The sequence below is a fragment of the Pseudomonas sp. 1928-m genome (genome assembly GCF_029269135.1).
In the GTDB taxonomy this organism is placed as follows: Bacteria; Pseudomonadota; Gammaproteobacteria; order Pseudomonadales; family Pseudomonadaceae; genus Aquipseudomonas.
Map to the genome: position 1 here is coordinate 968,989 of NZ_JARIXO010000001.1, position 114,032 is coordinate 1,083,020.

Consider the following 114,032-nt stretch of genomic DNA (forward strand, 5'->3'; position numbering starts at 1 on the left):
GCATCTCGAAGGCGCGGGCGGTGCCGAGCAGAAAGGCAATCAGGAAGATCATCTCGCGGCTGATGCCGCCAGCGCTGCTACCCAGCAGCAGGCACAGAGCAATAAGCCCCTGCGCGCCCTGGCAGAGCGCGGCCACCTTGCGTCGGTCGAAGCGGTCGGCGACATGTCCGGTGAGCAGGATAAACAGAATTTTTGGCAGAAACTCGATCAGCCCGACCAGGCCGAGATCCAGCACGTTGCCGGTCAGCGCATACATCTGCCAGCCAATCGCCACGGTAATCATCTGGAAGCCGCTGGCGGTAAATACCCGGGCGAACCAGAAGGCCAGAAATGGGCGCTGGTGACGTAAAAGCTGAGACATGGCCGAAACAACTCGCACGGCTGGCGGGAGACGCAGCCTAGCATGCGGCCGGGTGGGTGGCATGCTGAAGCCCGCGTTAGAGGCGCGGCGGCAAACTTATCTGACTTTAAAGGCAGGTTTTTATTCTGTTGTGGCAATGACTTGGGTAGAATTTGACTTTCAGGTCAATAAATCTGTCGTCTACGCTGATTCTGCTCCGTCCTGGTAAGCGGTGCGCCTGTCACTCTCTTGTTCAAGCAAACGGCCAGGCTGCTCTGGCCCCGAGGAACGGACATGTCCACTCCTGAGTTATCCCGCCGCGCCTTTCTGCAAGGCAGCGTCATCGCCGGTATCGGCATCAGCTTCGCCCCGTTGGGCAGCAAGGCGTTTGCGGCCTTGTTCGAAGAGCGCGTCACGCGCATGCCGCAGCCCTGGTACAACGCCAGCGGCAAAGCCGTGGCGCGCATCGATGGGGTGTCCAAAGCTTGCGGGGCCAAGGTATTTGCCCGCGACATTCGCGCCAAGGACATGCCCGGCTGGCCGCAGCAGCAAGGCCATGCGCTGTTGCTCAAGGCCACGCGCACCGAGCAGCTGTACCAGGGCTTCGATCTGTCGGTGCTGCCGGCCGAGTTGCAGCCGCAGCGAGTGGTCACCGCCAGCGATCTGGCCAAGGACGGTATCGCCTTCCCGGATGGCCACAACCTCGACCCGCTGCTGCCCGAAGGCCAGGTGCCGATGTTTATCGGCCACCCGGTGGCGCTGCTGATCTGGCATGACTTCGAGCGCTATCGTCAGGCCAAGAACATCCTCAAGTTCAACGACAAGGTGATCCGCTACGGCGAGCAAGCGCCGGCGTTCCAGAGCGACCCTTACGGCAGTTTCCGTTTCGTGCGCGTCGGCGGCAGCACGCCGTTCGAGCCCGACACCTTCTCCAGCCTCAAGGACAGCATGCTGTTCCCGCTGATCCACAACCGTAAACCGGCCTGGGGCGAAGGCAAGGTCAGTGGCGACCTGACTCAGCAGGGCCTGTATCACGCCGAACAGATGCTCAACCAGCTGCAGACCCCGCCGGACGACTGGCTGGTGTTCGATGAGCGCTTCACCACCCAGTCCATCGAGCCGGCCGCGCTGGAAGCCGACAACGGCAACGGCTGGTTCGACGTGGCCAGCGGCACCCTGCATTTTGTGGTCGCCACCCAGTGCCCGTTTGAGGTGGCCGAGCAGACCGCGCATATGCTCGCGCCGTCGCGCTTTGGCGTGAAGAAACTCAGCATGCACCCCGGCTACACCGTCGGTTATGGCTCCAAGGACAACAACATCCACGTCTTCTACGCCGCTCTGGCCGCGCTCTACGGCAGCGGTGTGCCGGTGCGCCTGGCCAATGATCGCTACGAGCAGTTCCAGAGCGGTATCAAGCGCCACCCCTTCGACATGCATTACCAGTTGGCGGTGAACAAGCAGGACCACAGCTTCCAGATCTTCCGCGCGCACATGGATGTCGATGGCGGCGGTCGCGCCAACTACAGCTCCTCGGTGGCGGCGGTCGGCGCCACGGCGGCGCAATCGATCTACTACCTGCCGCGCAGCGACCTGGCGGCCACCGCCTATTACTCGCGCGGTGTGGAGGCCGGCTCGATGCGCGGTTACGGCACCCTGCAGACCATGGCCGCCACCGAGATGATGGTGGACGAAGTGGCCGAGCGGCTGAACCTCGATGCCATCGAGCTGCGTAAGAAGAACGTGTTCCAGTCCGGCATGAAGAACACCCAGGGCGCGATCCCGGCCGGTGCCCTGCGCCTCGACGAAATTCTCGACAAGGCGGCGCAGCACGAAATCTGGAAGAACCGCGTTGCGCGCAAGCAGCGCTTCGATGCCGAAGACCCGGACAACCTTTATGGCGTCGGTTTCGCCATCTGCCAGAAGGACTTCGGCACCGGCTCCGAAGCGCCGATGGCCAGCCTGGAGTTCAGCGCCGACGGCCGCGTCAGCCTGCGCCAGGTCGCCATCGATATGGGCACCGGCATGGCCACTTCGCAGGCCCTGCTGGTCGCCGATTACCTCGGCCAGCCCGCCGATGAAATCAAGACCGGCGAAACCGAGTGGAGTGAGCTGGCCCTGACCACCAGCGGCAACCCCTACATGATCAGCCAGGCCGAGCAGGACGCGGCGCTGCGCAACCCGCGCTGGGTTGGCAAGCTGGCCTCGCCTTCGTCGGCGACCAACTCGTCCTACTACACCGGGCACTCCACCCGCGAGGCGGCGCGCATCCTGTTTATCCATGGCTTGTGGCCGGCGGCCCTGGCCATCTGGGGCCGTGGCGAACACGGCGGCCTGGCCAACCCTTATGTGGTGCGCCGCGAGAATGCGCACTGGGTCGAAGGCAAGCTGACCGCCGACGGCATGCCACCGATTCCCTTCAAGCTGCTGGCGCACAAGGCTCACGAGCTGGGCCTGGTAACCGGCGTTAGCGTGCACGGCTTCAACCGCTGGAGTTGGGCCGAGGGCGAGTTCGAGATCAGCGGCCAGCGCGAGCGCGTGCCACTCGATGCCCTGGCGGTGAAATACGGTGACGGTGCAACCGCCGCGCAGAAAGCGCAGATGAGCCGCAATGGCTTCCACCTGCTCGACCGCGTCAGCATCAAGTACCCGGTCACTCAGCTGAACAACGCCATGGTCACCTACTACAGCCCGGTGGCCACGCTGGTCGAGGTCAAGGTCAACAAGGGCAACGGTGAGGCGCGGGTGATCAACCATCACTCCTGGCTCGAGTGCGGCCGGGTGATCGTCGAAGAACTGGTGCTGGGTCAGCTTGAAGGCGGTATCGCCATGGGCATTGGCCACGCGCTGCTGGAAGAAATGCCGCTGTACGAAGGCGGCCCCGGCGACGGCACCTGGAACTTCAACCGCTACCAGCTGCCGCGTGCCAAGGATTGCGCGGTGTGGTCGCAAAGCGCGGAAATTCTGCCGCCCCTATCACCCAGCGACCCAGCCAAGGGCATCGCCGAGGTGGTGATGATTCCGGTGGTCGGCGCCATCGTCAACGCGGTGGCCCACGCCACTGGCAAGCGCCTGCGCGACCTTCCCCTGACACCGGCCCGCATCAAGGAGGCCCTCCATGGCTAAGCGCCTGCTCAGCATGATCATCAACAGCCAGGCAGTCGGCCCGATGGAAGTGGCCGACGACCTGATGATGATCGACTTTCTCCATGAATACCTGAACCTCACCGGTTCGCGCCTGGGCTGCGGCCAGGGTGTGTGCCACGCCTGTGTGGCGATCCTCGACAAGCCCGACGGCACCAGCGAAGAAATCCGCACCTGCATCACCGGCGCACACTTCTTCGACGGCAAGCGCATCCGCACCATCGAAGGCCACGCCAAGCGCGATGCCCAGGGTGAGGTCAGCCAGCTCAACCCGATCCAGCAGAAGTTCGTCGACCAGTTTGCCTTCCAGTGCAGCTACTGCACGCCGGGCTATGTCAACGCCGCCACCGTGCTGGTGGAAAAACTGCAGCGTCAGCCGGTCAAGCGTAGCGAGCTGGAAGGCGAGATCGAAGACGCCCTGGGCAAGCACATCTGTCGCTGCACCGGCTACGTGCGCTACTACAACGCCGCGCGCGATGTGGTGGAGTCCCTCGGTCTGGTCAAGGAGGGTTGAGCATGAAGAACATTCTGCTCGCTGCCGCCCTGTTGCTGCCGTTGGCCGCGCAGGCGGCGGATAAGCAACTGATCGAGCGCGGCAAGTACCTGGCGCGCGCCGCCGACTGTGTGGCCTGTCACAGCGTCGAGGGCGGCGCCGAATACGCCGGCGGCCTGCCGCTGGAGTCGCCGTTCGGCACCATCTACGGCACCAATATCACTCCCGACAAGCAGTACGGCATCGGCGAGTACAGCGCCGATGACTTCTACCGCGCGGTGGCTGAAGGTGAGCGCCGCGACGGCAGCAAGCTCTATCCGGCGATGCCCTACACTTCTTACCACCTGCTCAAGCGTGAAGACTCCGACGCCATCTACGCCTACCTGATGAGCCTGGAGCCGATCGCCAAACCCAGCCCGCAAACCAGCCTGAGCTTCCCGTTCAATGTGCGTTTCGGCCTGAGCTTCTGGAACATGCTCTACAAGAACCGCGTGCAGATGCTGCCGGCCGAAGGCAAAAGCGAGACCTGGCAGCGCGGCCAGTACCTGGTCGAGGCGCTTGGCCACTGCGGCGAGTGCCACACACCGCGCAATGCCCTCGGCGCGCTGCAGCAGGATCAGCGTTTGCAGGGCGGTGTACTGCTCGGTTACGAGGCGCCCAGCCTGCTTGCCGAGGATCTGGCCGAGCGTGGCTGGAGCACCGACGACCTGGCGACCTTCCTCAAACATGGCATCAGCGCCCAGGGTTCGATGTTCAACGAGATGTACCCGGTGCTGCACCACAGCACCCAGTACCTGCCGCTGGACGACCACCAGGCCATGGCCACCTACCTGCTTGGCGATCAGCCGCCGGCTCCACGCAAGGTCAGCGCGGTGGCCTTCGAGCAGCTCGATGACAGCGCCCAGCAGGGCCGCCAGCACTACCTCAACCTGTGTGCCGGTTGCCATGGCGTGGCGGGCGAGGGCGTGCCGCATGTGGCCGTGGCGATGGATGGCAACACCACCCTGCGCCTGAACGAGGCCCGCAATCTGTTGCGGGTGATCGATGACGGCATCAAGGAGCAGCAGTTCACCGGTTTCGAGCGCATGCAGCCAATGCCGGGCTTCAGTGACAAGCTGGATGACGGGCAGCTGCGCGACCTGCTGCATTACCTGCGGCAGACCTGGGGCGGCCAGGCGGCCGAGCTGAGCCCGCAACAGGTCAGCCAGTTGCGCAGCGAGAAAGGCCATTGAGGCCGGGTGAAGCCTGATGCAGCACCTTGATCTGCTGGTAGTGCGCCAGGCGCTGCAATGGTCGGCGGCGGGGCAGCGCGTGTGGCTGTGTACGGTGCTGAGCACCTACGGCTCGGCGCCGCGCGCGCCGGGTTCGCTGCTGGCCGCCACCACAAGCGGCGAGTGGATCGGCTCGTTGTCCGGTGGTTGCGTTGAGGATGAGTTTCTTGAACGCCTGGCCGCCGGTGCGTTCCCCGAGCCGATTTATCTGCTGCGTTATGGCGATGGCAGCGACCCGCACTCGCAGATCAGCCTGCCCTGCGGCGGCGTGCTGGAAGTGCTGGTGGAAAATTTTCCGGCCGATTGCGCGGTACAAGCCCATCTGCGTGAGCTGGAAAGCGCTTTGGCTGGCCAGCGCCGGCTGATCCGCGAAGTGGCGCTGCCCAGCGGTGAGCGCCGCTTGCTGGCCGACAGCACGCAGGGGCCAAGAGTTGAACGTCAGCCGAATCTGCTGCGTGTGCGCGTCGGTGCGGCCCAGCGCTTGCTGTTGGCGGGTTACTCCTCGGTGGCGCAGGTTTGTGCGCAGTTCGCTCAGGGGTTGGGCTTTGAGGTGGTGCTCTGCGATCCGCGCGAAGAAGTGCTGCAAGGCGTCGATTTGCCGGGCGTGGAAATCCGCCGTGAGCTGCCGTCCGAGGTGATTCGCCTCGGTGGTTGCCATGCCGACACCGCGGTGGTGGCGCTGACCCATGACCCGCGTATCGACGATCTGGCGATGATCGAAGCGGTCCGCACCGAGGCCTTTTATATCGGTGTGATGGGCTCGCGACTGACCAGCGCCAAACGCTTCGAGCGCCTGCGCCGGGTTGGCGGCCTGGATGATGCTGCGCTGGCGCGGATTATCGCGCCAATCGGGCTGAACCTGGGCAGCAAGACCCCGGCGGAAATCGCCCTGGCGGTACTCGCCGATATTTTGCGGGTGCGCAACGGCCTGGCGCGGGATGCGCTCTAGCATGCCCAAGGTGCTCGCCTTGATGCTCGCCGCCGGGCGTGGCACGCGCTTTGGCAGCGACAAGCGCCTGGCCCGTTTGCCGGACGGGCGCAGCCTGTTGGCCGCCAGCGTCGAGCAGGCGTTGCAGGTGTTCGCTGAGGTGCATGTGCTGCTGCGCGACGAGGACGATGCGCAGGCGCTAGGGCTGCCGGCGGCGTGCCGGGGTATCCGTTGCAGTGAGGCCGATCAGGGCATGGGCCACACGCTGGCTGCAGGCATAGCTGTGTTGCTTGGGCGCGACGCCGAGGCTGTCGCGGTATTGCTCGGCGATATGCCCTGGATCAGTGCCGACAGCCTGCAGCGGCTGTGCAGTCAGGCAGCGGCCGAGCGTATCGTCTACCCACTGCACGATGGTCAGCGCGGCCATCCGGTGCTGTTTGGCCGCAGCTTCTGGCCGCAGCTGCAGACCCTGCGCGGTGATCAAGGTGCGCGCGCGCTGCTGCAAGCCAATCCAGGCGCTTGCCACGGCATCGTTGTAGATGATCCTGGCGTACTGCGCGATGTGGATCGACCTGAAGCGCTGTTATAAGGCGCCAGCCCTTGTGACAGCCGGTCGCGCGACAATCGACCACAGCTGAACTTGCCCCGGCAAACGCTACTCTCTGTACATGCATTGACCCGCGTCAACACCTTCGGCGTGCGGTTGTGAGGGCTTTTGCCCTGCTCGCTAGTTGCCTCACCCAGAACAATAATCCCCCGACTGAATACCCGTGACTGGCATGCGCGCCCGTTGCCGTGCCCCGTATCACCTGACTGAGGAAACGCCATGTTTGGATTGGAGGCTCTCGACCTTGCTCGAATCCAGTTCGCTTTCACCATCTCCTTTCACATCATCTTTCCGGCCATCACCATCGGCCTGGCCAGTTACCTGGCGGTGCTCGAAGGGCTGTGGCTGAAGACCGGGGAGGAGGTGTACCGCGACCTGTACCACTTCTGGGCGAAGATATTTGCGGTCAACTTCGGCATGGGCGTGGTCTCCGGCCTGGTCATGGCTTACCAGTTCGGCACCAACTGGAGCGCTTTCTCCGACTTTGCCGGGGCGGTCACCGGGCCGTTGCTGACCTATGAAGTGCTCACCGCGTTCTTCCTCGAAGCGGGCTTTCTTGGTGTCATGCTGTTCGGCTGGAACCGCGTCGGCCCTGGGCTGCACTTCTTCTCCACGGTGATGGTGGCGGTCGGCACACTGATCTCGACCTTCTGGATTCTCGCCTCCAACAGCTGGATGCACACCCCGCAGGGCTTCGAGATCATCGACGGCCGGGTGATTCCGGTGGACTGGTTCGCCGTGGTGTTCAACCCTTCGTTCCCTTATCGCCTGGCGCATATGGCCACGGCGGCGTTCCTCGCCACGGCGTTCTTTGTCGGCGCATCGGCGGCCTGGCACCTGCTGCGCGGTCGCGACAACCCGGCGATCCGCAAGATGCTGTCGATGGCCATGTGGATGGCGTTGCTCGTGGCGCCGATCCAGGCAGTGATTGGCGACTTCCATGGTCTGAATACCCTCAAGTATCAGCCGGCGAAGATCGCCGCCATCGAGGGCCACTGGGAAAACCACGGCGATGAGCCGACCCCGCTGATCCTGTTCGGCTGGCCGGATATGCAGCGCGAAGAAACCCGCTTCAAGATCGAGATTCCCGCCCTTGGCAGCCTGATCCTGACCCACAGCCTGGACAAGCAGGTGCCGGCGCTCAAAGAGTTCGCCAAGGAAGATCGGCCTAACTCAACCATCGTGTTCTGGACCTTCCGGATCATGGTCGGCCTGGGCATGCTGATGATCCTTACTGGCCTCTGGGGGCTGTGGCTACGCAGTCGCGGCAAGCTGTTCCAGAGTCGGCCGTTCCTGCATCTGGCGGTGTGGATGGGCCCGTCGGGGATCATCGCCATCCTCGCCGGCTGGTACACCACGGAAATCGGTCGTCAGCCCTGGATTATCCACGGCCTGATGCGCACCGCCGATGCCTCGTCCGGGCACAGTTTTGCGCAGATGAGCCTGACCCTGATTCTGTTCGTGGTGGTGTATTTCGCCCTGTTCGGCGCGGGTATCAGCTACATGATGCGCCTGGTGCGCAAGGGCCCGATCACCGACGAAGGCAAGGAAACCGCCGAAGGCGGCCCGGGCCAGAAACGCACGCCGTCCCGTCCGCTGTCCGCGCCTGAAGAGGGCCTGGAAGAGGGCGAAACCGATTCGCTGGCTGAGAGGAATTGAATATGGGCATTGATCTCTCGCTGATCTGGGCCGTGATCATCGCCTTCGGGGTGATGATGTACGTGGTTATGGACGGCTTCGATCTGGGCATCGGCATCCTCTTTCCCTTCGTCAAAAGCGAAGGCGAGCGCGATGTGATGATGAACACCGTGGCACCGGTCTGGGATGGCAACGAAACCTGGCTGGTGCTCGGCGGCGCGGCGCTGTTCGGCGCCTTTCCACTGGCCTACGCGGTGGTGCTCAGCGCGCTGTACCTGCCGCTGATCTTTATGCTGCTGGGGCTGATCTTTCGTGGTGTGGCCTTCGAGTTCCGCTTCAAGGCCAAAGCCGCCAAACGGCATATCTGGGACAAGGCGTTTATCGGCGGCTCGCTGACCGCGACCTTCTTCCAGGGCGTGGCGTTGGGCGCTTATATCGATGGCTTCGAGGTGGTCGACCGGGTGTATGTCGGCGGCGCGCTGGACTGGCTGACGCCGTTCTCGCTGTTCTGCGGCCTGGCGCTGATTGCCGCTTACGCCTTACTCGGCTGCACCTGGCTGATCATGAAGACCGAAGGCCGCCTGCAACTGCAGATGCACGACATGGCGCGGCCGCTGGTGTTCGTCCTGCTCGGCGTCACCGGCATCGTCAGCCTGTGGACGCCACTGGCGCATGCCGACATCGCCGAGCGTTGGTTCAGCATGCCGAATATCTTCTGGTTTATGCCGGTGCCGTTGCTGGTACTGCTGTGCACCTGGGCGCTGCTGCGCGCGGTGGCTCGCAACGCCAACTACTCTCCGTTTTTGCTGACCCTGACGCTGATCTTCCTCGGCTACAGCGGCCTCGGTATCAGCCTGTGGCCGAATATCATCCCGCCGTCGATCAGCATCTGGGAAGCCGCCGCGCCGCCGCAGAGCCAGGGCTTTATCCTGGTCGGCGCGCTGTTCATCATCCCCTTTATCCTGATGTACACCGCCTGGAGCTATTACGTGTTCCGCGGCAAGGTGACTGAAGAAGATGGCTATCACTAAGGTGCGAGTGATGAACGACATTGATGAGAAAAAGCCGCTGTGGCAGCGGCTCGGCTGGCTGGTGCTGATCTGGGCTGGCAGTGTGCTGGCCCTGGGCGCGGTGTCCTATCTGCTGCGGCTGTTTATGCAGGCAGCGGGGATGGGGACGCCGTAGAGGTGGACGTTTTTGTAGGGTGGATGACGCTTTTTCATCCACCGTGCCGACGCCATGGTGGATCGGTGAAGCGTGATCCACCCTACGGTCCGGCGTTTATTTGATCGCTTTAAGCACCACAAATTTCGGCGTCGCCGCGACCTGTTCTACGCCGCGGAACAGCCGTTTCAGCTTGGCGTGGTAGCCCAGGTGGCGGTTGCCGACTATCCACAGTTCGCCGCCGGTTACCAGCGCCGCGCGGGCCTGCTGGAACATGCGCCAGGCAAGGAAATCGCCGACCACCTGTTGCTGGTGAAAGGGCGGGTTGCACAGCACCAGGTCCAGCGAATCCTCCGTCTGCTCGGCCAGGCCATCGCCGGCGCGAATTTCGACCGGGCGTTCGCCCAGCGCCGCACGCCAGTTTTCCTCGGCCGATTGCACCGCCATATACGACTCATCCACCAGCGTCAGCTCGGCCTGCGGGCTGCCCAGCGCATAGGCAATACCGAGCACGCCGTTGCCGCAACCGAGGTCTGCGACACGCATGCGGCTGAGGTGTTTGGGTAAGTGCGGGAGGAAGGCGCGGGTGCCGATATCCAGGTCTTCACGGCAGAACACGTTGGCGTGGTTGAGCAGCGCGATAGCTGGTTTTTCCAGGTTGTAGCGCGTCGGGTAGGGCGATACGGGCGCGGCTTTGGCCTCGGGTGTGGCAAACAGCAAGCGGGCTTTTTTTACCGCCAGCGAGGCTTGCACCGGGCCGATATATTTTTCCAGCAGATCACCGGCGGCGCGCGGCAGGTGCTTGATCATCGCTGCGGCAATCACCTGCGCGCCAGGGGCGAGCTGGCCGTGCAGGCGGATCAGTTGCTCTTCCAGCAGTGCCAGGGTTTTCGGTACGCGGATCAGCACCACATCAAACGGCCCCTGAGCGACTGCGCTGGCCGGGACAAACCTCACGGCATCCGCCGGCAACTGATTGCGCAGCAGGTTGACCTGCAAGCCCAGATGGCCGAGGTGCGAGTCGCCGCTGCTTGTGACCTGCGCCAGGCTCGCCAGGCTGATGGCCAGGGCGCCGAAGCTGTCATTCAGCACCAGTATCCGCGCGTCGTTCGTCAGCCCTTGCTCGTGCAGGTGGTTGAGCAGGTATTCGTCGGCGGCATCGAAGGCCTGCAGCGGCTCGTTGGGCTGGTCGGGTTGGCGAAGCAGGTCAAGCTGGGCAAACGGGGTGCTGAGCAGGGGCATGGATAACTCGGGTAGCAGGCCGCAAGGGCGCGATAAAAAGTGCAGTTGGTCGCTATTGTCGGTGCAAGTGGCGGAAAAGTCTCTGAACTGAGAGCTGGTTCAGCAAATCACGGTTGTGTCGCGCGCGGCTTTGCCGAAGAATGCCGCCCCCTTGCAGATCTGCTCAGTCGTGTCCGATACCCGTCAGTCAGCAGGCATGAGTCAGCAAGGTCAGCATTCAAATAATAACCAGGCCCCGAGCGTCACGCCCGGCTGCGATCTGGTAGCGCCTGATGATCAGGACTGCGCCGCTGCTCTGCCGCGTCCGCCGAATCATCCATAGCCCACACCCCTACTCAATGAGGCCTGCTTATGCAGGCTTCACGGCGTTCTATTTGCAAAAAGGTATGTTCATGTTCAAGTCCCTGTTGTCTTTAACCTTCACTGCGTTGCTGGTCGCGGCAAGCCCGGCCCAGGCAGAAGGCAAGGCGCCCATCGTTATCAAGTTCTCCCACGTAGTGGCCGAGGACACTCCCAAGGGCAAGGGTGCACTGTTGTTCAAAAAGCTGGTGGAAGAGCGCCTGGCCGGCCAGATTACGGTTGAGGTCTACCCGAACTCGACGCTGTTCGGTGATGGTGAGGAGATCAACGCGCTGCGCGAGGGCAAGGTGCAGATGCTGGCGCCTTCGCTGTCCAAGTTCGAGGCCTACACCAAGCAATTGCAGGTGTTTGACCTGCCGTTCCTGTTCGACGATCTGGAGGCGGTCAAGCGCTTCCAGAAGCGCGACAAGAGCCGCGAGCTGCTGCACTCGATGTCCAGCCACGGCATCTACGGCCTGGCCTACTGGAATAACGGCATGAAGCAGCTGACTTCCAACCGTGAGCTGCGCAAGCCCGAGGATGCCAAGGACCTGGCCTTCCGCATTCAGCCTTCGTCGGTGCTGGAAGCGCAGTTTGCTCAACTTGGCGCCAAGACCGTGAAGATGCCGTTCGCCGAGGCATTCAAGGCGCTGCAGGCTGGCACCATCCAGGGCACCGAAGGGCCGTGGTCGAACATTGCCAGCCAGAAAGTCGATACCGTGCAGCCGTTTATCAGCGAGCTCAATCACGGTTCGCTGAGCTATATGCTGATCAGCAGCAAGGAGTTCTGGACCAGCATCCCTTACAAGACCCGCACCGAACTGGAAGCGATCATCGAAGAGGTTTCTTTCTCGGTGAACAAGGACGCCGAGGCGCTGAACAACAATGATCGCGAGCGCATCATTGCTGCCGGCAATGCCAAAGTGGTCACCTTGACTGACGACGAGCGTGCCGCCTGGCGCACTGCACTGAGCCCGATGTGGAAGACCTTCGAGGCTGAAATCGGCGCCGATGTGTTACGTGCCGCGCAGGCAGTCAACCGCCGTTAGAACCTGCTCACGATCTGCTGCGCGTCGGCCCTACTGCGTTAAAAACAGGCTCGGAATGCTCATTTACAGCCAGTAAACTCCGCTTCCTCGCCTGTTTTCGCCTTGTATGGCTCTAGCTCGCGAAATCGTGAACAGGTTCTAGGGGGGGGAAGGCCAAGAGCCCCCAGGTTTTGCCGGTGTTTGTCAGCCCGGCGTTGCGCCACACTGGGTTTATGCAATCCGCATAAGCCCGGTGTTCGCATGACCAGCGACGACAAGTTCACCCAGCAAACCCTGACCGATATCCAGGTCTGGTCGCCCAGCCTGTTCAGCCTGCGCTGTACGCGTGATGCCGGTTTTCGTTTTCGTGCCGGGCAGTTCGCCCGTCTCGGCGTAGCCAAGGCCGACGGTTCGGTGGTCTGGCGCGCCTATTCGATGGCCTCGGCACCCCATGACGAGTTTCTCGAGTTTTTCTCCATCGTCGTGCCGGGCGGTGAGTTCACCTCTGAGCTGAGCCGGCTGCAGGTCGGCGATAGCCTGTTGGTAGAGAAACAGGCGTTGGGTTTTCTTACCCTGGATCGTTTCGCCGATGGCCGCGACCTCTGGCTGCTGGCCAGTGGCACGGGGCTCGCGCCGTTTCTATCGATTCTGCAGGGGCTGGAGGTGTGGCAGCGCTTTGCGCGCGTGGTGCTGGTGTACAGCGCGCGCACGCCCAGCGAGCTGGCGTATCAGCCGCTGATTCACGGCCTGATGCAGCAGGAACATCTGCAGGAGTACGCCGAACGCTTTGTCTATCTACCGCTGGTGACCCGCGAGCAGGTGCCCGGTTGCCTGCATGGGCGCATCACCAGCTTGCTGGGCAGTGGTGAACTGGAGCAGGTGGCGGGGTTGAGCTTGGAACCCGCGCATTCGCGGCTGATGATCTGCGGCAACCCGCAGATGATCGACGACACCCGCGCGCTGCTGAAACAGCGTGATCTGCAGCTCAGCCTGACTCGGCGGCCGGGGCAGGTGGCGGTGGAGAACTACTGGTAGCGCTTATTCCTCGCGGATGGCCTTGATCCGGTGTTCCCAGCGGCGCTTGGCGAAGCGGCGCATATTCGGGATGTCGTCGGTTTCGTCGAGAATCGGCTTGCCGATGATGGTTTCCATGATGTCCTCCATAGTCACCAGGCCGCGCCAACTGCCGAACTCGTCATACACCAAACACATGTGCTGACGCTCATGCATCATCTGCGTCATCAGGTTTTCGACGTTCATGCTGTCGGAAACCACTTTGAGCGGCTTGAGGATGCTGGACACCGGCGCTTCATCCGCATCGGCGCCCAGGGCGTCATAGCGGAACACCACGCCCAGTGGTGCTTCATCCTCACCGATAATCGGGTAGCGGGAAAACTGGCTCTCTTTCACGCGCGCCTTGAACGTGCCAAGGGTGTCATCGGGGGCGGCAAACTCGCAGACAATCCGTGGCGTCATGATGTCGCGCAGCTTGATCTCGTGCAGGTCGAGGATATTGCTGATGACGCGCTGCTCGTCTTCATCCAGCTTGCCGACCTCACGGCCGAGTAGGGTCAAGGCTTTGATCTCCTGACGGATGTCGTGCTCAGGCTCTTTGCCGCCAAACAGCCGCATGATCATGTCGGACATGAAGATGAACGGCTTGAGCAGCAGGATCATGCCGCCCAGCAGGCTCGGCAGGAATGGCGCCAGAGTTGGCCAGTAACGTGCACCAATGGTCTTGGGCAGGATTTCCGAGAGGACCAGGATCAGCAGCGTCATCACCGCTGAGGCGATGCCCAGGTAGCCGTCACCAAACACGACGGTGACCTGCGCGCCCACGCCGGTAGCACCAACGGTGTGAGCCACGGTGTTCAGCGTAAGAATGGCGGCCAGTGGTTGGTCAATCTTGTCTTTCAGCCCTTTCAAGCGCTCATAAAGCTTGGGCTTGGTGGCCTTCTGCTGAGCGATATAGCTGGGCGTCAGAGACAGCAACGCGGCTTCAAGAATGGAACAGATAAAGGAGACGAGGATGGATAGAACGGCAAACGCAATCAGGAGGGTCATTGAGGGGGAAAAGTAGCCAAGGGGCGGCCAATTTACACGAACGCGTTGTAAGCGAATGGGTTGTCCTGCAACAAATCATGTACGGGAGGGCGCTCGGCCCTCCGCGCGGGTGAAGTCAGTCTCGGCTTTGCTGCGCCTTGAGCAGGTCGCGGATTTCGCTGAGCAGCTCCTGATCCTTGGTCGGCGCGGCTGGCGCCTCGGGGGCAGCGGCTTCTTCGCGCTTGAGTTTGTTGAGCACCTTGATGCCCATAAAGATGGCGAAGGCGACGATCAGGAAATCGAGCACGGTCTGGATAAATTTGCCGTAGGCCAGGGTGACCGCAGCGGCATCGCCTTCGGCAGCTTTCAGCACAATCGCCAGGTCGGAGAAATCCACGCCGCCAATCAGCACGCCCAGCGGTGGCATCACCACGTCACCGACAAAGGACGAGACGATCTTGCCGAACGCCGCGCCGATGATGATGCCGACGGCCATGTCGACCACATTGCCTTTGACGGCAAAGGCTTTGAATTCACTGAGTATGCTCATGCTGCGTTCCCTGGTAGGTGAGGTTGCGCTGAGTGTAATCCAGCGCGCGCCGCTTGCCAGCTACTTCTCAGGCTGGGTAATGGACCTCGGGTAGCGACTCGAAACCTGGTTTGGCCAGCAGGTAACCCTGAAACAGCTCCACGCCCATATCGCGTAATGCATGCAGTTCACCGAGGCTTTCGATGCCTTCGGCGATCACCCGGATATTCAGTTTGCGGCACATCTGCAGGGCGGCTTCGACCAGAATCTGCCGCACGCTGTCCTGCTCGATATTGCGGATCAGCTGCATGTCCAGCTTGATCAGGTCGGGCTGAAAGTCGGCCAGCAGATTGAGCCCGGCATAGCCGGCGCCGAAGTCATCAATCGCCGTCATAAAGCCCTGTTTGCGGTACGCGCGCAGGATGCCGGTGAGGTGGTCGACATCCAGCACCTGCTCCTGTTCGGTGACTTCGAAGATGATCCGCTGCAGCGGGAAGTTGAAGCGTTTCGCCGCCTCCAGCGTGGCGCGGATGCAGGTCTCGGGTTTGTACACCGCGTTGGGCATAAAGTTGATCGAGACCATGGCTGGCACTTGCAGCTTGGCGGCCCATTCCAGGGCGGTAATCCGGCAGGCCTGGTCGAACGGGTAGAGGTTGTCCGCGTTGAGCTTACTCAGCAGGCTGCCGGCGGATTCACCGGCTATACCGCGCACCAGGGCCTCGTGGGCGAATATGCTGCCTGTAGTCAGGTTGATAATGGGCTGAAAGGCCATGCTGATGGGAAATCCCAGCCCTTGGCCGTCACGGCACGCCGAACATCCTGATGTTGTACTCATAACCAGTTCTCGCTAATGGCTTTTGAAGCTTGGGCAACGATAGCAGACCTCGCCTGAGGCCCGTGTTGCAAGGCGTTTCGGCAGAGCCGGCGCGACTGGGCTAGGCTCAAGGAAGGCCCGCCATGAGGATGCCGTTATGCCACTGGAACATCATCCGCTGCACCGCGAGTTTCCCGAGTTCAAGACGCAGCTGCACGCCTTGTTGTCCAGTGATGGGCATTTCGCCCGCTTGGCCGAGGAATATGAAGAGCTTGATAAGCGTATCTATGAGGCGGAAAGCGGTCGGGTGGCCATGGATGAGATGTTGCTGCTGGGCCTGAAGATGCAACGCGTCAGCCTCAAGGACGAACTGGCCGGTTTTCTCAGTGGTGCGTCATAGCGTCAAGGGTTTGATCCGGGTCAAGTGCCGGCCCCGGCTCAGGGGATAGTCTGCAGGCAATGACTATCCCAGAGGAATGCCCGCATGCATGTTGAACACCATCCGCTGATCAAGGACTTCCCCGAACTGCGCGGCGCGCTGCATGAGCTGCGCCAGGGCGACGCCGACTTCGCCCGCCTGGCCGATACCTACGAAACCCTGGATAAACGCATCTGCCGGATTGAGGCGGGCAGCGAGCTGCTGGCTGATGATGCGCTGTATGCGCTTAAGCAGGAACGCGTCGGCCTCAAGGATGATCTCGCGCGCCGGCTTAAACGCTCCGCAGGGCAGTGTTGTGGGTGCGGCAATGGCTGCAAATCGTAGGTACGCAGGACTGTAAATATATCCAGCTATTTCGTATGATCCGGGCTCAGCGTTTATAGGAGTCCGGCATGGCCAAGGCCAAGCGCATGTATGGCTGCACCGAGTGCGGCGCCACCTTCCCGAAATGGGCTGGCCAGTGCGGTGAGTGCGGGGCCTGGAATACCCTGGTCGAGACCCTGCTCGAAGCCAATGCGGCCACCCCCAGCGGGCGTTCCGGTTGGGCGGGCGAGCAGGTGCAGATCAAGACCCTGGCCGAGGTCAGCGTCGAGGAAGTGCCGCGCTTCTCCACCGCCTCCGGTGAGCTGGATCGCGTGCTCGGCGGCGGCCTGGTGGACGGTTCGGTGGTGCTGATCGGCGGCGACCCTGGCATCGGCAAGTCGACCATCCTCCTGCAGACCCTGTGCAATATCGCCACGCGCTTTCCCGCGCTGTATGTCACCGGTGAGGAATCCCAGCAGCAGGTGGCCATGCGCGCCCGCCGCCTGGGCTTGCCGGAAGACAAGCTCAAGGTGATGACCGAAACCTGCATCGAAAGCATTATTGCCACTGCGCGGTTGGAAAAGCCCAAGGTGATGGTGATCGACTCGATCCAGACCATCTTTACCGAACAACTCTCCTCGGCGCCCGGTGGCGTGTCTCAGGTACGCGAGAGTGCGGCGCTGCTGGTGCGCTTTGCCAAGCAGAGCGGTACGGCGATCTTCCTGGTAGGCCACGTGACCAAGGAAGGCGCCCTGGCCGGGCCGCGTGTGCTTGAACACATGGTCGACACCGTGCTGTATTTCGAAGGCGAGTCCGATGGCCGTCTGCGTTTGCTACGTGCGGTGAAGAACCGCTTCGGCGCGATCAACGAGCTGGGTGTGTTCGGCATGACCGACAAGGGCCTGAAAGAGGTCACCAACCCCTCGGCGATCTTCCTTACCCGCGCTCAGGAAGAAGTCCCTGGCAGTGTGGTCATGGCCACTTGGGAAGGCACCCGGCCGATGCTGGTGGAAGTGCAGGCGCTGGTCGACACCAGCCATATGGCCAATCCGCGCCGCGTCACCCTGGGGCTGGATCAGAACCGTCTGGCCATGCTGCTGGCCGTGCTGCATCGGCATGGAGGCATCCCGACCTATGATCAGGACGTATTTCTCAATGTGGTCGGCGGGGTCAAGGTGCTGGAAACCGCGTCGGACCTGGCGCTGATGGCTGCAGTGATTTCCAGCCTGCGCAACAAGCCGTTGCCGCATGATCTGCTGGTGTTTGGTGAGGTGGGGCTGTCCGGCGAAATCCGCCCAGTGCCGAGCGGTCAGGAACGCTTGAAAGAGGCGGCCAAGCATGGCTTCAAACGCGCCATCGTGCCCAAGGGCAATGCGCCGAAAGATCCGCCGCCGGGGCTGCAGGTGATTGCCGTAACGCGTCTGGAGCAAGCGCTGGATGCGTTGTTCGAGTAAGAACCTGTTTACGATCTGCTGCGCGTCGGCCATCCGGCGTTAAAAACAGCCTCGGAAGCCGCTTGCGGCTAATGCGCTTTAGCGCGACCCGAAGGGCGAGTGAAACGAGTCATGCTCATTTACAGCTCGTAAACTGCGCGTGATTCGCTTCGCTCACCCTGCGGGTCAGCCGTTGGCTGTTACTCCGCTGCGCTGCGTTTCTCGGCTGTTTTTGCCTTGTCTGGCTCTAGCTCGCGAAATCGTAAACACGTTCTAAATCTGCTCAGGCAGGATGAAAAAAGGAGGCCTAGGCCTCCTTTTTCTTTACTCGTCTTCGCCGAGGGCGGCGAGTTCTCGTTCCAGCAGGCTGTCATCGCCGAGGTTGAGTTCCACCAGGCGACGCAGGTGGCTGATCGAGTCGAGGTCGATATGCCGGCAGACAAAACCGAGCAGATCGGACTGGGTGCGGGTCAGCACCACTTCCATCAGTACGCGCGTGTCGTCGGCCAGTTGGATATTGGCTTCGAATGGCTGATTAGGGTCGCCATTCCAGCCGTTGGGGCGCTTGATCAGCAGGCCTTTCAGCGATACGTCATGCAATTCGACCGCCCAGCGCCGTTCCCCTTGCACGATCTCGGTGGGGGCGTCGAAAGCGATGCGGTGAAAGCGCCGACGCTCATTGGCTGTTTCGCTCATGCAAAGAAACTCCTGCGAGGTTTTATCCACTATAGCCAAGGCTGCTGACGATGGCTTGGTTTTATCTGTGCTGAGGGTGGCGCGGCAGCTATAAAAAAGCCCGCCAGGAGGCGTAATGCTGTTCAGTTAAGTGGGGCCGCTTTACGCCCTATAGAGCGGCGGGCTTTGAAATCGTCCTCGCTCTAAGTCTTCGGCAGTGGTTCAGGCCGTAGGATGGGTGCTAACCCATCAGCCAATTGATGGGTTAGCACCCATTCTACGGTGGTGAGCACAAAGAAATGCCGCTTCCCTGGCAAGGGCGAAGCGGCATTTTTCTTATGTGAACAGCCTTACGCCAAGAGGCGGGCTTTTTAGCAGCAGCTGCTGATTAGTTGCCGTAAACCGGGAACTTGGCGCAGACCGCTTTGACTTGCTCGCGTACGCGCGCTTCAACCGCTTCGTCGCCCAGGTTGGCGAGGATTTCGCAGATCCAGCCAGCCAGTGCGCGGCACTCGTCTTCCTTGAAGCCGCGGGTGGTAACGGCTGGGGTGCCGATGCGCAGGCCCGAGGTGACGAACGGCGAGCGTGGGTCGTTCGGTACGCTGTTCTTGTTCACGGTGATGAACGCGCGACCCAGGGCGGCGTCGGCGTCTTTACCGGTGATGTCCTGCTTGATCAGGCTGAGCAGGAACAGGTGGTTTTCAGTACCGCCGGAGACCACGTCGTAGCCGTTTTCGATAAACACGCTGGCCATGGCCTGGGCGTTCTTGATCACTTGCTGCTGGTAGGCCTTGAACTCAGGCTGCAGGGCTTCCTTGAAGCACACGGCCTTGGCAGCGATCACGTGCTCCAGCGGGCCGCCCTGGCCGCCTGGGAATACGGCGGAGTTGAATTTCTTCTCCAGTGCTTCGTTGGCACGGGCGAGGATCAGGCCGCCGCGCGGGCCGCGCAGGGTTTTGTGGGTGGTGGTGGTGACCACATCGGCGAACGGCACCGGGTTCGGGTACACGCCAGCCGCTACCAGACCGGCTACGTGAGCCATGTCGACGAACAGGTAAGCACCAACCTTGTCCGCGATGGCGCGGAAGCGTGGGAAGTCCAGTACCTGCGAATAGGCGCTGAAACCGGCGATGATCATCTTCGGCTTGTGCTCAACGGCCAGGCGCTCGACTTCGTCGTAGTCGATCAGGCCGGTGACGTTGTCGATGCCGTACTGCACGGCGTTGTACATCTTGCCGGAGAAGCTGACGCTGGCGCCGTGGGTCAGGTGGCCGCCGTGGGCCAGGCTCATGCCCAGTACGGTGTCGCCGGCTTCCAGCAGGGCCATATACACGGCGCTGTTAGCTTGCGAGCCGGAGTGCGGCTGGACGTTGGCGTAGTCGGCGCCGAACAGTTCCTTGGCGCGGTCGATGGCCAGCTGCTCGACGATGTCGACGTATTCGCAACCGCCGTAGTAACGCTTGCCTGGATAGCCTTCGGCGTACTTGTTGGTCAGTACCGAACCTTGGGCTTCCATCACCGCTGGGCTGGTGTAGTTCTCCGAGGCGATCAGCTCGATGTGATGTTCCTGGCGCTGGGCTTCCTGCTCCATCGCGGCAAACAATTCGGCGTCATAACGGGCGATAGTCAAATCACGGCTGAACATAGCATTCCCCTGAGAAAATCAGCTGGGCGGTAGAAAGAGGGGGCGAATTCTACCTCATCCGCACTAAACAGGCATATGAAGCGTGGTCATCTGGCGGACAAGCGGGGCTCATGCGCGGGCGCGCTTCAGCCCAGCATAAACAGCGCGGTGCCGGTAAACAGCGCGGTGAACTGGTGCGCCGGCATTGGCCGGCCGAGCAGGAAGCCCTGCACTTCGTCGCAGTCGTGGCCGCGCAGGAAATCCAGCTGGGCCAGGGTTTCCACGCCTTCGGCGATTACCGTGAGATTCAGGCTGTGGGCCATGGCAATGATCGCCCGGGCAATCTGGCCGTCCTGCTCGCCGTGGGGCAGGCCGTCGACAAAACTGCGGTCGATCTTCAGCACGTCGATGGGGAACTGCTTGAGGTAGTTCAGCGAGCTGTAGCCGGTGCCGAAGTCGTCGATGGCGATAAACACGCCGAGTTTCTTCAGGCTGCTGAGGGTCTGCATGGCGTTGGCCACGTCTTCCATCAGAATGCTTTCAGTCAGCTCCAGCTCCAGGCAGCCGGCGGGAATGCCGCTGTGCTGGAGAATCTCGGCGATGCGCTGATTGAGGTCGCCTTCGGCAAACTGCCGGGCCGAGAGGTTGACCGAAATCTTCGGCACGCGAATCTTCGCCTCGTGCCATTCGGCCAGTTGCCGGCAGGACTCGCGCAGCACCCAGTCGCCGACCTGTACCACCAGGCCCAGCTCTTCGAGCACCGGAATAAAGTCATTCGGCGGCACCAGGCCGCGCTGTGGATGCTGCCAGCGCAGCAGCGCTTCGGCGCCGGTCAGGCGTTTGCCGTCGCCGGAGAACTGCGGCTGGTAATACAGTTTGAACTCGCCCTGTTCGAGGGCGTGGCGCAGGTCGCTCTCCAGCTCCAGGCGCTGCAGGGCGCTGGCATTCATGTCGGCCTGGTAGAACTGGAAGTTGTTCTTGCCGCGTTCCTTGGCGTGATACATCGCCGTGTCGGCGTTCTTCATCAGCTGGCTCAGCTCGTTGCCGTCCTGGGGACTCAGGGCGATACCAATACTGGCGGTGACGAAGAACTCGCGGCCTTCGAGAATAAATGGCTGCGCCAGGCTGGCGAGAATCTGTTCGCCGACGTGGATCGCGCGGGTCAGCGCGATCTCACGCTGGCTCTGGGATTGCAGCAGCAGGGTGAATTCGTCGCCGCCCATGCGTGCCACGGTGTCGTCACTGTCCACACAGGCGCACAGGCGCACCGCCACTTCCTTGAGCATGCGGTCGCCGGCGGCGTGGCCGAGGGAGTCGTTGATCGGCTTGAAGCGGTCGAGGTCGAGGAACATCAGCACCACCCATTCCTGGTGCCGCTCGCCATGTTGCAAGGCGCTGTGCAGACGGTCCTGGAACAGCGTGCGGTTGGGCAGCTGGGTCAGGGCGTCGTAGTAGGCCAGGCGGTGGATGCGCTGTTCGCTGGCCTTGCGCTCGCTGATATCGCTGAAGAAGCACACGTAGCTGACCAGATCGCCTTCATCGTCTCTGACCGCCGTGATGCCGACCCAGGCCGGGAATTTCTCGCCGCTCTTGCGCTTGAGCCACACCTCGCCCTCCCAGCTGCCCTGCTGGTTGAGCTGTTTGATCACATAGGCCAGATGGCTGGCCTGTTGGGTGTCGGCGGTGAGCATGCTCGGCAGCTGGTCGAGAATCTGCTTGGAGCTGTAACCGCTGACCCGGCTGAAGGCATTGTTGACCTGGACGATATAGCCGGCCGGGTCGGTGACCAGAATCGCCGCGGTGGAGTGCTCGAATACCGTGGCGGCCATGCGCAGGTCTTTCTCCGCGCGGCGCTGCAGGCTGATGTCACGGCCCACGCCAAGCAGGCCTTCGAAGCGCCCGCTGTCATCCCACATCGGCACCAGGCGCAGCTCCACCGGGATCTTCTGGCCGTCGGCGCGCAGTGCATCGAAGACGAACAACTGCGGCAGAAACTCGGCGCGCAGTTCGGCCAGCCGCTGCGGGTCGCCGAGGGCGTTGCGCACGCGGTCGAGCAAGGCGTAGAAGCCGCTCAGCTGCCGTGGGTTGGTGGCCAGGCTCTGGAAGCCGTTGGCCAGCGCCCACTCGCTGTCATAGCCGAGCACCGGCATCACCGAGGGGCTGACGTAGTTGAGCTGCAGCTGGGCGTCGGTGGAGAAAATCACGTCGCTGATGCTTTCCGCCAACAGGCGATAACGCTGCTCGCTGGTGCGCAGGGATTCGCTGTGGGTGATCTGCTCGGTGATGTCCTTGGCCACGCCGATCAGCCGGCTGACCCGGCCTTTGGCATCGCGCGCCAGGGCCTGCTCGCGGATATCGAACCAGTGCCAGCTGCCATCGCGGTGCCGCCAGCGCAGCTCGAACTGCATCAGCAGGCCATTGCCCTGTACCTGCTGGATATTGCGCATGCGCTGGTACAGCTCGACATCGTCGGGATGCAGAATCTTCTCCCACAGCCGCTCGCCGAGCTGTTGAATTTCCGCCTTGCTGTAGCCCAATTGCGGGCCGAGGTGGTTGTTGCTGTACATCACCCGCTTGCCGGCGATGTCGTGCACATAAATGGTGTCGGGCACCGCGCTGACCACATCGGACCAGAAGCGCTCGCGTTCGATCAGCGAGGTTTCGATGCGCTTGCGGTTGGTGATGTCGCTGATGCTGAGGGTCACGGCCTGCAGGTCGTCGATGCTTTCCGGCAGGCGCAGCAGCAGCCAAAGGTGGCGCTCATAGCCTTGCGGGGTAAGGATCTGGCGTTCCATTTCCAGCTGGCCGCTGCCGCTGAGCAGGGCGCTGATCAGCTGCATGCGAAAGCCATCCGGGCGCAGCGGGCCGCTGTTGAACAGGTGCTGCCAGGCTTGCTGGTTGGAGTCGACGCCGAGCAGTTGCAGGGCCACCTGGTTGGTTTCGGTCAGGCGCAGGCGTTGACAGAGTTCGCTGTGGTGCTGTGGGTCCTCGTCCAGCCAGCGTTGCAGGCTGGTCATGTTGCGCAGTTGCTGCTGTTGCAGATAGCGCTGCAGCTCGGCCAGGTCGAGCACGCAGAGGGCGGTGCCGGTGCCGTCGAAGATGTCCTGGTAACGCCGCCGGGTTTCCTGCAGCACATGGGAGGCGTGCTGTTCTTCGGTGACATCGCGCAGTACCCAGACAAAACCAGTGCGCTTGTTGTCTTCGCTCAAGTCGCTGCGGCTGATGTCGTAGAGGTGGGCGACGCCGTTCTGCTGGATTTCCACCAGGTCCGGGCCGAGGTCGTTGTGCAGCGCGGTGTCGTGCAGCAGCAGCGGGTCGAGACGCGGCAGCAGTTTGAGCAGGTGCCAGTTGCGCGCCTCGTCGTTGCTCAGGCCAAACATCGCCTCGGCCTGCGGATTGAGGTACTGCAGCTGGCCGTTGCTGTCGGTCACCAGCACACGCTCCTCGATGGCGCCGAGCACGCTGGCGGCCTGCTGCAGCGAGCGCCGCGAGGCGGTATTCAGCGCGTGCAGGCTGCGTTGTTCATTCAGCAGGCGATACAGCGCAAGCAGCGTAAGGGTGGCGCAGAGGATAAACAGCAGCAGCTTGCTGGCCTGTTGCGGCAGTTGCTGGGCGCGCACCTTGCGCTCGTTGAACAGTGCACGCAGCTGCCAGTCGCTGCCCTTGAGCGGGGTTTCCAGCAGGCTCTGGTCGAGGTTCTCGGCGGTGACCGGCGGCGCTACCGATGAGCTGTTGGCGCCCTGGGCCGTGTTACTGGCAATCACCCGTTGCGCATTGCGGTCTTCCAGCTGCCATTGGTGCGGGCTCTGATGATGCTCCTGCAGCCAGCTGGCCAGCGCCCTATTGGTCAGGCGCAGCACCCAGTAGCCACTGGCGGCGCTGTCGGGGTTATGCCGCAGCAGCAGGTAGATGCGGCCATGGTCGTTGGCGCTGAAGGTATAGAAGAAGCTTTCGCCGCCGCCGCGTTGCAGCAGTTCGGCCAGGTACAGCGCATCTTCGCTGGGCGCATGGCTATCGGCGATGATCCGGCCCTGGCCATTCAGCCAGGCCAGGCTGCGCAGCGTTGGGAATACGCCGCGCAGGGTGTGCAGCAGTTCTTCCAGTTCATCGGAATTACTGGGCGGCAGCACATGGGTTTGCAGCAGGGCCTGGCCGGCGCTGGCCTTGAGCTCCATGTTCAGGCCCAGGTGATTGGCCAGCTGCGAGCTGTAGGCCAGGCCAAGCTGGCGCTGGTTGTCGAGCAGCTGTTGGGATTCCTGGCGCAGCTGCCAGAGCAGCAACACCAGCATGCTCAGTACCAGCACCACCAGTGCGCCACGGGTCGGCCCACGCATCGCCTCAGCCGGCGGAGTGCCGGGTGTATGCGCTGTGGTTGGGGGCGTGACTGTTGGCAAAGACTTACATCCTGGGGGCTGGGCGGCGATGGGCTGGTCCCTGGCGGGTGCGCAGAACGGCCGGCAGGCAGGGGGCGGCTAGCATGCCATAACCGTGGCAAAGTGCCAGCGCCGCCGACGAGCGTCGTTTGCCCTGCTCGGCGCATTCCGGTAGCTTTGCCGCACGCGCGCGTGACTGTATGCACAGGATGCTGCGCAGGTAGCGCCTGGCGGCTCCGTCCCCGCCGTGTAGCCTCAGGCTGCACGCATCAGTTGGCGGCTTCTCTTTCGTTTCAACCCAGAACCAAGGTCATCATGGCTCAATACGTTTACACCATGCATCGGCTCGGCAAAGTCGTACCGCCGAAGCGGGAAATCCTCAAGAACATCTCCCTGTCGTTCTTCCCAGGCGCGAAGATCGGCGTGCTCGGCCTCAACGGCTCGGGTAAATCCACCCTGCTGAAGATCATGGCTGGCGTCGACACCGAGTTCGACGGCGAAGCCCGTCCGATGCCGGAGCTGAATATCGGCTACCTGCCGCAGGAGCCGCAGCTCGACCCGAGCAAGACCGTGCGTGAAGTGGTGGAAGAGGCCGTGAGCCAGATCAAGGACGCCCAGGCGCGTCTGGATCAGGTCTACGCCGCATACGCCGAGCCGGATGCCGACTTCGACAAGCTGGCCGCCGAACAGGCCAAGCTCGAAGCCATTCTGCAAACCAGCGATGGCCACAACCTCGAGCGTCAGCTGGAAGTTGCCGCCGACGCCCTGCGTCTGCCGGCCTGGGATGCCAAGGTGGAATTCCTCTCCGGTGGTGAGAAGCGTCGTGTGGCCCTGTGTCGCCTGCTGCTGTCGGCCCCGGACATGCTGCTGCTCGACGAACCCACCAACCACCTGGACGCCGACTCGGTGGCCTGGCTGGAGCACTTCCTCCACGACTTCCCGGGCACCGTGGTGGCGATCACCCACGACCGTTACTTCCTGGATAACGTCGCTGGCTGGATTCTCGAACTCGACCGCGGCGCGGGTATCCCGTACGAGGGCAACTATTCCGGCTGGCTGGAAGCCAAGTCGGATCGTCTGGCCCAGGAATCCAAGCAGCAGTCGGCCCATGAAAAGGCCATGAAGGAAGAACTGGAGTGGGTGCGCAAAGGCGCCAAGGCTCGTCAGTCGAAATCCAAGGCGCGCTTGCAGCGTTTCGAAGAAATGCAGTCGCAGGAATTCCAGAAGCGCAGCGAGACCAACGAAATCTATATCCCGGTCGGCCCGCGTCTGGGCGACAAGGTCATCGACTTCGTCAACGTCAGCAAGGGTTACGGTGACCGCGCGCTGATCGACAACCTGTCGTTCAGCATGCCCAAGGGCGCCATCGTCGGCGTGATCGGCGGTAACGGTGCCGGTAAGTCGACCCTGTTCCGCATGCTGATGGGCAAGGAGCAGCCGGACTCGGGCAGCATCGAAATCGGTGAAACCGTGCAGCTGGCCTGCGTTGACCAGAGCCGCGACGACCTCGACGGCAGCAAGACCGTGTGGGAAGCCGTGTCTGGCGGCTCCGACATGATCAAGATCGGCAACTATGAAGTGCCGTCGCGCACCTACGTCGGTCGCTTCAACTTCAAGGGCGGCGATCAGCAGAAGTTCGTCAAGGACCTCTCCGGTGGTGAGCGCGGCCGTCTGCACCTGGCGCTGACCCTGAAAGAGGGCGCCAACGTGCTGCTGCTGGACGAACCGTCCAACGACCTCGACGTGGAAACCCTGCGTTCGCTGGAAGAAGCACTGCTCGACTTCCCGGGCGCCGCCATTGTGATCTCTCACGATCGCTGGTTCCTGGATCGCGTGGCGACCCACATCCTGGCGTACGAAGATGACTCGCATATCGAGTTCTTCGAAGGCAACTACACCGAGTACGAAGCCGACCGTAAGAAGCGCCTGGGCGACGCTGCCGCGCAGCCGCACCGCGTGCGTTACAAGAAGTTGGCCCAATAAGCCACGTCGCAATACAAAACGGAGCCGCAAGGCTCCGTTTTTGTTTGTGCACGCCGGCCGCTGCCGATCATGCTGACTCCCGGCTCAGCGCTGTTTGATTTCCTCCAGCAAGCGCCGTGCTGCAGTCTCCGCTGCGTCACTGTAAGGCCGCAGCACGCTGGCTGCGCCGGCATGATGCAGCGCTTCGGCATCACCGGCACGAAACGCGCTAAGGGTGATCTGGCCCTTGAATGCCGCGCTGCGTAAGGCGCGAAACAGAATGGCGTTGACCTCGCGCTGGGGGATGGTGCTGATCAGTGCCTGGGCGTGGCCCAGCGGCATATGGCTGAGAAAGTCGGCATCCTCGGCGTCGCCGTAGCAGGCGTTAAGCCCTTCTTCGCGCGCCAGGGCGAGGGCCTGCGGGTCGAAATCCACGCCGAGCACGCGGCGTCCGCCCAGCTCCAGCTGCTCGGCCAGTTTGCGGCCGTAGCGGCCCATGCCATAGACGATGATGTCCGGCTGTTCACCGGTGGGCGCATTGTCGTCGGCGTTTTCCCGGTGCGGGATATGCCGCTCGAACGGTCCCAGCCAGGGTGACAGACGGGCGAACAGCGGCTGCGCATAGAGAATCATGTAGGTCGACAGGGTGATGGTGATCAGCCCCACCAGGGTGGTCAGGCCCAGGGCGTCCTGGCCAACATGGCCGAGGCCGATGCCCATGGCGACAAAGATGATCGAGAACTCGCTGATCTGCGCCACGGTCAGCCCGGCCATAAAACCGGTGCGCTTGCGATAGCCCATCCAGCCCATGATGGCCATGACGATCAGCGGGTTGCCAATCAGCACAAAGGCCGAGAGGATCAGCGCACTGCCGATCTGCCCGTGAATATGGGCAAAGTCCAGTTGCAGGCCCAGGTGCAAAAAGAAGAACAGCAACAGGAAGTCGCGCAGGCTGGTCAGGCGGCTGGCCACCGCTTCACGCAGCGAGGTCGAGGCCAGAGAGAACCCGGCGAGAAACGCGCCGATTTCCTTGGACAGCCCCAGCGAGTCGGCACCGGCTGCCAGCAAGGTGCCCCAGGCGATGGCCATCAGCATCAGCAGTTCCGGCGAGTCGGCCATCATATTCAGCAGGCGCGGCAGAGCGTAACGCATCAGCAGAAACAGCACGCCCAGGCTGCCCAGCAGGGTGGCTGCGAGCAACAGCGGGTGCATGCCGGGCTGCTCGGCGCCGCTTGGTTGATAGAGGTTGAGGCCGAGCATGGCCAGCACCACGGCGATGTCCTGAACGATCAGGAAACCCATGGCGATGCGCCCGTGCAGCGAGTCGATCTCGCCTTTGTCGGAGAGCAGTTTGACGATGATGATGGTGCTGGAGAACGTCAGCGCTACGGCCACATACAGCGCCGTCAGCCATTCCAGGCCCAGCAGGTAACACAGGCCATAACCGAAGACGATGGTGAAGGTCAGCTGGCCCAGGCCGGTGGCCAGGGCTACCGGGCCGAGGGTGCGCACCAGGCGCATGTCCAGCTTGAGGCCGACCACGAACAGCAGCACGGTGATGCCGATCTCCGCGAGCAGCTGCAGCGGCTCGTTTTCGCTGCTCAGGCCCAGCACCGCCGGGCCGGCGAGGATGCCCACCAGGATGTAGGCAATGATCAGCGGCTGGCGCAGCTTCACCGCAATGCCGCCGACCAGGGCTGACAGGGCCAGCAGTATGGCGACTTCCTGGAAAAGACTCATGGGCAGGCTTCCTGTTAAGACTGAGGGCACTGTAGTGCATGGGCGCAGGATTTCACTTGCTCAGGATCATCCTTATGGCTTGTGGATGCGGGCCGATGCGGCCATGATTTCCACCAGGCCCCCGTCCAAGGATTTCCAATGCCAGACTCCGTCGCAGCCCATTTGCGGTTGGCACCTGAAGCACTTACCCGTCCCTTTTCCCCTGAGCAGTTCAACTTCAGCAATACCGAAGACCTGGAACCCTTCCGTGGTGTATTGGGCCAGGAGCGCGCCGTCGAGGCGCTGCAGTTCGGCGTGGCGATGCCGCGCCCCGGTTATAACGTATTTGTTATGGGCGAGCCCGGCACCGGCCGCTTTTCCTTCGTCAAACGCTACCTCAAGGCTGAAGCCAAGCGCCTGGAAACCCCGGCTGACCGGGTCTACGTCAATCATTTCGATGAGCCGCGCGAACCCCGCGCCCTGGAGCTGCCGTCTGGCACTGCCGGCGAGTTTCTCGCCGATATCAACGGCCTGATCGACAACCTGCTGGCGACTTTCCCTGCGGTGTTCGAGCACCCCTCGTTCCAGCAGAAGAAGAACGCCATCGACCGCGCCTTCAACAAGCGCTACGACCAGGCGCTGGATGTGATCGAGCGGCTGTCGCTGGAAAAGAACGTCGCCCTGTACCGCGACAGCAGCAATATCGCTTTCACCCCAATGCTTGAAGGCAAGGCACTGGATGAGGCCGAGTTTGCCCAGCTGCCGGAAGCCGAGCGCGAGCGTTTTCACGCCGATATCGCCACCCTGGAAGAGCGCCTCAACGAGGAGCTGGCCAGCCTGCCGCAGTGGAAGCGCGAGTCGAGCAACCTGCTGCGTCAGCTCAACGAAGAAACCATCACCATCGCCCTGCAGCCGCTGCTTGCGCCGCTGTCGCAGAAATACGCCGAGAACGCCGGTGTCTGCGCCTATCTGCAGGCAGTGCAGGTCAATCTGTTGAAGACTGTGGTCGATCAGCTGGTTGAAGTGGAAAAGGCCGACGCACAAACCCGCAAGCTGCTCGAAGAGCAGTACTGCCCGAGCCTGGTGGTTGGTCATCACGCCCAGGGCGGCGCGCCGGTGGTGTTCGAACCGCACCCGACCTACGACAACCTGTTCGGCCGCATCGAATACAACACCGACCAGGGCGCGCTCTACACCAGCTACCGCCAGCTGCGCCCCGGCGCGCTGCACCGCGCCAACGGCGGTTTTCTGATTCTTGAAGCAGAGAAAATGCTCGGCGAGCCGTTTGTCTGGGATGCGCTCAAGCGTGCCCTGCAATCGCGGCAGCTGAAAATGGAGTCGCCGCTGGGTGACCTCGGCCGCATCGCCACCGTGACCCTGACCCCACAGATGATCCCGCTGCACCTCAAGGTGGTGATCATCGGCTCGCGTCAGCTGTATTACACGCTGCAGGACCTCGATCCGGACTTCCAGGAGATGTTCCGCGTGCTGGTCGACTTCGATGAAGACATCCCACTGGCCGACGACAGCCTGGAGCAGTTCGCCCAGCTGATGAAGACCCGCACCTCGGAAGAGGGCATGGCGCCGCTCACCGCTGCCGCAGTAGCGCGGGTAGCGACCTACAGTGCGCGCCTGGCCGAACACCAGGGGCGTTTGTCGGCGCGCATTGGTGATCTGTTCCAGCTGGTCAGCGAAGCCGACTTTATCCGCAGCCTGGCCGGGGATGAAGTGACCGACGCCGGGCATATCGAGCGCGCCCTAAAGGCCAAGGCCACTCGCACCGGCCGCGTATCGGCGCGGATCATCGACGACATGCTGGCCGGGATCATTCTGATCGACACCGCCGGCGCGGCCGTGGGTAAGTGCAACGGCCTGACCGTGTTGGAGGTCGGCGACTCGGCCTTCGGTGTGCCGGCGCGGATTTCCGCCACGGTCTATCCGGGCGGCAGCGGCATTGTCGACATCGAGCGCGAGGTCAATCTCGGTCAGCCGATTCACTCCAAGGGGGTGATGATCCTCACCGGTTACCTCGGTAGCCGTTATGCCCAGGAATTCCCCCTGGAAATCTCCGCGAGTATCGCTCTGGAGCAGTCCTACGGTTACGTCGACGGCGACAGTGCTTCGCTCGGTGAGGTGTGTACGCTAATCTCGGCGTTGTCGCGCACCCCGCTCAAGCAGTGCTTCGCCATCACCGGTTCGATCAACCAGTTTGGTGAAGTGCAGGCAGTGGGTGGGGTCAACGAGAAGATCGAGGGTTTCTTCCGTCTGTGTGAGGCCCGCGGTCTGACGGGCGAGCAGGGCGCGATCATCCCGCACTCCAACGTCACCACCTTGATGCTCGACGAGCGCGTGCTGCAGGCGGTACGTGCCGGGCAGTTCCATATCTACGCGGTGCGTCAGGTCGATGAGGCGTTGAGCCTGTTGGTCGGTGCGGACGCCGGGTCGCCCAATGAGCAGGGGCAATTCCCGGCGGGCAGCGTCAATGCGCGGGTGGTTGAGCGCCTGCGCGATATCGCCGCCATGGGTATGGAAGAGGACGACAAGGAAGAGCCGAAGAAGGAAGAACCGGCTGCTGCGGTTAAGGAGAAGAAGCCACGGGCGAAAAAGCCGGCGGCTGAATGACCGCCCGGCTGCGGCAATTCGCCCGGTGGTTGGTCAGTCACTGAGCGAATTGCGCCGCCGGCCAGTGCGCCTGGCTCTGGCCGGCTTTTCCTCAATTCATCCACACAGTTATCCACAGCAAGCGGGGATAACTGTTGGCTTCCCAGCGGCGCTTGCTCGGGTGTAGGCTGAAGACCTGCTCCTGAGAGGGTCGTCGCCATGTCGCGCAGCCTCAATCTCACGCGTCACTGTCTGGGCCTGGATACTCGTATCGAATGCGTGGTGTTGCCGCTGGCCGGTAACAAGGGCCTCTGGACGCTGATCTGCGCCGCTGGCATGGCCGGTGCGCAGCCTTCCACGATTAAAGCGCAAGGCCCATTCCACGGGGCTTTCGCTGCCGAAAGCATCCTCACTGACATCGCCGAAAACCTGCACGGCATGGGTTACGAGCAATCCACCGATGTGCCGATTTGGCGCCTGCATATCCAGGCCGAGCTGCGCCGTTTGAACGGCGAGCGCGGACACCATCTGGGTGATTACCAGTTTCAGCCGGAAACCTGAGCGGGCAATTGCCGAGTATTTGATCAGTCCGCGCAAACCCTGCGCAGAGCTGGCTTGCAGCCATTGATCCTGAGCCTGCCCACAAGGTTATCCACAGTTGCCGGGGATAACCTGAGCGGTCATCGATTAGCACATTCCAGGGTTGTCTCGGCGAGGGCGCTGGGTATACTCGCCGGCAGTTTTAAACCCTGAGTGAGCCCTTATGGAACGCTTTATCGAAAATGCCATGTATGCCTCGCGCTGGCTGTTGGCGCCTATCTACTTTGGCCTTTCGCTGGCCCTGTTGGCGCTGGCGCTGAAGTTCTTTCAGGAAGTCTTCCATATCCTGCCCAACGTCTTTGCCATGGCTGAGGCGGATCTGATTCTGGTGCTGTTGTCGCTGATCGATATGGCGCTGGTCGGTGGCCTGTTGGTGATGGTGATGATTTCCGGTTACGAGAACTTCGTATCCCAACTGGATATCAAGGAGGGTACCGAGAAGCTCAGTTGGCTGGGCAAGATGGATTCCAGTTCACTGAAGATGAAAGTGGCGGCCTCCATCGTGGCGATCTCCTCGATCCATCTGCTCAAAGTTTTTATGAATGCGCAGAACATCCCCGACAGCAAGTTGATGTGGTACGTGATCATTCACATGGCCTTCGTCCTTTCGGCCTTCGCCATGGGTTATCTGGATAAGCTGACCAAGTACGAATCGAGCTGAGCCCTTTCTTATGCGTTCCCGCCGCCCGGCCGTTGCAAAACGGACGGGCGGTTTGCGTTGTGCCTTGTGCTTTTCTGTTGTTGTACAAAAATTGTATTTGTATAGATTTTTGTATAGCTTTAGCCGCCGAGGACATCGCCATGAACCTGCAAGAGCTGTCGCTGCACGCCCAAGCCGGGCATATCGAAGCGCTCAACCTGATCTCTATCGAAGGTGGCATCTACCTGCTGGAGGCGCATATGGATGGCCGTGCCCACCCGCTCAGTGATGGTCATGGCAAAACCCTGCATCTGCGCTCGGTCGAGCATGCACGCGATCTGCTGCACGACCTGCCGCGCGTGCCATTTCACCTGGTGCACGCGGTGGTGCATGACGAAATGTGCGGCATGCAAGACGGCACCCAGGACACCTTGCGTGTGCCGATTTCCTTTAATTCTTCCTGGTAACGACTCCATCTATGTCTATTCGCCGGCTTGCCCTGGTGCTGGGTGATCAGCTGTCTTTCGACCTGCCCAGCCTGCAGGCCCTGGACCCGCAACAGGATGCCGTGTTGCTCGCCGAGGTGGCAGCGGAAACTGACTATGTGCCGCACCACCCACAGAAGATCGCGCTGATCTTCAGCGCCATGCGCCACTTTGCCGAGGCCCTGCGTGAGCGTGGTTGGCGAGTGCATTACGTCAAGCTGGATGATGTACAGAACAGCGGCTCGCTGCCGGGCGAGTTGCAGCGCTGGGCCGCGCAGTTGCAGGCGGCTGAGGTGCATATCACCGAGTGCGGCGAATGGCGCCTGGAGGATCAACTCAAGCGCTGCGGCTTGCCGATTACGTGGCATGTAGACAGCCGCTTTATCTGTGGCCGGGACGAGTTCGCGCGCTGGGCCGAGGGGCGCAAGCAGCTGCGCATGGAGTTTTTCTACCGCGAGATGCGCCGCAAGACCGCTTTGCTGCTCAATGGCGACGGCACCCCGGTGGGCGGTGCGTGGAACTTCGATGCGGAAAACCGCAAGGCGCTGCCCAAACAGATCAAGGCACCGATGACCGCGCGTTTCCCGGCAGATGGCATTACCGAGGAGGTGCTGGCGCTGGTGGCCGAGCGCTTCAGTCATCACTACGGCAGCTTAGAGTCTTTTGACTACCCGGTGACCCACGCCGAGGCCGAGGCGCTGTGGCAGCACTTTCTCGATTTCGCCCTGCCGGCCTTTGGTGATTATCAGGACGCCATGGCGGTCGGTGAGCCGTTTCTGTTCCATGCGCGGATCAGCGCGGCGCTGAATATCGGCCTGCTGGATGTGCGTCGGCTGTGTGCGGATGTCGAGGCGGCTTACTGGCGTGGTCAGGTGCCGCTGAACGCTGCGGAGGGCTTTATTCGTCAGCTGATTGGCTGGCGCGAATATGTGCGCGGCATCTACTGGCTGCATATGCCGGAGTACGCCGAGCGTAACGCCTTTGGCAACACTCGGCCGCTGCCAGAGTTCTACTGGACCGGCAAAACCCGGATGAAATGCATGAGCCAGGCCATCGGCCAGACCCTGGAGCATGCCTATGCCCACCATATCCAGCGGCTGATGGTTACTGGCAACTTCGCCCTGCTGGCCGGTATCCAGCCCAGCCAGGTTTGCGACTGGTACCTGGCGGTGTATATGGATGCCTTCGATTGGGTTGAGCTGCCCAACACCCTGGGCATGGTCATGCACGCCGATGGTGGTTACCTGGGCTCCAAGCCCTACTGCGCCAGTGGTCAGTACATCAAGCGCATGTCCAACTACTGCGGCGACTGCGCCTATAAGGTCAGCGAAAGCGTGGGCGAGCAGGCCTGCCCATTCAATGCGCTGTATTGGCATTTCCTTATGCGCCACCGCCAGCAGCTGTCGGGTAACCATCGGCTGGGCATGATCTACCGTGGCCTGGACAAGATGAGCGAAGCCAAGCAGCAAGGCTTGTGGGCGCGTGGCGAGCAGCTGCTGGCGCTGTTGGATGCGGGCGAGTCGCTGTGAGAAAGGCCGAGCTGCCGGTCAAAACCTGCGCGGTGTGCGGGCTGCCCTTCGCCTGGCGCAAGAAGTGGGCGCGCTGCTGGGATGAGGTGAAGTACTGCTCCGAGCATTGTCGGCGCAATCGCCAAGGCGCGGCGGGCGGGCGGGTAGGGCGGCCAGGCGGTTTGTGCTAGGCTGGCCGACCTTTTTTAGCCTCCAGCGGAGCAGTGCTATGTCCGATATCAATCTCTCGACTGACGAAACCCGCGTCAGCTACGGCATCGGCCGTCAACTGGGTGGTCAGCTGCGCGATAACCCGCCGCCGGGTGCCAGCCTGGACGCCATCATTGCCGGTATCACCGATGCTTTCTCCGGCCAGCCAAGCCGCGTCAGCGAAGCAGAGCTGACCGCTAGCTTCAAAGTAATCCGCGACATCATGCAAGCCGAAGCCGCTGCCAAGGCTGAAGCAGCTGCTGGTGCCGGCCTGGCCTTCCTGGCTGAGAACGCCAAGCGTGACGGCATCACCGTACTGGCTTCCGGCCTGCAGTATGAAGTGCTGACCGCAGGCGAAGGCGCCAAGCCTTCCCGTGAAGACAGCGTACGCACCCACTATCACGGCACCCTGATCGACGGCACTGTGTTCGACAGCTCCTACGATCGTGGCCAGCCTGCCGAGTTTCCGGTTGGCGGCGTGATCGCCGGCTGGACCGAAGCCCTGCAGCTGATGAATGCCGGCAGCAAATGGCGCCTGTATGTGCCGAGCGAGCTGGCCTACGGCGAGCAAGGCGTGGGCAGCATCCCACCGCACAGCGTGCTGGTATTTGATGTGGAGCTGCTGGACGTTCTCTAGCGTTTCAGGTGCTTTCTATCGCGGGCATGGCCCGCTCCTACGAGGGTGTAGGAGCGGGCCATGCCCGCGATGCGTTTCAGGGGCGCAATGCCCGGGCGTAGCAGTAGAGAAACAGATTGCGCACCAACTCCTTGAGCACCAGCGGCTCGCTGGAGTTCAGCTCGTGCAGATCCAGGTCACCCTGATCACGCAGCTCATCCAGCGCATCTTCCTTGAGCAGCGCGCAGACTTCGCCGGTATTGCGGTTGAGAATGCGTAGATACGGCTGCGGGCGGTCCAGCCAGGCATCGATCAGATAGGTCATGACTCATCTCCCTTTCAAGTGGTTAGATGAGAATAATTCTTATTATATTTATAGCAAGGATTAATCGCTGCCTTTCGTCGCGCAAGCAGAAAATTGCCGGGAGCAATTTTTAACGTCGCGAAGCGACGGCCCGTAGGGTGGCTGCCATGGATGGCAGGCCATAAAAAGCCCGTCACTTGGACGGGCTTTTATTTGCGCGGCAGGCCTTAGTGCGTGCGGGCTACGGCAAAGCGGCTGAGCTCGATCAGTGCGTCGCGGTATTCGCTGGCGGGCAGCGCAGCCAGGCAGGCGATGGCGCGCTCGGCGTAGTCACGGGCTTGCTGGGCGGTGTAGTCCAGTGCGCCAGCAGCTTCGACGGCGTTGCGGATGCTTTCCAGGTCCTCGATACCGCCTTTCTGGATTGCCTGACGTACCAGGGCCGCCTGCTCGGGCGTGCCTTCGCGCATGGTGTAGATCAGCGGCAGGGTCGGTTTGCCTTCGGCCAGATCGTCGCCGACGTTCTTGCCCAGGGTAGTGGCGTCGCCGCGGTAGTCGAGCAGGTCGTCGACCAGTTGGAAGGCCACACCAAGGTGGTCGCCAAAGGTGCGCAGGGCTTCGGTCTGTTCGGCGTTGGCGCCGGCCAGTGCTGCGGCGCTATGGGTCGAGGCCTCGAAGAGCATCGCGGTTTTGCCGCGGATGACTTCCATATAGGTCTCTTCGCTGGTGCTGGCGTCGCGAATCTTCGACAGCTGCAGCACTTCGCCTTCGGCAATCACCCGGGTGGCCTTGGAGAGGATCTTCATCACCGGCATGGAGCCGAGTTCGACCATCATTTCGAAGGAGCGAGAATAAAGGAAGTCGCCGACCAGCACGCTCGGTGCGTTGCCCCACTGGGCGTTGGCGGTGCTGCGGCCACGGCGCATGTCGGACATGTCGACCACGTCGTCGTGCAGCAAAGTGGCGGTGTGCAGAAATTCGATGGTGGCAGCGAGCAGGCGCAGGTTGTCGCCTTCGATACCCAGCGCCTTGCCACTGAGCAGAACCAGCAGCGGCCGCAGGCGTTTACCGCCAGCGGAGATAATATAGTCGCCAATTTTCTCGACCAGAGGGACTCGCGACACCAGTTGCGCGCGGATGATGCCGTCGACGGCGGTAAAGTCATCCGCCACCACGCGGTAGAAAGCCTGGGGTTGCATCGCTTGCACCTGCTACTCATGGGTTGCGCGGCATGCTAGGGGGCAGGGTAGGGGCTGTCAAGGCAAGCGCTCGGCGCACTTGCATGGTGTCGATTGCTTGCGTACAATCGCGCACCCTGAACTTCCCCCTGGGTATTTCCCTGCCTTACGCAATTGCAAGGGTGTCCTTCCGGCCCCAAGCAGCCATGCCAGCCGACACTTATTCCTATAAAGCGCTGGGTGAGCAGGATTAACGGAGATTTACCATGTACGCAGTAATTGTTACTGGTGGCAAGCAATACAAAGTCACCGAAGGCGAATTCCTCAAGGTCGAAAAACTCGAGCTGGCCACTGGCACAGCTGTGACTTTTGACCGTGTTCTGCTGATCGGCAATGGCGACGACGTGCAAATCGGCGCTCCGGTTGTTGAAGGTGCCAAAGTTGTTGCTGAAGTGATCGCTCAAGGTCGTCACGACAAGGTCACCATCATCAAGTTCCGTCGTCGTAAGCACCACATGAAGCGCCAGGGCCACCGTCAGTGGTACACCGAGATCAAAATCACCGGTATCCAGGCCTGATTCGTTTCGGTCTGATCCCTTTATAGGAGTATTGAACTCATGGCACACAAAAAAGCTGGCGGTAGTACCCGCAACGGTCGCGACTCAGAAGCCAAACGCCTTGGCGTGAAGATGTATGGCGGCCAGAAAATCATTCCTGGCAACATCATCGTGCGTCAGCGCGGCACCCAGTTCCACGCCGGTTACGGCGTTGGCATGGGTAAAGATCACACCCTCTTCGCGAAAATCGAAGGCGTGATCAAGTTTGAAGTAAAAGGCGCGTTCAACCGCCGTTACGTGAGCGTCGTTGCGGCTTAATTGCGCGACTGCTGGGAAAGCCCCGTCCATGCGACGGGGCTTTTTTGTTTCTTGGGGTTCTTGCCAAACTGTCCTGGGTGTAGCGTTCGATTTGAATGCAGGTCAATTTTGCAAGAACCTGGTGTTTCTCGGTTTAGATGACCCGCGTGATTGCGGGAGGCGTAAAAATGAAATTCGTCGATGAAGTATCGATTTTTGTAAAAGCCGGCGACGGCGGTAACGGCATGATGGCTTTTCGTCGTGAAAAGTTCATCGAGAAGGGCGGCCCCAACGGTGGTGATGGTGGTGACGGTGGCTCGGTGTATATCGAGGCGGTCGAGAACTTCAATACCTTGGTGGACTACCGCTATACCCGTCGTTTCCAGGCGCAGAATGGTGAGAAAGGTGGCAGCACCGACTGTACCGGCGCCAAGGGCGAGGACCTGATCCTGCCGGTGCCGATTGGTACCACGGTCATCGATGCTGGTACCCAGGAAGTGATTGGCGACCTGACCCGTGCCGGCCAGCGGCTGATGGTGGCGCAGGGTGGTTGGCATGGTCTGGGTAATACCCGCTTCAAATCCAGTACCAACCGTGCGCCGCGGCAAACCACGCCGGGCAAGCCGGGCGAGTCGCGCGATCTCAAGCTGGAATTGAAGGTGTTGGCTGATGTTGGTTTGCTCGGTTTGCCGAATGCCGGCAAGAGCACCTTCATTCGCTCGGTGTCGGCCGCCAAGCCGAAAGTCGCTGACTATCCCTTTACCACTCTGGTGCCAAACCTGGGCGTGGTCAGTGTCGATCGCTACAAAAACTTCGTGGTTGCTGACATTCCGGGGCTGATCGAGGGTGCTTCCCACGGCGCTGGCTTGGGTATTCGCTTCCTCAAGCATTTGTCGCGTACCCGTCTGTTGCTGCATCTGGTCGATATGGCGCCGCTGGATCTGACCGATCCGGCTGAGTCGGCCGCCACCATTATTGATGAGCTGACCAAGTTCAGTCCGTCGCTGGCTGAGCGTGAGCGCTGGCTGGTGCTGAACAAGGCTGACCAGATGCTCGATGAAGAGCAGGAAGCGCGGATTGCTGAAATCGTCGCGCGGATCGAGTGGACTGGGCCGGTTTATGTGATTTCTGCCCTGGCGCGCCAGGGCACTGAGAAGCTCTGTTATGACATCATGGACTTCCTTGAGGCGCGCGCTGAGCGCATCCAGGAAAACCCAGAATACGCCGCCGAGCTGGCTGAGCTGGATACGCGCATCGAAGACGAAGCGCGCGCTCAGCTGCAGGCGCTGGACGACAAGCGTGCGCTGCGTCGTTCCGGGGTTAAGGCGGTCGGTGATGTCGATGAAGACGACAGCTTCTGGGATGAAGAAGACGAAGATGATGGCCCGGAAATTATTTACGTCCGGGATTAAGCAACTACAAAACGCCGCTTAATTGCGGCGTTTTTGTAATCACAGGTCGCGGCTAAGGTTGGAAGATCATGCGTGACAAGGTAACCGGCGCGCAGCGCTGGGTGGTGAAGATTGGCAGTGCGCTGCTGACCGCTGATGGGCGTGGTCTGGATCGCGCGGCTATGGCGGTATGGGTCAAGCAGATGGTCGCGTTGCGTGAGCAGGGCGTCGAGTTGGTGCTGGTGTCCTCCGGGGCGGTAGCGGCCGGTATGAGCAAGCTGGGCTGGAGTGCGCGGCCGAGTGCCATGCATGAACTGCAGGCGGCTGCGGCGATTGGCCAGATGGTGCTGATTCAGGCGTGGGAGTCGAGCTTTGCCGAGCACGGCCGGCGCACGGCGCAGATCCTGCTGACTCACGACGATCTGTCCGATCGCAAGCGCTACCTGAATGCGCGCAGCACGCTGCGCACTCTGGTGGATCTGGATGTGGTGCCGGTGATCAATGAGAACGACACCGTGGTCACCGATGAAATCCGCTTTGGTGACAACGATACCCTGGCCGCGCTGGTGGCCAACCTGGTCGAGGCCGATCTGCTGGTGATCCTCACGGATCGCGATGGCATGTATAACGCCGATCCGCGGCATAACCCCGATGCCGAGCTGATTTTCGAGGCGCGCGCCGATGATCCGGCGCTGGACGCCGTCGCCGGCGGTGTCGGTGGTGCGCTCGGGCGTGGCGGTATGCAGACCAAGCTGCGTGCGGCGCGCCTGGCTGCGCGTTCTGGTGCGCATACGGTAATCGTTGGCGGTGCCATCGAGCAGGTGCTGGCGCGGCTCAAGGCAGGCGAGCGTCTGGGTACGCTGCTGGCGCCTGAGCGCGGCATGCTGGCAGCGCGCAAGCAGTGGCTGGCCGGGCATCTGCAGACGCGCGGCACCCTTGTGCTGGATGACGGTGCGGTCAAGGCGCTGGCAACCGGCACCAAGAGCTTGCTGCCGGTTGGCGTAAAAGCCGTGCAGGGCAGCTTTCGCCGCGGTGAGATGGTGGTCTGCGTGGCGGCAGATGGTCGTGAAATTGCCCGTGGGCTGGCCAACTACAGTGCGCTTGAGGCGCAAAAAATCATCGGTCAGTCGTCGGATGCCATCGAGAAGCTGCTGGGTTATGTTGATGAGCCCGAGTTGGTGCATCGGGATAATTTGATCCTGATTTGAGGGAAGGCTGATGCGAGTCGTAAAGGGATTGCTGGGTGCGTTGGTGCTGCTGCCTGGGTTGGCGGCGGCCGAGCAGATCGGTGAAGTGTCGACGGTTTTCAAAATCATGGGGCCGAACGACAAGATCGTCGTCGAGGCCTTTGATGATCCTAAGGTGGCGGGGGTGACCTGCTACCTGTCGCGGGCCAAGACGGGTGGCGTCAAGGGCGGTCTGGGGCTGGCCGAGGATCGCGCCGAGGCGTCGATTGCTTGTCGCCAGGTCGGGCCGATCAGCTTCTTGGAGAAGCTCAAAGAGGGCGAGGAGGTGTTTCGTGAGCGCACTTCGCTGGTGTTCAAGACCATGCAGGTGGTGCGGTTCTTCGATCAGAAGCGCAATACCCTGGTTTATCTGGTCTACAGCGACCGGGTAATCGAGGGCAGCCCGCAGAACGCGGTGACGGCCATTCCGATTCTGCCCTGGCCGGAAAAGCCCTGAGTCAAAAAAAGCCCGAAGCGATTCGGGCTTTTTTGTGGCCTGCCGACCGTGGCGATTGCCTCTGGGGGTTGCAGGCTGCGCCGGCAATTATTACGGGCAATAAAAAACCGGCGGTTAAGCCGGTTTTTCAAGAACTAGTAGCGTGTCGCAAACAGCTTAGGCAGCTGCAGCTTCGCCCAGGGCCTTGATATGGCCATTCAGGCGGCTCTTATGACGAGCGGCTTTGTTCTTGTGGATGATGCCTTTGTCGGCCATACGGTCGATTACCGGCACAGCCAGGGTGTAAGCAGTAGTAGCAAGGGCGACGTCTTTGGCTTCGATAGCCTTGACGACGTTCTTGATGTAAGTACGAACCATCGAGCGCTGGCTGGCGTTATGGCTACGACGCTTCTCAGCCTGTTTTGCGCGTTTTTTGGCAGAAGGTGTATTGGCCACCGTCAAGCTCCTCGAAAAAATTCTGGGGGTTACAAACAAATAAGGCCGCGAATCATGCCGATATGAGGGAGTGCTGTCAAGCCTGTTGGCTTTTCCCTGTGCTGGCCTGACCAGTGGCAGACCGCTACACTCGTCGCCTTTGCGCGCCAGTGCTTGTTTGCGGAGTCGGGATATTACATGAATTTGCTCAAGTCGTTGGCCGCTGTCAGCTCCATGACCATGCTTTCGCGTGTATTGGGCTTTGTGCGCGACACCATCATTGCCCGCACCTTCGGCGCTGGCGTGGCCTCGGACGCCTTTGTGGTGGCGTTCAAGCTGCCCAATCTGCTGCGTCGGATTTTTGCCGAGGGCGCGTTTTCCCAAGCTTTTGTGCCGATTCTGGCTGAGTACAAGACTCAGCAGGGTGATGAGGCTACACGCACGTTCCTGGCTTACGTGACCGGTCTGCTGACTCTGGTGTTGGCGCTGGTGACCTTTATCGGCATTTTGGCGGCGCCTTGGATTGTCTGGGCGTCTGCGCCGGGGTTTGCCGATGAGGCAGAACGTTTTGAGCTGACCACCGATCTGTTGCGGGTCACCTTTCCTTATATCTTGCTGATCTCCCTGTCCTCGCTGGCGGGGGCGGTGCTCAATACCTGGAACCGCTTCTCGGTGCCGGCCTTTGTGCCGACGCTGCTGAATATCAGCATGATCGTGTTTGCCCTGTTTCTGACGCCTTACTTCGATCCACCAATCATGGTGCTGGGCTGGGCGGTGCTGGTAGGCGGTTTGGCGCAGTTGCTGTTCCAACTACCGCATCTGCACAAGATCGGCATGCTGGTGCTGCCGCGGCTGAACCTCAAGGACACCGGCGTGTGGCGCGTGGTCAAGCAGATGGGGCCAGCGATCTTTGGCGTATCGGTCAGCCAGATTTCGTTGATCATCAACACCATCTTCGCCTCCTTTTTGGTCGCAGGCTCGGTGTCCTGGATGTATTACGCCGACCGTCTGATGGAATTGCCGGCCGGTGTGCTTGGCGTGGCGCTGGGCACCATCCTGCTGCCGGCCTTGTCGAAAACCCATGCCGGTGCCAGTCGCGAGGACTATTCCAAGCTGCTCGACTGGGGTTTGCGTCTGTGCCTGGTGTTGGCGTTACCCAGTGCGGTGGCGTTGGCGGTTATCTCCGAGCCGCTGATTGCCTCGCTGTTCCAGTACGGCAAGTTCACCGCTGCCGATACCGACATGACCCAGCGCGCCTTGATCGCTTATTCGTTGGGCTTGGTCGGCATTATTCTGGTGAAAATTCTCGCGCCGGCCTTCTACGCCCAGCAGAACATTAAGACCCCGGTGCGTATTGGTCTGGTGACGCTGCTGGCGACCCAGGTGATGAATGCGCTGTTTGTGTTTGTGTTCAAGCTGGAACATGCCGGTCTGGCGTTGGCCATCGGCTTGGCCGCCTGTCTGAATGCCGTGCTGTTGTACTGGCAGCTACGCAAACGCGACATGTTCCAGCCGCAGCCGGGTTGGGCGCTGTTCCTTGGCAAGCTGTTGCTGGCGTTGCTGGTGATGGTGGGCGTGCTGCTGCTGGCTATGCAGCAGCTGCCGGCCTGGGCGGACGGCACCATGCTCTGGCGTTTGCTGCGCCTGGGTGGGCTGGTGGGTGTGGGGTTGCTGGCCTATTTGGCCGTGTTGGCGCTGCTGGGGTTTCGACTGAAGGATTTTGCGCGGCGTAGCGTGCACTGATGACGGCTGATTTGCTGCCTGTTGTCCGCTGCCCGGTGTGCGTATAATCGGCCACTTTATGAGCAAGAAGCGCGTTATGCAGCTGGTTCGAGGCCTACACAACTTGCGGCCCCAGCATCGGGGCTGTGTCGCCACCATCGGCAATTTTGACGGTGTCCATCGTGGTCATCAGGCCATTTTGGCGCGTTTGCGTGAGCGTTCCGCCGAGCTCGGTGTGCCCAGCTGCGTGTTGATTTTCGAGCCGCAGCCGCGCGAGTTTTTTGCCCCCGATGTTGCCCCGGCGCGCTTGGCGCGGCTGCGCGACAAGCTGGCATTGCTGGCCGCCGAGGGCGTTGATCGGGTGCTGTGCCTGAGCTTCAACCGCCGCTTGCGTGAGCTGAGCGCTGCCGAGTTTGTGCATCGCGTGCTGGTAGAAGGCCTGGGTGTGCAGCACTTGGAAGTGGGTGATGACTTCCGCTTCGGCTGTGACCGCGCCGGTGACTTCGGCTTTCTGGCCGAGGCCGGTGAGCGCGAAGGCTTTAGCGTCGAGGCTGCCAGCACGGTTGAGCTGGACGGTATTCGCGTCAGCAGTACGCGCGTGCGTGAAGCCCTCGGTGCCGGGGATTTCGCCTTAGCGCAGCACCTGCTTGGGCGACCTTTTCAGATCGCCGGACGGGTGTTGCACGGGCAGAAACTGGGGCGTCAGCTGAATGCGCCGACTGCCAATGTGCAGCTCAAGCGCAAGCGAGTGCCGCTCAAGGGCGTGTACCTGGTCAGCACCGAGGTTGACGGCCAAACCTGGCCGGGTGTGGCCAACATTGGTGTGCGCCCGAGCGTGGCCGGTGATGGCCGCGCTCATCTGGAAGTGCATTTGCTGGACTTTGCCGGTGATTTATATGGCCGGCGTTTGACGGTGGCTTTCCACCACAAGCTGCGCGATGAGCAGCGTTTCGCCTCCCTTGAGGCATTGAAGACGGCTATTGCTGCCGATATTGCTGCCGCCCGTGCCCATTGGCGCGTTTAAGCACCCGGCTTCAACTGCTGGGTGCCAATCGCTTACGAAGAGCCTGAAATGACCGATTACAAAGCCACGCTTAATCTGCCTGACACCCAATTTCCGATGAAGGCCGGCCTGCCGCAGCGCGAGCCGCAGATTCTGCAGCGCTGGAACGAGATTGGCCTGTATCAGAAGCTGCGCGCGCAAGGCGAAGGTCGGCCGAAGTTTGTTCTTCACGACGGCCCGCCCTATGCCAATGGCAGCATTCACATCGGTCATGCGGTCAACAAGATCCTCAAGGACATCATCACCCGTTCCAAGACCCTGGCCGGTTTCGACGCTCCCTATGTGCCGGGTTGGGACTGTCATGGCCTGCCGATTGAACACAAGGTGGAAACCACCTTCGGCAAGAATCAGCCGTCTGACCTGACCCGCGAGCGCTGCCGCACCTATGCCGGTGAGCAGATCGAAGGGCAGAAGGCCGACTTCGTTCGCCTCGGTGTGCTGGGCGATTGGGATAACCCCTACAAGACCATGGATTTTGCCAACGAAGCCGGCGAAATCCGCGCGCTGGCCGAGATGGTCAAGCAGGGCTTTGTGTTCAAGGGGCTTAAGCCGGTCAACTGGTGTTTCGATTGCGGCTCGGCACTGGCTGAGGCCGAAGTCGAGTATCAGGACAAGAAGTCCGATGCCATCGACGTCGCCTTCGTGGTTGAAGATGCCGACAAGCTGGCCGCCGCGTTTGGTCTGGCCAGCCTACCGAAGCCTGCGTCCATCGTGATCTGGACCACTACGCCTTGGACCATTCCGGCCAACCAGGCGCTGAACGTTCACCCTGAATTCACCTACGCGCTGGTCGATACCGGCGAGCGTCTGCTGCTGCTGGCTGAGGATCTGGTAGAAGGCTGCTTGGCCCGTTATGGCCTGCAGGGCGAAGTGATCGCCACCGCGCCCGGCGCAGCGCTGGAGTTGATCCGCTTCCGTCATCCGTTCTATGAGCGCTTCGCCCCGGTTTACCTGGCCGAGTACGTCGAACTGGGCGCCGGTACCGGCGTCGTGCACTCGGCCCCGGCCTATGGCGAGGACGACTTCCGTTCCTGCAAAGGCTACGCCATGAGCAATGACGACATCCTCAGCCCGGTGCAGAGCAACGGTGTGTATGTCAGCGACCTGCCGTTCTTTGGCGGCCAGTTTATCTGGAAGGCCAACCCGGCCATCGTTGCCAAGCTGGAAGAAGTCGGCGCGCTGCTCAAGCACGAAGCCATTCAGCACAGCTATATGCATTGCTGGCGCCACAAGACTCCGCTGATCTACCGCGCCACCGCGCAGTGGTTTGTCGGCATGGACAAGCAGCCCAATGAAGGCGGCACTCTGCGTGAGCGCGCGCTGGCCGCTATCGAGCAGACCGCATTCGTGCCTGCCTGGGGCCAGGCGCGGCTGCACAGCATGATCGCCGGTCGTCCGGACTGGTGCATCTCGCGTCAGCGTAACTGGGGCGTGCCAATCCCGTTTTTCCTGCACAAGGCCACGGGCGAGTTGCACCCGCGCAGCGCCGAGTTGATGGAAGAAGTGGCCAAACGTGTCGAGCAAGAGGGCATCGAGGCCTGGTTCAAGCTGGATGCCGCCGAGCTGCTCGGCGATGAAGCCGCTGACTACGACAAGATCAGCGACACCCTGGACGTCTGGTTTGACTCCGGCACCACCCATTGGCACGTGCTGCGTGGCTCGCACAACCTGGGCCATGCCAGCGGCCCGCGTGCCGATCTGTACCTTGAAGGCTCCGACCAGCACCGCGGCTGGTTCCATTCATCCTTGCTGACCGGCGCGGCAATCGACGGCCACGCGCCGTACAAAGAGCTGCTGACTCACGGTTTCGTGGTCGATGAGAACGGCCGCAAGATGTCCAAGTCGCTGGGTAACGTGGTTGCGCCGCAGGAAGTGAACGACAGCCTGGGCGCCGATATCCTGCGTTTGTGGGTGTCGTCCACTGACTATTCGGGCGAGATGGCGGTGTCCAAGGTCATCCTGCAGCGCAGCGCCGATTCCTACCGGCGCATCCGTAACACTGCGCGCTTCCTGCTCTCCAACCTCAGCGGCTTCGACCCGGCGCAGCACCTGCTGCCTGCGGAAGACATGCTGGCGCTGGATCGTTGGGCCGTAGATCGCGCCCTGTTGCTGCAGCGCGAAATCGAAGAAGCCTACGACAGCTATCGCTTCTGGAACGTTTACCAGAAAGTGCACAACTTCTGCGTGCAGGAGCTGGGCGGTTTCTACCTCGATATTATCAAGGACCGTCAGTACACCACCGCCGCCGACAGCGTGGCGCGTCGCTCCTGCCAGACCGCGCTGTTCCACATCGCCGAAGCCCTGGTGCGCTGGATCGCTCCGGTGTTGTCTTTCACCGCCGATGAGCTGTGGGAATACCTGCCCGGTGCGCGTAACGAGTCGGTAATGCTCAATGGCTGGTATCAGGGCCTGAACGAGCTGCCGGAAGGCTTCGAGCTGGATCGTGCGTTCTGGGAGCGCGTGATGGCGGTCAAGGTCGCGGTAAACAAGGAGATGGAAAACCTGCGTGCAGCCAAGGCCATCGGCGGCAACCTGCAGGCGGAAGTCACCCTGTATGCCGAAGACAGCCTGATTGCTGATCTGAACAAACTGGGCAACGAGCTGCGCTTTGTGCTGATCACTTCCACCGCCAGCCTGGCGCCGCTCGCCGGCGCGCCGAGTGATGCTGTGGAAACCGAAGTCGCGGGGCTCAAGCTCAAAGTGCTGAAGTCCGGGCATGCCAAGTGCGCCCGTTGCTGGCATCACCGCGAGGACGTTGGGGTGAACCCAGCACATCCGGAAATTTGCGGTCGCTGCGTGGACAACATCGAAGGCGCAGGTGAGGTTCGTCACTATGCGTGATAACGCTAGTCGTTTCGGGCGTTTGGCCTGGTTGTGGCTGAGTCTGTTGGTGTTTGTAGTCGATCAAGCGAGCAAGTTCTGGTTCGACAACAACCTGAGCATGTACCAGCAGATCGTGATCATCCCCGATTACTTTAGCTGGACCCTGGCTTACAACACCGGTGCGGCATTCAGCTTCCTGGCCGATGCGGCCGGCTGGCAGCGCTGGTTCTTCGCTGCGATAGCGGTGGTGGTGAGCGGAGTACTGGTGGTATGGCTCAAGCGCCTAAAACCTGGCGAAACCTGGCTTGCGGTGGCGTTGGCGTTAGTTCTGGGTGGTGCACTGGGTAACCTGGTCGATCGCGTGGTGTTTGGTCATGTGGTCGACTTCATCCTGCTGCACTGGCATCAGCAGTGGTACTTCCCGGCCTTCAACGTGGCCGATATGGCCATCACCGGCGGCGCCATCCTGCTGGCGCTGGATATGTTCAAAAGTGAAAAGTCCGGAGAAACAGGCAAATGACTGACGTGCGTATCGGTCCGGACAGGGAAGTGACCCTGCATTTCGCCCTCAAGCTGGACAACGGCGATGTGGTCGACAGCACCTTCGATAAAAAGCCCGCCACCTTCAAGGTCGGCGATGGCAACCTGCTGCCAGGCTTTGAACAAGCTATTTACGGGCTGAAGGCGGGTGACAAGCGCAGCCTGTCGATCAGCCCGGAGCAGGGCTTTGGTCAGGGCAATCCGCAGAATATCCAGATCATGCCGCGCAGCCAGTTTCAGGATATGGAGCTGTCTGAGGGCCTGCTGGTGATCTTCAACGATGCCGCCAATGCCGAGTTGCCGGGTGTGGTCAAAGCTTTTGACGACAGCCAGGTGACTATCGACTTCAACCACCCGCTGGCCGGCAAGGCGCTGAGCTTCGATGTGGAAATTATTGAGGTCAAAGCGCTCTGATCTGTAGCCCGGATGAAATCCGGGAAAACGCGAATGCCCCTCCCGGATTCTGTCCGGGTTGCGCAAAGCGGGAGCGCTGTTCGATCCCGCGTTAAACTTGCCCCTGAACGACCGCGTGTCGAGGCTCTCATGCATATCAAACTCGCCAATCCCCGCGGCTTTTGTGCCGGTGTCGACCGCGCCATTGAGATCGTCAACCGCGCCCTGGAAGTCTTCGGCCCGCCCATCTATGTGCGCCATGAAGTCGTGCACAACAAGTTCGTGGTCGAAGACCTGCGTTCGCGCGGCGCCGTATTTGTTGAAGAACTGGATCAGATTCCTGATGACGTTATCGTTATCTTCAGCGCCCACGGCGTCTCCCAGGCTGTGCGCACAGAGGCAGAGCGCCGCGGCCTGAAGATCTTCGACGCCACCTGCCCGTTGGTCACCAAGGTGCATATGGAAGTGGTGCGTTACAGCCGCGAGGGGCGCGAGTGCATCCTGATCGGCCACGAAGGCCATCCAGAAGTCGAAGGCACCATGGGCCAATACGACGCCAGCAACGGCGGCACCATCTATCTGGTAGAAGATGAAGCCGACGTGGCAGAACTACAGGTACGCAATCCCGAAGCCCTAGCCTTCGTCACCCAGACCACCCTGTCGATGGATGACACCAGCAAAGTCATCGACGCCCTGCGCAGCAAATTCCCCGCCATCGGCGGCCCACGCAAGGACGACATCTGCTACGCCACCCAAAACCGCCAGGACGCGGTCAAACAACTCGCCGCCGAATGTGACATGCTGCTGGTTGTAGGCAGCCCCAACAGCTCCAACTCCAACCGCCTGCGCGAACTGGCCGAACGTATGGGCACTCCCGCCTACCTGATTGATGGCGCAGAAGACCTCAAGCAGGAGTGGTTTGCGGGTGTGGCAGGTATTGGGATTACGGCGGGCGCATCGGCGCCGGAGGTGCTGGTACAGGGCGTAATTCAGCAACTGAGCGAGTGGGGCGCAACCGGTGCGCAAGAGTTGCAGGGGCGGCCTGAGAATGTGACGTTCTCGATGCCGAAGGAGTTGCGGGTGAAGGCGCTCTAGCGTTCTTTTAGGTGGTGGCTATTCACGCAGGTAGAGGCGCGTATGCCATCCTAAAGATTGAGTCACCTACGAAAAACGCCGCGCTCTTTGTCAGGGTGCGGCGTTTTTCGTTGACCGAGGTGGGCAGCTGTTACCAGCCACATTTCCCAGTGAGTGAACCTCCATGCGCATTGGCTGCTGTCAGCGTCATGTTGCCACTGATGCGGGCCCCTGAGGTGGTGGAAACTGTCAGCGTGTAGTCCGTTGCACTGACATCGCTGGCGGCTATGCCGAATACTGTACTGCTGCTATTAAGGACGGTATTGGCGTCGTACTTGCCTCCGTTCTCGGCCCTGCGCCGTTCCATTTGTTGGGAGGCGCTGTTTAGTAGCGCCTTACCGTCCTCGCACTGAGCCTTCTCCACATAACTGATGTAGCTGGGCAGTGCTATCGAGGCAAGAATTGCCAGGATAGCCATGGTGATGACCAGCTCAAGCAGGGTGAAACCGTTTTGCTTGTTCATCTATCTGCTCATTCGTCTTCGGGTTTATCGGTCCAGTACAGCCGGCTCTTGTTGGCCATGTCATAGCCTTTCGGTGGCGTTGGGCAGTTCGGGCCGGTGCATTGTGGTGGGTTGGGTGGTGTTTCGGCCAGCTGTGACGGGTCGTTATAGGCCCAGCAGGTGTCGCCCTTGCAGTAGACTTGTGGGTTGGACGGTAGAGTTGCCCCCTTGAGCACGCTGAAGCGTGTGTCGCCTACAGCTGTGCCGTCCAGCAGGTTCACCCGGTAGCCACGGGATACGCCCAGGTTGGCGCGGCAGGCGCTTTGCGCGAGTACCGGCTGGTAGGTGTTGAAGTACAGCTCGCCACCAATGACCATAGTACTTGACAGTACCTTCTCGCCATTGCTGGTCAGATTGATATACCAGCCACTCTTGTCCAGCAGGGCTTTTTGTTTGGCCTGATCGCTTGCCGTTTCCACTTTCAGCAAGTCGGTGGCGTTGTACAGATCGCCTTCTACCAAGGTTGGGCCGAATTTGTTCAGGTCTTCGGTACGGAAGGAGTAGAAGCGATCCTGAATCACCTTGTCCAGTGGGTGGCCACGGTAACCGGAGCCGATGCTGACGCTCAGGTTGAGCTTGTTCTTGACGTTGACCAGAGTGATTGCCGGCTCGCTGTAGAAGCGTCGTGCGCTGGCTGCATCGGCTCCGGCCACGCTTGCAAGCACCTTACCCGAAGCCAGGCTGTTACCGCTGCCACCATTATTGATCAGGAAACGCCAGACTTGCCCGCCCATGTCGCCGACGAAGAGCTGCGTAGTCAGCCCATCCGCGTTGATGGTTGGTTGATTGGCGGCGTTCACTTCTAGGCCGATAACGCTGACCTTGCTTGGTACGCTGTACTTCATGTCGATACCAGACCCGGACGCGGACCAGAGCAGTGCGCCGGTTTCTGCATTGACGATAAACAGGTCGTTGCCTTGGCCGTCGGTGCGACGGATATTGTCCGGTGGAGGCAGCTTGTCTTGGTTCGTGTCATAGCCACCACCGAAGATCAGTACGTCGGTGATGCTGCTGCCGACCTTGATCTTGGTCTTGATCGGTGCTGACCAAGTTTGACCCAGGCGAGTGAAGTTGCCGCTGCCGCCCTGGATGAGCCACTTGAGTTTTGGAGATGTGCGGTTAGTGATGTCCAAGGCGTAGAGATTGCGCCCGCCACGGCCCATGCTGGCGTAAGCGTAAACGAAGTCGCTGCCATCGATCACACCATCCTTACTCTTGTCCTCTGCCCATACAGTGACGCTGTTGTCCATGCCGTATAGGTGGGAACGATCCCCTGTATTTTCGTTGTCAGCTAGGCGTCTGAGATTGGCCAGCAGTTCCTTGGGCATGAAAGCAAACTGCTCAGCACCCGTTTTGGTGTCGAACATTTGTACGAAGCCTTCGTTGGTGCCGATGATAGCGCTCTCTATTTCGTCGGTGCATTCGCCTTTGGCATTCTTGGCGTTGCAGCCGTAGGTCACCACGCTAGGGGTGGAGTGGATGGGGTCGCCGATGGTTTGACGCAGGCTATTGGTGCCGGTTTCAAAACCACGGATGTAGTTGATCAGTACGTCGCGCTCGGCATTGTCCTTCGCGCCAATCTGGGCGGCGGTCAGTGTGGTATCGAGCTTGTTGAGGGTGGTATCGCCCGCGATATTGGTCCACAGGTTGCGGCTGGCTGGAACTGGCAGCTTACTGGCGGCGCCCCCGGCGGTGACGTTGCTACCATCGTTGGCAGTGGACCACCAACTGCGGGCGCTGCTGCGGAACACGCCGGTATTGGCGTCAATAGCAGGCGCGCTGTCCTGATCGAGGATCAATGGCAGGCCATTGCTGATGCCCATGCGGTAGCGTTTGAGGTTGCCAGCCCAGCGATCTGTGCTGGCTGGGCGGAATAAGGAGAAATACAACTGATCCTTGTGATCCTGACGGTTGAAGGAGTTTACCGGTGCGGTGGCGCTGACGAAGGTGGTGTCGCTGGCCAATGCCTCTTGAATAATGGCGTTGAAAGCGTTAGCCAGGGCGCTGGCGTCGTCGGCGGTATATGCCTTGCCGCCGCCTGCTGTTGCTACGTCGGCCAGGAACTTCTTGGCGCCGGCGCTAGCCTGCAGAGCAAAGCCTACAGTGTGTGTTGTGACCAGGTTTTTGTCATCCAGGCTGTTGGACTGGTCAGTGTCGTTCAGCCATTTGGCGAGCTCCACACCGCAGGTTTCACCATCGGTTTGTTCGCCACTGTTACGACTGACGCAGCCGCCGCCGATGAGCGATTTTGCATTATTGATGATGGTAGTGCTGTTGCCGTTGGCTTGGCCGTCGCTCATCAGTACCACGTAGTTGGCCTGGCAGCTGCTTTCTATGGGACTGGTTGGCCCTTTGTGCTTGCCTGGCAGGGCAGTGTAGTAGCTGGCAGCTTGGTAAAGCAGGTTGACCAGCGGAGTACCGCTATTGGCCTGCATACTGCTGGTCACGCCCTTGAGGTAGTCACGCACCTTGTAGGTGTTGTCGGTGAGGTCGCTGGCCTTGTCCAGTGTGACCTGCAAACGAATGGCATCGGCTTTGCTGGTTTCAAAGGCCCGTAGGCTAAGGGAGGAGGCGGCGGAGGTCTGTTTGATCAGTACACTCAGAGCGTTGCCGTCTTTCCAGCCGCTGCGTGCCAGTACGTTTTGCAAGGCCGTTTTCAGCCCTGGGGCTTCGCAGTACACCGGAATGCCAGCCCCCTGGCTGGTGAAGGTACAACTGGTCTTGGCACTTGCGGTGCGTTGACCAAGGTTGTCGGTGCTGGCGCTGAAAGCAGCCGAGTCGTCGGCGTTGTCGAAGTAGACATCGGCGGTGACGGCGCTGTTGTTGGCGCTGCTGGGGGTGACGATCAGGCGTACGTCCTTGATGGTAGCCCCCTTCTTGAAAGGCACTTTCTGGAAGCGTGCACCGATATAGACGTTGGTGTCTGCGAACGACATTGTGCTTTCGCTGACACTTACGGTTTTGGTGTTCGAGCTATTGGTTCTGTACTGGCGGGCGTCGTCCTTGTCCTCAAGCAGGCTGAGATCGACGATTGGGGTCATGCATCCGGCTTCGCCGCCGGTATAGCTGATACTGAGCATGGGTTTGAAACCGTCATTGCCGTCCTGGCTGACGGCCGTGCGGCTGCCAGTGCCACCGCTAGGAGTGAGGGTGAAGGCCATGGCATTGTTGCCACACCAGCCTGCCCGATTGACAACGGCCTGCACCTGAGTGGTGACATCTGCGCCGTTTTCGGTATGGACTGGCGGATTCTCCGTACGCCAGGGGGCAGGTGTCCAGGGGGTGGCCGCAGTGGTTGCGCGGGCGGTGAAGTCTCCACCGCTGAAGTCGCTGGCGTTGTCGCTGTTCTCAGCGGCGACGCTGAAGCTGACCGTGCGATCGTCCGAGCTGGCGGGGACGAAGTTCAAGGTGGCACGGGTGATGATGGCACCCTGCGGCACGTTCACTGTCTGGAAGCGCAGGCCGGTGGTGCGAGGGGTATTTTCGTTGCCGGTATAGGTGATGGTCAGTTGCGGTGCGTTGACCACATCACCCACGGCGTAGTTGAACGTGGTCCTGCTGGTTGCACGCAGGCGAATGGCAAGGTCGCCGATGGGGTTGTGGGTTGGGCTGAGGTTCTGCTGGGCCTGCATCAGGTCAGTGATGTCTAGCTGGTGTACGCCAGCGATCACAGTGCTGGGCTTGGAGCTGTTGGCGGTGAAGGTGCTGGCAAGTGCAGAACTATGGTTAAAGGCTTCGGGAGTCTTGGAGTCGACCCGGCTAACGTTGAAAGTGGTACTGGCCACATTGCTCGGCGGGGTAATTGCCAGAATGGCGCTGGTAATGCTCACGCCCTTGGGAATGTTCAGGTTGCGAAACAACAGCAGACCATCGCTGCCGGAGCTGCCGGAGCCAGAGTTCAGGGTGGTTATCTTGTCTTTCGGGCATTGGGTGGTGGCATCCATCTTCACCGAGCAGGTGTAGGTTATGCCGCCGCTGGTACTCAGGTAATAGGTGCTGTTGTTGTTGGAGTAGACATTGGGTTCGCCCAGGCTACGGATGATCGGGCTACCAGGGTCGTTGACATAGCCCATGACCAAGGCCGGGTCAGCAATGTTGTTGCTGCCATTGTAGCGGCTGGCATCGTCTGCACTGATCTTGATTTCCGGGCTGGAAACTTTGACGTTGATCGGGGCGTCGATGTCTTCAACCGCTTGCAGCAGGCGTGGCACGCTGGCGTCTCCAGGGGCGCCAGCAGAGTTGTTCAGCACCATCAGGCCGACGTTGACGCCGCTGGTGGTGTTGAGCAAGTTGGTCATGGTGTCCTTGAGGACCTTCATCCTATTGCTGTTGTTATTACATGTGCTGTTGCTATTGAGACACCAGCCCATGGAGCCGGAGTCGTCGAGGATGAACAGTACGTTGGGCTGAATACCATTATCCGGCTTGGTGCCGAAGAAAATTTCGGTGTCGTCGGCGGTGCTAATTGCGCTATGCAGGAGCAGTGTGCCGGCCAGACCGAAGGCGCAGGTGCGGCGCAGGAACTGGAATGGAGTCATGGTGTTGGCCCTATTGGCTCGACGGTAGAAAGTACTTGGTGTGTTCACAGGATTTCTCCTCGGCGCTGCCCGCCCTGGCGATGGCTGGTGGTTACCGAGCATGTACCGCCGTCGCAGACGCTCCCGCCTTCGACTGTCAGGTCGAAGCAGTCCATTTGAGGGGAGCCTGGAGTCAGGCCAGAGCCGGTGCAGGGTACGTCCCAGCGGGATTTGCTTCCGGAAATTTTGAACTGGGTTGCGCCAATTGTGCCCGTGCTAGGGAGGACGGTCTGTTTGCTTAGATAGGCGCCGACCCAGTTGGCTATACCGCCTTCTGCAGCCAGGAAGGCCATATTGCGCTGCTCGCTATTGGAGGATATGCGCAGTTGCAGGGTTGCCTGGTTGGAGGCAGTGATTGCGATTATGGTCAGCATTAGCAGAAGGATCAGACTGACCAGCAGCACCATGCCATTTTGTTTGTTTGTGTTCATGGGTCAGTCCCGGGCAATTAGTCGGTTTTTGAATTCGTAGGTGGAGCTGAAATCACGTGCCGCAAAACTGGCCTGGGTACTTTTCACCTTGACGGCAATCACTACGGCATTGGCCGTGTCGGGGGTGCTGTTGGCGGGCAGCAGGGTGAAGGTGCCATCTACATCGTCGAGTAGGGGCTGTGCCGTGCCGCCATTCTTTGCCTGGGTCAGACCGCTGCTGGTGAAGGTGTAGGTGACGCTTTGTATATCATCGGGGTCGCATTTGGGAGAGAAGCTCAGGGTGAGACTTTTCTGTGTGCCGTCGAGCACTACGGCGTCCGCAAGAGGTTCTTCTGACCAGCTGTCCGATGTGCAGCTCCTGAGGCCAGACAGGCGGACATCAGCGCCGATAATTTCCATCGCCAGGCGGCCGTTTTCCTGTACGCGGGTCAGCTCCGAATTGCTGCGTCCGGACATGAAGGCGCTGCTGAACAGATCGGTGACGCCGAGGATCAGGATGGAGCTGATGAGCACTGCTACCATTACTTCGATCAAGGAAAGGCCAGTCTGTTTATACATGTTCATAGAGTTGTCACCACTTCAACATACTGCTTCTGGTTGTCTCCATCAGCACTGTTGTCCTGCCACTGGATTTTGACGGTGACGGTAGCTATGCCGAAGTCCTCGAACTGCGTCCCTGTCTGGAATGAAACCTTAGTGTTTGCGGTGTCCACACTAGGCAGGCTGGATTTGAGGGCTGTGCACCACGCGGCGATGTCGTAGTTGGCACGGCTCGCTCCTCCCGCCGGAACCGCCCCGCTCGGTGCACTGCAGGCGGGTAGACTGCTCAGTGCGTAACTGCCTGTGTTACCGGTCGTCTTATTGCTGCTGGGGTCGGTGACGAATAGCACTTTGTAATTCTTGCCTGTGTCTTCTGGATCTACCAGGTTGGAGCGCATGCGCTCTACAAAATCATAGGCCAACAGGGTGGCCTGACTACGCGAATAGGCGCTTTCGGTGGATTTTTGGCTGCGTGCCATCAGGCTGGCCATGCCGAGAAGACCAACGGCCAGAATGACCATGGCGACCATGACCTCAATTAGGGTGAAGCCGCGGTGGCGTGAGCGATGCGTTTTGTGCATTGTCATGTCCCTATCAGTGGATCTTTGCGTGGCCGATTATGTTGACCGAGATGGTCTTGCCGCCTGTCACGCTGATGCTGCTAGCGGTGGTGGTGCCATCGTTCTTGAAGGTGATGGCATTGCCGCTGATGGTTACGTCGGGGGCTGCGGGGATGCTACGTAGCAGGGTAGTGTCGTCCAGCACCACGCCGCCGGTGCTCCAGTCGCTGCCGCTGCAGGTATTGCCGTCGGCACTGGCGCATACTTTCACCTTGTTGCTGCGGCGGATGACCGCTTCGCTTCGGGCGAATTGCAGTGCTCCGAGCAGGTTGTTGGTTGCCGAGGTCTTGCGGCCCGCATCAATGCTGCTCTGGTAGTTGGGGATGGCAATTGCAGCGATGATCGCGATGATGGCGATGACGACCATGAGCTCTATCAAGGTGAAGCCTTGGTTTCGCGCATGCTGCAAGTATTTCGTCCGGTGGGTGGACATAGGGGGTGGCCCGTGGATTGAGATAGATTGAATCCTAGGGTGGGTGCTTTCCAGTTACCATCCGAAACGGATGAGCGTAGCAAAACCGCGATGAGCGACTTAGTTGCAGGTGGCCTTTGTCGTTGGCGACTGGTAGCGAACGCGTCCGGCCAGATTGATGACGATCTGTCGTTGAGGTTGCCCGGCCTTACACAGCGTTAGAGTGCCATTGGCTGCGCGAGAGGTTCCATCGGCCTCGAGAATTACGTGAGGGAGTTTGCGAAAGCTTGCCCAGTGCCAGTTGTAGTCGTCTGGCAAGGTTTCTTCGCGCAGTACCAGTTCATCTGGTTCGAGCCTGCCATTGGCATTGACGTCATGGAAGATAATCAGGCGTTTTGCCCAAGTAGGTGAACCGGTGCAGTCGGCTTGCCCGGCGCAGAGGCTAGTGTTCAGGCCGCTGAATACTGCGGCGCTACGGGTGTAGCCAAGCGTGCCGAGCATCTGGTTTAGTGCCTGAGTTTTACGTTGCCCTTCAAGTAACTGCTTGAGGGCTGGAATGGTAATGCTGGCTGTGATGGAGAGGATTGATAGAGTGATCAGCAGTTCGGCCAGACTGTAGCCGCATAGTTTTTTCATCACTTCGGGCATCCTTGCTGAAGTTGAGGCATCAGAATTATAGGATGGGTTTTCGATATGCAAGCCAAATTTGCGCACAATGCCGTGGTGGTAGGGGGGGGCGCGCTTGGCCTCCTCAGTGCTCTGGCTCTGGCCTGTGCTGGTGTGGGTGTGATCTTGCTGGAGAGCCAAGTAGTAGGGGCGGAGTCCTCCTGGGCCGGCGGTGGGATCGTTTCGCCGCTTTACCCCTGGCGTTACAGTCCCGCGGTAACCGCTTTGGCGCATTGGTCGCAGGATTTTTATCCGCGGCTAGGTGAGCAGTTGCTGGCGCAGACGCAGATCGACCCGGAGGTGTATGTCACTGGGTTGTATTGGCTTGATCTTGATGACGAGGCTGAGGCGCTTGCCTGGGCGCAGCGTGAGCGGCGGCCGCTGCAGTCTCTGGATGTCGCGACGGTAGAGCATGCGGTCCCGGCGTTGGCTAAGGGCTTTGGGCGGGCGGTGCAAATGGCGGATGTGGCGAATGTGCGTAACCCGCGTTTGGTCAAGGCGCTACGGGCCGCGTTGCAGCAGATGCCGAATGTCACCTTGCATGAGCGCTGCGCGGTGCGTGGGTTTATTCGCGAGGGTGGGCGTATTACGGGTGTGCACACCGCACAGGGTGATATGTATGCCGATCAGGTGGTGCTGGCTGCCGGTGCCTGGAGTGGCGAGCTGATGAAGACCCTTGGCATCGAGTTGCCGGTGGTGCCGGTGAAGGGGCAGATGATTCTGTACAAATGTGCTGAAGACTTTCTCCCTGCCATCGTGCTGGCCAGGGGGCGTTATGCGATTCCGCGGCGTGACGGGCATGTTCTGATTGGCAGCACCCTTGAGCATGCGGGGTTCGACAAAACGCCAACTGACGAGGCGCTGGCCAGCTTGAAGGCTTCCGCAATCGAGTTGTTGCCGGCGTTGGCAGATGCCGAGGTGGTGGGGCATTGGGCGGGGTTGCGGCCTGGTTCGCCTGAGGGCATTCCGTTTATTGGGTCGGTGCCGGGACATGATGGTTTATGGTTGAACTGCGGGCATTACCGCAATGGACTGGTGCTGGCGCCTGCGTCGTGCCAGTTGCTGGCTGATCTGATGCTGGGGCGTGAGCCGATTGTTGATCCTGCCCCCTATGCGCCGGCTGGGCGGTTGGCTTCGGCGGGTTGAGCGTTTCTCGGGGAGGGCTAGCAGCTAAAGCCCCCCCATAACTGGTGCTCGCTTTAGTCGATACCGAGCTTCTTTAGTCGATAGCGCATTGAGCGAAAGCTCAGGCCCAGGCGTTGCGCGGCGGCGGTGCGGTTCCAGCGGGTCTCTTCCAGGGCTTGCATGATCAGTTTGCGTTCGATGGCTTCCAGGTAATCTTCCAGATTATCGATCTGCGCGAGGTTGGCTTCTCCGTTCTCACTGATAGGCACACTGTCGGCCAGGCGCAGGTCGCTGGTGGTAATACGGTCGTCTTCGCACAGGGTGTAGGCGCGTTCGAGCATGTTCTCCAGTTCGCGCACATTGCCTGGGAAGCGGTAGCTCTTGAGCTTCTCCAGCGCGTCATCATCCAGTTTGGCCGGGCTGAGGCCGGTGCCGTCGGCTAGGCGCTTGAGCATGATGTCGGCCAGCAGGGCGATATCTTCGCGGCGCTCGCGTAGGGCGGGCACGCGCAGTTCGATCACGTTGAGGCGGTAGTACAAATCCTGGCGGAAGCGTCCGGCAGCGACTTCGCCGGCCAGATCCTTGTGGGTGGCGCAGAGAATGCGCACATCGACAATCAGCTCCTGCTGGCCGCCCACTGCACGCACGGCCTTTTCCTGAATTGCGCGCAGCAGTTTGACCTGCATCGGCAGCGGCAGATCGGCGACCTCATCGAGGAACAGCGTGCCGCCGTTGGCGGCTTGGAACAGCCCTTGTTTGTCTTCGATGGCGCCGGTAAAGCTGCCTTTCTTGTGGCCGAAGAACTCGCTTTCCATCAGTTCGGTGGGGATGGCGCCGCAGTTGACCGGGATAAAGGGTTGCTCGCCGCGTGAGCCTTGCTCGTGGATCAGCCGGGCGACCAATTCTTTGCCGCTGCCGGATTCACCGCTGATATACACCGGTGCTTGGCTGCGCGCCAGTTTGAGAATCTGTTTACGCATGGCCTTCATCGGCGGCGAGTCGCCAAGTAGACGGCTGTCCACTGGCAGTTCTTCACCATCGGCGCTGCGCAGGCGCAAGGCGGCGGCAACCAGTTCGCGAAGGCGGCCGAGATCCACCGGCTTGGTCAGAAAGTCGAACGCGCCGGCTTTCAACGCGTTGATTGCGGTGTCCAGGCTGCCGTAGGCGGTGATCATCGCCACTGGCACTTGCGGGTGACGCAGCAGAATATGTTGCACCAGCTCCAGGCCGGTACCGTCAGGCAGGCGCATATCAGTCAGGCACAGGTCGAAGGGTTCTTTGGCCAGCCACTCGCGGGCTTCCTTGACGTTGCGCGCGCTGCGGGTGTCGAGCTTCATGCGCCCCAGGGTGATTTCCAGGAGTTCGCGAATATCGGGTTCGTCATCGACGATCAGGGCTCTCTGGCGGGTCATGGTCAGCTCAGTTTGCGCGGGTGGGCGAAGGTGATACGCAGGCAGCTGCCGCCACCTTCACGAAGTTTATAGTCGAGGCGGGCCTGATTGCTTTCGCACAGCTCGCGGGAAATATACAGGCCTAGGCCAGTGCCTTTGTTTTCCGTGGTGTAGAACGGCTCGAACAGGTGGTGCAGCTGTTCTTCGGTAACGCCGGGGCCATCGTCCAGTACCTCGAGTACCGGCAACTCGCTCTCCGGGTCGCGAAACAGTTTCAGCCAGACTTGCCCGTGTTTGTTCTTTTGCGCGCTATAGCGCAGGCCGTTCTCTACTAGGTTGCTCAGCACCTGAGTGAGCTGGTGCGGGTCCATCCGGGTTTGGATGCTGCCGCTGCTGGTTTCCAGGTGCAGGGTCTGACCTGGGGCGGCGCTGCTGCGAAACTCGCTGGCGAAGCGGTGCAGCCAGTACTTCAGATCCAGTAGTTGCGGCTCGGCTTGGCGCCGCCGTGACAGTTGCAGGACGTTCTCGATCACCAGGTTCATCCGCCGCGAGTGGTCCTGGATGATCTGTGCCAGGCGCAGATCGGGGCCTTCCAGCTCTTCTGACTCTTGCAGCAGCTGGGCGGCGTGACTGATTGCCCCCAGTGGGTTGCGAATCTCGTGGGCGATACCGGCAGTCAGGCGGCCCAGTGAGGCGAGCTTGAGCTGTTGCGCCTGCTGGGCGATCTGCGAGATGTCATCGAGGAAAATCAGCGTGTGTTTGTGCTCGCCGCGTTGCAGGGCAATAAAGCTCGGCTGCAGCACCCGGCCATCAGGCGCCGCTTGCAGGCTGGCTGGGCGCAAGCTGGGGTTGTGCGACCATTGCTGCATGCGCTTGATCAGCTCTGGGCAGTGTGGGTCGAGAATCTTGCCGGTCAGGTCGGCATGCCCCAGCAGGTGGTTGGCGCCCTGGTTGGCCAGTAATACGCGGTGCAGTTCATCCAGCACCAGAATGCCGGTGCGCATGCGCTGCAGGATCAGGGCGTTCAATGCTTCCAGGTTGGCCACGTCGGCAGCGCGCTGCTCGGCCAGGCTTTCGCTGACTTGCAGGCGGCGGGTCAGAGCTTGAACGAAAAGTGCAGCGGCGAAGCAAAGCGCGCCAAGCGCGCCGACTTGCACATATTGGGCGGCTGCCGCTGGGCGGCTAAGGCTGAGGTAGAAGGTCAGGTAGATCATGCCTGTTGCTGCGACTGCGGCAATCAGCAGGCCGATACGCCCACGCAACAGGATATTGGCGATCGCCACGGCAACAATCAGCAGGTTACCGATGCCGCTGGGCGTGCCGCCGGCGGCATAGAACAGGCCTGACAGCAGAATTACATCGACCAACGCCAAGCTGAAGACTTGCGCCAGGCCCTTGGGGCTGCGCACGGTGGCGATAATTAGGACGTTAAGCGCCAGATACAGCCAGCTGCCATTGCGAAACAGCGTTGGGTGCATCATGTCCAGCAGTTCGCTGTCCAGATTGCTGGATACCAGCAGCGCCAGGGTGATGCCGATCACCAGGCGGTACAGGTGATAGAGCCGCAGGATTCGCCTGCTTTGCTCTCCGCTCAGGGAGAAATCAGCGCTCACCGGATTGTGGGCCTTGCTCTAGATGCGCCTGGCTGCAGAACCACTGTTCGCCCTTTGCCAGCGCGTGATCGCGCGTGACATGGGTGCCGCAATGTTCGCAGCGCACCATTGGGGTAGGGGCTGCGCTGGTGTTGTGGTCTTCTGGGCGAGGGGCTGTTGGCCGAGTAAAGCGCCGCCACAGCCAGAACGCGGCCGCAATGACGGCAATCCAGAACAGTAAGCGGAACAGGCCCATGGCGCTCTCTTTCTATCGGTAAGCGGGCAGTTTAGCTAACCCGTCTGTGTGCGCCCAGCGTTGAAGTCGTGCGCTGAGTATTGTTTCCCGCCGCTTTGCGCGATAAGCCGCGTTTGGTGGTGACGGCGGGCTTACCTGCCGTTCAGCTTCGGCCATCTGGTCAATAAAAAGGGAGGCCTTAGGCCTCCCTTTTTCACTGCGTTTTGCCGGCTTAGTCAAACAGGCCAAAGGTCAGGTAACTGAACCAGGAACGGCTTGCTTTTTCTTCACTGGTACCGGCCTTGAGGTCGTCCGGGATCTGCTCTTCGGCATCTTCGTACTGGCGAATCACATCCTGGCTGGCGCGGGTTTCGCCGGGTGGCAGCGGGGTGTCGGTTTCGATCAGGCCCAGGGTGGCCTTGGCCAGCCAGGAGCGGCTGTCGGCTTCTTCTTCGCGCGGAACGAACTGGCCGTCGACCAGGCTTGGGTGATCCGGGTAGTTGAGTTTGAGGGTTTCCAGGCTGGTGGCTGCCAGGTCATCCAGGGTCAGGCGTTGGTAGGCTTCGGTCATCACGGCAAGGCCATCGCCGACTGCAGGGGTTTCCTGGAAGTTTTCCACCACGTAACGGCCGCGGTTGGCCGCTGCCACGTAGGCGTTGCGGGTCAGGTAGTAGTGCGCCACGTGGATCTCGTAGGCCGCCAGCAGGTTGCGCAGGTAGATCATGCGCTGCTTGGCATCTGGCGCGTAGCGACTGGTGGGGTAGCGGCTGGTGAGCTGGGCAAACTCGTTGTAGGAGTCGCGAGCGGCACCTGGGTCGCGTTTGGTCATGTCCAGCGGGACAAAGCGGGCAATCAGGCCGCGGTCCTGATCGAACGAGGCCAAGCCCTTGAGGTAGTAGGCGTAATCAACGTTGGCGTGCTGCGGGTGCAGGCGGATAAAACGGTCGGCTGCGGATTTGGCAGCTTCCGGCTCAACGTTCTTGTAGTAGGCGTAGATCAGTTCCAGCTGTGCTTGTTCGGCATAACGGCCGAATGGATAACGCGACTCCAGGGCCTTGAGCTTGGCGACGGCGCTGGTATAGCTACTATTGTCCAGGTCGGCTTGTGCCTGCTGGTAGAGTTCGGTCTCGCTCAGATTTTCGTCGACCACCTGCTTCGATGAGCAGGCGGCAGTGAGGGCGAGGATTGCGATCAGCAGCAGGTGTTTCACTTGCATGGCGGCTTGCGTCCCTGTGACGGCGGCTGTCTTGAGCAAAGCCGTCCTGTTATGATGAGCGCCCCCGGTACCCCTGGGGCAAAGACGCCGTATTTAACCACAAGCGTGTAGCCGAAACCAAAAGCTATGCCCCCTCTGTTGCCGAGCATGTCCTCTATTAATAAGCAGATCATTGAACTGAACGCCGAGGTGCCCTATGAAATGGGCGGTCAACGCCTCGATCAAGTCGCCGCACTCCTGTTCGCCGAGCACTCGCGTTCGCGTCTGTCTGCCTGGATCAAAGAGGGTCTGCTGACCGTCGATGGTGAGGTGTTGCGTCCGCGCGACATCGTCCACGGTGGTGCACTGTTGGCGTTGAACGCCGAGCAGGAAGCCCAGGGCGAATGGATCGCCCAGGACATCGCGCTAAACATCGTCTATGAAGACGAGCAGATTCTGGTGATCGACAAGCCGGCCGGCCTGGTCGTGCATCCGGCCGCCGGGCATGCCGATGGCACCTTGCTCAACGCCTTGCTGCACCACGTGCCGGACATTATCAATGTGCCGCGCGCCGGCATTGTTCATCGCCTGGACAAGGACACCACCGGCCTGATGGTGGTGGCCAAGACCATCGAAGCGCAGACCCGCCTGGTCGACCAACTGCAGAAGCGCTCGGTCAGCCGTATCTACGAGTGCATCGTGATTGGCGTGATCACCTCGGGCGGCAAGATCAACGCGCCGATTGGCCGCAGCTCTTCGCAGCGTCAGCGCATGGCGGTGAGCGATGGCGGCAAGCCGGCGGTCAGCCACTACCGGGTGCTGGAGCGCTATCGCTCGCATACCCATGCGCGGGTCAAGCTGGAAACTGGTCGCACCCACCAGATTCGCGTACACATGAGTCATATTGGCTATCCGCTGGTGGGCGACCCAGTCTACGGCGGACGCTTCCGTATTCCGCCGGCGGCCAACCCGAGCATGGTGCAAACGCTCAAGGAGTTCCCGCGTCAGGCTTTGCATGCGCGTTTCCTAGAGCTGGACCATCCGATTACCGGTGAGCGGATGAAATGGCAGTCGCCATTGCCGGATGACTTTGTCTGGTTGCTGACGCTGCTGCGCCAGGACCGTGAGGCCTTTATTGGCTAGAACGTTGGTTAACCCAGTGCTGGGCAACAGGGAGCAGGGTGACAGGATGCACGACTGGCTGACGCCGCAATGGCCCGCACCGGCAAGAGTAAAAACCAGCGTCACCACCCGCAGTGGTGGTGTCAGCGTGGCGCCGTTCGACAGTTGCAACCTGGGCGAGCATGTTGGTGATGAGCCAAAGGCCGTGCTGAAAAACCGTCAGCGGTTGGTCAGCCTGCTCGGCTGCAAGCCGGCCTGGTTGCAGCAGGTGCATGGTGTTGCGGTGGTTGAGGCCAATCCTGCGCGGGTGCTCGAAGCTGACGCCAGTTGGACCAGCAAACCTGGCATTGCCTGTACGGTAATGACCGCCGACTGCCTGCCCGTGCTGTTCTGTGACCGTGCCGGCAGCCGTGTTGCGGCAGCCCATGCCGGCTGGCGCGGGCTGGCTGCAGGGGTGCTGGAAGCCACTCTGGATCAATTGGCGGTGCCGGCAGATCAGGTGCTGGTCTGGCTGGGGCCGGCAATTGGGCCGCAGGCCTTCGAAGTGGGGGCGGAAGTGCGTGAAGCCTTTGTCGCTCAGCATGCGCAGGCCGCTGCGGCATTCCAGTCGAGTGTCAATCCAGGCAAATTTATCGCCGATATTTACCAGTTGGCGCGCATCCGTCTGGCTGCCCATGGTGTCGAGGCGGTGTACGGCGGCGATTTCTGCACCTTCAACGACCCGCGTTTCTTCTCCTACCGCCGCTCGGCGCAAACCGGTCGCTTTGCCAGTCTGATCTGGCTGGGCAACTGATCCCCACGTGCCGCCTCTGCGGCACTGTTGCGGTAAATGACCCAGGTCAACGCCGCTCGGCTTGAAACCCGCACAATCGGCCTCATCTACTCTTCATCCGCAGGCTTTCTGTTTGGGCGCGATTCAGTGTGCCGGCCTGCCATCACCACGAGGGTTGATTGTTTATGCGTATTGATCGTTTAACCAGCAAGTTGCAACTCGCGCTCTCCGATGCGCAGTCCCTGGCCGTGGGTCTTGACCATGCGGCCATTGAACCGCTGCACCTGATGCAGGCCTTGCTTGAACAGCAAGGCGGCTCGATCAAACCGCTGCTGATGCAGGTCGGTTTTGATGTCAACAGCCTGCGCCTGGCCCTGGGCAAGGAGCTGGATCAGCTGGGCAAAATCCAGAACCCATCCGGCGACGTCAACTTGTCGCAGGATCTGGCGCGCCTGCTCAATCAGGCTGATCGCCTGTCGCAGCAGAAGGGCGACCAATTTATCTCCAGTGAGCTGGTGCTGCTGGCCGCGATGGATGAGAACACCAAGCTGGGCAAGCTGCTGCTGGGGCAGGGCGTCAGCCGCAAGGCACTGGAAAACGCCGTGACAAACCTGCGCGGCGGCGATGCGGTCAATGATCCGAACGTCGAGGAAAACCGCCAGGCGTTGGACAAGTACACCGTCGACCTGACCAAGCGCGCCGAGGAAGGCAAGCTCGACCCGGTAATTGGTCGTGACGACGAAATTCGCCGCACCATCCAGGTGTTGCAGCGCCGTACCAAGAACAATCCGGTGCTGATCGGCGAGCCGGGCGTGGGCAAAACGGCGATTGCCGAAGGCCTGGCCCAGCGCATCGTCAACGGTGAAGTACCGGATGGCTTGAAAGACAAGCGTTTGTTGTCGCTGGATATGGGCGCGCTGATTGCGGGTGCCAAGTTCCGCGGCGAGTTCGAGGAGCGACTGAAGGCCGTGCTCAATGAACTAAGCAAGCAGGAAGGGCGAATCATCCTGTTTATCGACGAGCTGCACACCATGGTCGGCGCCGGCAAGGGCGAAGGCTCGATGGATGCCGGCAATATGCTCAAGCCATCCCTGGCGCGCGGTGAGCTGCATTGCGTCGGCGCGACCACGCTCAACGAGTACCGCCAGTACATCGAAAAAGATGCCGCGCTGGAGCGGCGCTTCCAGAAAGTACTGGTGGATGAGCCGAGCGAAGAAGACACCATCGCCATCCTCCGTGGCCTGAAAGAGCGTTATGAGGTGCACCACAAGGTGGCCATCACCGATGGCGCGATCATCGCCGCGGCCAAGCTGTCGCACCGCTATATCACCGACCGTCAGTTGCCGGACAAGGCCATTGACCTGATCGACGAAGCGGCCAGCCGCATCCGTATGGAGATCGATTCCAAGCCCGAAGTGCTCGACCGTCTGGAGCGCCGGCTGATTCAACTCAAGGTTGAAGCTCAGGCGCTGAAGAAGGAAGACGACGAGGCGGCGATCAAGCGCCTGGCCAAGCTCAACGAAGACATTGCCCGCCTGGAGCGTGAATACGCCGACCTGGAAGATATCTGGAAGTCGGAAAAGGCCGAGGTACAAGGCTCCGCGCAGATCCAGCAGAAAATCGAGCAAGCTCGGCAGGAGCTTGAGGCGGCGCGGCGCAAGGGCGACCTCAACCGCATGGCCGAGCTGCAGTACGGGATCATTCCTGATCTGGAGCGCAGCCTGCAGATGGTCGATCAGCACGGCAAGAGCGAAAACCAGTTGCTGCGCAGCAAGGTCACCGAGGAAGAAATCGCCGAAGTGGTGTCGAAGTGGACCGGTATACCGGTGAGCAAGATGCTCGAAGGCGAGCGCGACAAGTTGTTGAAAATGGAAGGCCTACTGCATCAGCGGGTGATCGGGCAGAACGAGGCTGTAGTTGCGGTGGCCAATGCGGTGCGGCGTTCCCGCGCCGGCTTGTCTGACCCAAATCGGCCGAGCGGGTCGTTCCTTTTCCTCGGGCCGACCGGTGTCGGCAAGACCGAGCTGTGCAAGGCGCTGGCCGAGTTTCTCTTCGATACCGAAGAGGCGTTGGTGCGTATCGATATGTCCGAGTTTATGGAGAAGCACTCCGTTGCACGGCTGATCGGTGCACCGCCGGGCTATGTCGGTTACGAGGAGGGCGGTTATCTGACCGAGGCCGTACGCCGTAAGCCCTATTCGGTGATCCTGCTGGATGAGGTGGAGAAGGCTCACCCGGATGTGTTCAACGTGTTGTTGCAGGTGCTTGAAGATGGCCGTTTGACCGACAGCCATGGCCGTACCGTGGACTTCAAAAACACCGTGATCGTGATGACCTCCAACCTCGGCTCCACGCAGATTCAAGAGCTGGTCGGGGACCGCGAGGCGCAGCGTGCGGCGGTGATGGATGCGGTGGGCACGCACTTCCGTCCGGAATTTATCAACCGGATTGATGAGGTGGTGATCTTTGAGCCGCTGGCTCGCGAGCAGATTGCCGGTATTGCGCAAATCCAGCTGGGCCGTTTGCGTCAGCGGTTGGCTGAGCGTGAGCTAAGCCTGGAGTTGTCTGATGAGGCCTTGGACAAGCTGATCGCCGTCGGCTATGATCCGGTCTACGGCGCGCGCCCGCTCAAGCGTGCCGTGCAGCGCTGGATCGAAAACCCCTTGGCGCAGCTGATTCTGGCCGGCAAGTTTGCCCCAGGCACTAGCGTGGCGGGCAAGGTCGAGGGCGATGAGATCGTCTTCGGCTAAGCGCTGCAGGTAGCATTAAGACTGCCAAATAAAAAAAACACCCCGGTTCAGTTTGCGCTGACCGGGGTGTTTTTTTATGGGGCCGAATTACAGGTGTTTAAGCAGAATTTCCAGCGCTGCTGCCTGATCTTCGGCCAGATCAATAATGTGAAAGCCGGCCCAGCAGTGCTGGCCGTCGGCGCCGGGTCGGCTCCATAGGCAGTCGGCCCCCAGGGTGATTTCACACACGCCTTCAACCTCCTGTTCGCTGACCAGGCGGCACTCCACCAGCTCGTCGGCGGTCAGCGGGGTATCGCTGAACAGCATAAAGCCATCGGCGGACAGGTCGACCACGCGGCCCAGGCGCTGCCCGGTGTGCAAGTCGAAGACTTCCAGCTGCACGTCGGCGTTATGCCGGCTGTGCAAGCGACGTTCGTCATCCATAGGAGTTCCTTATTCTTGGGTCTCAGCCGTGCGCCCGGTAAAACGCTGGAGCACGCGGTAAATGGCGGTAAGGGCGCGGTCCACCAGCGGTGCACCTCGTTCAGGGGTGACGATGCGCGCCAGCCCTTGTTCCATTTCTGTGGCCAGCTGGGTGAGTGGCTTGATTGCCACGCGCTGGCCGCTCTGGTCGACAAACATATAGTTGCGGGTTGTCGGGCTGAACCAGGACAGCTTGAGCGTGCGCACCTGTTCGCCATTGACGAACTCGAACCAGGTGCCGAACTCGATATGGCCCAGCTCCTTGGCCAGCGCCTGGGCGCGGGCCGAGAGTGTTGATTCGCGCGGTGCCAGGGTCGCCAGTGCAGCATCTTCGCCAAGCATGGCGCCCAGCGGACTCTCGGGCAGGGTTGGCTTGAGCTGGGCGGCCACCTGTGGCTGTTTGGCCTGTACGGCGTGCTGGCAGGCCACCAGGTCCTGCAGCAGGCGGCGAATGCCATCCTCGTGGTAGCCACCGAGCAGTTCCAGACCTTTGCGCAGATCTTCGAGCAGCGGCACGCGCAGTTTTTGCAGGCGTTCCCGACCGGCTTCGTCGAGCAGCGTACCGCTCCAGGCCAGCTGCTCGGCCGCTTCACAGGCGCGCTGCCATTCCGGGCTCTGTTCGCCGTTGCGCAGCAGCACAAATACCAGTACGTCGGCCCAGGTCAGTTCGAGGAAGTTGCGGATGATGGTCGGTGGCTGACGGTTATTCAGGCTGTTGGCGATCACTTCGACCGCGTGCTGGCGCGCACCGAGCAGTTTGTCGCGACCTTTGGCGGCTTCCACCGCGCGGCGTTCGCGCAGCTCGACTTTGTGCCTGAGGGTGGCAACGAATTCGTTGAACTCCTCTAGCAGGCCGTCAAACAGTTGCAGGTCACCGAAGAAGTCATGGATAACTCGCTCAACCACCCACTGCATCTTGGCCAGTAAACCGCGCTCATCGCCTTCGCCGCCATACAGCACGCCAGCCTGGGCCATGGCGTTGAGCAGGCGGCGGGCCGGGTGGTGATGTTGGGTGAACAGCGCTTTGTCCTGCAGCGCCACTTTCAGGTAGGGCGTGTGCAGGTGGGACAGAGTGGTCTTGCAGCTGTCCGGCAGGTTGTCGTCGTCGAGGATAAAGTCGAACAGCATGCCGACCAGGTCGATCACGTCGGCTTCCTGATCGGAAACCTTCTGCTGGCCAGGCAGTTCGCTGTGGGCCTCCAGCTGTTGCTGCAAATCGGCCTTGAGACCTTCTACCTGCTGCGGGCGACTCAGGCGCTGTGACAGGTCGTTGGCCGATTGCTGCTGCATGCGGTTGAGCGCATCCAGCAGGGCTGAGGCGCTGTAGGTGCTGGTCGCCTCGCGCGGGGTAAAGCTGGCAATGCTGCGGGTGCCGCCAAGTAGCGGGGCGTCAATGTCGCGCTGGCGGTGTTCGCCCAGCAGGGCCGCCAGGCTGCCCAGTAACTCCTGCGGGTCACTCGGCGGCGGGCCGCTCAAGTCTGCACTGGCGGCGTTATAGGGCTGTCCTGGTGGCTGCGTAACGGTTGCAGCGCCGCTGGTGCGGTTCTCGGTCGTTTGTTCAGCCTGCGCGGCGGGTGTGGTCTTGGGGCGTGCCGGCGGATTGTTGCGCTGCGCGGTGTACTTCAGGTTAGGCAGTACACCGGCATCAATCAGGCGCTGATTCAGCGCGGCATAGATGCTGTCCAGGCTCTGCATAACGTGAGTATCAAACAACGTATAAAGGATGACCTTTATACGCAGCGGAAACGGGCAGGGCGTCAGGGCATCGCGAAAGGCCTGGGCAATCATCTGCGGGCCGAAGGGGTTGATGTCCTCGCCGAGCTTCTGGCCGTTGTTCAGCAGCGCCAGACGTTGCTCCAGAGCAAACAGCGGTTGCGCGCAGCGTGCTTTGACCCGGCTGACCATATTGGTGACTTGCAGGCTTTCTTCATAATCCTCGTTCTGCACCAGGGCCATGTGCTCGGCGTCCAGTTCACTGGCGCTGGGTGGCGGTTTGAGCTTGCCTTCGAGGAAGTCGGAGAAGTTCTGCGCGATCTGCTGGTGGTAGCTGCGTTCTATCTGCGGGCGCTGCCTGCGGATCTCGCGCATGTTGTCGAAGAACAGGGTTTGTACCTGATTGTTCTCGGCTTTTTCGGCGCACTCAAACAGGGTGTCGTCGACTTGGGCGAAGACTCCAGTCAGGTGTTCGGCCAGACGGTTCATCACCAGTTTTCGACAACTTTGCACCAGGTCGCCGAAGCGCGGCTGGATACCCCGGCTGGCAAGGGTCTGCGTTGAGCCGGGTGGATTTGGCGGTATGCCCTGGTTACTCATGGACTTTCCTGGCTGGAGCCTTACGGCTGGTGCGTCCTGCAATGAATACAGACATAGGGAAGATATAGCAGCCGCTCACGCAGCTGCAAATCATTGTACTAAAAGCAATTTAAGGGGTTGACAGGCGCGCGCGGAAACGTAAAATGGCGCGCCTCAGACACGGGAAACGATTTAACAACCGGCTCCGGTTTCTGAGAAAGGAAGCAAGTAGTTCCGCGATAGCTCAGTCGGTAGAGCAAATGACTGTTAATCATTGGGTCCCAGGTTCGAGTCCTGGTCGCGGAGCCAATCTTTCATCGGGGTATAGCGCAGTCCGGTAGCGCGCCTGCTTTGGGAGCAGGATGTCGGGAGTTCGAATCCCCCTACCCCGACCATTTTTGGGTCGTTAGCTCAGTTGGTAGAGCAGTTGGCTTTTAACCAATTGGTCGTAGGTTCGAATCCCACACGACCCACCATTTCAAGCATGCTTGAATGATAAAAAACCCGCCTAGTGCGGGTTTTTTATTGCCTGCGATTTATGGCGGTAACCTTTCTGGCGCATTAAATAAATGTAGGAGCGGGCCATGGCCGCGATCATTACTTCGCGGGCATGGCCCGCTCCTACGGTTTTTGCTGGGTCAACTTAGTGCAGCTTAAGGCGCGGCTCGGTGCTGCGGCCGATGCGGTCGCCGAGCATCATCAATAGCGTGCGGGTTACGCCATACAGGGCGATCTGATGCATGCGGTAGAGCGACACGTAGAACATCCTGGCCAGCCAGCCTTCGAGCATAACGCTGCCGGTCAGGTTGCCCATCAGGTTGCCGACCGCCGAGAAAGTCGACAGCGAGATCAGTGAGCCGTAATCACGGTAGCGGTATTCCGGCAGCGCCTTGCCTTCGATGCGCAGCTTCAGCGATTTGGCCAGTAATGAGGCTTGCTGGTGCGCCGCTTGTGCGCGCGGCGGTACGTTGCGGCCCTCGCTGCCGGGTTGCGGGCAGGCGGCGCAGTCGCCGAAGGCGAAGATGTTGTCGTCCAGGGTGGTTTGCAGCGTCAGGCGCACTTGCAGCTGGTTGATGCGATTGCTTTCCAGGCCGTCCAACTCTTTAAGGAAATCAGGTGCGCGAATCCCCGCTGCCCAGACTTTCAGGGTGGCCGGAATAACCTGGCCTTGCGCGGTATGCAGCGCTTCGCGAGTGACCTGGCTGACGGCGGCGCCGGTGAGGACAGTTACGCCGAGCTTCTCCAGGGTTTTATGTACCGGCTGGCTGATGCGCTCTGGCAAGGCCGGCAATACGCGCGGGCCGGCTTCGATCAGGGTGATGCGCATGTTTTCCGGGCTGATCCGGTCCAGGCCGTAGGCCGCCAGTTCGCGGGCGGCATGGTGCAGTTCGGCGGCCAGTTCCACACCCGTGGCGCCGGCGCCGACGATGGCGATGTTGATCAGTTCGGTGGCTGCGCTCTGGCTGGCATGGGCGCGCAGGTAATGGCTGAGCAGTTGGTGGTGGAAGCGCTCGGCCTGCTCGCGGGTGTCGAGAAACAGGCAGTGTTCGGCGGCGCCGGCAGTGCCGAAATCATTGGTGGTGCTGCCCACGGCGATAACCAGGCTGTCATAGCTCAGCTCGCGTGCAGGCATCAGTACCTGGCCGTGGTCGTCCAGGGTGGCGGCCAGGCTGATGCGTTTCTCCGCGCGATTGAGGTCGCACATCCGCCCCAGTTGGAACTCGAAGTGATTCCACTTGGCCTGCGCCACGTAGTTCAGTTCGTCGCCTGAGGAGTTCAGCGAGCCGGCCGCCACTTCGTGCAGCAGTGGTTTCCAGATGTGGGTCAGGTTGGCGTCGACCAGGGTGATCTTGGCCTGGCCGCGTTTACCCAGGGCTCTACCCAGGCGGGTAGCAAGCTCCAGTCCGCCGGCGCCGCCGCCGACAATTACGATTTGATGAGTCATCAGACACGCTCACAAGGCTTTTAAGAAAAACTGGTGAGTCGCTGTGGGCGAGCGCTAAGCAGCTCATAGCACCAATCGACTCAGAAGACGGCTCAGCACACCCAGGCCAATCGTGATCAGCACAATGATCAGCAGCAGCCGCCAAACCTTGAATGGCTGGCGCTCGACCTGATGCTGAGGAGCGCTGAGGTATTGCTCAACACGTTTTTGATCATCAGGGTTCAGGCGACTGGACATACGTGCCTCGAATTAAGGGGCCGGTAGGCAATTGACCGAGGTCGATTGCCGGCTGAAGTGGTGGGCATTCTAGCCGCGCGGCTTATAAAGGCTCAACGCGCAGGGCGTCATTCAGGCGAATAATCCCCCCTTGTAGCACGCGGGCGGTAATTCCGCCGTGGCCGCGCATGGCCTGAAAGGTGCCAAGCCCCAGGCGCTCTTCCAGCTTGGCGCAGGGTTGGCACCAGCCGGTGGTTTCCAGAATCGCCTGGCCGAGGCGGAAGCGCCGGCCCTTGAGGCTGAACAGGTTGATGCCGCTGATGGCGATATTGCGCCGCAGTTCAGGCGCGCTGATTGGCTGTTCGGCGGAGCGGCCCATCAAGGCGCTGATCACCGCCAGGTGTTCCCATTGAATCAGGGTGACCTGCCGGGCATTGCGCGGCCCAGGCCTGCTGTGGTCGCCGGTGAGGCCGGCTTCGCGGCGCGCCTCGACGGCATCTAGCTCGATCATCGTCGCCCGTGAAGCGGGGCGTACGCCAATCCAGCGCACGCAGCCTTGTTGCGGCACGGCCGCGAGCAATTCGTGTAAAGGACTCACAGGCTGATGCCCACATCGAAAAGTACGGAGCGGCCGAGGTTGTGGCGCAGAAAGTCTGGTGCATCCGGGTGGGCGAACAGCACGCGGGCAAAGGTCGGGCCGACCAGTGACAGCGAGCGCCAGCCCTGACGGAGGAACTCGGTCGGCGGCGGGAAGTGGCTATTGAAGTCAGGCACGGCGCGTTTGAGGTTGACGTAGGCGAGCAGATCCAGCTCACCCAGGTCGAGGCCGCGCTCTTTATAGTTGTGGGCTTTCTTGCGCAGGGTGGGCGTCAGCCGCTGTTGCAGCTCGGCAGCGGCAATGCACCGTGGTTTGGCTTCGCGGCGCACCAGTTGGCTGAGGGAAAACGCGCTGCGCCGCCGCTCCAGTTCGGCGCGCCATTCATCATTCAGGCGGCGGCCCTCGTCGAGGACGAAAAACACTTCAAAGCTCGCCTCGCGGAACAACACGTCAGGCGGTTCATGACCGGCGGCGCTGAACTCATCCAGGCGGTGGCTGACGTTCAGCGCCTGCAGCAGGCGCTGGCACACCCAGCGCTCACGCTCCCACTTACGCGCGTTGGAGAGAAAAGCGTTGGCTTGTTCGGCCTGGTGCGTCAACAGACGCAGGTAATCTGAGTCATCCATGGGCTCAGCTTAGCCTGCGCGGTTGGGTTGTTGGTACCCCTCTGCGACGGTTGTTGCGGGCTTTTCATGTGTTGCTGGGCACGGCAGTTGTAGACTGCGCAAGTCGGTCACTATGGCTTGGGGGTTGTTCTGCATGATTGCCGCAAGCGTGCTGTCTTCCACTAGTCAGATCCTGGGCTGGCTGATCTATCTGCCGCTGTTGTGCTGGGCGATCTGGCGTGCGCCCTGGGTTGAGTTGTGCAGTGATTTACGCCGCCAGCATCTGCTCGGCGGCACAGCGCTGGCGCTGTTTGTACTGTGGTTGGTGCGCAGGGACTTCGATTCGGGCCTGTCCTATCACTTTATTGGCATGACGGCGGTCACCTTGCTGCTGGATTGGCCCCTGGCCATGCTGGTTGGGCTGATTGCTCAGCTGGGTTTGCTGGCGCTGGGTAAACAGGACTTGGCCGCGCTGGGCGTTAACGGCGTGCTGCTGGTGGTGATTCCCGTGTGGGTGACCGAGGCCTGTGCGCTGTGGGTCGAGAAAAAACAGCCACGTAATTTGTTCGTCTACATCTTCTGCAGCGGCTTCTTCGCTGCGGCGCTGGCGGCATTGTTGTGTATCACCGTCGCTTTCACTTTGCTCTGGATAGATGGACTGTTCCCGATGCCGCCGTGGCTGGAGGATTTTATCGGCTATCTCTGGTTGGTGATTTTTCCTGAGGCCTTTATCAACGGCATGCTGGTGACGGCGCTGGTGGTGTTCTATCCGGATTGGCTGGAGACCTTCAATCGCACGCGCTATCTGGCTGCGCCCTGGAAGGATGACGATCTGCCGCGCTGATGGCGCACTCTTCAGCGCATCGATTGCGTTGCATGGCTTGATCCAGATCAAATCGCGCGAACGGCCATGCGCGATCTTGCACCTATCAACTGAGAGGGCGTGATATGGGCGTGCATCAATGGGCAAGGCAGGCAATCGAGCAGAGTTTGCAGGGTGTCGAGGCGCAGGGCTTTGATCAGGCCATGGCGCTGCGGGCACTGCTCAGCGCAGTGGTCGAGCGTAGCCGGGCGGCGCGCAGCGCGGCGGACCTGGCCGCAGAGCTGCAGTTTCTTGCCGATAATCTGGATGACGAGCGCGATTACAGCTTTATGCGGCCGTGATGGCCTGGTACCGGGGCACAGAATAATCTGCTGTTTCCCGTGGGGGCTTTATCCGCGATTGGGTAGCAGTTTCTCGGCAATCGCGGCTAAAGCCCCGCACAGCTGGCCTATTTGCTTCAGCAGTCTTTTAATGCTCGCGCGGCGGTAGCTCGCCAGAGAACAGGTCATCTTCCAGCGGGTTGCCGGCAATCGCGTGCTCTTCCGAGGCCCAGGCACCGAGGTCGATCAGCTTGCAGCGTTCGGAACAGAAGGGTCGATTCGGGCTTTGCGGGCCCCACTCGACGGGTGCGTTGCAGGTAGGGCAGGCGACTAGGGTTGGCGTACTCATGCTTGGCCTCCTCGTAGGCTCAGGTAAAAGGTGTGGAGTCGCTCCACTTCGGCTTGCAACCACTGCAGATCTTGATCATTAAGCAGTACGTCATGGGCGTGGCGTAGGCGCTCTTCACGGCTAGCCTGGGCCTTGAGAATCGCTTGCACCTGTTCGCTGGAGCTCTGATCGCGGGCCATGGTGCGCTGCATTTGCAGCTGCTCGGGGGCGTCCACCACCAGTATGCGCTGGGTCAACTTGTGCTGGCCTGACTCAACCAGCAAGGGCGAAACCAGAATGGCATAGGGTGATTCTGCGCGTGCCAGGTACTGGATAATTTCCTGGCCGATCAGTGGATGCAGCAGGGCTTCTAGCCAGCGCCGCTCATTGGCATCAGCAAAAATCCGGTTGCGCAATGCTGCGCGATCCAGCTGGCCGTCGGCCTGCAACACATCGTTGCCGAAGTGCTCGGCGATCTTGGCCAGCGCCGGCTTGCCAGGCTCAACCACCCAGCGCGCTGCGTGGTCAGCGTCAACCAGATGCACGCCCAGGTCGATAAAGTGATGGGCCACAGCACTCTTGCCGCTGCCAATGCCGCCGGTTAGGCCAAGAATCCAGGGTTTTTTCGTCAAGGTGCGCGCTCGTGTCAGACATCCAAGGGCGCGATTGTAGTGCAGCTGCTTTGCTGCTGGCGAACGATAGGGATATGCCCGCGAAGTGCAGGGGCTTCCGAGATGTTGCTGGCGGGGTACCGTAGCCCGGATGCAGTCCGGGCTACGGCGCTTTATCAGAAACCGGCGATCTGCAGATAACCGGAGGTGATTTGCTCACCCCAGAGCAAGGCAATCCAGCCGGCAATCGCCAGATAAGGGCCGAAAGGTATGGGTGTGCTGGTTTCAGCATTACGCAAGCGCAGCATGATCAAACCCAGTACTGCGCCAACCAGCGACGACAGCAATATCGTCAGCGGCAATACTTGCCAACCACCCCAGGCACCGAGCATCGCCAGCAGCTTGAAGTCGCCATAACCCATGCCTTCCTTGCCAGTTACCAGTTTGAACAGCCAATACACCGACCACAGGCTCAGATAGCCAGCAATCGCTCCCAAGAGAGCATCTTCCAAGCTGGTAAACAAACCAAAGTTATTGGCAATCAAACCGAGCCACAACAGCGGCAGCACCAGCGAGTCTGGCAGCAGCTGATGATCAACATCGATCAGGCTCATCGCCAGCAGACCCCAGGTTAACAGCAGCATCGCGCCAGCCTGCCAAGTAAAGCCGAAGTGCCAAGCGATAAAGGCCGACAGCAAGCCGCAGGCCAGTTCAACCAGCGGGTAGCGCATGCTGATAGGTGCTTTACAGCTTGAGCACTTGCCACGCAGAAACAGATAGCTGATAAGCGGAATGTTTTCCCAAGGTTTTATTTCATGGGAGCAGTGCGGGCAGCTTGAATTGGGCAATACCAAATTGAATGTTGCTGCATGGGTCTCGGCGGGCAGTTCCAATATCTCGCGAGCCTGTTCACGCCACTCACGTTGCATCATTTTTGGCAGGCGATAAATAATTACGTTAATGAAACTGCCTATCAACAGTCCGATGAGGGTGGTGGAAATGATAAGTGCAAGTGTATTGTTTGCTAGGATATAAATGGCTTGCATGTTTATCCAATAACTCCACCAAGCTGGAATATTGGCAGGTACATGGCGATAATTAGACCGCCGATTAGTACACCCAGAACCGACATGATAATGGGCTCCATGAGGCTGGTTAGGCCATCCACGGCGTTATCAACTTCAGCCTCATAATAGCTTGCGACTTTATCGAGCATCATGTCCAGTGCGCCGGATTCTTCGCCAATGGCTGTCATCTGTATCGCCATTGAGGGGAAGACTCCCGTCGTTCGCATTGAGAAATTCAACTGCATGCCTGAGCTAACATCTTGCTTAATTTTGTTAACCGCAGTCCGGAATACCACATTGCCCGTTGCGCCTGCTACGGAGTCAAGCGCTTCAACCAGCGGCACACCTGCCGCAAAGGTGGTAGCTAGAGTGCGGGCATAGCGAGCTACTGATGACTTGTAAATAATGTCGCCGACTATTGGTGCCTTTAACGCTGTGCGGTCAATCCAATTTCGGAATTTTTCTGAACGTTTTTTTAATTCGCTTAGTGCAAAGCCAGCAGCAAGTGCGCCTATTAAAAATACGAACCACCACTTTTGCAAGCCGTTGGATATGCCGACCACAAAAAGCGTAAATGCTGGAAGTTCTGCACCAAATCCAGAGAAAACGCTTTCAAACTGAGGTACAACCTTTATTAACAAAATGGCAGAGACTATAAGTGCGACTAGAACTACTGCTATAGGGTAGTTCATGGCTTTTTTGATTTTTGCTTTTAGGGCTTCGGTTTTTTCTTTATAGGTGGCTACGCGATCAAGTAGGTCCTCTAGAGCTCCCGCTTGCTCGCCGGCATCGACAAGGTTGCAGAATAGATCGTCGAAATATAAAGGTTGAGTGCGTAGCGCTGATGCAAAACTATTACCTGCAGCGACATGCTGTTTGATGTCATCAATCAGCTTGCGCATATTGGGGTTGTCGACGCCCTCGGCAATGATCTCAAACGACTGCAGTAGCGGAACGCCCGCTTTCATCATGGTCGCCATCTGGCGGGCAAACAGTGCGATATGCATCGGTTTTATTTTTTTGCCCGCACTGAAAAGTGAGGCAGATTTTTTGCGTACTTTTGTCGGGTTGATCCCTTGCTTGCGCAGCTGTGCTTTTACCAGCGCAGGATTCTGGCCGTCGATCTCGCCCTTGGTTTTTGCACCTTGCTTATTGGTGCCTTCCCACGCGAATGTGCTGGTTTTTAGTGCTTTAACGGCCATCAGTTAGTCCTTCGTCACGCGGTTCACTTCTGCGAGGCTAGTAACGCCCTGCATGGCCTTCAGCAGTGCTGAGGTCCGTAGGTCATTAAAGCCGTCTTTGCGCATCTGGATAGAGATATCAATAGAGTTGCCTTCCTCCATGATAATCCGTTGCAAGGCAGGCGTGTTTTTAACCACTTCATAAATACCGACACGGCCTTTGTAGCCACCATTGCAATTTTCGCAGCCGGCAGGCTCATAGATTTTGAATGTGCCTATCTTGTCCTCTGGAAAGCCTTCTTCAAGCAGTGCTTCGCGAGGGATTTTCATTTCTTTTTTGCAGTGACTGCACAGCTTGCGCGCCAAGCGTTGGGCGATGATCAGGTTGACGGAGGTTGCAATATTGAAAGAGGGCACGCCCATGTTGCGCAAGCGGGTCAGGGTTTCTGCGGCGCTATTGGTGTGCAGGGTCGACATCACCATATGGCCCGTTTGCGCCGCTTTGATGGCAATGGAAGCAGTATCTAGGTCGCGGATTTCGCCGACCATGATGATGTCAGGGTCCTGGCGTAGGAAAGATTTAAGTGCGGCAGTAAAATCCATACCTTGTTTGGGATTAACGTTGACTTGGTTAATGCCTTCCAGGTTGATTTCTACCGGGTCTTCAGCCGTGGAAATGTTTACGTCCACTGTGTTGAGGATATTGAGGCCGGTGTAGAGAGATACTGTCTTGCCCGAGCCGGTAGGGCCTGTGACCAGAATCATGCCCTGGGGTTGTTTGAGGGCCGTCATATACAGGTCTTTTTGCGACTCCTCATAGCCCAGGGCATCGATGCCCATTTGTGCGCTGGCCGAGTCGAGAATTCGCATCACAATCTTCTCGCCCCAAAGGGTGGGGCAGGTGCTCACGCGAAAATCAATCGATTTGCTTTTGGAGATGCGCATCTTGATACGTCCGTCCTGCGGGCGCCGCCGTTCGGAGATATCCAGGCCCGCCATTACTTTTAGGCGCGCAGATATGCGTGGGGAAAGCTGAATGGGGGGGCGAGCAATCTCCTGCAGGATGCCATCAGTGCGGAAGCGTACGCGGTAGGTCTTTTCGTAAGGCTCGAAGTGCAGGTCGGAAGCACCGCCCTTGATTGCGTCGAGCAGCATCTTGTTAACGAAGCGAACCACGGGGGCATCATCGGCCGAATTGCCATCGCCTTTTTCTTGAGCGTCATCATTGACTGCTTCAACATCCAGGCCGTCGAGGTCGATATCGCCCAGGTCTTCCATGCCGCTTGTGCCAGCGTCAAAGAATTTCTCGATGGCGTCGCCCAGCTTGTCATCTTCAACCAGGATGGCTTCCGTGTTCATCCCGGTGCTGAACTGAATGTCGGTGACAGCTTGATGGTTGGTGGGGTCAGATACTGCGATAAACAGCTTATTGCCGCGTCGCCACAAAGGCAGTATGCGGTGTTGGCGCACCAGCTTCTCGGTCACTAGTGCTTTGGGTTGGCTTTCCTTATCGATCACATTTAAATCGATAAAGGAAACGCCGAACTGCTCGCTTGCCAGTTCCGCCAGCACGCGACTTTTGACGAGTTTGTTTTGCACCAGGTAGGTGACCAGGGACAGCTTGTTGCGCTGGGCTTGTGCCTGGGCTTGCTGGGCGGTTTTTTCATCAAGCAGTTCCGCCAGTACCATCTGCCGGGCCAGGCCGGTAAGGGACACGCTATCGTTCATTGCAGGCTCCATAACAATGCCTGCGTTATAGCCTAGTTGCTTATGGCTGCCAAATGGCGGGAGCTTCAGTGACAAAAAATGGCAGTTAGTGCCTTGTCTGTGCTTGTGTGGGGCTGTCGCAGGCTTATGCGGCAGCTTGTTAGGTGGGTTGCAGGGGTTGGCATGCTGCCTGCATTGCTTCGTGTAGGTCTTTGGACCTGTCCATATTTTCGGAGAGACTCTATGAAAGCTCAAAAAGGTTTTACCCTGATCGAACTGATGATCGTGGTTGCGATTATCGGTATTCTGGCTGCCATTGCGCTGCCAGCCTACCAGGACTATACCCGTCGTTCGGCGGATAACGCTTGTCTAGGCGAAGCTAAGGCTTACGCCAACATTGCATTGGCGTCTATCTTGGATCCTAAGGTTGCCGCTGCCCCTGGTTTCACCCCGGTAGCCTGCTCGGCCATTTCTGCTGAACCCACAACTGCTCTTGAGGCTGCTATTACGTTTACGCCTAATAATGGTAGTGGCGATGTTGTGACTTGCAACTTTAGTCAGGGTGCTACTTGCTCGCTGCCGTAATGAGTCAGCGTAGTGGATCGATTTCAGGGTGGCTGCAGGGGCATTATTCTGCGAGTGCAGCCTGATTTAAATCCGCTGCTGGTAAAAAATGCCCCGCTACATGCGGGGTATTTTTTACCATGATTTTTAATACACGCCTTTCGGCGCGACCTGATGAGATATTGTCTCTAAGGGGTATTTGCATGCAAGCTCAAGTGCGCAATGGCTTTACATTAATTGAGTTGATGGTCGTGGTTGCAATCATTGGTATTTTGGCTGCTGTCGCCTTACCTGCATACCAGGATTATGTGACTCGCTCGGCTGATAACGCTTGCTTGGCAGAGGCCAAGGCCTATGTGAACACTGCGCTGGCGGATCTTCATAATAGTGTTAATCCGGTAGCCGCAGCGTTGTCTGCCTGTGACAGTATTACCACAGTGATTGATTTTACTACGGTTGTTACCGGTACGCCCTCTTCCCCTGGAACCGGTTCTATAACGTGCACCGTTGCTACGGGTGGTGTGTGTGTGTTGGTGGCGGGGCCATAGTTGGATTGCGGCTATTTTCAGTTTTTTGTTCCATAGCTATTTCTGTTGGGTTCAAGTTAGGTGTGCACTGTGGCTGTTTGGTCTCGGTTGGGGGCTCGGCAAATATTGTGTTGTGCTGTTCGTGTGTTTAACTGTTAAGCCGCATCGACAAATCCACCGCCTTCACATCCTTGGTCAGCGTGCCAATTGACACATAGCCCACCCCTGTCTCGGCAATCGCGCGCAAGGTGCTTTCGTTTACCCCGCCTGATGCCTCCAGCTTTGCGCGACCGGCAGTGAGGGCTACAGCTTCACGCATTTCATCCAAGCTCAGTTCATCAAGCATGATGATGTCCGCTCCCGTATCCAATGCCTGGCGCAGTTCTTCCAAACTTTCCACTTCAACTTCCACCGGTTTTCCGGGCGCGATCTTGTGCGCGGCGGCTACCGCTTGGGCGATGCCGCCGCAGGCGGCGATATGGTTTTCCTTAATAAGGAAGGCGTCATATAGGCCAATGCGATGGTTGTGGCAGCCGCCTTGAGTCACTGCGTATTTCTGCGCGAGGCGCAGGCCCGGTAGGGTTTTGCGGGTGTCGAGTAGTTTGACGGCGGTGCCTTGCACCAGATCGGCATAGTGCTGGCAGCGGGTGGCTACAGCGGAGAGTGTCTGCAGGAAGTTCAGGGCACTGCGCTCGCCGCTGAGTAGGGCGCGGGCGGGGCCTTCCAGTTCAAACAGCACCTGGTTGGGTTCGGCGCGCTGGCCGTCTTGGATATGCCAGTGCACGGCGACCCGCGGGTCGAGTTGGCGAAATACCGCATCGACCCAGGCGGTGCCGCAGATAACTGCGGACTCGCGGGTGATGACTTTGGCATGTGCTAGGCGCTCGGCGGGTATCAACTGTGCGGTGATGTCGCCACTGCCGATATCCTCTGCCAGTGCGCGGCGCACATTGGCCTCGATTTCGTTGGTGAGGTCGGCGAGGATAAGGTTAGGCATGATGAGCTCCAGTCAGCAGAATGCGCCGATTATAGGGATTGATGGCTGTTTGCGCAGTGTTTGCGGCTGTTCTCTGGCGGCGGTGGGGCTATGCTGATGGAGGTTCTTCGTTAACTCGCATGGCCGCTACGTATAGCGTGTTGCGTTGGTCATGTGCAGGTAACCGTTGGGAAGCTGTGGCGCTGCATCTGTGACGCGGGTCATGTCTGGAGGAAAAGTCAGCTTGGTATGTGCGCGCGCATCCCTATAATGGCTTTACTTTTTAGAATTGTTGACGCCAGGCCTTTGACGTTACGGATGACGCTCAGTTGATCGCTGTGCAGATCGGTTCGCCCAAGAGGGGCAGTCTGCAGGAGACTCGCAATGAAGACTGATGCGAACGTGGTTCACCTGAGTAAGGTGGCCCCTGAGCAATCGCCCACCTCGCCGGTAGGAAGACTGCCTGTGGCGCTGACAAATGTGCGTGACAAAGCGGCGCAACAGCTGAAGACGGCGTTGCAGGCGCTGTTCGACAATGCGGACGATACGCTGTTCGAGATGGCGGATCGTGCCACCAGCAATGCCGAGCAGAATGCGTTCTTCGAGGCGATGCGCGATCTGCGCTTGAAGCGCAAAAATATCGAGCGCGGCTTTCTGCAAAAGGTCTTCGAGGCCTTTGCCACCCTGAATCAATATGAAATCGGTAAGTCTGCGCCTTTGGATGCGGTATCGTTTGACACCCTGTCGCTGGTGCAGAACGACGCGTTGGAAGAGTCGGTGGCACTGGATTCGATGGTGGCCAAGGTGGTCAGCCGTGACGGTGCGGCGCTCAGCCATCTGACCACGCGCTTCAACGCCATGGTCAGCAAGAAGCTGGACGACAAAAGCAACCCTGTCGGTCCGACCAGTCTCTGCGAATTTTTCCTTGATGCCTGCAGCAGCCTGGGCGTCGAGATTCGGGTCAAGCTGATCATTCTTAAGCTGTTCGAGAAGTACGTACTCAGCGATCTCGATCAATTGTATGCCGAAGCCAATCAGGCGCTGATCGCGGCCGGAGTGTTGCCTGAACTCAAATCCGCGCCCGCGCGGCGTAATCCTTCGCGCGCCAGTGCACCGGCAGGCGGTGCTCGTCAGGATGCATCGCCGGAACTCTCGGCTGAATTTGCTGATGAGGGCGTGCAGGAGGTGTTTGGCGCGCTGCAGGAGCTGCTTTCCCAAGCGCGTGGCTCGGTGATTCCGCGGCGTAATCGCCCAGCCGATGCGATGCCAATCTCCAGCAATGACCTGATGCGGCTGCTCTCGCATATGCAGCAGCGTGCGCCCGCGCAGGTGAGTGACGATTTCGATCTGCGTGAGCAGCTAGAAGGCCTGCTGACCCGTGCCAGCGCCAAAGCCGGCAAGGCGCGGGTGGTCGGCGAGGTTGATGAGGACGTTATCAACCTGGTGTCGATGCTCTTCGAATTTATTCTCGACGACCGCACCTTGCCGGATTCGCTCAAGGCGCTGATAGGCCGCCTGCAGATCCCGATGCTGAAAGTGGCGGTGATCGATAAGACCTTCTTCAGTCGTGGCAGCCATCCGGCCCGTCGCTTGCTCAATGAAATTGCCTCTGCCGCTCTGGGTTGGGGTGAGCAGGACGATGCGCAGCGCGACAGCCTGTATCAGAAGATCGAGCAGGTGGTGCAACGCTTGCTCAATGATTTCGTCGATGACCCGGTGATCTTCTCCGAGCTACTGGCCGAGTTCCTGGCCTTCACTGGCGACGAGCGCCGCCGTAGCGAGCTGCTTGAGCAGCGCACCCGCGATGCCGAAGAAGGCAGTGCCAAGGCTGCACTGGCACGGCGTGAAGTTGAGCAGGCTCTGAATGAGCGCTTGCTCGGCAAGACCCTGCCGGAAGTGGTTGTGCGTCTGCTGCAGGAGGCTTGGAGCAAGGTGTTGATGCTGACTTGCCTGAAGCACGGCGTTGAGTCGGCGGAATGGCAGGCGGCGCTGGCGACCATGGATGATCTGGTTTGGAGTGTTGAGCTACACGAAGAGCCTGAGGCGCGCATGCGTCTGCTGGAGATGGTGCCGGGGCTGCTTAAAGCGCTGCGTGAAGGCATGGCCAGTGCGGCGTTTGATCCGTTCTCCACCGGTGAATTCTTCAGTCAGCTAGAAGCCTTGCATGTGCAGGCCTTCCAGCGCTTCAAGCGCAGCCTGCCGGAAGAAAATCCGCAGGGCGATGTGCCACCGCTTGCTGAAATCGATGAAGAGCAGCGCGCTGCGTTGGCCGAGGCCGGTATCGAGTTGCCATTGCTGGAGCTGCCAGCTGCGGAAGCGGTTGAAGAGCCGGCGATGGTCGAGGTGGTCGAAGAGATCATTCTGCTGGCGCCTGGCGAACTGCGTGCCGCTGAACCGGAAACCAGCCTGCCGGACGATGATGAGTCGCTGCTGCAGGTCGATAACCTGCGAGTCGGTAGTTGGGTCGAATTTCAGGAAGATGAAGAGCACAAGCTGCGGTGCAAGCTGGCGGCGGTGATCAAGCCAACCGGCAAGTACATCTTCGTCAACCGTACCGGTATGAAGGTGCTGGAGAAGACCCGTATGGGCCTGGCCGTGGAGTTCCGCCGCGGCGCGATTCGCCTGCTCGATGATGCGCTGCTGTTTGACCGGGCACTGGAGTCGGTGATCGGTAACCTGCGCAAGCTCAAGGGCGCTTGATCGACTCGTATTGATGCGTCACTACAACGCCGCCGGGGTATTGCCCCGGCGGCGTTTTTGCATCTGCGCCTCTGCTCGGCATTCGCCCTTGGCCTTGAGCATGGGCTGCACTTGCAGGTCGTTGAAAAGCGTAGGCGAGACAGTCGAGGCTAGGCGCTACACCAGTAACAGCCTTCGGCTGGTCAAAGCGGCGAAAAAGCGGAGTTTACAAGCTGTAAATGAGCATTTTGAGTCTGTTTTTAACGACGCCTCGGCAACGTAGGTAGTTTTTCAACAGCCTGCTAGAGTGGTGGCTCGTTCAAGGAGTCTTTATGCAGCTGGACCCTTCCAGTGGCTGGTGCGATGGCATCCAGCGCTGCCCATCGCCGAACTTCAATCAGCGGCCGCTTGGCGAAGTTTCTCTGTTGGTGATCCATAACATCAGCCTGCCGCCTGGGCAGTTCGGCACGGGCAAGGTGCAGGCGTTTTTTCAGAATCGTCTGGATGCGGACGAGCATCCTTATTTCGCCAGCATTGCCAGCTTGCAGGTGTCCGCGCATTTCTTTATCGAGCGTGATGGCGCCGTCACGCAGTTCGTCTCTTGCAATGAGCGCGCCTGGCATGCCGGAGTGTCGCGTTTTGCTGAACGGGAAAACTGTAATGATTTTTCCTTAGGTATCGAGCTTGAGGGCACCGATGATCTGCCGTTTACGGCAGCGCAGTATGCGGCGCTGATTGAACTGACCCGGCAGCTGCAGGCGGCTTACCCGGCGATCACTCTGGAGCGCATCTGTGGCCATAGCGATATCGCGCCAGGCCGCAAGACCGACCCCGGCCCGGCATTCGACTGGCAGCGTGTGCGCATGGCATTGCAGCAAGACAAGGAGCTGACATGAATTTTCTGGTGCTACTGCTGGTGCTGTGGGTCGAGAAGTTCTCGTCCTGGCGTAAGCCTATTCAACACGATGGCCTCTGGTTACGGTTGTTGACGGCTACCGAGAGCAAGCCGCAGTGGGCTGAGCGGCCCTGGCTGGCACTGGCCTTGCTGGTACTGTTGCCGTTGTTCGCTCTGGGGCTGATTCTGCTGGTACTGGAGCCCGTAGCCTATGGTTGGCTGGCGCTGCCGGTGCATCTGCTGGTGGTGATTTACAGCCTGGGTCGCGGTGATTTGCTGGCAGCACTGGGGCCGTTTCGCGACAGTTGGCGCCGTGAAGATGCCGAGGCTGCGTATCTGGTGGCGCGGCGTGATCTGGCGCTGGAGGCGGACGAAGAGGGTGAGTTGCTACAGCGCGTGCAGGGTCATCTGGTGTGGCAGGCCTACCAGAGCTTCTTTGCGGTGATCTTTTGGTATGCGTTGCTCGGCCCATTGGCGGCGCTGGCGTATCGCTTGGTCGCCCTGGCCAGCGAACATGCCACTCTGCCGGCCTTGCGTGAAGCTGCTGTGCAGGTGCGTCATGGCTTCGACTGGCTACCGGTGCGTGTGCTCGCCGCGAGCTTTGCCCTGGTAGGTAACTTCGCCGGCGTCAGCCGGACCTTGCTGCATGAGCTGCTCAGCTGGGATATCAGCGCGGCGCAGTTGGCGATCATTACTGCGCGGGCTGCAGGCGAGACGCCGGAGCCGGTGATTGGCGAGGTCGGGGTCAGCAGCCTGGACGGGCTGTGGCAGCTGTTAGTGCGCGCCGCAGTGTTCTGGTATGCGGTGTTTGCTGTTTGGACCCTGCTTATCTGAGAACCAATTTATGATCTGCTGCGCGTCGGCCCTGCCGCGTTAAAAACAGGCTGGAGCGCCAGCCCGGTCGTAATGCTCATGTACAAAAGTACAGTCGACCGCGACTCCGACCGTTCCTCGCCTGTTTTGACCAGCCGGAGGCTGTTACTAACGTAGCGCCTTGCAGGGCTCTAGCTCGCGAGATCGTAAATTGGTTCTGAAGCTGGCTATTCGTTCCACAGCCAGGCCGCGCCACGTACACCGCTGGAGTCGCCATGCTTGGCCTGTAGCAAGCGCGTGTTGACCTGATCGGAAAACACATAGCGCGGCAGCAGTGGCGCTACCTGGGAGTAGAGCGCAGTGCAGTTGGACATGCCGCCGCCTAGCACAATCACATGCGGATCAATCAGGTTGATCACCGACGCCAGGCCGCGTGCCAGTTGGTCGCAATAGCGGGCAACGGCATGTTGTGCGGCGGGATCGCCGGCTTCTGCGGCGCTCACCAGGGCGCTTGCGTCCAGGCCAAGATTGCTGCGGGCTGCCCAGCCCGGGCCACTTAGAAAGGTTTCGATGCAGTCATCCTGCCCGCAATAACAGCGTCGGCTCGGGCCGTCCTTATCGCGCCGCCAGGGCAGCGGGTTGTGCCCCCATTCGCCGGCTATGGCGTTTGGGCCGCTAAGCAGGTGCTGGCGCACGACCAGACCGCCACCGACGCCGGTGCCGAGAATTACCCCGAAAACACTCACTGCACCTGCGCCTGCACCATCACAGGCTTCTGACAGAGCAAAGCAGTCGGCGTCATTGGCCAAGCGTATGGGGCGCTGTAGGCGCTGCTCAAGATCGGCCTGCAGATCCTCGCCGATCAAGCACTGCGAGTTGGCATTCTTGATCCGCCCGTGGTCGGGGGAGCGGGTGCCGGGGATGCCGACACCGACGCTGCCGCGGCAGCCCAGTTCGCGCTCGCAATCTTCAACTAAGCTGGCAATCAGGGCGACGGTTTTCTGGTAGTCGCCCTGCGGCGTTGGGGCGCGTCGGCGCAAGACTTGCTGGCCGTTTTCCAGGGCGATTATTTCGACTTTGCTGCCACCCAGATCAATACCGAGCTTCAGTGATGTGCGCATCATTAACCTTAAGTTACAGAGGTTGGAGTCGATAAGAGGTATACATGGCGCCATGCTCGACCGTTATTTTGTGACATTGATCACATTAATCTGCCCGTATTTACCCCGTTGATGCAAATGCCACAGGTCGAGCAGCAAGGGACATACAAGCCGCCGTTTGAGATTCTGCACGGCCGTTTTGTAACCCTACACAACAATAAATAGAACTGGAGACGTCCTGTGAAGACCGTGTTGTATCCGGCCATCGCGCTAATGAATCGCCTCAGCTTCGGCATGAAATTCAGTCTGATCAGTGTTCTGTTCTTTCTGCCCATGCTGGTCACCAACTTCTACCTGGTGCGTGACTCCTACCGGCAGTTCATCAGTACCCAGGCGGCTCTCGAGAGCATTGATCTGCTCGGCGAAAGTCTGACGCTACGGCGCAACCTCGAGGATTTCGTCGACCTCACCGAGGTCAACGCGATGATCGGTCAGTCCGGTCAGGCGGGTGATCTTGAAGCGCGCCTGGTCAAGCTGCAAGGCGGCATCAGCGAAGCATTGCAGGGCATGGCCGCGGTAGTGCGCGAGCCTGAGCAGATCGAAGAATTCAACAGCAAGCGCGATGAGCTGATTGCCGAGCTGGCTGCGGTGCAGGCTGAGACCTCGCTGCAGGGCAAGATCGCCCTGGCCGAAAAGCTGCTGGGCAGCTCTCAGGTGTTTATCAAGCTGGTTGCCAGCCAGGCCGGCCTGAGCCAGGACCGTCAGGGCGCCGTGCGGCAGATGATTGAGTTGGTGACGGTGGATACGCCCAAGGTCACCGCGGTACTCAGTGAAGGCCGTGCCATTGGTTCCTACTCGCTGGCCCAGGGTTTTCTCAATTCTTCGGCCAGTACCAAATTTGATGAGCTGCTGCTGGAGCTGGAAAAGCTGCATGCCGAATATGGCCTGAATCTGCAGGCATCGCTCAACAGCAGCGCGCAGGCCCGTACTGAGCTGGCCAGTCTGGCTGCAAACAGCCTGGAGACGCTGAAAACCAGTACTACGGTCTTCGAGGATCAGGTGGTAGTCGCCGATTCGCTGGATACGCCCTGGGCGCAGTTCTACGCGGATGTCAGCGGCGCCATGGAGCAGACCTACCAGCTCAATGATGCGGTGCTGGTGTTCCTCGACAAGCAGCTGCAGGTGCGTCTGGAGGAAAACCGTACGCAGATGGTGCTGCTGGTCGCGGCTCTGGTGGTGGTGTTCCTGCTGATCGTCTACCTCTACGGCGGCTTCTATGTGTCGATCCGCACTACCCTGAAAAAACTCGGTCAGGTGATGAACCAGGTGGCGGCCGGCGATATGACCGTCAGCTTCAAGGCGCAGAGCCAGGATGAGTTGGGTGAGCTGGGCCAGGTGTTCAATGAAACGGTGAGCAAGATCCACCAGTTGATCGAGCGCGTGGGCCAGACGGTGGTTGAGGTTGAGCGCCAGGCGGACCGTGTGCAGCAGGTCTCAGGTGAGAGTAACCAGGCGGTTGCCGGCCAGCGTGGGCAGATCGACTTGATTGCCACCGCAATGAATCAGATGTCAGCCACCGCTCAGGAAGTGGCGCATAGCGCTGCCGCTGCGGTGGGCAGCGCGCAGAGCGTGAATGATGAAACGGTCAGTGGCCGTGCGCTGGTCGAGTCCCAGGTTGGCAGCATTCAGCGCCTGGCTGGGGAAATCGACCAGTCGGTTGCAGTGATCAACAAACTGGCCAGCGATAGCGCGTCGATCAGCCAGGTGCTGGACGTGATCAAGGGCATCGCCGAGCAGACCAACCTGCTCGCACTCAACGCGGCCATCGAAGCTGCGCGTGCCGGTGAGCAGGGGCGCGGCTTTGCCGTGGTGGCCGACGAGGTGCGTAACCTGGCCAAGCGCACTCAGCAGTCCACCGAGCAAATCGAGTCGATGATTGCCAAGCTGCAAAGCGGCGTCGGCGCGGCGGTCAAGGCGATGAATGCCAGCCACCAGATGGCCGATACCACGGTCAATGAGTCGGGCAAGGTGCAGCAGGCGCTGGAGAATATCCTCGGCGCGGTGGGCATGATCGTCGATCAGAACCAGCAGATCGCCACCGCTGCCGAAGAGCAGACCGCCGTGGCGCAGGATATCGACCAGAACATCGTCGAGATCAGCCAGGCCGGTGAGCGCACTGCCGAAGGGGCCAGCCAGACCGAGCAGGCCAGTCGTGAGCTGTCCGGGCTGGTAGCGCGCTTGAAGCAGCTGATAGGTGCGTTCCGCGTCTGATCAGCAACTCGCTTGCAAAAGCCCGCCACCTTGGCGGGTTTTTTTATGCGCGATGGTTCGTCGGGCTCAGACGCGTTCGGCCATTGCCGAGAGTGCCACCGAGGTGGCGGCCGTGCGGGTTTCCACGCCGAGCTTCACGTACACGTGCTCCAGGTGTTTGTTCACCGTGCGCGGGCTGAGGCCGAGGATGTCGCCGATATCGCGGTTGGTCTTGCCGCAGGCCACCCAGCGCAACACTTCTACTTCACGTTCGGTGAGCTGAAAGCGCGCGGAGAGGGTGGCATAGGCGGGCTCGTCGTTGAGCGTTAGCGGTTGCGCCTGGCTGGCGGCGCGCGCCGTTTGCAGGATGCGCGCAGTACGCAGGTGCGAGGCTACGCGGGCGAGGACTTCCTCGGTGTTGATCGGTTTGGTCACATAGTCGATACCGCCGGCGGCGAAGCCTTTGACCACGTGTTCGCTGTCGGTCAATGCAGTCATAAACAGCACTGGAATGTCGGCAGTGGCCGGATCGGCTTTGATCCGCTGGCAGGTCTCGAAGCCGTCCAGCCCCGGCATCATCGCATCAAGCAGGATCAGGTCGGGACGCCTGCGCTGGATGCGGCTCAGCGCGCTCAAGCCATCCAGCGCCACCAGCACCATGTAACCCACTTCATCGAGGGCATCGGAGAGCAGGGCCAGGTTGTCCGGCGTGTCGTCGACGATCAGGATCACCCCGCGCTCGGCCGGGCTGGGGTTGTGCTCAGATGGATTGGTCAGCGCGTTCATGCTCGGCCTCCTTGAGTTGGCGGTTGAATTCGTCCAGGCGATAGCTTTTCACCAGGGCGCGCAGGGGCTTGGTAAAGCTGGCGCTGGTGGGTGTCAGCCGATCAATGGCGTCGAGTTTCTCCAGAATGCCGCGGATATAGCCCATGGCGCCGAGCTCGCGCAGTGCGTCGAGGTCACTGCTGCTTGGTAGCACGCGGGTTGCGAGCGGCGGCGTTGGCAAAGGCGCGGTGCGCCGCAGCCATTGCAGATCGAGTTGCTTGTGGATGCGTTCAAGCAGTTCCGGGGTGTGCACCGGCTTGGCCAGGTAGTCGTTGCATGCGGCGGCCACGCTACGCTCGCGGTCATCGGCAAAGGCGTTGGCGGAAATCACGATGATTGGGGCCTTGCTCTGTGCGTTGCGGCGAATCAGCCGGCTAGTTTCCCAACCGTCCATTTGCGGCATCGACAGGTCCATCAGAATCAGGTCGGGGTGCAGCAGGGCGGCCTGACGAATTGCTTCCTGACCGCTGGCGGCCTGGATGATGTTGAACCCCAGCGGTTCGAGCATGCCGGCCAGCACGCGACGGTGCTCGATATGGTCGTCCACCACCAGAATCAGCCGGCGCGGGCCCTGATAACCAATGATGTCGTGCTCCACATGCACCACCGCCTGGGGCACGCGCACCTCGGAGAGGAACAGGCGCACCTGGAAGCTGGTGCCCTGGTCTTGCACACTTTTGACTGACAGCTCGCCGCCCATCAGCGAGGTGAGCATGCGCGTGATGGTCAGGCCGAGGCCGACGCCGTTGTCCTGGCGCATCAGGTCGCCGCGCTCGAACGGCTGGAAGATCCGCTCGATCTGCTCGGGGTCGATGCCGATACCGGTGTCGACGATCTCGAAGCTGGCAGTTTCGCGCAGGTAGCTGACGCGCAGGCAGACCTCGCCGCTGTCGGTAAAGCGCACCGCATTGCCGAGCAGGTTGATCAGAATCTGCCGCACGCGCTTCTCATCGCCGCGTACCACCGCTGGCATGCGCCCGCTGGTTTCCAGGCGAAAGTGCAGGCCCTTCTCTTCAGCCTGGGGGGTGAACATGCGTTCGAGCTGGTGGATAAATTCGGGGAAAGGGATTTCCGTCAGTTCCAGGTTGAGCTTGCCAGCTTCGATCTTGGCCACGTCGAGCAGTCCGTCGATCAGCGACAGCAGGTGCGAGCCGCTGCGAAAGATGGTGGCCAGGGCGTCCTGATGCTGCCCTGGCATGCCGGCATCGCGCTGCAGAATCTGCGTGTAGCCGAGGATGCTGTTGAGCGGGGTGCGCAGTTCGTGGGACAGCCCGGTGACATAGCGGCTCTTGGCAGCGTTGGCGGCTTCGCTGGCTTCCTTGGCTTTCTGCAGGGCTTCGTCGGTCTTGCGGTGGGCTTCGATCTCCTGCATCAGCAGCTGGGTCTGGCGGTCGGATTCCTCCTGGGCCACCCGGCGGCTTTCGCGGGTCAGCACCACCCACCAGGCGAGAATCGCGGCGAACAGCGAGAGGGTCAAAAAAGCCTTGAGAAATGCCAGATAGAGGGTTTCCTGCGCCTCCGCCGATTGCGCTACCAATCCCTGGGAGACCTGGCTGTAGATCAGCGCGAGGGCGCCGAACAGCAGCGCCACCAAGACCGTCAGCAAGCCGAGGTACTGCGCCAGCCGGCTGTGCAGGCGCGGGATCGAGACCCGCGGGAACAGCCAGCGGATAAAGTCGTCGAGTTGCTCGGACAGCCGCGCCCGCGGTTTGCAGGCATCGCCGCAGCGTGCATCGAGTGAGCAGCACAGCGAACAGATTGGCGTGCTGTAGGCCGGGCAGAAGGCCATGTCTTCGCTTTCAAAGGCGTTACTGCACAGGCCGCACTGCACCGTGGTGGTAACGCCTAGTGGATAGAGCAACAGCGGGTCGCTGCTGCGCGCCAGGTAGTAGCGCCCGCCGGTCAGCCATGCAATCAGCGGGGCGAAGAGCATGGCCGAGCCGAGCGCGACGACCGGTGAGGCAGCCTGCGCCAGTTGGCCGAACAGGCCGCCGTGGGCCAGGATCGACAGCAAGGAGGCGATCAGCATGGCGCCGACACCCACCGGGTTGATGTCGTAGAGGTGCGCGCGCTTGAACTCGATGTGCTTGGGCGACAGGCCCAGCGGCTTATTGATCACCAGATCAGCCACCACCGCGCCGATCCAGGCGATGGCGATGTTGGCGTACAGGCCGAGCACTTCCTCAATGGCCTGGAACACCCCCAGTTCCATCAGCATCAGCGCGATGGCGACGTTGAACACCAGCCACACCACGCGCCCCGGATGGCTGTGGGTGACGCGGGCAAAGAAGTTCGACCAGGCCAGCGAGCCGGCGTAGGCGTTGGTCATGTTGATCTTCACCTGGCTGACGATGACGAACAGCACCATCGCCGCCAGCGCCCACTCCGGAGAGCTGAATACATAGTTGAACGCCACCAGGTACATCTGCGTCGGTTCGGCGGCTCGTTCCATGGGGATTTCATGCTGCAAAGCGAGAAAGGCCAGAAAGGCGCCGGCGAGCATCTTCAGCGCACCGGGGATGATCCAGCCGGGCCCGGCCATCAGCAGTGCGGCCCACCAGCGTTTGCGGTTGTGCCGGGTCTTTTCCGGCAGAAAGCGCAGGTAGTCGACCTGCTCACCAATCTGCGTGACCAACGCCAGGGCCACTGTGCAGGCGGCGCCAAAGTACAGCAGGTTGAACGCACCGCCTTCTCCCTCGCGACCGGCGAAGCTGGTCCAGTCACTGAGCGCTTCGGGGTTCTTGCTGATGACAAAGAGGTAGGGCAGGAACAGCAGAAACAGCCACAGCGGCTGGGTCCACATCTGCAATCGGTTGATCAGGGTGATGCCGTAGGCCACCAACGGGATAACGATCACCGAGCAGATCACATAAGCCAGCGCCAGCGGGATGTTGAAGTACAGCTCCAGGGCCAGAGCCATGATCGCCGCCTCAAGGGCGAAGAACAGAAAGGTGAAGCTGGCGTAGATCAGCGAGGTGATGGTTGAGCCGATGTAGCCGAAGCCGGCGCCACGGGTCAGCAGGTCCATGTCCACGCCATAGCGCGCCGCGTAGTAGCTGATCGGCAGACCGGTGAGAAAGATCACCAGGCTCACCGCAAGGATCGCCCACAGCGTATTGGTGAAGCCGTAACTCAGCGCCAGAGCACCGCCGATGGCTTCTAGGGCGAGAAACGACACCGCGCTCAGGGCGGTGTTGGCGATGCGCAGCTCCGACCATTTGCGAAACGACTTGGGGGTGAAACGCAGGGCGTAGTCTTCCATGGTCTCGTCGGCGACCCAGCTGTTGTAGTCGCGGCGGATCTTGACGATGCGCTGGGTGCCGGTCGGCTGCACAAGGATGCTCCTGAGTTGTAGCTAATACGCTTGTTTGAATTTGCAACATCCATGCCCTGCGTCTGCAGCCGCCGTCCTTGCGCGCGCGAGCTTCTATCTGCCAGCAGCTCGGGCGTGAGCTTGCACCAGCGTGGGGCGCGGAGCTGTACGTCAGATGACGTATGCCGTTACGTCAACCTGCGTATACCGCCCGCGCCGGTGGCAAACGCATGCTGGTGGCGAGCCGAACTGGTACCCGCAAGGCGAGCCAGGGAGGAAAACCACCAGAGGAGCATGACCATGGATTCACCGACTCGCTTTCTCCCTCGTCGGCTAGCGTTGGGTGCTGCGGCACTCTCGCTGCTGGCGGCCAGTGTGTTCAGCCAGATGGCTCTGGCCGACGTCAACACCACCGGCCTGGCCGTGACCGACACCGAAGTGACGGTCGGTCAGCTGCATTCGGCCACCGGCACCATGGCCATTTCCGAAACCGGTTCGATCCAGGCCGAGCGCCTGGCCATCGAGCAGATCAACGCCAGCGGCGGCATCCTCGGTCGGCAGATCAAGATCATTCAGGAAGACGGTGCCTCCGACTGGCCAACCTTCGCTGAAAAAGCCAAGAAGCTGCTGGTCGGCGACAAGGTTGCTGCCGTGTTCGGCTGCTGGACCTCGGCCTCGCGCAAAGCCGTGCTGCCGGTGTTCGAGAAGGAAAACGGCCTGCTCTACTACCCGACCTTCTATGAAGGCCTGGAACAGTCGAAGAACGTTATCTACACCGGCCAGGAAGCGACTCAGCAGATCCTCGCCGGCCTCGACTGGATCGCCAAGGAGAAGGGCGCCAAGACCTTCTACCTGATCGGTTCGGACTACATCTGGCCGCGCACCTCGATGAAGATCGCCCGCAAGCACATTGAAAACGTGCTCGGCGGCAAGGTGGTGGGCGAGGAGTACTACCCGCTGGGCAACACCCAGTTCGGCTCGCTGATCAACAAGGTCAAGCTGAAGAAGCCTGACGTGGTCTTTACCGCTGTGGTCGGTGGCTCCAACGTGGCCTTCTACAAGCAGATGAAAGCCGCCGGCGTCACCAGCGCCAAACAGAACCTGCTGACCCTGTCGGTAACTGAGGACGAGCTGCTGGGCATCGGCGGCGAGAACATGGACGGTTTCTACGCCTCCATGAAGTACTTCCAGAGCCTCGACAACCCGAACAACAAGGCCTTCGTTGAAGCGTTCAAGGCCAAGTTCGGCAAGGACTCGGTGATCGGCGACGTGACCCAGGCCGCCTACCTCGGTCCATGGCTGTGGAAGGCTGCAGTCGAGAAAGCCGGCAGCTTTGACGTCGACAAGGTGGCTGCCGCATCGCCTGGCATCGAGTTGACCACTGCGCCGGAAGGCTACGTCAAGGTGCACGACAACCATCACCTGTGGAGCAAGACCCGCATCGGCCAGGTGCAGAAGGATGGCCAGTTCAAGGTGGTGTTCGAATCCGACCTGATCGAGCCGAACCCATTCCCGAAAGGCTACCAGTAACAGCGGCCTAAGCCGGATTCAGGGCAGGGCGTATCCGCGAGGGTACGCCTGATGCCTGTTCGGGCTGACGTGTTTCTTTCTTCCAGCAGGAGACCATCATCATGGAATGGCTATCGGAATTTGGTGCCATCGCGGCCATGCAGGGCTTCAACGGCTTGTCCGTTTTCTGCGTCCTGCTGCTGATGGCCCTGGGGCTGGCGATCATCTTTGGTCAGATGGGCGTGATCAACATGGCCCACGGTGAGTTCCTCACCATCGGTGCCTACACCACCTACGTGGCCTCGGTACTGACCGAGCAATACGCGCCGTTTTTCGGTCCGTACTATTTTTTTCTCGCCATCGTGCTGTCGTTTTTTATCGCCGGCGCGATTGGCTGGCTCGCCGAGTGGGCGATGATCAGCAAGCTCTACCAGCGCCCGCTGGACACCTTGCTGGCCACCTGGGGGCTGTCGCTGGTGATGCAGCAGGCGTTCCGTTCGATCTTCGGTGCGCGGGAAGTCAGCGCCACCTTGCCGGAATGGCTGATGGGCTCGTGGAACCCTACCGAGGCCATTGATATTCCGCGTAATGGCCTGTTCGTCATGGGCCTGACTGTACTGATGACCGGCATGATCTTCCTCATGCTCTACCGCTCGCGCTGGGGCTTGCAGGTGCGCGCCACGGTGCAGAACCGGGTGATGAGCCGCGCCGTGGGGATCAACACCAAGAAGGTCGACCGCATGACCTTTGCCCTCGGCTGCGGCGTGGCCGGTGTAGCGGGCGCGGCCTTTACCACCATCGGCTCGACCGGGCCGACCGCCGGTTCTCTGTACATCGTCGACACCTTCCTGGTGGTGGTCTTTGGCGGTGCGTCGAGCTTGCTCGGCACCATCGCCTCGGCCTTCAGCATTGCCCAGGCGCAGTCGCTGATGGAGTTCTTTATGAGCGGTTCGATGGCCAAGGTGTTCACCCTGTCTGCGGTGATCCTGATTCTGATGTTGCGTCCGCAAGGGCTGTTCTCCATCAAAGTGCGCAAGTAAGGAGCCGTCCCATGAACCCGACACTCGATAAGTTTCTCGGCGGCAAGCAGGGCGCAATTGGCCTGGCGGTGCTGGCCACATTGATCCTGGTGGTGTTCCCGCTGGCGCTGGATGCCTTTCGCCTGAACATGGTCGGCAAGTACCTGACCTACGCCTTTGTCGCCGTTGGCCTGGTGCTCTGCTGGGGCTATGGCGGCATTCTCAGCCTGGGCCAGGGGGTGTTCTTCGGCCTCGGCGGCTATTGCATGGCGATGTTTCTCAAGCTCGAAGCCAGTGACCCGGAAAGCACCAAGATCCAGTCCACCCCCGGCATTCCGGACTTTATGGATTGGAACCAGATCACCGAACTGCCGATGCTCTGGCAGCCGTTCCACAGCTTCGGCTTCACCCTGCTGGCGGTGATTGCGATACCGGTGATATTGGCGCTGGTAATCGGTGTGGCGATGTTCAAGCGCCGCGTCGGTGACGTGTATTTCTCCATCGTCACCCAGGCGATTGCGCTGATTCTCACCGTGCTGATCATCGGCCAGCAGGGTCTCACCGGCGGGGTCAACGGCATCACCGACCTGAAGACCCTGATGGGCTGGGATATCCGCGACGACAGTTCGAAGATGATCCTCTACTTCATCAACGCCTTCCTGTTGTTCGGCTGCATCCTGATCGGCCGCTTTATCCTCGCCTCCAAGCTCGGCCGCCTGCTGATGGCCATGCGCGACAAGGAAGAGCGGGTGCGCTTCTCCGGCTACGACGTGGCCAGCTTCAAGATCTTCGTGTTCTGCGTGGCGGCGGCATTTTCCGCCATCGGCGGGGCGATGTTTGCCTTGCAGGTCGGCTTTATGTCACCGAGCTTCGTCGGCATCGTGCCGTCGATCGAAATGGTGATCTTTGCTGCCGTCGGCGGGCGTATGTCACTGCTGGGCGCGGTGTATGGCGCGCTGCTGGTCAACTACGGCAAGACCTACTTTTCCGAAACCTTCCCCGAGCTGTGGCTGTACCTGATGGGCGGGCTGTTTATCGCCGTGGTCATGTACTTCCCCAACGGCCTGGCCGGCGTTTGGGAAAGCCACGGGCGCAAGCACCTGGAAAAGTTGCTGCAACGTTTTGAGCGCAAATCCGTGGCCCCGGTCGTGGCCGTTAGCCCGACTCCAGCGCCTGCTCCTGAAGCCAAACAACTGGAGACCACCCCATGAGTCAGCCAAGTGGATTTCAGATGCCCAAGCCGGTGCTGGCCATCGAGGGCCTGACCGTATCGTTCGATGGTTTCAAGGCGGTGGATGACCTCAACCTGTACATCGACCGCAACGAGGTGCGGGTGGTGATCGGCCCCAACGGCGCCGGCAAGACCACGGTGCTCGACCTGATCTGCGGCAAGACCAAGGCCACCGCCGGCAGCATTCAGTTCGAGAACCGCGAGCTGACCAAGATGCGCGAGTTCGACATCGTCCGCGCTGGGGTCGGGCGCAAGTTCCAGAACCCCTCGATCTACGAAAACCTCACGGTGTTCGAGAACCTGGAAATGTCCTACCCCAAGGGGCGCAAGGTGTTCGGCGCGCTGTTCTTCAAACGCACCGCCGAGGTGATTGCGCGGGTCGAACAGATCGCGGCGGAAATCATGCTTACCGACAACCTCTACCTGCAGGCCGACCTGCTGTCCCACGGGCAGAAGCAGTGGCTGGAGATCGGCATGCTGCTGATGCAAGACCCGGCGCTGCTGATGCTCGACGAGCCGGTAGCCGGCATGAGCGTCAACGAACGCATGCAGACCGCCGAGTTGCTCAAGCGCATCAGCAAGGGCCGTTCGGTGCTGGTGATCGAGCACGACATGGAGTTCGTCAAAAGCATCGCGCACAAGGTTACCGTGCTGCACCAGGGCAAGGTGCTGGCCGAGGGCAGCATGGAGGCGGTGCAGAGCAACCCAAAAGTGATTGAGGTGTATCTGGGGCATTGAGTTGCTTCACGCATTCATCGGCGCTAGCCCGGATGGCATCCGGGCCACGTTCAACAAGGAGTTTTCCATGTTCCAGATCAGCAACCTCGCCTCCGGCTACGGCCAGAGCCAGATCCTCCATGACCTCAATCTGAATGTGGCCAAGCGCGAGATTGTCGCGGTGATGGGCCGTAACGGCATGGGCAAGACCACCCTGTTCAAAAGCCTGATGGGCGTGCTGCCGCAGTGGGGCGGGCAGATCAGTGTGGACGGCTGCGACATTTCCAAGCTGGAGACTCATCAGCGAGTCGAGAGCGGCATCGCCTACGTGCCCCAGGGGCGGATGATCTTCCCCAGCATGAGCGTGCTGGAGAACATCCAGACTGGTTTGCCAGCCTCCGCAAATGGCAAGGTGCCGGACGATCTCTATGCACTGTTTCCGGTACTGCACGAGATGCGCTCGCGCAAGGGTGGCAACCTCTCCGGTGGTCAGCAACAGCAACTGGCCATTGCCCGCGCGTTGGCCACCAACCCCAAGGTGCTGCTGCTGGATGAGCCGACCGAGGGCATCCAGCCGTCGATCATCAAGGACATCGCCCGCACCCTGAAGGAGATCCGCAACCTGCGTGACCTGACCATTGTGGTCTCCGAGCAGGTGCTGTCGTTCACCATGGAAATCGCCGACCGCTTCCTGGTGATCGAGAAGGGCAAGTTCGTGGTCGAGGAGAGCCGCGACAAGGTCGACGAGGCGACTATCAGCCGTTACCTGTCGGTGTGATGGTTCACCCGCTGTAGCTCGAATTTCCTGTTTTGCGGCTGGCGTGTTCTCCATGCGCTGGCCGCTTTTTCATGCCTGGAAAACGCCTCGTTATTGCCGGGGAGGGCATACGTCATCCAACGTATTTGCGGTTTTTCGCCGCCGTTCAAGACTAGCCCCGTACCCCGGCGCCGTGGCGCCAAGTCCTCATCAATGGTCCCAGGAGCTTTGTCATGACCGAAACGCTGATCAAGGTCGACCTCAACCAGCCCGCCACCGAAAACGAGCAGATCCACAACCGCTGGCATCCGGATATTCCGATGGCCTGTTGGGTCAAGCCGGGTGACGATTTCATTCTCGAAACCTATGACTGGACCGCCGGCGCGATCAAGAACAACGACGACGCCAGTGATGTGCGCGACGTGGATCTGTCCACTGTGCACTACCTCTCAGGGCCGGTGGGCGTACACGGCGCTGAGCCGGGCGATCTGCTGGTGGTCGACCTGCTCGATATCGGCGCGATGCCCGACTCGCAGTGGGGCTTCAACGGCTTCTTCTCGCGGCAGAACGGCGGTGGTTTCCTTACCGACCACTTCCCGATGGCGCAGAAGGCCATCTGGGATTTCAAGGGCATGTTTACCAGCAGCCGGCACATTCCGGGGGTTAACTTCGCTGGGTTGATTCATCCTGGCCTGATTGGCTGCCTGCCGGACCACAAGATGCTCGCCGACTGGAACAAGCGCGAACAGGAGCTGATCGACACCGACCCGCACCGCGTGCCGGCCCTGGCCAACCCGCCGATGGCGCCGACCGCGCATATGGGCAAGATGAAGGGCGAGGCTCGCGACCTGGCAGCACTAACCGGCGCACGCACCGTGCCGCCGCGTGAGCATGGCGGTAACTGCGATATCAAGGACCTGTCGCGCGGCTCGAAGATCTTCTTCCCAGTGTATGTAAATGGCGCAGGGCTGTCGGTGGGCGACCTGCACTTCAGCCAGGGTGACGGGGAAATCACCTTCTGCGGCGCTATCGAAATGGCCGGCTGGGTGCATATGAAGGTCGAGCTGATCAAGGGTGGCATGGCCAAGTACGGGATCAAGAATCCGGTGTTCAAGCCCAGCCCGATCACTCCGAACTACAAGAACTACCTGATCTTCGAAGGTATCTCGGTGGACGAGGCCGGCAAGCAGCACTACCTGGACGTCAATATCGCCTACAAGCAGGCTTGCCTGAATGCCATCAACTACCTGACCAAGTTTGGCTATTCGCCGGCCCAGGGCTATGCGCTGCTCGGTTCGGCACCGGTGCAGGGGCATATCAGCGGTATCGTCGATGTGCCCAACGCCTGCGCCACCCTGTGGCTGCCGACGGAGATCTTCGAGTTCGATATCAACCCCAACGCCAACGGCCCGACCAAGTTCCTCGACGGCAGCATCGACCTGCCCATCGCCCCGGACAAGTAACCCGATGACCCCTCTCCCGAATACGGGAGAGGGCGGTTTCTTAGCCACGATGAAGAGGAGCGACGCTATGCCGATTTACGAATACGACTGCACCGATTGCGGTGATTTCACCCAGTTACGACCGATGGCCGAGCGTGACCAGCCCTGCAGCTGCCCCTGGTGTGGCGAGGCCAGCGCGCGGGTGATTCTCAGCGCGCCGAGCCTGGCCACCATGTCAGGCAGCCAGCGCCGCGCCATTGCGGCCAACGAGCGCAGCGCCAACGCGCCGCAAACGGTTGAGGAATACGCGCAGAGCCGCAAGCACCCGAAAGGTTGTGGTTGCTGCACGCCGAACAAGCCCCTGGCGCCAACCAAGGCCAATCCCCATGCGCTAAAGACCAAGCCCAGCGCCCGGCCATGGATGATCAGTCACTGAGGCTGTTGCTTAGGGCTGCGGCCAACCAAACAACTCGGCTGCGTTGCGACTACTGGCGCTGGCCAATTCCTCGGCACTGATGCCGCGTAACTCGGCCAGGGCTGTGCAGATAGCCGGCAGGTACTGCGGGCTATTACGCTGGTTGGGGTGCATGGACGGCGCCATGTCGGGTGAGTCGGTTTCCAGCACGATGGCGTCCATCGGCAACTGCGCCACCACCTTGCGCAGGCGCAGCGCTTGCGGCCAGGTCGGTGCGCCGCCCAGGCCGAGTTTGAAACCGAGCTTGAGGTATTCGCGGGCTTCTTCAGTGCTGCCGGCAAAGGCATGGATGATGCCGCCACGGGCGGGCTTTAAGCGTTTCAGGGTGGCGATGGTCGCCGCATGGGCACGGCGTACGTGGAGTAGGGCGGGCAGCTCGAACTCGCTGGCGAGTTTGAGCTGCGCTTCGAACAGCTGTTGCTGCCGATCGCGGTCCAGCTGTTCGAGAAAGTAGTCCAGGCCGATCTCGCCCACCGCGCAGAGCTTGGGGTGTCCGGCGCAGAGGGCCAGCCAATCATGCAATTCGCCCAGGTGCTCAGGACGATGCTCGTCCAGGTAAACCGGGTGCAGGCCGAAGGCGGCGTGCAGGCTGTCTTCGGTCTGTACCAGATCCCACACACGCTGCCAATTGGCCTGATGCACACCCAGCACCACCAGGCGCTCGACTCCCAAGGCGTGGCAGCGGGTCAGCAGCTCGCCGCGATCAGCATCGAAGTCGGGGAAGTCCAGGTGGGTGTGGGTGTCGATCAGGTGCATGGTCTAGTGTTTGCTCAAACAGCGGTCTTTGCAGGGAGCAGGGTAGCTTATGGACGAGCTGATTAGGGCGCGTGCGAGGGCGTTGCGACGAGATATGACGGATGCGGAACGTTGCCTCTGGTATCAACTGCGCGCCCATCGCTTTATGGGGCTCAAGTTCAAGCGGCAAAAGCCGTTGGGCCATTACATCGCGGATTTCGTGTGCCTGGAGATAGGCCTGGTCGTTGAGCTGGATGGTGGTCAGCATTTGGAGCAGTCAGCCTATGACCGGCAGCGTGATGACTGGCTACGGGGGCAGGGCTTTGAGGTGTTGCGCTTCTGGAATCATGAGGTGCTGCTGCAAACAGATGCGGTGCTGGAACTGTTGCGCTTATGGGTGGAGCACAAGCGGCCCTCTCCCGCAAGCGGGCGAGGGGAGTTGACCGCGTAGCTTGTTGGATTAGTGATTCGGCCAATGATCGAGGCGTCGCTAGCATATCTACGGCCTGCTGCGTTCGGCTCCCTCTCCCGCTGGCGGGAGAGGGTTGGGGAGAGGGTGGTGCTGTTTAGTGATGCTCGCGCGTCGCGCGGAATTTCACGTCCGGCCAGCGCTCTTCCATCAGGCTCAGGTTGACCCGCGTTGGCGCCAGGTAGGTGAGGTGGCCACCGCCATCCAGGGCGAGGTTTTCCACCGCCTTGTTGGAGAATTCCTCAAGCTTCTTCTTGTCGCTGCAGTCGATCCAGCGCGCGGACCACACGGTGATCGGCTCGTAGGCGCATTCGACCTTATATTCCTCTTTCAGGCGGCTGGCGACCACATCGAACTGCAGCACACCGACTGCGCCGAGGATGATGTCGTTGCTGCGCTCGGGGAAGAACACCTGGGTCGCGCCTTCCTCGGCCAGCTGTTGCAGTCCCTGGCGCAGTTGCTTGGATTTCAGCGGGTCCTTCAGGCGTACGCGGCGGAACAGTTCCGGGGCGAAGTGCGGGATACCGGTAAAGCCCAGCGCTTCGCCTTCGGTGAAGGTGTCGCCGATCTGGATGGTGCCGTGGTTGTGCAGGCCGATGATGTCGCCGGCATAAGCCTCGACCAGCATTTCACGCTCGCTGGAGAAGAAGGTCAGGGCGTCGCCGATGCGCACGTCCTTGCCGGTGCGCACATGGCGCATCTTCATGCCCTGGCTGTACTTGCCCGAGCAGATGCGCATAAAGGCAATGCGGTCGCGGTGCTTGGGGTCCATGTTCGCCTGGATCTTGAACACGAAGCCGCTGAACTTTTCTTCCACCGGCTCCACGGTGCGCTCGTTGGCGACGCGCGCCAGCGGTTTGGGTGCCCAGTCGACCACGGCGTCGAGTACATGGTCGACGCCGAAGTTGCCCAGCGCGGTGCCGAAGAATACCGGGGTCAGTTGGCCGTCGAGGAATTCTTGCTGGTCGAACTCGTGGCAGGCGCCCTGCACCAGTTCCAGTTGCTCGATAAAACGCTCGTACTCGTCACCCAAGTGGGCGCGGGCCTCGTCGGAATCGAGATGCTGGATGATCTTGGTCTCGGTGCGCTCGTGGCCGTGGCCCGGGGTGTAGACGATGATGTAATCGTCGGCCAGGTGGTACACACCCTTGAAGTCGCGGTAGCAACCAATCGGCCAGGTGATCGGCGCGGCCTTGATTTTCAGTACCGCTTCGATTTCGTCGAGCAGTTCAATCGGGTCGCGGATGTCACGGTCGAGCTTGTTGATAAAGCTGACAATCGGCGTGTCGCGCAAACGGCACACATCCATCAGGGCGATGGTGCGTGGCTCAACGCCCTTACCGCCGTCGAGCACCATCAGCGCGCTGTCCACCGCGGTCAGGGTGCGGTAGGTGTCTTCTGAGAAGTCTTCGTGGCCCGGGGTGTCGAGCAGGTTGACCATATGCTCGCGGTAGGGGAACTGCATCACCGAGGTGGTGATGGAGATGCCGCGCTGCTTTTCCATTTCCATCCAGTCGGAGGTCGCGTGGCGGTCAGATTTACGCGACTTCACCGTGCCGGCCACGGCAATCGCCTTGCCCATCAGCAGCAGCTTCTCGGTAATGGTGGTCTTACCGGCGTCGGGGTGAGAGATGATCGCGAATGTACGGCGTTTGCCGACTTCGGTGGCCTGGATGGTCATTGTGCGGGAACCCGTCGACTGAATAGTCGGTCTGTCAAAAAAGGCGGCGATTATAACGGTAAACGTCGCTCAGCGCGGTGACCTGTAGTCAGAGGATCAAACCAGGGTTTTGCCGCGCTTTGTGCAGCATTCCTGACGTTTTGTTTTGAATATAAAACGATCAATCAATAAGGCGACAAAGGGGGTCAAAAGCACGGCATTTTTTGATTGATCTCAGCCCCCCATGGCCCTAAAGTTCGCGCCCGAACGTCCATGCTGGCAACGATCCATCCGGCTCAAGTACTGACGACGAGAGACCCTTGGGGTACTCGGCGACATGCCTTGGGAAGTAGGCGAACCAAAGTGGGGAAACTGATCAGACGTTCGGCTCGCGTGGTTTAACCGCCGAGCATCCCTAAATGGTGGGCAAGTGACTGCTGTGCAGCTCTTGCCTGACTGAAAGCGTTTTAACTGGTTCCGCCAACTGGAGTCCCAAGCATGTCGATCAAGGTCGAAGACTATTACGCACCCGCTACTTTTCAGCGCATGAAAGCCTTCGCTGATACCCAGGAAACCCCGTTCGTGGTGATCGATACCGCGATCATCAGCCAGGCCTATGATGACCTGCGCGCCGGTTTCGAATTCGCCAAGGTGTATTACGCGGTCAAGGCCAACCCGGCGGTCGAGATCATCGACCTGCTCAAGGAAAAAGGCTCCAGTTTCGACATCGCCTCGATCTACGAGCTGGACAAGGTGATGGAGCGCGGTGTCAGTGCCGACCGCATCAGCTACGGCAACACCATCAAGAAATCCAAGGACATCCGCTACTTTTACGAGAAGGGCGTGCGCCTGTTCGCCACCGACTCGGAAGCTGACCTGCGCAATATCGCCAAGGCCGCGCCGGGCGCGAAAGTCTATGTGCGCATCCTCACCGAAGGCTCGACCACCGCTGACTGGCCGCTGTCGCGCAAATTCGGCTGCCAGACCGACATGGCCATGGATCTGCTGATTCTTGCCCGTGATTTGGGCCTGGTGCCGTACGGCATTTCCTTCCACGTTGGTTCGCAGCAGCGCGATATCTCGGTATGGGATGCGGCGATTGCCAAGGTCAAGGTGATCTTCGAGCGCCTGAAAGAAGAAGACGGCATCGTCCTCAAGCTGATCAACATGGGTGGCGGCTTCCCGGCCAACTACATCACCCGTACCAACAGCCTGGAAACCTACGCCGAGGAAATCATCCGCTTCCTCAAGGAAGACTTCGGCGATGACCTGCCGGAAATCATCCTGGAACCGGGCCGCTCGCTGATCGCCAACGCCGGCATCTTGGTCAGCGAAGTGGTGCTGGTCGCGCGCAAGTCGCGTACCGCCGTCGAGCGTTGGGTGTACGTGGACGTGGGCAAGTTCAGCGGCCTGATCGAAACCATGGATGAGTCGATCAAGTTCCCCATCTACACCGAGAAGAAAGGTGAGGTGGAAGAGGTGGTGATCGCCGGCCCAACCTGCGACAGCGCCGACATCATGTACGAGAACTACAAGTACGGCCTGCCGCTCAACCTGTCGATCGGCGACCGTCTGTACTGGCTGTCCACCGGCGCCTACACCACCAGCTACAGCGCGGTGGAATTCAACGGCTTCCCACCGCTGAAGTCGTTCTACCTGTAACACCTGGCCTAGCGCTGGGCAAAAAGGCACGGGCTGACCCCGTGCCTTTTTTGTGCCCGCAACATTTTCCCCGCGCCTTACATGCCAGCCAATGCGCCGGCTCCAGTCGCTATTAGTCGCGCTAGAGCCTTTGCGTCATTCCGCTAGTGGTGGCCTGCATGTGCTCGGTGGTGAAGGCTGACAATTTTGTTACAAAGGAGTTCCTGTAAACGAGATGTAAAGATTGATTGAGAGTGCTTACTAATTAGAATTGCGCCAGTTTTTAAAGCCTGAGCGATTCTCATGAACAACTACGATAAAAAGCGCAGAAATCTCCCACAACGCCGCCTGCTGGCCAGTGCAATTGGCTTTGCCATTGCTTCGTGCGCCAGCCACAGCTTTGCCGCCGAAGCCGCGAAGGCCCCGGTTGAACTGGGCAGCGTTACGGTCAAAGGTCAGCAGGACACAGGCTACAAGGTCGACAAGGCCTCCTCGCCGAAGCAGACCGCACCACTGCTGGATACGCCGCAAACCTTCAGCGTGATCCCTGAAGCGCTGTTCAAAGAGCAGGGCGCACGCAACCTGACCGACGTGCTGAGCAACACCCCAGGTATCAGCTTCAATGCCGGCGAAAACGGCTTTTCCAGCGGCACCAATAATTTCAGCCTGCGCGGTTTCGACACCAGCGGCAGCATCTTTATCGACGGTGCGCGCGACAACGGCAGCTACACCCGCGACGTGTTCAACGTTGAGTCGGTCGAAGTAGCCAAGGGCCCGGCCGCCGATAACGGCCGTGGTGGTGCCGGCGGTTATATCAACCTGGTGACCAAGACGCCGACCCTGGAAGAATTTATCGGCGGCGGCATCAGTTATGCCTTCGACCAGTACGACTCCGAAGCACGCAAGCGCATGACCCTGGATACCAACCAGGTGATCAACGAGACCACTGCCGCGCGCCTCAACCTGCTGCTGGAAGACAGCGGCGTTGCTGGTCGCGAGCACGCGGAGAACAACAGCTGGGGCATCGCTCCGTCGGTGGCTTTTGGGCTGGGCACCGATACCCGGGCGATCTTCGCCTATGAGCATGTGCAGATGAATGATCGTCCGGATTGGGGCGTGTCCGGCGCCTCGGTCAAGGGGCTTAAGGGCAATACGCCCTATGATCCAGCGTTGTCGTCGGTGGATCGCGACACCTTCTATGGCCTCAAGTCCGATTATGACGACACCACCAGCGATGCCTTCCTGGCGCGTGTCGAGCACGACCTGTCCACTGGTATGACCCTCAGCAACCAGACGCGCTGGGCACGGGTTGACCGTGATGCGCGTTACACCGTGCCATTCCAGTACCGCGCCGCGCAGGGCGATCTGCTGACTGACACCCAGTTTTATGACCGGGTAAACACCAGCCTGTCCAACCAGACCAATCTGTCGGCGCAGTTTTCCACCGGCAGCCTGCAGCACAACCTGGCCACCGGCTTGGAACTGACCCATGAGAAATCCGAGGGTCGCACCTATGCAGAGGTACGGCCGCAAGTGGCGGTCGATCCGTTCAATCCCGATTGGCAGCGTACTGGCCCTACGGCTAAACGCGGCCAGCTGCGTGATCTGAATGAGGTGACCGTTGATACGGTTGCCCTGTACGTGTACGACACCATCGAGCTGAACAAGCAGTGGCAAGTCACCGGCGGCCTGCGCCTGGAGAACTACCAGGTCGATATCAGCAGCAAGACCGTTGCCGGCGCACCTGTAGGGCCGGATGGCTACGATGACACCGAGCTCACCGTGGCCGGCAAGCTGGGCCTGGTTTACAAACCGGTGGAATACGGCAGCATCTACGCCGCTTATGGCCGCTCGGTGCAGCCAGCAGGTTCTTTCCTGTCGAACGCTGACATTTCCCGCGTCGCTGGTCAGGCTATGCCAGGGCTGGTGGATGGCGCCGGTCCGGTTAAGGCCGACAGCTACGAGCTGGGTACCAAGTGGGACTTCTTCGACAAGCGTCTTTCGACGGCCGCAGCGCTGTTCTACACCGTGAAAAAGGACGTGCCGATTACCGGGCTTGATGCGGGGCAGGCAGCGCCAGCTACCCTCAAGGGTTACGGCAAGCAGATCGTCAAAGGTCTGGAGCTAAGTGCCACAGGCAAAATTACTGACGACTGGAATGTGTTTGCCGGCATCGTCTTTATGGACAGCGAGCGTAAGCACAGTGCCTACCTGGATGACGTACGCAAGCGTGCCAACGCCGCTGACTACGGCACAGTGGACCGCACCAGTGGTGATGAGTTGGCCTTTACCCCGCGCGTTTCGGGCAGCCTGTGGACCACCTACCGTCTGCCGGTTGGCGTGACCATCGGTGCGGGTGCCAAGCATGTGGGTTCGTCCTACCTGGGCCGTCCGGACGATGCCGAGCGCATTATCCCCAACGGCGCAGTGGGTAAGCTGCCGAGCTACACCACCTTCAATGCGATGGCGTCCTACGAGGTCAACCCGAACCTGGATGTACGGGTCAACCTGGATAACCTGACCGATGAGGAGTACGCCATTTCCACCAACTGGAATGGTCGTCGCGCCATGCTCGGCGATCCACGCACCCTGACCCTGAGCACCGATTTCCGCTTCTAAACTGCTCAGGCAGTAAAACGCGCCCCGGATGCTTTGGCCTCCGGGGCGTTTTTTATGCTGTGCCGCTAGCCGGCGGGCCAGTGCATCGGCTCAATTTATTGGGCTGGATCAACGGTCCCGGCGTGCGGCGCTGTCATAGTGCGCTCCAGCTATTTAGAATCATTTGCAACTGTTTGGTGGCGGGCGCTTGAGGCGGCCGTTGAGGAGAGCGAATCATGATGTTGAGCATTGCCGATGTGCTGACGCCCGAGCAGGTGCGTGAATGCCGTCAGGCCTTTGAGCAGGCCAGTTGGCAGGATGGTCGGCTGACGGCGGGTCATCAGGCGGTCAAGGCCAAGGCTAATCAGCAATTGGCTCAGGATGACCCGCTGGTGGTGCAGATTGGCGATTTTATTGTTCAGCGCCTGGGTAATCATCCGCAGTTTGTCTCGGCGGCTTTGCCGCTGAAGGTGTTGCCACCGCGCTTCAACCGTTACAGCGGTGGTGGCACCTATGGCAACCATATCGACAATGCGATTTTCAGCGTGCCGGGCACGCCGCATCGGGTGCGCAGCGATCTGTCGGCCACGCTGTTTTTCAGTGATCCGGACGAGTATGACGGCGGCGAGCTGGTGGTCGAGGACAGCTACGGCAGCCACAGCGTCAAGTTGCCGGCCGGGCATCTGGTGCTGTATCCCGGCAGCAGCCTGCACCGGGTCAACCCGGTAACTCGTGGCACGCGCTATGCGGCGTTCTTCTGGATTCAGAGCCTGGTGCGCGATGACACTCAGCGCAGCCTGTTGCTGGAGCTGGACCGGGCGGTGCAGGCGCTAACCCTTGAGGTGCCGGAGAGTGCCGAGTTGGCGCGTTTGACCGGGGTTTATCACAACCTGCTGCGCCAATGGGCCAATACATGACTGACATGCCGTTGCCGAAATTGACGCAGATTCCGCCGAACATCGCAGCCGTGGCGGACTATGAGCCCCTGGCCCGCGAGCGCATGAGCGCCAAAGCCTGGGCCTATATCGCGGGCGGTGCGGCTGATGAACTGACCCTGGCGGAGAATCAGGCAGCGTTTCAGCGCATTCGTTTGCGCACGCGGGTGCTGGCCGATCTGAGCGGTGGCAGTACCCATCTGCAGCTGTTCGGTCAGGCTTTTTCCCACCCGATTTTCCTCGCGCCGGTGGCCTATCAACGCTTGGCTCATGCCGATGGCGAGCTGGCCACGGTGCTGGCCGCCTCGGCGGTACAAGCCGGCATGGTGCTTAGCACCCAGGCCAGTGTGTCCCTCGAAGCCGTGGCCGAGCAGGCACACAATCCGTTGTGGTTTCAGCTGTATATCCAGCCGGATCGTGCCTTTACCGAGGCGCTGGTCAAGCGCGCTGAGGCTGCGGGTTATCAGGCGCTGGTGCTGACGGTGGATGCACCGGTCAACGGCGTGCGCAACCGTGAACAGCGCGCTGGTTTCTTTCTGCCCGAGGGTGTTGAGGCTGTCAATCTGCGCGGCATGCAGCCGCTGCGCGAGAGTGCGCCGCCCAGCGGTGGCCTGTTGCTCGGTGGTGCGTTAATGGCGGCAGCGCCTGGCTGGGCGGACGTGCAGTGGCTGCGTTCACTGACGCGCCTGCCGATCCTGCTCAAGGGCGTGATGACTGCCGAAGATGCGCAGCGGGCGGTAGCCGAAGGCGTCGACGGCATCATCGTTTCCAACCATGGTGGGCGCACCCTTGATGGTCAGCCGGCGACCATCGAGGTGCTGGCGCAAATCGCCGCCGCAGTGCAAGGGCGCGTGCCGCTGTTGCTCGATGGCGGTATTCGTCGCGGTACGGATGTTTTCAAGGCCTTGGCCCTGGGCGCCGATGCCGTATTGGTCGGGCGGCCTTATATCTATGGCCTGGCCACTGCTGGGGCTAGTGGGGTGGCGCATGTGGTGCAACTGCTGCGCGCCGAGCTGGAAGTGGCCATGGCGCTGACCGGCTGCCGTGACCTGGCCAGTATTGGCGGCCAGTGCCTACACGATGAAAATCACGGCAATGGAACTAAATAAGAATAAAGGTGTAAACGACTATTGCTTGATAATAGTTATCAATTAGAATCACGCCTCGTTTTGATCGGGGGTGGTTCTTATGGGTATGGGTACAAAAGCCGGCAACCTGCCGCAGCGTCGCCTTCTGGCTTCGGCCATTGGTCTGGTAATCGCGTCCTGGGCGGGCGCTGGTATGGCCGCTGAACAAGCGCCGCAAAAGGCAAGGACGCCGGTTGAGTTGGGTAGCGTAACGGTCAAAGGCCAGCAGGCCGAAGACTACAAGACCGAGGCATCGTCCTCGGCTAAATACGCTGTGCCGCTGCTCGATACCCCGCAAACCATCACCGTGGTGCCACAGGCCCTGCTCAAAGAGCAGAAAGCCCTGAGCATGAAAGAAGTGTTGGCCAACGTATCCGGTATCACCTTCAACGCCGGTGAAGGCGGTGGCGGCTCGGGCGACAGCATCAACATCCGTGGTTTCAGCGCCAACGCCAATATGCAGATCGACGGCCTGCGTGACAGCTCGCAGAACAACCGTACCGACACCTTCAATATCGAAGCCGTTGAGGTCATCAAGGGCCCCAACTCGGTATTTGGCGGCTCCGGTACCACCGGCGGCAGCATCAACCAGGTCAGCAAGCAGCCGCGTCAGCGTGACTTCACCGAAATTGGTGCGAGCCTGGGTACTGACAACTACCACCGCCTGACCCTGGACACCAATCAGACCCTGGAAGGCGTCGGCACCGGCAGTGCAGTGCGCCTCAATCTGATGGCCCATGAGAACGATGTTCCGGGTCGTGACTATGTCGACCGTCAGCGCTGGGGTATTGCACCGTCGCTGCTGCTGGGCCTGAGCGAATCGACGCGTTTGACCTTGAGCTACCTGCACCAGAACGACGACAATTTGCCGGACTACGGCGTGCCTGCCTTCGATGGCAAGCGCCTGGCGGGTGTTGATCGCGATGCATTCTTCGGTTGGAAGAACATCGACAAGGAAGAGATCCAGACGGATGCCTTCACCGTCAAATTCGAACACGACTTCAGCGACAGCCTGCGCCTGCAGAACCTCAGCCGTTACAGCCAAGTTAAGCGTGACACGGTCATTTCCGCGTCCCACGTCAACCTGACGGGTGTTCCGGCCGGTCGTTACCGTCCAGCCGGCCCGCAGGGCTATGGCCGCGATGTGACCAGCGAAATGTGGATCAACCAGACCAACCTGACTGCGTATTTCGACACCTTCGGCCTGGGTCACACCCTGGTTACTGGCGTTGAGGTTTCGCGTGAAGATTACGACCGCAATACCTACAGCTATGGCTTGAATTTCACTGGCCAGAGTTTCGATCTGGGTAACCCGCCGGGCCACTACAGTGGGCCGACCAGCAAGGCTCGTTCCGCCGAGACCAGTACTCAGCTGGAAAACGAAGCCATCTATGCGTTTGACACCATTGCTCTGAACGAGCAATGGGACCTGAGCCTAGGACTGCGTTATGACTGGATCAAGGGCGACTCGAAGAACGTAGCGCTGCCGGCCGGTACCGTGACGCGTGTGGACTCGCGTGACAAGGAGCTGAGTGGGCGTGCTGGTTTGGTCTACAAACCAGCTGAAAATGGTCGTATTTATCTGGCTTACGGCACCTCCTTCAACCCGGCGGCCGAGAACCTGGCGTCTTCCGGTGCACTGACTGCAGCTGCTACCGAGCTTGACCCGGAAGAGAACGAAACCTGGGAGCTGGGCACCAAGTGGGAGTTTCTCAATAGCCGCCTGCAACTCGATGCTGCGCTGTTCCGTGTGGAGAAGACTAACGCCCGTGAAACCATGGCCGATGGCTCTACCCAGCTGGCGGGTGAGCAGCGCGTGCAGGGTGTCGAGTTTGGTGTGACCGGTCGTATTACCGATCAGTGGAACGTCTACGCCAACTACACCTTCCTCGACAGCGAAACCCTCAAGGCTGCGGATACCGCCGCCGGTATCGCCCGTGAAGGTCAGGCACTGGGTAACACGCCACCACGTTCGTTCAACCTGTGGACCACCTACGAGCTGCCAGCAGGCTGGCGTGTCGGCTACGGTGCGCGTTACGCCAGCGAGCGCAACGTGACCTCCAGCGATAACGCCAAGCTGGATGCCTACTGGGTGCACAACGCCATGCTCGGCTACAAGGTCACCGATGAGCTCGACCTGCAGCTGAACATGAACAACCTGTTCGACAAGGACTATGTGCAGAGTGTGCGCCAGCAGTTGGGTGCAGCTAGCCGCTCTTCGGCCATCGAATACGGTGATGCACGTTCGGCGGTGCTGTCGGCTACTTATAGCTTCTAAGTCTGCATGCGCTGCTACCGCCAGATTCGCTGGCGGGTAGCCGCCATAGCTTCATTCGAAACCCCGGCCACTGCCTGCAGTGACCGGGGTTTTGTTTTATGCAGCTATCAAAGGCTATGCGGGAAGCTGACGGTGGGGCGTAGTCGGGGTCTGGCGAACGCATCGTGGCCAAGGCCGACGTCGACATGGCAGAGCTACCAGCGCTGCTGGCATCGGCATAAGGCTATGAGTCGCGGTGTAAGCAATTGCGCTGTGACCCTGGGTCGGGATGCTCACAAGATTGCATTGGGTTTGAGTGTGCGACTAAACCAGTCGACCGGCTTGCCTTCAGTACAAATCCCGCCGATAGCGGCTGCTTTGGCTCAGCTGTTCCAGCTGCTCATCACCCAGCAACTGACGCAGGCAAGCGTCGACATCGCGGCCCATGCCTTCGAGGCTGCCGCACAGGTAGATGGCGGCGCCTTCGGCCAGCCAGGCGTGCAGGGTGCTGGCGGCGTCGCGCAGGGCGTCCTGCACATAGCGCTGCGGGTGGACGTCGCGCGAATAGGTGAGGTCGAGGCGTGCGAGGTGGCCGCTGTGTTGCCAGGCGCGTAGCTCGTCGCTCAGCAGGGTGTCGTGGGCGGCGTGGCGTTCGCCAAACAGCAGCCAGTTGCGTGAACCTGGATTGGCTGCGCGCTCCTGTAGGTGCGCGCGCAGGCCGGCGAGGCCGCTGCCGCTGCCGATTAGAATCATCGGTGTGGCGGCGTCCGGGCCATGGAAGCCGGGGTTGCGGCGAATGCGCAGGTCGAGCGTGGCGCCCACTTCGGCATGCTGGCACAGCCAGCCCGAGCCCAGGCCAGGGCTGCCATCGGCCTGGTATTGCAGGCGTACCAGCAGATCGAGCTGGCCGCTGCCGTAGCTGGAGGCAATCGAGTATTCGCGGTGCGGCAGGGGCGTCAGTTCGGCAAACCACTGCTCTATGGCGTTTTTATCAGGTCGGGATGTGGGCAGATGCAGTGTGCTCAAGGCATCGCTTAGCAACTGGCCGTTAGCCAGGCGAGTGTGCGGCTCAAGCCCCAGCTGCTGCAGGCAATCGCTAACTCGCTGCGGGGCATGGCGTGGGCCGATTTCGGCAATGTCGCCGGCGCGCCAGTCGACTGCTGCCGTGCTGCTCAGGCTCAGCTGAAAGATTGGCGCACCAACGCTGCCGGGGTTAAGGCAGCTGCGCCGCTCAAGCCGCCAGGGGTGGTAGTGCGCGGGCTGCCAGTCGACAAAATCGCTGTTGCCGCTTAAGTGGCCGAGCTGTTGCTGCCAGTGGCGCAGGGTGCCGGCATCCAGGCAATCGACGCTGAGCAGGTCGAACAGCGGCTGCGCTTTGAGTGCCTGCAGGCGTTGTTGCAGGCGCTGGCCGAAGGCGCAGAACTGCGGGTAGCTGCTGTCGCCCAGGGCCAGAATGGCGAAGTGCAGTTGCGGCAGCGCTGGCAGGCTTTGCAGTGCGCGTTCAAAGCGTGCAGCGTTGTCCGGTGCTTCGCCATCGCCATAGGTGCTGACCACCAGTAGCAGGCGCTCAAGCTTTTGTAGCGCTACGTTGCTGAGCTGGTTTAGGGCGATGCAGCGTGCCGGCATGCCGCTGGCGAGCAGTTGCGCACAGCTGCGTTCGGCCAGCAACTGTGCCTGACCGCCCTGGCTGGCGTAGGCAATCAGCAGTTCGCCAGTTTGGGCTGCGTGTGGGTTGCGGCGCTGTGGCCAGCAGTAGTGCAGGCACAGCGCGAGATAGGTAGCGCTAATCAGTGCGGCGCTGAGTTCGCGCGCCGGTTGCAGCCAGAGCAGCAGGCCGGCCAGTAACAGGCAGGTCGGCAGGGGCCAGTGGCGCAGGTGGCGGCGAAGGGCGGGAAAGGCGCTCAAGCAGGTAGACCGGTATCAAGTTGTATAACGTAGCCCGGATGCAATCCGGGGATGGCGGCAAATGATCATCCCGGATTGCATCCAGGCTACGGTGTATCAGGGAGCCAGTACTTCCAGGGTTGCGCTGTAGGACGCGCGGCGTTCGGTGGCAGGTGCCGTGACGCCTTCGCTGGTTTTCAGCTCGGCTTCCAGCCAGTACATACCGGCGTTCGGCCAGGTGATGCTGATCTTGCCGTTGGCGTCGCTGGTGGTTTTGATCTCGCCCAGCTCGTCGCGGTAGCGATTGCCACCGGGGATCACGCTGACTTCCACGCCGGCGGCCGGCTTGCCATCGAGCAGCAGGTTGAACTCGGCTGCTTCACCGGCGAACAGGTCGTTGGGGTGGGTGATCGGTGCCAGCTCCAGGCCGACTCCAGTGGGTTTCAGTACAGTAGTCGTCGGGTTACCGGAGGTGACGAAGACTTCCATGCGGCTGTTGTTCTGCGCCACTTTCAGCTCGGCAGCGTTGGCTGGCACCTGTTTGGCGAAATCTTCGGCCTTGCCCATCCAACGCTTATTTTCCTGGCCTTCTTTCCAGCTGGCGAACAGGCCGCTGTTGGCGATGGCCAGCTTGTAGGTGCCTTTCTGCGTCAGGTGCAGGTCGAAGGTGCTGCGGTAGCGGCCGATGCTGCCGTTCTCGGCCTTGGCGGCGCTGCCGTCCGGAGCGAACAGTTGCAGCACGGCGGCTGGGCGTGGACGCATGCCGGGTGGGCCGCCGACAGGTGCGCTGTCGAGGTTGCCGATGCCCTGGATGCGCAGCGGGAAATGCTCGAAATAGAACAGGTCGTTGGATACGGCTGCGTCCACGGTCACCCACGGGTCTTCACCAGAGAGTACCGTGGCCGAAGGCAGCATCCAGGCGCGGTGGGCCTGGGCGGAAAGCGGCAGGCAGATGGCCAGGGTCAGGGCGGTCCATTTTACGAGTGGGTGCATGGCAGTCTTCCTTAATAAATGAGGGCTGAAGTTCAAGGCTTGAGTTGCAGGTTGATTTGACCCAGCTCGCTACTGCCCTGGGCGCTGTGTTCGGCGGCTTGCTGCGGTGGCCAGGTGAACGGCAGGCGCAACAGTTCGCGACCGCCGACTTCGCGGGCAGCTTCCACCACCACACGGTATTCGCCGGCTGGCAGCTGCTTGAAGGGGGCGTCGGCGCTGCTGAAGCTCAAGCTGTGTTTGCCCACGGCGCGGGTTGCGCCGCTGACGCCATCGACCGGCATCTCCAGGCTACGGC

The 114,032-nt window shown here is 60.5% G+C and carries 99 protein-coding genes, 3 tRNA genes and 1 pseudogene (2 of these 103 only partly in view); 60 read left to right on the forward strand and 43 right to left on the reverse strand.

The features are described from left to right. Positions 1-361, reverse strand: the beginning of a protein-coding gene (locus P3C18_RS04270) for an MFS transporter (RefSeq protein WP_275960624.1). 866 nt of this gene lie to the left of the window's left edge; only the first 361 of its 1,227 coding nucleotides appear in the window; its start codon is at positions 359-361; its stop codon lies off the left edge, out of view. Positions 362-634: 273 nt separating this feature from the next. On the opposite strand from P3C18_RS04270, the gene P3C18_RS04275 reads away from it, so the two are divergent. From P3C18_RS04275 to P3C18_RS04310, 8 genes are all read left to right on the forward strand, one after another. Beyond that, complete coding sequence (locus P3C18_RS04275; protein WP_275960625.1) at positions 635-3,463, forward strand: xanthine dehydrogenase family protein molybdopterin-binding subunit; 2,829 nt, start codon at positions 635-637, stop codon at positions 3,461-3,463. Further along, positions 3,456-3,995: a (2Fe-2S)-binding protein gene (locus tag P3C18_RS04280; RefSeq protein ID WP_275960626.1), complete on the forward strand. Its 540-nt coding sequence runs from the start codon at positions 3,456-3,458 to the stop codon at positions 3,993-3,995. Before P3C18_RS04275 ends, P3C18_RS04280 begins: the two co-directional genes overlap by 8 nt. A 2-nt stretch (positions 3,996-3,997) precedes the next feature. Beyond that, positions 3,998-5,206 carry a cytochrome c gene (locus P3C18_RS04285; protein WP_275960627.1) on the forward strand — a complete coding sequence of 403 codons (1,209 nt, stop codon included), beginning with the start codon at positions 3,998-4,000 and terminating at the stop codon, positions 5,204-5,206. 16 nt (positions 5,207-5,222) lie between these two features. Continuing rightward, positions 5,223-6,194, forward strand: a complete 972-nt coding sequence (locus P3C18_RS04290; protein ID WP_275960628.1) for an XdhC family protein — start codon at positions 5,223-5,225, stop codon at positions 6,192-6,194. Between the two features lies 1 nt (position 6,195). Continuing rightward, on the forward strand, positions 6,196-6,762 hold the full coding sequence (locus P3C18_RS04295; RefSeq protein ID WP_275960629.1) for a nucleotidyltransferase family protein: 567 nt from the start codon (positions 6,196-6,198) through the stop codon (positions 6,760-6,762). A 237-nt stretch (positions 6,763-6,999) separates the two neighbouring features. Then, a complete protein-coding gene (locus P3C18_RS04300; protein WP_275960630.1) occupies positions 7,000-8,439 on the forward strand; it encodes a cytochrome ubiquinol oxidase subunit I in 1,440 nt (479 codons plus the stop codon). A gap of 2 nt (positions 8,440-8,441) precedes the next feature. Beyond that, entirely contained in the window at positions 8,442-9,449 is a 1,008-nt protein-coding gene (gene cydB / locus P3C18_RS04305) for a cytochrome d ubiquinol oxidase subunit II (RefSeq protein ID WP_275960631.1), read from the forward strand. Between the two features lie 10 nt (positions 9,450-9,459). Beyond that, positions 9,460-9,603 (forward strand): DUF2474 domain-containing protein, encoded by a 144-nt coding sequence (locus tag P3C18_RS04310; protein ID WP_275960633.1) that lies wholly within the window; start codon positions 9,460-9,462, stop codon positions 9,601-9,603. Between the two features lie 96 nt (positions 9,604-9,699). Here P3C18_RS04310 and P3C18_RS04315 read toward each other — a convergent pair whose 3' ends face one another. Then, entirely contained in the window at positions 9,700-10,824 is a 1,125-nt protein-coding gene (locus tag P3C18_RS04315; protein ID WP_275960634.1) for a class I SAM-dependent methyltransferase, read from the reverse strand. 392 nt (positions 10,825-11,216) lie between these two features. Here P3C18_RS04315 and P3C18_RS04320 point away from each other — a divergent pair, with 392 nt between their 5' ends. Both P3C18_RS04320 and P3C18_RS04325 read left to right on the forward strand, forming a co-directional pair. Continuing rightward, positions 11,217-12,212, forward strand: coding sequence for a TRAP transporter substrate-binding protein (locus P3C18_RS04320; RefSeq protein WP_275960635.1), 996 nt, complete (start codon positions 11,217-11,219; stop codon positions 12,210-12,212). 240 nt (positions 12,213-12,452) lie between these two features. Continuing rightward, positions 12,453-13,226 (forward strand): ferredoxin--NADP reductase, encoded by a 774-nt coding sequence (locus P3C18_RS04325; protein ID WP_275960636.1) that lies wholly within the window; start codon positions 12,453-12,455, stop codon positions 13,224-13,226. A 3-nt stretch (positions 13,227-13,229) separates the two neighbouring features. Here P3C18_RS04325 and P3C18_RS04330 read toward each other — a convergent pair whose 3' ends face one another. The 3 genes from P3C18_RS04330 to P3C18_RS04340 all read right to left on the reverse strand — a co-directional run bounded on the left by P3C18_RS04330 (position 13,230) and on the right by P3C18_RS04340 (position 15,535). After that, a complete protein-coding gene (locus tag P3C18_RS04330) occupies positions 13,230-14,255 on the reverse strand; it encodes a hemolysin family protein (protein ID WP_275960637.1) in 1,026 nt (341 codons plus the stop codon). A 115-nt stretch (positions 14,256-14,370) separates the two neighbouring features. Next, complete coding sequence (gene mscL / locus P3C18_RS04335; RefSeq protein ID WP_275960638.1) at positions 14,371-14,784, reverse strand: large-conductance mechanosensitive channel protein MscL; 414 nt, start codon at positions 14,782-14,784, stop codon at positions 14,371-14,373. Between the two features lie 67 nt (positions 14,785-14,851). Further along, positions 14,852-15,535: an EAL domain-containing protein gene (locus P3C18_RS04340; protein ID WP_275960639.1), complete on the reverse strand. Its 684-nt coding sequence runs from the start codon at positions 15,533-15,535 to the stop codon at positions 14,852-14,854. 199 nt (positions 15,536-15,734) lie between these two features. Between P3C18_RS04340 and P3C18_RS04345 the strand changes: the two genes are divergently transcribed. The 3 genes from P3C18_RS04345 to radA all read left to right on the forward strand — a co-directional run bounded on the left by P3C18_RS04345 (position 15,735) and on the right by radA (position 17,773). Then, on the forward strand, positions 15,735-15,977 hold the full coding sequence (locus tag P3C18_RS04345) for a YdcH family protein (RefSeq protein ID WP_275960640.1): 243 nt from the start codon (positions 15,735-15,737) through the stop codon (positions 15,975-15,977). Positions 15,978-16,061: 84 nt separating this feature from the next. After that, positions 16,062-16,340 carry a DUF465 domain-containing protein gene (locus P3C18_RS04350; RefSeq protein WP_275960641.1) on the forward strand — a complete coding sequence of 93 codons (279 nt, stop codon included), beginning with the start codon at positions 16,062-16,064 and terminating at the stop codon, positions 16,338-16,340. A gap of 68 nt (positions 16,341-16,408) precedes the next feature. After that, positions 16,409-17,773, forward strand: coding sequence for a DNA repair protein RadA (radA, locus tag P3C18_RS04355; RefSeq protein WP_275960642.1), 1,365 nt, complete (start codon positions 16,409-16,411; stop codon positions 17,771-17,773). A 303-nt stretch (positions 17,774-18,076) separates the two neighbouring features. On the opposite strand, the gene P3C18_RS04360 is transcribed toward radA, so the two are convergent. The 3 genes from P3C18_RS04360 to P3C18_RS04370 all read right to left on the reverse strand — a co-directional run bounded on the left by P3C18_RS04360 (position 18,077) and on the right by P3C18_RS04370 (position 24,385). Beyond that, positions 18,077-18,448 (reverse strand): PilZ domain-containing protein, encoded by a 372-nt coding sequence (locus P3C18_RS04360; RefSeq protein WP_090376549.1) that lies wholly within the window; start codon positions 18,446-18,448, stop codon positions 18,077-18,079. 367 nt (positions 18,449-18,815) lie between these two features. After that, the gene (glyA, locus tag P3C18_RS04365) at positions 18,816-20,072 is read right to left on the reverse strand and encodes a serine hydroxymethyltransferase (protein ID WP_275960643.1); all 1,257 of its coding nucleotides are present in this window, start codon (positions 20,070-20,072) and stop codon (positions 18,816-18,818) included. Between the two features lie 125 nt (positions 20,073-20,197). After that, positions 20,198-24,385 carry an EAL domain-containing protein gene (locus tag P3C18_RS04370; RefSeq protein WP_275960644.1) on the reverse strand — a complete coding sequence of 1,396 codons (4,188 nt, stop codon included), beginning with the start codon at positions 24,383-24,385 and terminating at the stop codon, positions 20,198-20,200. 354 nt (positions 24,386-24,739) lie between these two features. Here P3C18_RS04370 and ettA point away from each other — a divergent pair, with 354 nt between their 5' ends. Further along, entirely contained in the window at positions 24,740-26,407 is a 1,668-nt protein-coding gene (gene ettA / locus P3C18_RS04375) for an energy-dependent translational throttle protein EttA (RefSeq protein WP_275960645.1), read from the forward strand. 84 nt (positions 26,408-26,491) lie between these two features. On the opposite strand, the gene P3C18_RS04380 is transcribed toward ettA, so the two are convergent. After that, positions 26,492-28,126 carry a cation:proton antiporter family protein gene (locus tag P3C18_RS04380; protein WP_275960647.1) on the reverse strand — a complete coding sequence of 545 codons (1,635 nt, stop codon included), beginning with the start codon at positions 28,124-28,126 and terminating at the stop codon, positions 26,492-26,494. Positions 28,127-28,264: 138 nt separating this feature from the next. Here P3C18_RS04380 and P3C18_RS04385 point away from each other — a divergent pair, with 138 nt between their 5' ends. The 7 genes from P3C18_RS04385 to P3C18_RS04415 all read left to right on the forward strand — a co-directional run bounded on the left by P3C18_RS04385 (position 28,265) and on the right by P3C18_RS04415 (position 34,786). Then, positions 28,265-30,727 carry an AAA family ATPase gene (locus tag P3C18_RS04385; protein ID WP_275960648.1) on the forward strand — a complete coding sequence of 821 codons (2,463 nt, stop codon included), beginning with the start codon at positions 28,265-28,267 and terminating at the stop codon, positions 30,725-30,727. A gap of 198 nt (positions 30,728-30,925) precedes the next feature. Continuing rightward, entirely contained in the window at positions 30,926-31,267 is a 342-nt protein-coding gene (locus P3C18_RS04390) for a hypothetical protein (protein WP_275960649.1), read from the forward strand. 202 nt (positions 31,268-31,469) lie between these two features. Further along, positions 31,470-31,967 carry a TIGR00645 family protein gene (locus tag P3C18_RS04395; protein ID WP_160013123.1) on the forward strand — a complete coding sequence of 166 codons (498 nt, stop codon included), beginning with the start codon at positions 31,470-31,472 and terminating at the stop codon, positions 31,965-31,967. Between the two features lie 140 nt (positions 31,968-32,107). Beyond that, positions 32,108-32,413, forward strand: a complete 306-nt coding sequence (locus P3C18_RS04400; RefSeq protein ID WP_275960650.1) for a DUF6482 family protein — start codon at positions 32,108-32,110, stop codon at positions 32,411-32,413. Between the two features lie 11 nt (positions 32,414-32,424). Continuing rightward, positions 32,425-33,960, forward strand: a complete 1,536-nt coding sequence (locus P3C18_RS04405; protein ID WP_275960651.1) for a cryptochrome/photolyase family protein — start codon at positions 32,425-32,427, stop codon at positions 33,958-33,960. Then, positions 33,957-34,130, forward strand: coding sequence for a DUF2256 domain-containing protein (locus P3C18_RS04410; protein ID WP_275960652.1), 174 nt, complete (start codon positions 33,957-33,959; stop codon positions 34,128-34,130). The genes P3C18_RS04405 and P3C18_RS04410 overlap by 4 nt, the downstream gene beginning before the upstream one ends. A 38-nt stretch (positions 34,131-34,168) precedes the next feature. Beyond that, positions 34,169-34,786, forward strand: coding sequence for an FKBP-type peptidyl-prolyl cis-trans isomerase (locus P3C18_RS04415; protein WP_275960653.1), 618 nt, complete (start codon positions 34,169-34,171; stop codon positions 34,784-34,786). 76 nt (positions 34,787-34,862) lie between these two features. On the opposite strand, the gene P3C18_RS04420 is transcribed toward P3C18_RS04415, so the two are convergent. Further along, positions 34,863-35,090 (reverse strand): hypothetical protein, encoded by a 228-nt coding sequence (locus P3C18_RS04420; RefSeq protein WP_090249418.1) that lies wholly within the window; start codon positions 35,088-35,090, stop codon positions 34,863-34,865. A gap of 206 nt (positions 35,091-35,296) precedes the next feature. Further along, on the reverse strand, positions 35,297-36,265 hold the full coding sequence (locus P3C18_RS04425) for a polyprenyl synthetase family protein (protein WP_275960654.1): 969 nt from the start codon (positions 36,263-36,265) through the stop codon (positions 35,297-35,299). A 245-nt stretch (positions 36,266-36,510) separates the two neighbouring features. On the opposite strand from P3C18_RS04425, the gene rplU reads away from it, so the two are divergent. The 5 genes from rplU to P3C18_RS04450 all read left to right on the forward strand — a co-directional run bounded on the left by rplU (position 36,511) and on the right by P3C18_RS04450 (position 40,172). Next, positions 36,511-36,822, forward strand: coding sequence for a 50S ribosomal protein L21 (gene rplU / locus P3C18_RS04430; RefSeq protein ID WP_275960655.1), 312 nt, complete (start codon positions 36,511-36,513; stop codon positions 36,820-36,822). 39 nt (positions 36,823-36,861) lie between these two features. Further along, positions 36,862-37,119 (forward strand): 50S ribosomal protein L27, encoded by a 258-nt coding sequence (gene rpmA, locus P3C18_RS04435; protein ID WP_003176049.1) that lies wholly within the window; start codon positions 36,862-36,864, stop codon positions 37,117-37,119. Between the two features lie 167 nt (positions 37,120-37,286). Continuing rightward, positions 37,287-38,510 (forward strand): Obg family GTPase CgtA, encoded by a 1,224-nt coding sequence (cgtA, locus tag P3C18_RS04440; protein WP_275960656.1) that lies wholly within the window; start codon positions 37,287-37,289, stop codon positions 38,508-38,510. A 68-nt stretch (positions 38,511-38,578) separates the two neighbouring features. Next, the gene (proB, locus tag P3C18_RS04445) at positions 38,579-39,697 is read left to right on the forward strand and encodes a glutamate 5-kinase (protein WP_275960657.1); all 1,119 of its coding nucleotides are present in this window, start codon (positions 38,579-38,581) and stop codon (positions 39,695-39,697) included. A gap of 10 nt (positions 39,698-39,707) precedes the next feature. Then, positions 39,708-40,172, forward strand: coding sequence for a CreA family protein (locus P3C18_RS04450; protein ID WP_275960658.1), 465 nt, complete (start codon positions 39,708-39,710; stop codon positions 40,170-40,172). Between the two features lie 156 nt (positions 40,173-40,328). Here the strand turns inward: P3C18_RS04450 and rpsT are convergent, their stop codons facing one another. Further along, complete coding sequence (gene rpsT, locus P3C18_RS04455) at positions 40,329-40,607, reverse strand: 30S ribosomal protein S20 (protein ID WP_136663161.1); 279 nt, start codon at positions 40,605-40,607, stop codon at positions 40,329-40,331. Positions 40,608-40,784: 177 nt separating this feature from the next. Here rpsT and murJ point away from each other — a divergent pair, with 177 nt between their 5' ends. From murJ to ispH, 6 genes are all read left to right on the forward strand, one after another. Then, positions 40,785-42,329: a murein biosynthesis integral membrane protein MurJ gene (gene murJ, locus P3C18_RS04460; RefSeq protein WP_275960659.1), complete on the forward strand. Its 1,545-nt coding sequence runs from the start codon at positions 40,785-40,787 to the stop codon at positions 42,327-42,329. A gap of 76 nt (positions 42,330-42,405) precedes the next feature. Next, positions 42,406-43,332 carry a bifunctional riboflavin kinase/FAD synthetase gene (gene ribF / locus P3C18_RS04465; RefSeq protein WP_275960660.1) on the forward strand — a complete coding sequence of 309 codons (927 nt, stop codon included), beginning with the start codon at positions 42,406-42,408 and terminating at the stop codon, positions 43,330-43,332. Positions 43,333-43,380: 48 nt separating this feature from the next. Beyond that, entirely contained in the window at positions 43,381-46,212 is a 2,832-nt protein-coding gene (gene ileS / locus P3C18_RS04470) for an isoleucine--tRNA ligase (protein WP_275960661.1), read from the forward strand. Then, positions 46,205-46,714 (forward strand): signal peptidase II, encoded by a 510-nt coding sequence (lspA, locus tag P3C18_RS04475; protein WP_160085553.1) that lies wholly within the window; start codon positions 46,205-46,207, stop codon positions 46,712-46,714. Before ileS ends, lspA begins: the two co-directional genes overlap by 8 nt. After that, on the forward strand, positions 46,711-47,148 hold the full coding sequence (fkpB, locus tag P3C18_RS04480) for an FKBP-type peptidyl-prolyl cis-trans isomerase (protein WP_275960662.1): 438 nt from the start codon (positions 46,711-46,713) through the stop codon (positions 47,146-47,148). The genes lspA and fkpB overlap by 4 nt, the downstream gene beginning before the upstream one ends. A gap of 129 nt (positions 47,149-47,277) precedes the next feature. Beyond that, positions 47,278-48,222 (forward strand): 4-hydroxy-3-methylbut-2-enyl diphosphate reductase, encoded by a 945-nt coding sequence (ispH, locus tag P3C18_RS04485; RefSeq protein WP_275960663.1) that lies wholly within the window; start codon positions 47,278-47,280, stop codon positions 48,220-48,222. 130 nt (positions 48,223-48,352) lie between these two features. On the opposite strand, the gene P3C18_RS04490 is transcribed toward ispH, so the two are convergent. From P3C18_RS04490 to P3C18_RS04520, 7 genes are all read right to left on the reverse strand, one after another. After that, complete coding sequence (locus P3C18_RS04490) at positions 48,353-48,724, reverse strand: prepilin-type N-terminal cleavage/methylation domain-containing protein (RefSeq protein WP_275960664.1); 372 nt, start codon at positions 48,722-48,724, stop codon at positions 48,353-48,355. Between the two features lie 8 nt (positions 48,725-48,732). Continuing rightward, on the reverse strand, positions 48,733-53,301 hold the full coding sequence (locus P3C18_RS04495) for a PilC/PilY family type IV pilus protein (RefSeq protein WP_275960665.1): 4,569 nt from the start codon (positions 53,299-53,301) through the stop codon (positions 48,733-48,735). A gap of 44 nt (positions 53,302-53,345) precedes the next feature. Continuing rightward, positions 53,346-53,771 (reverse strand): PilX N-terminal domain-containing pilus assembly protein, encoded by a 426-nt coding sequence (locus P3C18_RS04500; RefSeq protein ID WP_275960666.1) that lies wholly within the window; start codon positions 53,769-53,771, stop codon positions 53,346-53,348. Between the two features lie 3 nt (positions 53,772-53,774). After that, positions 53,775-54,335 carry a prepilin-type N-terminal cleavage/methylation domain-containing protein gene (locus tag P3C18_RS04505; protein WP_275960667.1) on the reverse strand — a complete coding sequence of 187 codons (561 nt, stop codon included), beginning with the start codon at positions 54,333-54,335 and terminating at the stop codon, positions 53,775-53,777. Next, positions 54,332-54,898, reverse strand: a complete 567-nt coding sequence (pilV, locus tag P3C18_RS04510; RefSeq protein WP_275960668.1) for a type IV pilus modification protein PilV — start codon at positions 54,896-54,898, stop codon at positions 54,332-54,334. The genes P3C18_RS04505 and pilV overlap by 4 nt, the downstream gene beginning before the upstream one ends. Positions 54,899-54,905: 7 nt before the next feature. Then, on the reverse strand, positions 54,906-55,364 hold the full coding sequence (locus tag P3C18_RS04515) for a GspH/FimT family pseudopilin (RefSeq protein WP_275960669.1): 459 nt from the start codon (positions 55,362-55,364) through the stop codon (positions 54,906-54,908). 99 nt (positions 55,365-55,463) lie between these two features. Then, complete coding sequence (locus P3C18_RS04520) at positions 55,464-55,979, reverse strand: GspH/FimT family pseudopilin (protein WP_275961581.1); 516 nt, start codon at positions 55,977-55,979, stop codon at positions 55,464-55,466. Between the two features lie 57 nt (positions 55,980-56,036). On the opposite strand from P3C18_RS04520, the gene thiO reads away from it, so the two are divergent. Continuing rightward, complete coding sequence (thiO, locus tag P3C18_RS04525) at positions 56,037-57,155, forward strand: glycine oxidase ThiO (protein WP_275960671.1); 1,119 nt, start codon at positions 56,037-56,039, stop codon at positions 57,153-57,155. Positions 57,156-57,208: 53 nt separating this feature from the next. Here thiO and P3C18_RS04530 read toward each other — a convergent pair whose 3' ends face one another. The 4 genes from P3C18_RS04530 to P3C18_RS04545 all read right to left on the reverse strand — a co-directional run bounded on the left by P3C18_RS04530 (position 57,209) and on the right by P3C18_RS04545 (position 61,568). Continuing rightward, positions 57,209-58,546, reverse strand: coding sequence for a sigma-54 dependent transcriptional regulator (locus P3C18_RS04530; protein WP_275960672.1), 1,338 nt, complete (start codon positions 58,544-58,546; stop codon positions 57,209-57,211). Positions 58,547-58,548: 2 nt separating this feature from the next. Next, a complete protein-coding gene (locus tag P3C18_RS04535) occupies positions 58,549-60,138 on the reverse strand; it encodes an ATP-binding protein (RefSeq protein ID WP_275960673.1) in 1,590 nt (529 codons plus the stop codon). Beyond that, the gene (locus P3C18_RS04540; RefSeq protein WP_275960674.1) at positions 60,128-60,373 is read right to left on the reverse strand and encodes a PP0621 family protein; all 246 of its coding nucleotides are present in this window, start codon (positions 60,371-60,373) and stop codon (positions 60,128-60,130) included. Before P3C18_RS04540 ends, P3C18_RS04535 begins: the two co-directional genes overlap by 11 nt. A gap of 211 nt (positions 60,374-60,584) precedes the next feature. Next, positions 60,585-61,568, reverse strand: coding sequence for an outer membrane protein assembly factor BamD (locus tag P3C18_RS04545; protein ID WP_275960675.1), 984 nt, complete (start codon positions 61,566-61,568; stop codon positions 60,585-60,587). Between the two features lie 147 nt (positions 61,569-61,715). Between P3C18_RS04545 and rluD the strand changes: the two genes are divergently transcribed. The 3 genes from rluD (at position 61,716) to clpB (ending at position 66,191) form a co-directional block, all read left to right on the forward strand. Further along, complete coding sequence (gene rluD / locus P3C18_RS04550) at positions 61,716-62,690, forward strand: 23S rRNA pseudouridine(1911/1915/1917) synthase RluD (protein WP_160085539.1); 975 nt, start codon at positions 61,716-61,718, stop codon at positions 62,688-62,690. A 46-nt stretch (positions 62,691-62,736) separates the two neighbouring features. Further along, a complete protein-coding gene (gene pgeF / locus P3C18_RS04555) occupies positions 62,737-63,462 on the forward strand; it encodes a peptidoglycan editing factor PgeF (protein WP_275960676.1) in 726 nt (241 codons plus the stop codon). A 164-nt stretch (positions 63,463-63,626) separates the two neighbouring features. Beyond that, positions 63,627-66,191 (forward strand): ATP-dependent chaperone ClpB, encoded by a 2,565-nt coding sequence (gene clpB, locus P3C18_RS04560; RefSeq protein ID WP_275960677.1) that lies wholly within the window; start codon positions 63,627-63,629, stop codon positions 66,189-66,191. 87 nt (positions 66,192-66,278) lie between these two features. Here the strand turns inward: clpB and P3C18_RS04565 are convergent, their stop codons facing one another. Beyond that, on the reverse strand, positions 66,279-66,614 hold the full coding sequence (locus tag P3C18_RS04565) for a PilZ domain-containing protein (RefSeq protein ID WP_275960678.1): 336 nt from the start codon (positions 66,612-66,614) through the stop codon (positions 66,279-66,281). A gap of 9 nt (positions 66,615-66,623) precedes the next feature. Next, a complete protein-coding gene (locus P3C18_RS04570; RefSeq protein ID WP_275960679.1) occupies positions 66,624-68,966 on the reverse strand; it encodes a DUF1631 domain-containing protein in 2,343 nt (780 codons plus the stop codon). Between the two features lie 212 nt (positions 68,967-69,178). Between P3C18_RS04570 and P3C18_RS04575 the strand changes: the two genes are divergently transcribed. From P3C18_RS04575 to P3C18_RS04585, 3 genes are all read left to right on the forward strand, one after another. Then, positions 69,179-69,254: transfer RNA gene (locus P3C18_RS04575), tRNA-Asn, on the forward strand. Between the two features lie 9 nt (positions 69,255-69,263). After that, a tRNA-Pro gene (locus P3C18_RS04580) sits at positions 69,264-69,340 on the forward strand. Positions 69,341-69,345: 5 nt separating this feature from the next. Continuing rightward, a tRNA-Lys gene (locus P3C18_RS04585) sits at positions 69,346-69,421 on the forward strand. A 167-nt stretch (positions 69,422-69,588) separates the two neighbouring features. On the opposite strand, the gene P3C18_RS04590 is transcribed toward P3C18_RS04585, so the two are convergent. The 4 genes from P3C18_RS04590 to P3C18_RS04605 all read right to left on the reverse strand — a co-directional run bounded on the left by P3C18_RS04590 (position 69,589) and on the right by P3C18_RS04605 (position 72,330). After that, positions 69,589-70,890 (reverse strand): NAD(P)/FAD-dependent oxidoreductase, encoded by a 1,302-nt coding sequence (locus P3C18_RS04590; protein WP_275960680.1) that lies wholly within the window; start codon positions 70,888-70,890, stop codon positions 69,589-69,591. A gap of 63 nt (positions 70,891-70,953) precedes the next feature. After that, positions 70,954-71,127: a DUF3094 family protein gene (locus P3C18_RS04595; protein WP_275960681.1), complete on the reverse strand. Its 174-nt coding sequence runs from the start codon at positions 71,125-71,127 to the stop codon at positions 70,954-70,956. 82 nt (positions 71,128-71,209) lie between these two features. Further along, positions 71,210-71,704, reverse strand: coding sequence for an MOSC domain-containing protein (locus tag P3C18_RS04600; protein ID WP_275960682.1), 495 nt, complete (start codon positions 71,702-71,704; stop codon positions 71,210-71,212). Beyond that, positions 71,701-72,330, reverse strand: coding sequence for a DUF1780 domain-containing protein (locus tag P3C18_RS04605; RefSeq protein ID WP_275960683.1), 630 nt, complete (start codon positions 72,328-72,330; stop codon positions 71,701-71,703). Before P3C18_RS04605 ends, P3C18_RS04600 begins: the two co-directional genes overlap by 4 nt. 133 nt (positions 72,331-72,463) lie before the next feature. On the opposite strand from P3C18_RS04605, the gene P3C18_RS04610 reads away from it, so the two are divergent. Both P3C18_RS04610 and P3C18_RS04615 read left to right on the forward strand, forming a co-directional pair. After that, positions 72,464-73,153: an energy-coupling factor ABC transporter permease gene (locus P3C18_RS04610; protein WP_275960684.1), complete on the forward strand. Its 690-nt coding sequence runs from the start codon at positions 72,464-72,466 to the stop codon at positions 73,151-73,153. Between the two features lie 104 nt (positions 73,154-73,257). Further along, positions 73,258-73,473, forward strand: coding sequence for a hypothetical protein (locus tag P3C18_RS04615; protein WP_275960685.1), 216 nt, complete (start codon positions 73,258-73,260; stop codon positions 73,471-73,473). Between the two features lie 127 nt (positions 73,474-73,600). Here P3C18_RS04615 and yacG read toward each other — a convergent pair whose 3' ends face one another. The 5 genes from yacG to pilB form a co-directional block, all read right to left on the reverse strand. Continuing rightward, entirely contained in the window at positions 73,601-73,801 is a 201-nt protein-coding gene (gene yacG, locus P3C18_RS04620) for a DNA gyrase inhibitor YacG (RefSeq protein WP_275960686.1), read from the reverse strand. Then, a complete protein-coding gene (gene coaE, locus P3C18_RS04625; protein WP_275960687.1) occupies positions 73,798-74,412 on the reverse strand; it encodes a dephospho-CoA kinase in 615 nt (204 codons plus the stop codon). Before coaE ends, yacG begins: the two co-directional genes overlap by 4 nt. A gap of 155 nt (positions 74,413-74,567) precedes the next feature. Further along, positions 74,568-75,437, reverse strand: a complete 870-nt coding sequence (locus P3C18_RS04630; protein ID WP_275960688.1) for an A24 family peptidase — start codon at positions 75,435-75,437, stop codon at positions 74,568-74,570. A gap of 2 nt (positions 75,438-75,439) precedes the next feature. Beyond that, entirely contained in the window at positions 75,440-76,660 is a 1,221-nt protein-coding gene (locus P3C18_RS04635; RefSeq protein ID WP_275960689.1) for a type II secretion system F family protein, read from the reverse strand. Positions 76,661-76,663: 3 nt separating this feature from the next. After that, positions 76,664-78,367 (reverse strand): type IV-A pilus assembly ATPase PilB, encoded by a 1,704-nt coding sequence (pilB, locus tag P3C18_RS04640; protein WP_275960690.1) that lies wholly within the window; start codon positions 78,365-78,367, stop codon positions 76,664-76,666. A 222-nt stretch (positions 78,368-78,589) separates the two neighbouring features. On the opposite strand from pilB, the pseudogene P3C18_RS04645 reads away from it, so the two are divergent. Continuing rightward, positions 78,590-78,700: pseudogene (locus P3C18_RS04645) on the forward strand (prepilin-type N-terminal cleavage/methylation domain-containing protein); the annotation flags it as partial. 413 nt (positions 78,701-79,113) lie between these two features. Beyond that, positions 79,114-79,458, forward strand: coding sequence for a prepilin-type N-terminal cleavage/methylation domain-containing protein (locus P3C18_RS04650; protein ID WP_275960691.1), 345 nt, complete (start codon positions 79,114-79,116; stop codon positions 79,456-79,458). A 127-nt stretch (positions 79,459-79,585) separates the two neighbouring features. Here the strand turns inward: P3C18_RS04650 and nadC are convergent, their stop codons facing one another. Beyond that, positions 79,586-80,434, reverse strand: a complete 849-nt coding sequence (nadC, locus tag P3C18_RS04655) for a carboxylating nicotinate-nucleotide diphosphorylase (RefSeq protein WP_275960692.1) — start codon at positions 80,432-80,434, stop codon at positions 79,586-79,588. Positions 80,435-80,797: 363 nt separating this feature from the next. Between nadC and P3C18_RS04660 the strand changes: the two genes are divergently transcribed. The 3 genes from P3C18_RS04660 to ampE all read left to right on the forward strand — a co-directional run bounded on the left by P3C18_RS04660 (position 80,798) and on the right by ampE (position 84,821). Continuing rightward, positions 80,798-83,113 (forward strand): DUF1631 domain-containing protein, encoded by a 2,316-nt coding sequence (locus P3C18_RS04660; protein ID WP_275960693.1) that lies wholly within the window; start codon positions 80,798-80,800, stop codon positions 83,111-83,113. 311 nt (positions 83,114-83,424) lie between these two features. Beyond that, the gene (ampD, locus tag P3C18_RS04665) at positions 83,425-83,988 is read left to right on the forward strand and encodes a 1,6-anhydro-N-acetylmuramyl-L-alanine amidase AmpD (RefSeq protein ID WP_275960694.1); all 564 of its coding nucleotides are present in this window, start codon (positions 83,425-83,427) and stop codon (positions 83,986-83,988) included. Continuing rightward, the gene (ampE, locus tag P3C18_RS04670; protein ID WP_275960695.1) at positions 83,985-84,821 is read left to right on the forward strand and encodes a regulatory signaling modulator protein AmpE; all 837 of its coding nucleotides are present in this window, start codon (positions 83,985-83,987) and stop codon (positions 84,819-84,821) included. Before ampD ends, ampE begins: the two co-directional genes overlap by 4 nt. Positions 84,822-85,027: 206 nt before the next feature. On the opposite strand, the gene P3C18_RS04675 is transcribed toward ampE, so the two are convergent. After that, positions 85,028-85,921: an ROK family protein gene (locus P3C18_RS04675; RefSeq protein WP_275960696.1), complete on the reverse strand. Its 894-nt coding sequence runs from the start codon at positions 85,919-85,921 to the stop codon at positions 85,028-85,030. 219 nt (positions 85,922-86,140) lie between these two features. Between P3C18_RS04675 and P3C18_RS04680 the strand changes: the two genes are divergently transcribed. Beyond that, positions 86,141-88,171 carry a methyl-accepting chemotaxis protein gene (locus P3C18_RS04680; protein WP_275960697.1) on the forward strand — a complete coding sequence of 677 codons (2,031 nt, stop codon included), beginning with the start codon at positions 86,141-86,143 and terminating at the stop codon, positions 88,169-88,171. 66 nt (positions 88,172-88,237) lie between these two features. Here P3C18_RS04680 and P3C18_RS04685 read toward each other — a convergent pair whose 3' ends face one another. Beyond that, entirely contained in the window at positions 88,238-88,936 is a 699-nt protein-coding gene (locus tag P3C18_RS04685) for a response regulator (protein ID WP_275960698.1), read from the reverse strand. Continuing rightward, a complete protein-coding gene (locus P3C18_RS04690) occupies positions 88,911-92,309 on the reverse strand; it encodes an ATP-binding protein (protein WP_275960699.1) in 3,399 nt (1,132 codons plus the stop codon). The genes P3C18_RS04685 and P3C18_RS04690 overlap by 26 nt, the downstream gene beginning before the upstream one ends. A 279-nt stretch (positions 92,310-92,588) precedes the next feature. Between P3C18_RS04690 and urtA the strand changes: the two genes are divergently transcribed. From urtA to P3C18_RS04725, 7 genes are all read left to right on the forward strand, one after another. After that, positions 92,589-93,818, forward strand: a complete 1,230-nt coding sequence (urtA, locus tag P3C18_RS04695) for an urea ABC transporter substrate-binding protein (RefSeq protein ID WP_167142666.1) — start codon at positions 92,589-92,591, stop codon at positions 93,816-93,818. A gap of 101 nt (positions 93,819-93,919) precedes the next feature. Continuing rightward, complete coding sequence (urtB, locus tag P3C18_RS04700; RefSeq protein WP_275960700.1) at positions 93,920-94,837, forward strand: urea ABC transporter permease subunit UrtB; 918 nt, start codon at positions 93,920-93,922, stop codon at positions 94,835-94,837. A gap of 11 nt (positions 94,838-94,848) precedes the next feature. After that, positions 94,849-96,027 (forward strand): urea ABC transporter permease subunit UrtC, encoded by a 1,179-nt coding sequence (gene urtC, locus P3C18_RS04705; RefSeq protein ID WP_275960701.1) that lies wholly within the window; start codon positions 94,849-94,851, stop codon positions 96,025-96,027. Further along, complete coding sequence (gene urtD, locus P3C18_RS04710; protein ID WP_275960702.1) at positions 96,024-96,785, forward strand: urea ABC transporter ATP-binding protein UrtD; 762 nt, start codon at positions 96,024-96,026, stop codon at positions 96,783-96,785. Before urtC ends, urtD begins: the two co-directional genes overlap by 4 nt. Positions 96,786-96,852: 67 nt before the next feature. After that, entirely contained in the window at positions 96,853-97,542 is a 690-nt protein-coding gene (urtE, locus tag P3C18_RS04715) for an urea ABC transporter ATP-binding subunit UrtE (protein WP_275960704.1), read from the forward strand. Between the two features lie 212 nt (positions 97,543-97,754). Further along, entirely contained in the window at positions 97,755-98,984 is a 1,230-nt protein-coding gene (fmdA, locus tag P3C18_RS04720) for a formamidase (RefSeq protein ID WP_167142659.1), read from the forward strand. Between the two features lie 67 nt (positions 98,985-99,051). Further along, entirely contained in the window at positions 99,052-99,399 is a 348-nt protein-coding gene (locus P3C18_RS04725) for a zinc ribbon domain-containing protein (RefSeq protein WP_275960705.1), read from the forward strand. Positions 99,400-99,408: 9 nt separating this feature from the next. On the opposite strand, the gene P3C18_RS04730 is transcribed toward P3C18_RS04725, so the two are convergent. Then, positions 99,409-100,194, reverse strand: coding sequence for a TatD family hydrolase (locus P3C18_RS04730; RefSeq protein ID WP_275960706.1), 786 nt, complete (start codon positions 100,192-100,194; stop codon positions 99,409-99,411). A gap of 49 nt (positions 100,195-100,243) precedes the next feature. Between P3C18_RS04730 and P3C18_RS04735 the strand changes: the two genes are divergently transcribed. Further along, positions 100,244-100,624 (forward strand): DUF559 domain-containing protein, encoded by a 381-nt coding sequence (locus P3C18_RS04735; protein WP_275960707.1) that lies wholly within the window; start codon positions 100,244-100,246, stop codon positions 100,622-100,624. A 115-nt stretch (positions 100,625-100,739) separates the two neighbouring features. Here the strand turns inward: P3C18_RS04735 and P3C18_RS04740 are convergent, their stop codons facing one another. After that, a complete protein-coding gene (locus tag P3C18_RS04740) occupies positions 100,740-102,323 on the reverse strand; it encodes a peptide chain release factor 3 (protein ID WP_275960708.1) in 1,584 nt (527 codons plus the stop codon). A 477-nt stretch (positions 102,324-102,800) separates the two neighbouring features. Here P3C18_RS04740 and P3C18_RS04745 point away from each other — a divergent pair, with 477 nt between their 5' ends. From P3C18_RS04745 to P3C18_RS04765, 5 genes are all read left to right on the forward strand, one after another. Then, the gene (locus P3C18_RS04745) at positions 102,801-103,964 is read left to right on the forward strand and encodes a type III PLP-dependent enzyme (protein ID WP_275960710.1); all 1,164 of its coding nucleotides are present in this window, start codon (positions 102,801-102,803) and stop codon (positions 103,962-103,964) included. A gap of 282 nt (positions 103,965-104,246) precedes the next feature. Then, positions 104,247-106,562: a TonB-dependent siderophore receptor gene (locus P3C18_RS04750; RefSeq protein WP_275960711.1), complete on the forward strand. Its 2,316-nt coding sequence runs from the start codon at positions 104,247-104,249 to the stop codon at positions 106,560-106,562. Positions 106,563-106,777: 215 nt separating this feature from the next. Next, positions 106,778-107,458 (forward strand): Fe2+-dependent dioxygenase, encoded by a 681-nt coding sequence (locus P3C18_RS04755; RefSeq protein WP_275960712.1) that lies wholly within the window; start codon positions 106,778-106,780, stop codon positions 107,456-107,458. Next, positions 107,455-108,585, forward strand: coding sequence for an alpha-hydroxy acid oxidase (locus tag P3C18_RS04760; protein WP_275960713.1), 1,131 nt, complete (start codon positions 107,455-107,457; stop codon positions 108,583-108,585). The genes P3C18_RS04755 and P3C18_RS04760 overlap by 4 nt, the downstream gene beginning before the upstream one ends. 85 nt (positions 108,586-108,670) lie before the next feature. After that, a complete protein-coding gene (locus tag P3C18_RS04765; RefSeq protein WP_275961582.1) occupies positions 108,671-110,881 on the forward strand; it encodes a TonB-dependent siderophore receptor in 2,211 nt (736 codons plus the stop codon). A 327-nt stretch (positions 110,882-111,208) separates the two neighbouring features. Here P3C18_RS04765 and P3C18_RS04770 read toward each other — a convergent pair whose 3' ends face one another. From P3C18_RS04770 to P3C18_RS04780, 3 genes are all read right to left on the reverse strand, one after another. Next, on the reverse strand, positions 111,209-112,765 hold the full coding sequence (locus P3C18_RS04770; protein WP_275960714.1) for a sulfite reductase subunit alpha: 1,557 nt from the start codon (positions 112,763-112,765) through the stop codon (positions 111,209-111,211). A 96-nt stretch (positions 112,766-112,861) separates the two neighbouring features. Further along, complete coding sequence (locus P3C18_RS04775; protein ID WP_275960715.1) at positions 112,862-113,737, reverse strand: DUF4198 domain-containing protein; 876 nt, start codon at positions 113,735-113,737, stop codon at positions 112,862-112,864. Between the two features lie 32 nt (positions 113,738-113,769). Further along, a protein-coding gene (locus tag P3C18_RS04780; protein ID WP_275960716.1) for a DUF2271 domain-containing protein crosses the window boundary here: on the reverse strand, positions 113,770-114,032 show its 3' portion. The gene runs 250 nt beyond the window's last position; the window shows 263 of its 513 coding nt (coding positions 251-513); its start codon lies beyond the right edge, outside the window; its stop codon occupies positions 113,770-113,772.

Bases quoted from the DNA above. Each gene is read 5' to 3' on its own strand.
- ampD (WP_275960694.1), top strand. From the start codon at position 83,425: ATGCAGCTGGACCCTTCCAGTGGCTGGTGCGATGGCATCCAGCGCTGC.
- murJ (WP_275960659.1), top strand. From the start codon at position 40,785: ATGAATTTGCTCAAGTCGTTGGCCGCTGTCAGCTCCATGACCATGCTT.
- P3C18_RS04685 (WP_275960698.1), bottom strand. From the start codon at position 88,936: ATGAACGCGCTGACCAATCCATCTGAGCACAACCCCAGCCCGGCCGAG.
- P3C18_RS04725 (WP_275960705.1), top strand. From the start codon at position 99,052: ATGCCGATTTACGAATACGACTGCACCGATTGCGGTGATTTCACCCAG.
- P3C18_RS04425 (WP_275960654.1), bottom strand. From the start codon at position 36,265: ATGCAACCCCAGGCTTTCTACCGCGTGGTGGCGGATGACTTTACCGCC.
- P3C18_RS04360 (WP_090376549.1), bottom strand. From the start codon at position 18,448: ATGAGCGAAACAGCCAATGAGCGTCGGCGCTTTCACCGCATCGCTTTC.
- rpmA (WP_003176049.1), top strand. From the start codon at position 36,862: ATGGCACACAAAAAAGCTGGCGGTAGTACCCGCAACGGTCGCGACTCA.
- P3C18_RS04340 (WP_275960639.1), bottom strand. From the start codon at position 15,535: ATGGCCTTTCAGCCCATTATCAACCTGACTACAGGCAGCATATTCGCC.
- P3C18_RS04450 (WP_275960658.1), top strand. From the start codon at position 39,708: ATGCGAGTCGTAAAGGGATTGCTGGGTGCGTTGGTGCTGCTGCCTGGG.
- P3C18_RS04755 (WP_275960712.1), top strand. From the start codon at position 106,778: ATGATGTTGAGCATTGCCGATGTGCTGACGCCCGAGCAGGTGCGTGAA.
- P3C18_RS04350 (WP_275960641.1), top strand. From the start codon at position 16,062: ATGCATGTTGAACACCATCCGCTGATCAAGGACTTCCCCGAACTGCGC.
- P3C18_RS04745 (WP_275960710.1), top strand. From the start codon at position 102,801: ATGTCGATCAAGGTCGAAGACTATTACGCACCCGCTACTTTTCAGCGC.
- P3C18_RS04505 (WP_275960667.1), bottom strand. From the start codon at position 54,335: ATGAACATGTATAAACAGACTGGCCTTTCCTTGATCGAAGTAATGGTA.
- urtE (WP_275960704.1), top strand. From the start codon at position 96,853: ATGTTCCAGATCAGCAACCTCGCCTCCGGCTACGGCCAGAGCCAGATC.
- P3C18_RS04730 (WP_275960706.1), bottom strand. From the start codon at position 100,194: ATGCACCTGATCGACACCCACACCCACCTGGACTTCCCCGACTTCGAT.
- fkpB (WP_275960662.1), top strand. From the start codon at position 46,711: ATGACTGACGTGCGTATCGGTCCGGACAGGGAAGTGACCCTGCATTTC.
- ispH (WP_275960663.1), top strand. From the start codon at position 47,278: ATGCATATCAAACTCGCCAATCCCCGCGGCTTTTGTGCCGGTGTCGAC.
- pilV (WP_275960668.1), bottom strand. From the start codon at position 54,898: ATGACAATGCACAAAACGCATCGCTCACGCCACCGCGGCTTCACCCTA.
- P3C18_RS04740 (WP_275960708.1), bottom strand. From the start codon at position 102,323: ATGACCATCCAGGCCACCGAAGTCGGCAAACGCCGTACATTCGCGATC.
- P3C18_RS04420 (WP_090249418.1), bottom strand. From the start codon at position 35,090: ATGACCTATCTGATCGATGCCTGGCTGGACCGCCCGCAGCCGTATCTA.
- P3C18_RS04300 (WP_275960630.1), top strand. From the start codon at position 7,000: ATGTTTGGATTGGAGGCTCTCGACCTTGCTCGAATCCAGTTCGCTTTC.
- P3C18_RS04280 (WP_275960626.1), top strand. From the start codon at position 3,456: ATGGCTAAGCGCCTGCTCAGCATGATCATCAACAGCCAGGCAGTCGGC.
- P3C18_RS04540 (WP_275960674.1), bottom strand. From the start codon at position 60,373: ATGGGCCTGTTCCGCTTACTGTTCTGGATTGCCGTCATTGCGGCCGCG.
- P3C18_RS04610 (WP_275960684.1), top strand. From the start codon at position 72,464: ATGATTGCCGCAAGCGTGCTGTCTTCCACTAGTCAGATCCTGGGCTGG.
- ampE (WP_275960695.1), top strand. From the start codon at position 83,985: ATGAATTTTCTGGTGCTACTGCTGGTGCTGTGGGTCGAGAAGTTCTCG.
- P3C18_RS04415 (WP_275960653.1), top strand. From the start codon at position 34,169: ATGTCCGATATCAATCTCTCGACTGACGAAACCCGCGTCAGCTACGGC.
- P3C18_RS04295 (WP_275960629.1), top strand. From the start codon at position 6,196: ATGCCCAAGGTGCTCGCCTTGATGCTCGCCGCCGGGCGTGGCACGCGC.
- proB (WP_275960657.1), top strand. From the start codon at position 38,579: ATGCGTGACAAGGTAACCGGCGCGCAGCGCTGGGTGGTGAAGATTGGC.
- P3C18_RS04275 (WP_275960625.1), top strand. From the start codon at position 635: ATGTCCACTCCTGAGTTATCCCGCCGCGCCTTTCTGCAAGGCAGCGTC.
- P3C18_RS04605 (WP_275960683.1), bottom strand. From the start codon at position 72,330: ATGGATGACTCAGATTACCTGCGTCTGTTGACGCACCAGGCCGAACAA.
- P3C18_RS04380 (WP_275960647.1), bottom strand. From the start codon at position 28,126: ATGAGTCTTTTCCAGGAAGTCGCCATACTGCTGGCCCTGTCAGCCCTG.
- P3C18_RS04735 (WP_275960707.1), top strand. From the start codon at position 100,244: ATGGACGAGCTGATTAGGGCGCGTGCGAGGGCGTTGCGACGAGATATG.
- P3C18_RS04590 (WP_275960680.1), bottom strand. From the start codon at position 70,890: ATGACTCATCAAATCGTAATTGTCGGCGGCGGCGCCGGCGGACTGGAG.
- pgeF (WP_275960676.1), top strand. From the start codon at position 62,737: ATGCACGACTGGCTGACGCCGCAATGGCCCGCACCGGCAAGAGTAAAA.
- P3C18_RS04500 (WP_275960666.1), bottom strand. From the start codon at position 53,771: ATGAACACAAACAAACAAAATGGCATGGTGCTGCTGGTCAGTCTGATC.
- P3C18_RS04565 (WP_275960678.1), bottom strand. From the start codon at position 66,614: ATGGATGACGAACGTCGCTTGCACAGCCGGCATAACGCCGACGTGCAG.
- P3C18_RS04345 (WP_275960640.1), top strand. From the start codon at position 15,735: ATGCCACTGGAACATCATCCGCTGCACCGCGAGTTTCCCGAGTTCAAG.
- P3C18_RS04595 (WP_275960681.1), bottom strand. From the start codon at position 71,127: ATGTCCAGTCGCCTGAACCCTGATGATCAAAAACGTGTTGAGCAATAC.
- P3C18_RS04570 (WP_275960679.1), bottom strand. From the start codon at position 68,966: ATGAGTAACCAGGGCATACCGCCAAATCCACCCGGCTCAACGCAGACC.
- P3C18_RS04615 (WP_275960685.1), top strand. From the start codon at position 73,258: ATGGGCGTGCATCAATGGGCAAGGCAGGCAATCGAGCAGAGTTTGCAG.
- radA (WP_275960642.1), top strand. From the start codon at position 16,409: ATGGCCAAGGCCAAGCGCATGTATGGCTGCACCGAGTGCGGCGCCACC.
- P3C18_RS04660 (WP_275960693.1), top strand. From the start codon at position 80,798: ATGAAGACTGATGCGAACGTGGTTCACCTGAGTAAGGTGGCCCCTGAG.
- P3C18_RS04530 (WP_275960672.1), bottom strand. From the start codon at position 58,546: ATGACCCGCCAGAGAGCCCTGATCGTCGATGACGAACCCGATATTCGC.
- P3C18_RS04650 (WP_275960691.1), top strand. From the start codon at position 79,114: ATGCAAGCTCAAGTGCGCAATGGCTTTACATTAATTGAGTTGATGGTC.
- thiO (WP_275960671.1), top strand. From the start codon at position 56,037: ATGCAAGCCAAATTTGCGCACAATGCCGTGGTGGTAGGGGGGGGCGCG.
- P3C18_RS04630 (WP_275960688.1), bottom strand. From the start codon at position 75,437: ATGCAAGCCATTTATATCCTAGCAAACAATACACTTGCACTTATCATT.
- P3C18_RS04545 (WP_275960675.1), bottom strand. From the start codon at position 61,568: ATGCAAGTGAAACACCTGCTGCTGATCGCAATCCTCGCCCTCACTGCC.
- urtC (WP_275960701.1), top strand. From the start codon at position 94,849: ATGAACCCGACACTCGATAAGTTTCTCGGCGGCAAGCAGGGCGCAATT.
- P3C18_RS04515 (WP_275960669.1), bottom strand. From the start codon at position 55,364: ATGTCCACCCACCGGACGAAATACTTGCAGCATGCGCGAAACCAAGGC.
- cgtA (WP_275960656.1), top strand. From the start codon at position 37,287: ATGAAATTCGTCGATGAAGTATCGATTTTTGTAAAAGCCGGCGACGGC.
- P3C18_RS04750 (WP_275960711.1), top strand. From the start codon at position 104,247: ATGAACAACTACGATAAAAAGCGCAGAAATCTCCCACAACGCCGCCTG.
- P3C18_RS04765 (WP_275961582.1), top strand. From the start codon at position 108,671: ATGGGTACAAAAGCCGGCAACCTGCCGCAGCGTCGCCTTCTGGCTTCG.
- P3C18_RS04385 (WP_275960648.1), top strand. From the start codon at position 28,265: ATGCCAGACTCCGTCGCAGCCCATTTGCGGTTGGCACCTGAAGCACTT.
- P3C18_RS04400 (WP_275960650.1), top strand. From the start codon at position 32,108: ATGAACCTGCAAGAGCTGTCGCTGCACGCCCAAGCCGGGCATATCGAA.
- lspA (WP_160085553.1), top strand. From the start codon at position 46,205: ATGCGTGATAACGCTAGTCGTTTCGGGCGTTTGGCCTGGTTGTGGCTG.
- P3C18_RS04675 (WP_275960696.1), bottom strand. From the start codon at position 85,921: ATGCGCACATCACTGAAGCTCGGTATTGATCTGGGTGGCAGCAAAGTC.
- P3C18_RS04330 (WP_275960637.1), bottom strand. From the start codon at position 14,255: ATGACCCTCCTGATTGCGTTTGCCGTTCTATCCATCCTCGTCTCCTTT.
- P3C18_RS04390 (WP_275960649.1), top strand. From the start codon at position 30,926: ATGTCGCGCAGCCTCAATCTCACGCGTCACTGTCTGGGCCTGGATACT.
- P3C18_RS04775 (WP_275960715.1), bottom strand. From the start codon at position 113,737: ATGCACCCACTCGTAAAATGGACCGCCCTGACCCTGGCCATCTGCCTG.
- P3C18_RS04395 (WP_160013123.1), top strand. From the start codon at position 31,470: ATGGAACGCTTTATCGAAAATGCCATGTATGCCTCGCGCTGGCTGTTG.
- rluD (WP_160085539.1), top strand. From the start codon at position 61,716: ATGTCCTCTATTAATAAGCAGATCATTGAACTGAACGCCGAGGTGCCC.
- urtD (WP_275960702.1), top strand. From the start codon at position 96,024: ATGAGTCAGCCAAGTGGATTTCAGATGCCCAAGCCGGTGCTGGCCATC.
- P3C18_RS04315 (WP_275960634.1), bottom strand. From the start codon at position 10,824: ATGCCCCTGCTCAGCACCCCGTTTGCCCAGCTTGACCTGCTTCGCCAA.
- P3C18_RS04320 (WP_275960635.1), top strand. From the start codon at position 11,217: ATGTTCAAGTCCCTGTTGTCTTTAACCTTCACTGCGTTGCTGGTCGCG.
- urtA (WP_167142666.1), top strand. From the start codon at position 92,589: ATGGATTCACCGACTCGCTTTCTCCCTCGTCGGCTAGCGTTGGGTGCT.
- rplU (WP_275960655.1), top strand. From the start codon at position 36,511: ATGTACGCAGTAATTGTTACTGGTGGCAAGCAATACAAAGTCACCGAA.
- P3C18_RS04495 (WP_275960665.1), bottom strand. From the start codon at position 53,301: ATGACTCCATTCCAGTTCCTGCGCCGCACCTGCGCCTTCGGTCTGGCC.
- nadC (WP_275960692.1), bottom strand. From the start codon at position 80,434: ATGCCTAACCTTATCCTCGCCGACCTCACCAACGAAATCGAGGCCAAT.
- cydB (WP_275960631.1), top strand. From the start codon at position 8,442: ATGGGCATTGATCTCTCGCTGATCTGGGCCGTGATCATCGCCTTCGGG.
- P3C18_RS04290 (WP_275960628.1), top strand. From the start codon at position 5,223: ATGCAGCACCTTGATCTGCTGGTAGTGCGCCAGGCGCTGCAATGGTCG.
- ettA (WP_275960645.1), top strand. From the start codon at position 24,740: ATGGCTCAATACGTTTACACCATGCATCGGCTCGGCAAAGTCGTACCG.
- P3C18_RS04370 (WP_275960644.1), bottom strand. From the start codon at position 24,385: ATGCGTGGGCCGACCCGTGGCGCACTGGTGGTGCTGGTACTGAGCATG.
- P3C18_RS04285 (WP_275960627.1), top strand. From the start codon at position 3,998: ATGAAGAACATTCTGCTCGCTGCCGCCCTGTTGCTGCCGTTGGCCGCG.
- glyA (WP_275960643.1), bottom strand. From the start codon at position 20,072: ATGTTCAGCCGTGATTTGACTATCGCCCGTTATGACGCCGAATTGTTT.
- P3C18_RS04635 (WP_275960689.1), bottom strand. From the start codon at position 76,660: ATGGCCGTTAAAGCACTAAAAACCAGCACATTCGCGTGGGAAGGCACC.
- ileS (WP_275960661.1), top strand. From the start codon at position 43,381: ATGACCGATTACAAAGCCACGCTTAATCTGCCTGACACCCAATTTCCG.
- pilB (WP_275960690.1), bottom strand. From the start codon at position 78,367: ATGAACGATAGCGTGTCCCTTACCGGCCTGGCCCGGCAGATGGTACTG.
- ribF (WP_275960660.1), top strand. From the start codon at position 42,406: ATGCAGCTGGTTCGAGGCCTACACAACTTGCGGCCCCAGCATCGGGGC.
- P3C18_RS04405 (WP_275960651.1), top strand. From the start codon at position 32,425: ATGTCTATTCGCCGGCTTGCCCTGGTGCTGGGTGATCAGCTGTCTTTC.
- P3C18_RS04310 (WP_275960633.1), top strand. From the start codon at position 9,460: ATGAACGACATTGATGAGAAAAAGCCGCTGTGGCAGCGGCTCGGCTGG.
- yacG (WP_275960686.1), bottom strand. From the start codon at position 73,801: ATGAGTACGCCAACCCTAGTCGCCTGCCCTACCTGCAACGCACCCGTC.
- P3C18_RS04760 (WP_275960713.1), top strand. From the start codon at position 107,455: ATGACTGACATGCCGTTGCCGAAATTGACGCAGATTCCGCCGAACATC.
- P3C18_RS04325 (WP_275960636.1), top strand. From the start codon at position 12,453: ATGACCAGCGACGACAAGTTCACCCAGCAAACCCTGACCGATATCCAG.
- P3C18_RS04520 (WP_275961581.1), bottom strand. From the start codon at position 55,979: ATGAAAAAACTATGCGGCTACAGTCTGGCCGAACTGCTGATCACTCTA.
- clpB (WP_275960677.1), top strand. From the start codon at position 63,627: ATGCGTATTGATCGTTTAACCAGCAAGTTGCAACTCGCGCTCTCCGAT.
- urtB (WP_275960700.1), top strand. From the start codon at position 93,920: ATGGAATGGCTATCGGAATTTGGTGCCATCGCGGCCATGCAGGGCTTC.
- fmdA (WP_167142659.1), top strand. From the start codon at position 97,755: ATGACCGAAACGCTGATCAAGGTCGACCTCAACCAGCCCGCCACCGAA.
- mscL (WP_275960638.1), bottom strand. From the start codon at position 14,784: ATGAGCATACTCAGTGAATTCAAAGCCTTTGCCGTCAAAGGCAATGTG.
- P3C18_RS04490 (WP_275960664.1), bottom strand. From the start codon at position 48,724: ATGAACAAGCAAAACGGTTTCACCCTGCTTGAGCTGGTCATCACCATG.